Source organism: Planotetraspora kaengkrachanensis, assembly GCF_016862895.1.
Taxonomy (GTDB): domain Bacteria; phylum Actinomycetota; class Actinomycetes; order Streptosporangiales; family Streptosporangiaceae; genus Planotetraspora; species Planotetraspora kaengkrachanensis.
Genome location: NZ_BONV01000002.1, coordinates 1 through 114,249, shown reverse-complemented (window position 1 = coordinate 114,249; position 114,249 = coordinate 1). Strand labels below are relative to the sequence as shown.

The following is a 114,249-nucleotide window of genomic DNA, read 5'->3' as shown; positions in this document are numbered from 1 at the left end:
GCGCGACAAAGGTGCCGTGCCCTGCACCTACACCGCTGAAATCGGCCAGTACGACGAGCCCGACATCGCCTCGGTGCCCGGGCGCGCCACGGCGTACGGCGCGGAACTCGCCCGCCTGGTGGACGGCCGTGCCGCCCTCGTCGAGGAGGGGCTCGCCGCCCTGGCCTGCGGGGCGTTCCACATCCGGTCCGGTGGGCGCACCTACTTCAACACCACGCCGCTCGGGCGGGCGGTCACGGGCACGCTCCTGGTGCGCGCGATGCTCGAGGACGGCGTGCTGATCTGGGGAGACGGCTCCACCTTCAAGGGCAACGACATCGAGCGGTTCTACCGTTACGGCCTGCTCGCCAACCCCTCCCTGCGGATCTACAAGCCGTGGCTCGACGCCGATTTCGTCGGCGAGCTCGGCGGCCGCAAGGAGATGTCCGAGTGGCTGCTCGCGCACGGCCTGCCCTACCGGGACAGCACGGAGAAGGCCTACTCGACGGACGCGAACATCTGGGGCGCGACCCACGAGGCCAAGGCGCTCGAGCACCTGGACGCCGGCATCGAGATCGTCGAGCCGATCATGGGTGTGCGGTTCTGGGACCCCTCAGTCGAGATCGTCACCGAGGACGTCACGATCGGCTTCGAGCAGGGGCGCCCGGTGACGATCAACGGCAAGGAGTTCATCTCCGCCGTCGACCTGGTGCTCGAGGCCAACGCCATCGGCGGCCGGCACGGCATGGGCATGTCCGACCAGATCGAGAACCGCGTCATCGAGGCCAAGAGCCGGGGCATCTATGAGGCGCCGGGAATGGCGTTGCTGCACGCCGCGTACGAGCGTCTGGTGAACGCGATCCACAACGAGGACACCCTCGCCAGCTACCACAACGAGGGTCGGCGGCTGGGCAGGCTGCTGTACGAAGGCCGCTGGCTGGACCCGCAGGCGCTGATGTTGCGCGAGTCGCTGCAGCGCTGGGTCGGGATGGCGGTCACGGGAGAGGTGACCCTGCGGCTGAGGCGCGGGGAGGACTACTCGATCCTGGACACCTCCGGGCCGGCGTTCAGCTATCACCCGGACAAACTCTCCATGGAACGGACCGAGGACTCCGCGTTCGGGCCCGTCGACCGCATCGGCCAACTGACCATGCGCAACCTGGACATCGCCGACTCGCGCGCCAAGCTCGAGCAGTACGCCAGGCTCGGCATGGTCGGCAGCGGGCAGCCGATGCTGATCGGCGCCGCGCAGGCCGCCTCGACCGGCCTGATCGGCGCGATGCCCGAGGGCGGCGCCGAGGCGATCGCCTCTCGCGGAGAGGTCGCCGGTGACGACGAACTGCTCGACAACGCCGCGATGGAGTCCGGCACCGACTGACCGCCTTAGGGAGACAGGACCTAGCGCCGACTGCGGCGCCTGTACGTGGATGACGCCGGAGGAGCCGGAGCACGCTGTGTGCTCCGGCTCCCTGTGCATGATCACGCCGGGTGGCGGGGCGGCCCGGCCGTGTGGGCCGCCCCTGCCGGGTGATCGGGTCGACGGGTCAGTGGGAGAACGCCTGGAACTCCGCGGCCCGGATCTGACCGGCGAACGGGCTGGCGGTGCCGCAGTCGGTGGCGGAGTTGGGGTCGTTGTCCTGCTCGCCCGCGTACAGCGGGTTCCCGGTGCACTGGCTGGACACCGTGCGCAGCATCAGGTGGGTCGCCTTGGTCCGGCGGACGTCGAACGACTTGATGATCAGGTCGCCTCCGCGCGGCCGCGGAACGCTGGTGTCGAACGCCGCCTTGGGGCTGGTGTAGATCCTGGTGTAGTTCGCCGGGTCGGCGCAGTCTCTCCCGTGCGTCGAGTCACACGCCAGGACCTCGAAGGACCGCAGCGCGGTGAACCGGTTCTGGCCGCCAGGGTCGGCGAGGTCGCCGGTGTCCGGCCGGAGCATGGCACTGACCGCGACCCTGCCGATCTGTACGGCCTGCGTGCCCGCCAGGTCGACCACGACGGCCCGGCCGGCGACAGGACCGGTGAGCGAGGCCCAGTTCGTCGCCTCCGTCTCGTCGATCAGCTTGCCCTGGTTGACTCCGTCGCCCGCCGCCGACGCGCCCGCCGCGGCTGAGGCGTAGTTACGGGACATCTCGACGCGCAAGTCCCTGACCTGGTTCTTCTTCGCCGTGAACGTGAACCGCTTGTGGCCGAAGCCGGGAGCCGCCGCGACGAAGGAGTAGGCGCCGGGCACGATCTGGAAGCTCGCCCCCAGCTCGGTGGCCGGATCGGTGTCCGCGACCGGGACGGCGCGGCCCTCGTAGTCGCCCACGTACAGCCGGACCGGCGCGCCGGCCGCGTCGCCCGCGGGGTCCAGGGTCAGCGTCGCATTGCCGCCGTCAGGCGAGGCGAAGCCGGGCCTGGGGTCCGGATCGGCCGTCCCGTTGCTGGCCGCGCCCTCGCCGAGGCCGTGCTCCGCGAACGCCTTCCACATGATGTCCTGGTTGGCGCCGCCGAAGCGGATCCTGTCCGCGGCGAGCATCGCGTCGCGCATGTCCACCATGCTGAGGTTGCCGGCGGCCGTGAGAAGGAACGCGTCGAAGTGCAGCTGGACCCATCGCCGGTTGCCCGGGCACTTCTCGAGCGACTTCCTGCCCTCGGCGCAGGCCTGCTGGTCCTTGGCCGAGCCCTTGCCGTACCTGTCGATGAACGCGTCGCGCACGTCGAACTGGGTGGCCGACCAGATCTCGCCGTCCGCGTGCACCTGCTGACCGACCAGGTCGTAGGCGATGTCGCTGTAGTTCAGCGGCGACTTCGACATGTCGTAGTTGCGGATGCCCCGCTCGGGGTCGCCGGTGACGTACCCGCCCGTCACGTACGGGGTGTCGCCGCGCGGCCGGAAACCGTTCTCGAAGAGGTATTCCATGGCGAACAGGTCGGAGATGCTTTCACCCATCGCTCCGGCCTGGGCACCGCTCAGCCCCGCGTTCGGCCCGGCCACCATGCGGTTGGAGATGGCGTGGGTGAACTCGTGCCCGATGACGGACATGTCGTAGTCGCCGTCGACGCACGGCGCGTAGAACGCACCGGCCTGCGGCTGCCACAGGTACATGTTGGTGATCGGGGCGACGCCGTCCACCGGGGTGATCTGGTTGGCGTTGTTCCTGATCGACAGGACCCTGGCGCCCGCCTGGGCGTTGCCGCGCTCGGGGTCGCCGCCGAGACCGCCGCGCTCACCATTGCTCACCTGCATGTTCCAGGCGGTCTCGGTGAAGCCCAGCCGGTACGACCAGTCGTGCATCCGGTTGTGCATCGCGTTCAGGTTGCTGATCGCGGCCTCGAGGTCCGCCTCGCCGGGCTGGTCGAACGCGGCCGGGTCGCACTTCGCCTTGAACCACTGGTTCCGCCAGGGGAAGGCGTAGTCCCGGCTCGGCGTGAGGAGGTTGGTGCGGGTGCCGACCGACGAGGAGGAGCCGTTGGCGCGGTTCTCGAAGGTGCGCGCCGCGTTGCCGAGGCTGGTGTTCGTCGGGGCGTCCGTGGTGTGGTCGACGTCCCACGCCTTGCCGGTGGCCGGGTCTCCGCCGACGACGTAGTCGCAGCCTCGCCCGGGTGTGGCGCACCAGGTCTGGCGCGTGTCCTTGGAGGAGTAGTCCGCCGGCGGGTTGGCCGGGAACACCGACCACGACGGGCCGTCGGGATCGAAGTGATCGACCAGGTTCTCCCTGAGCAGGATCCCGCCGGTGACGGCGTCGACGTACGTCGTGTAGGCCGTGGGCTCGTCCTCGGCGTCGTGTCCCTCGTCGATCAGCGTGACCTGGTAGGCGCGGTGCACGCCGTCGGCCGCGGGGACGGCCACCTCCTCCACCTGTTTGGTGGAGACGGCGCCCAGGTCGATCTCGCCGTCCGCCGCCGCGGCCTCCAGGGCCTGCTGCTCCGTGATCGCCGCGGCCGGCGGCGTCTGCGTGGCTCGCGACAACGTCGAGGAGACGTACACGACCTTGCCCTCGCTGACGCCGACGGACGCGAGACCGTCGTAGCCGGCGGGCAGATCGCCGAATTTCTGCCGCAGGAGCACGACGTGCCCCGCGCCGATCGGGTTGACCGCGACGGTCTCCAGGGCGTCGACGGCCTCGGCCTGCAGGCCGAAGAGGCTGGTGTTGGTCTTCAGGTAGTCACGCGCGGCCTGCGCGGGGTCGGCGGGCAGCCCTTCGGCGAGGGGGGCCTCCGAGGTGACGAGAGCGGGGGTGCCGAGGCTGTTCCATCGCACGGTCGCCTTGGCCGGCATCTTCGCCGAGGGCGGGGGCGCCACCCGGCCTCGCCTGTTGTCCTTGTCCGGCTTGCCGTGCCCGTCTCCGTGGACGGTCGGGAGTTTCTGCTGCTCGCGCTTCGATTCGCCCTGGGCTGTTCCGGCGAGGGGAATGGCGAGCGAGGCTGCGGCTAAAGCGGCGATGACGATGCGTAATCGATGCGACGAAGACAACATGCCTCCTGAATGGGACGTGACGGTCATTGGCAGCGTCCAACTTTGATAGTGGTAACACTCAGAAGGGATCTTGACAAGATCGCATACATCATGAAAATTGAGCAGAAAATAGCTTTATGCTGGGGCTTCGTCCCAACGGCTCGAAGGAAGGGTAAGGCGTTTCACGCACGACGAATCCCGTCGTGCGTTCAAGGAGCGCGCCTTTTCGCGGGTCCTTCGAATGGCATCGGTTCTTCCACGGACGGCACGGCCGCGAATCGAAAGTGAAATTCCGTGGTGAGGCAGGGGGCGCTCTATGCGCGGGCGGTGGTCTGGCGACTGGTTCGGTAGCGGCCCGGTGTCGTTCCGATGACGTTGGTGAACGCTGCGATGAAACTGCTGGGGTTGGCCCATCCGCAGGCGTAGGCGGTTCGGGTGGTGTCGTGACCGTCGGCGAGGAGCACGAGCGCGTGGTAGATGCGTAGCTGCGTGCGCCATTCATAGAAGGTCATGCCGAGTTCGTTGCGGCGACCGGACCACATGTCATCGAGGCGGCGTGCCTCGATGCCGCGGCTTGAGAGAGAAGGAGAAACGCATGGCGACGTTCGTCCTTGTGCCCGGCGCTTGGAAGGGCTTCTGGTCGTTCGAGGCGGTGGTTCCGCTGCTGGAGCGTGCCGGTCACACCGTTCACGCCCTGACCCTGACTGGTCTGCGGCCAGACGACGACAACGCGACAGTCGCGACCGCCAACCTCGACACGCACGCCGACGACGTGTTGCGGCACCTCGATCGCAACCACATCACCAGCGCGACGCTGGTCGGCCACAGCTACGCCGGGATGGTGATCGCCGCTGCCGCCGACCGCGCCGGCGGCCGGATCGCACGACTGGTGCATCTCGACGCCTACGTACCGCGCGATGGCGAGTCGTGCTGGTCGTCAACGAACGAGCATTTCCGGGAAGTGTTCGCTGCCGGCGCCGCGAGCACCGGCTACGCCGTCCGGCCGCCGGGCGGCGGCGATCCTCGCCGCCGGCCCCATCCCCTCGCCTCGTTCCTGCAGACGATCCGGCTCACAGGCACGCTCGCCCAGGTTCCCCGCCGGGAGTTCGTCTACTGCTCGGGATGGGAAGACCGGACGCCGTTCGCTGAACTCCGCACCCGACTCCAAGCCGATCCGAAGTGGCAGGTCCACGACCTCCCAACCGGCCACGACGCGATGCATGAGGCCCCGGAGGCGGTCGCCGCACTACTGCTCGGCGAATGCACCGCGGATGCGTCGACGCACAGACGACAGGCTTGCCGTTGAGGGCTGCACAAGGCCACAGGCGGGGCACGGTCAGGTCCCCCATAGGGTGAGGTGGGCGGCGACGCCCCGTCTCCCGCATCCGGGGCTTCGCCGCGCGCGGTCCTTCCGGGCGGTGGACGGCAGGTCAGAACGGACTCTTCGACGAGAGCGGTCATGCACGATCCACGACTTCAGCCCGTCCCGCCGTACTCGGCACTGATCTTCGACTGTGACGGCACGCTCGTCGACAGCGGCCCCGCGCATGAGAAGGCCTGGCGGCAGGCGCTGGCCGACCGGGGAGTGGAGCTCGACCCCGACTGGTACCGGGAACGGACCGGACTGTCGGCCGACGTGCTGCTGGCCGAACTCGAGGCCGCGACCGGCAGGGCGATCGACCACGCGGCGGTGGAGGCGGCGGCGATCGACGCGTTCGGCGGACTCGTGGACATGGTCCTGCCGAACGAGCCGGTCGTCACGGTCGCGCAGGAGAACCACGGCCGGGTGCCGTTGGCGGTCGCGTCCGGTGGCAGCCGCACGGCGGTCGAGGTCAGCCTGCGCGCGATCGGCGTGTACCCGCTGTTCGACGCCGTGGTGACCAGGGACGACGTGTCGCGCGGCAAGCCGGCCCCGGACATCTATCTCCTCGCCGCTGAGCGGCTCGGCGTGCACCCCGGCGAGTGCGTCGTCTACGAGGACACCGACGAGGGGATGGCCGCCGCGCGCGCGGCCGGCATGCGCGTCATCGACGTACGGCCGGCGCCGGCCACGATCCGCTCGTCCGACGCGGTGCCGGACTCCGCCACGTCGCTGGTCTGAAACTCCGCCCGCGCGACGGCGGAGTCACCGGGTCGCCTCCGGTTCCGTGCCGCGGTCACTGATCCGCACGCTCGGTCAGCTCCCGCTTGCGGCGCAGCAGCGCCGCCCGCCGGGCGTGCGCACGGACCGTGAGCGCCACGGCCACGGCGATGAAAACGGTCCCGGCGGCGAGCGCAGGGACCAGGCCGGACCCCCGTCCGGCGGCGACGGCCACGGTGACAGCGGTCACCCCCGTGGAGGCGGTCACCGCCAGCCAGCCGGCGATCACCCTGTCCAGGGCGTACAGCGGCGCACGCCGCATGATCATCCAGGTGCCGTAACCTGCCCAGGCCAGGCAGAACACGACGAACAGACCGAAGGCGAGCCGGGTGTGGCCGGGCAACCGGCCGGGTTCCGTGGCCCACAGGGTCCCCACCATCACCGTTCCGCCGAGTCCCGCAAGCAGGGCCACGACGCCGCGAAGCCGCCGCCAGGCCGACAACTCGCCCGACAGCCGGCTGATCATCTGTTCCGCCGAGCGGCTCGGCTCGTCGCTCATCGCTGGAATCCCCTCTCGGTCAGGTGCTCACGCAGCAGGCGACGGGCCCGGTTGAGCCGTGACTTGACCGTGCCGGTGGGGATGCCGCAGATCTCCGCGCAGTCCTCGATCGAGAGATCCTCCAGGTAGAACAGCACCAGGATCTCCCGTTCGAGCACCGGAACACCGGACAGCCCGGCCATCAGTTCGGCGCGGTCCACGAGGGCGGCGATGGAGTCCTCCGCGGCCGTCTCCTCGTTCGACGACGTCTCGGCCCTGGCGTACTCCTCACGCAGCCGATTGGTCACCGCGCGTCTGGCGATCGTGAACAGCCAGGGGGTGAACCGGCCGGGATCCGCGAGGCGGGGCAGCCCGCCGATCACGGCCAGCCAGATCTCCTGGGTCACGTCGTCGGCCCTGTCGGCGTCCAGCATGCGCCGGACGTACCTCCACACCGGCACATGCCAGGCCTGCACCAACTCCGCGAACGCCGCCCGCTCGCCGAGTTGGCAGCGGACCACCAGCAACTCGTCGGTCATCTCGCTCTCCCGTCGCCCTTTCGTCGAGCACAGTCGAGGAGCGGGGCCGTCAGGTTCACGATCCATCGAAACCGCCTCGGCTCATTGAAGCCGACGGAGCGGACACGACGCCGGGGCGCCACCCGTGCGACAGCGGAAACCCCGCCGCGCCGGGAAGGCGCGGCGGGGTTCGCGGGATTCACCTGATCGCGTAGGCCCTGGTGACGGTCTCGGCGAAGGTGTTGCCGGCGGTGTCGGCGGCCTTGACGCGCAACGAGGCGAACTTGCCGCGTGCGCCGGCCGGATGCCAGGTCTCGGCGGACCAGGCGCCCTTGCCCGTCGGGTGCACCAGCGTGGGGAGCCAGGTGCGGCCGTCGTCGTAGGAGATCTCCAGCGTGAGCGTGCTCACCTTCAGGTCGGGTGAGCCGTCCTGGCGCTGGATCCTGAGCGGGATGCTCATGTGGCCCGTCGCGGCGCGGTTGCGGTCGTCCAACTCCGGCTTGATCGCGACCGTCAGGAGCGGCAGCACCTGTCGCGTGCCCTTCTCGGGGGTCTTCGACCTGAACTGCCACTCGGCGCTGACCCGCGTGGAGAACGAGGTCATGGTCGGCGCGCGCTGGGCGGTCATGGTGTACCGGTACCTGCTCTCCTTCCCGTCGGCGGGCACCTCGATGTTGGGGTTGACGTAGTCGGCGGCGTAGATCTCCTTGCCGTCGCGGTAGAGCCTGGCCTGCGGCGCGAAGTAGTCGCCGACGGAGAACCGTCCGGGCACGCCGTCCTCGAACAGTCCGGTGGCGAACTGCAGCAGGTTGTCCTCACGCCAGGAGTAGTCGCCGTCGGGGTCCAGCGCGGCGCCGAAGACGCCGGTGTTCCACTCGTCCGAGGTCTTGACGCCGGGACGGTAGACGGTGGTCTGGCCGAAGAAGAACTGGTCCAGGTCGTTGAAGCCCTCCGGCGGCCACCGGTACTGGACGAACGACGGGTACCAGCCGGTGTCGCCGGGCGTGTAGTACTCGGTCCGGTGGAACGGGAGCGTGAACCGCGACACCTTGCCGTACGGCATCCAGGCCAGTTCGGTCCCGTACAGCACGGGCAGCGCGAAGTGCTCGCCGAACTTGGCGTCGTGCTGGGCGGCGTACGTCGAGTCGACCTGGGCGAGGTCGCGGCGGCGCGGGTGATAGCCGGGGTCGGCGGGGATGCGCGGCTCGGCCTTCATCAGGTGGTAGAAGTACGGGCTGTCGTCGTAGGTGCCGTCGCCCTTCGGCTTGGCCCACTGCGTCCACCTGTAGAAGGCGAACTTCTTGCTCGCGGTGCGGGCCGTGGGGATGGCCTTGACGCCTTCGACGCGGTCCGCGCCCCACATGCCGGCCAGATCGACGTCCACCCCGAGGGGCTGGTGATCGTCGACCAGCTGGAGCATGCCGAGCATGCCGACCGCGAGCCGTGCCGTCGGCTCCTCCGTGCGCACGTCCACCGGCTTGGCCTTGCGCGCGTCGGAGGCGAAGGTGCGGTCGGCCTGGAGCGTGAACTCCGGGTCGGCGGCCATCACCACGCCGCCGTCCCGGTCGGCCAGCAGCGTGACGACCGTGTAGCGGTGCCCCTTCTCCAGCCTGAGCTCCAGCGCGCCGCTTGAGACGTCGTAGTTGCGCTGCTCCTCGGTTTCGAGGTCGATCACCCCGGCGAAGGCGGCCTGGGCGGGTTCGCCGTCCGAGCCGGTGAAGGTGAGCCTGAGCCCGCGCTTCTCCGGTTCGACCTGCATGCCGATGCCGGTGCGCACGGAGACACCGGCGCCGGTGGCGATGACCGTGCCGCTGAACAGGCCGGTCACGCCCGGCTCTGCGGTCGCCTTGACCTGCGCCGTGCCGTGCGCGGGCACCTGCACCGCGGTGGCGCTGAGCGTGAACGGCGTCACCGTTTCGCCGTGGCCGTCCTTGGCCGTCACGCTCAGGTCCAGGTGGACGGCGGCGTCGCCGTCGTTGCGGTAGGTGAGGGTGCGTGTGACGGGGGAGGGCTGGGGCAGCTCGAGGTATCCCATGCTCAGCGCGGTGGGCTCGGCCGTGACCTGCTGGGTGACGGCGCGGGCGATGTCGACGCGGCCGGAGCCCTGGACGTAGGCGCCGAGTTCGTCGCCGGGCGCGGTGGAGGCCATCAGGGCCGCCTTGATCTGGTCGGCCTTCCAGTCGGGGTGCATGCCGGCGACGATCGCCGCCGCTCCCGTCACGTGGGGGGTGGCCATGGACGTCCCGCTCATCTCCGTGTAGGAGTCGTCCACCGGTGCGCCGGCGAAGGTGCCCGCCGCCCTGCCGGCGACGATGCCCACGCCGGGCGCGATCAGGTCCGGCTTGACCGCGCCGTCGCCGGGCCGGGGCCCGGTGCTGCTGAACTGGGCGACGGTGTCGGCGTCCCGGTAGGAGGCGCCGACCGACAGGGCGCGGTCCGCGCTGCCCGGCGAGCCGAGCGTCTGGGGGCCGTCGTTGCCCGCCGCGATGACGAACAGCGTGCCGTACTTCTCCGACAGCGTGTCGACGGCCTGCTCCGTCGGGTCCACGCCGGGGGTGTCGGGCTCGCCGAGGCTGAGGTTGGCGACACGGGCGCCGTTCTCCGCCGCCCAGGTCATGCCTTCGATGATGGCCGAGTCCGAGCAGCTTCCGCCCTGGTCGCAGATCTTGCCGATCAGGAGCTTCGCGCCGGGCGCGACGCCCTTGTACCTGCCGCCCGAGGCCGCGCCGGATCCGGCGACCGTGGTGGCGACGTGGGTGCCGTGGCCGTGCAGGTCGCGGACGTCGGGCTCGGAGGTGAAGTTCGCGGAGCCGGCCACCAGACCCCGCAGGTCCGGGTGGTCGGGATCGTAGCCGGTGTCGAGCACCGCGACCGTGACGTCCTCGCCGGTGTGGCCGGCCGCCCAGGCCTGGGGCGCGCCGATGTGCGGGACGCTGACGTCGAGGGACACCTTGGCCTTGCCGTCCAGCCAGATCTTCTCGGGCGCTGCCGCGGCTCTGGCCTGGGCGGTCAGCGATTTCCACAGCGTGCCCGCGCTCGCGTGCGGCTCGCTCTGGGCGATCCCGTTGATCGCGGGCAGCGGGCGCCCGCCCGCGACGCGCAGCGCGGAAACGTCGTCGGGGTAGGTCACGATCAGCGGGAGCGCCTTGCTGGCGGCGTCGTCGTAGCCGAGGGCGGCGAGCTTGGTGACGTTGAACAGCCGGGGGTCCAGCGTGCCCGCGGACAGAAGGGGCATCGCGTCCACGGGGACGACGCTCAGCCCTTCCCCGCTTCTGCGGTGGATGAAGTTGATCTTTTCTCTGCCGGGGGCCGGTGCGATGTCGAGCCGGGTCTGTCCGTCGGGAAGCGGCCGGAGGGTGACCCTGTCCCCGGTGATCAAGGTGATCGTCTTGGGCGGGCCCGCGGGGGTGGCCTGTCCCGTCTGGGGGGATGCGGGGGTCGTCTGGGCGGGAAGGGCTGTCGCTTGCGCCGGCGTAGCGGTCACTACCAGGGCCGCTATCACAATGCCGACAAGGGGGGTTCTCTGCAGCACAACCCGATTTCTAACTGCGTGTGAATTTTGGTGACAAGGTGGTTGGTGTGGCCTATTGCGGCAGCCGCCGGAAATGGCCAAGATCGTGGGCGTGCTCGACGACGGACCGGCGCTGGAAGTCGTGGGTATCAGCGCGTTCGAAGAGCGGATCTACCGCGCGGTGCTCGCCTCTCCCGGCATCACGGTGCAGGAACTGGTCAAGAGAAGCGGGGAGAGCTCGGGCCGCATCCAGTCCGCGCTGATCAGACTCCGCGCCAAAGGCATGGTCAGCCGGCTGTGGGGACGGTCACCCCGCTGGGCCGCGACGGACCCGGGGACCGCGATCCGCTCCCTGGTGCGCGGCCTGCAGAGCGACCTCGACCGGCTCACCGACACGGCCGACGCGCTGGAGGCCGTCTACCGCCGGCTCGGCCAGGGCCCGGAGGAGGCCGGCCAGTTCGAGGTCCTGGCCGGGTCCGAGGAGCTCGCCCGTTGGTTCGTCCGGCTCCAACTGGAGGCCACGGACGAGGTGCTGACCTTCGACCGGCCGCCGTACGTGCTGGACTATCGCAACCCGCTGCAGGGTGAGCGCCTCCGTGACGGCGTGCGGTACCGGACCATCTACGCCCCGGAGGCGTTCAAGCACGCGGGAGCGCTCGACGAACTGGACAACGTGCTCAAGGCGGGCGAGGAGGCCCGGGTTCTGCCCGGGCTGCCGTTCAAGATGGTGCTCGCCGACCGGCGGCGGGCCATCATGCCGCTGCACCTGGATCCGCCACTGACCCGCAGCGTGCTGATCAGCGGATCCACCATGGTGGTCGCACTGGCCGAGCTGTTCGAACGTCTTTGGCAGGAAGCGGTCCCGATGCGCCCGCAGTCCGCGCCCCGTGACTGCGCGCAGGACCGCGCAGGCGAACCCGCCGAGGGCGAGGCGCAGGAGGGGACGGAGCTCGCCCCGGAGGATCGCCGGCTCCTGGCCCTGCTGTCGGCCGGGCTCAAGGACGACGCCATCGCCCGCCAGCTCGGCGTCAGCCCGCGCAGCCTCCGCCGCCGCCTGCGTCATCTGCTGGACGAGCTGAACGCCGAGACCCGCTTCGAGGCGGGAGCCCAAGCCGTACGCCGGGGTCTCGTATGACGTCCTCGCGGAGTGCGGCGCTGCGATCGCCGCGTCGGCGGCCGGTGGTCGCGTGGGCGGGCGAAGGGGGGTGTCGCACGGTCACCCTACGGGAGCTGCACCGACTTATCGTGACGACATGGACAGCGGCAATCTGCTCGGTGATTTCCTTCGCGCCCGGCGCGAGGCTCTGGGCCCCTTCCGGGCCGGTGGCGCCCACACGACGACGCGCCGGGGGAGGGAGGAGGTCGCCATGCTGGCCGGAGTCAGCACCGACTTCTACGTACGGCTGGAGGAGGGCACCCAACGTCCGTCGGAACGGGTTCTGGACTCCCTGGTCCGCGTCCTCGACCTGAACCCCGGCGCGACGAGGCGCCTGTGGGAGGTCGCCCGTCCGCTGCTTCCCGTGCCGCCGGAGCCGCGCGGGCGCGAGCAGGCGGACCAGCGCCTGCAACGTCTGATCGACACCTGGTACGAGGTGCCCGTCCTGTGCTGCGACCAGCTGATGAACGTACGGGCCGCCAACGATCTCGGCGCTGCCCTCCTGGACGGGTTGCAACACGCGGACAACCTGTTCAAGCTGGCCTTCATGGATCCGGCGGCGACGGACTTCTTCACCGAGTGGCCGCACATCGCCGGTGCCGCGGCGGATCGCCTGCACTCCATCGAGTTGCGGGCCGACCACACCGACCTGGCCGCGCTGGTCGCGGAGCTGTCCGAGGCGAGCAGTGACTTCCGCCGGATGTGGGCGGGGCACGACCTGTCCTCCGACGCTCACCGCGTCAAGCGCCTGCGCCACCCCGAGGTCGGAAGACTCACCCTCTTCTGCGAGGTGCTCGACGTCGCGCGCCTGCCGGGGCACAGCCTTCTCGTCCTGCAGCCCGAGCCCGGCAGCCCTTCCGAGGGCGCGCTGGCGCTTCTGGGCAGTCTCGTCGCCACCCAGGGCTGACCGACGTCCGTGGGCGCCCACCCCGAGGCCACGGCGGCGACGCCGCGACGGTGATCGGAACCCTCGGGCGGCAGCCTAGCCCTGCGGGTCCGGCTTCCAGTCCTGGACGAGGAGCCCGAGCAGCACCTCGTCGAGGAACTCGCCCATCACCCAGGCCGAGGAGCGCAGCACGCCCTCGCGGACGAAGCCGTTGCGCTCGGCGGAGCGCAGCATCGCGGCGTTGTCCGACAGCGTCTCGATCTGCAGCCGCTGCAGGCCGCGGACGACGAAACCGTAGTGGGACAGCACCGCGACCACGTCGGTGCCGTAGCCCTTGCCGCGGGCGGACGGCAGCAGGCCCAGCCCGATGTGCGCGGACCGGTTGTGGTTGTCGATGCCCCACAGCGTCGCGGTGCCGACCAGCGTGCCGCCGTCCAGCTCCACCACGGAGAACGGGACGTGCCCTTGCTCCTTGTCGTCCACCACGAGCTGCGAGTCCTTCGAGCCGGGCGTGATCGGCCGCCACGGCTGACCATTGGCCCGCGAGTGGGTGACCACGTCGTCGTAGAGCTCGGCCTGCAGGACCGGAATGTCGTCCTCGTGCCGGGCCCTGAGCCCGACCTTGCTACCCCTCAGCATGCAAGATTCCTATCCGACCGGGCTGTCGGGCGGCAAACCGATAAGAACCCCTAGCTGGCGACGCCTCCAACGCTCATTGCGTTGGAACCTCTTGGGCGGCTGCTGAGACGTAGGCGACCGGGCCGCCGGACGTGGATTCGAGGCGGGTTCCCAGGAGCAGGCCGGCGATTCGCAGGTCGTCTGCCGTGCCGGTCGTGACCATGTTGACGGCCGTGTCGAGGTCGCCGATGTAGCCGGCGAGCCTCGCGTCGAAGCGATGGCGCACCAGTCCATTGCCGGTCGATCTGGAGTCCCAGCCGCCCAGGCCTGTCAACACGGCGACGACGAACCCCCCGAGGGTCACCGGAAGAACGCCGGATTGGGCGATCCTTTTCGGCGCTCCGACCCACCAGCCACGCAGGGCCTCCAACAGGTCCTCGGGTGGCATGTCGGCATGAAAGCCGATGAAGCGGCGCTTGGCTTCCGGGTCAGGCGCTGCCACGCCGACGCGTAAAACAGCCATCGAGATGTCGCCGCCCGTTGCGGGGAGTATGTGATGAAGGGGCGCGGGAGCGAGCCGCGATCCGTCGGGCCACGTCCGAAGGAATGACCAGTTTGCCGCCGTGTGATTCGGCCGCAGGGATGAGACCTGCGGAGACGATCTTCTGGAGTCCGGTGAACGAGAGGCCGAAGTGGACGGCCGCCTGTCGCGGAGTGAGAAAGGTCATCGGTTTCTCCGTCTTCCGGTCTCACTGGATTTCGATTGCCGTGCGGATGATCTTAGTCAGATTGCCCCATTTCTGACCTCACGATCAAAAGGCGCATTCATTCGGAGAGAGGCCAGAATGGGTACGGCTCTGCCGAGATCTTTCGGCGACAGCCAGGTGGGACCTGCTGATGACGTGTTCGGGCGACGTGCGGAGCGAACCGATCGTGGTGCCCATGAGGGGCGTCCAGCACCGTGAGATCGTCATGAATCAGGATCAGGTGATGTCTCCGTCGTGGTGACGTGGGGTCGCGGCCCAGGACGGGAACCATGTCGTCTCGGGGAGCGGGGGCAGGCTTCCGAAGTGGTCGATGATCGCCCGTAGTCCTGGGTGCGGATTGGTGCCGGGCAGGATGAGCGAGATCGGGTAGGCGATCGTCGGGTTCACGATCGGGATGCGGCGCAGGTCGTAGCTCGTCGGCCAGACGTACCGGTCGCGCGCGCCGACGAGCGTGGCCACGTCTGCGGAGTCCGCCAGGGTGTCGAGGAGCACCTCGTTGCCGAAGTTCGGGCCGGCGGCGTCGACGCGGAGATCGAATTCGGTGGTGAGCTGATCGTAGAACTCGGCCCATTCGCTTCGTGGCGCGATGCCAGGCACCCAGATCCGGTGCCTGCGCAGTTGGGACGGCGTCAGTGCTCGTGCGGAGGCGAGTGGATGGCGGGGGCCGACGACGAGTTCCAGCGGAGAGTCGAACGCGCGGATCATCCGCAGGTCGCGCGGCAGCGCGCCGTGGTCGGTGACCGTGCGGAACGTGGCGTCGACGTCGCCCGCCTGGACGGCGGCGACCGCCACGCGCGGGTCATCGACCCTGAGGGTCACCACGTCGAGTTGGGTTTCCGGATGTGACCGCCAATAGTCGTGCAGGATCACGGCCTGCGCGGATCGGAGGCCGAGGACGTCGATCCGAAGGGCCCGTGAGCCCGGTCTGATCGCGGTGATGGCGCGATCGACACCCACGACGATGTTCCGGGCGTGCGGGAGGAACGCCTGTCCGTCGAGCGTGAGCTCGACCCCTCGGGCGGTGCGGGTGAACAGGCGGACGCAGAGCTGGCGCTCGAGCGCGGCGATCCGCTTGGAGACCGCTTGCTGCGTCACGCCGAGCTCGTCCGCCGCCTGTTGCAGCTGTCCGAGCTCGGCGGCGCGGACGAATGATCGCACCGCCTCGGTATCCACTGATCCAGCTTATGGGTGCACAACCGTTGGTTGTGGAGCACAGGCGGCCGGTTGTTTGATCCCGCGCCGGGGCGGCTGGTGTGATTCACCGGTCCGAACATGGGTTGTCGCGAAGGAGTCGCATGCGCGTGCGGTTGGGACGCGGTTTCGGTTGGCTGTGGTCGGCCTACGCGGTGAGCACCTACGGCACGTGGATCGCTTTCGGAGCGTTCCCGCTGATCGCGGTGCGAGTGCTGCACTCGTCGGCATTCGCCGTCTCACTCCTGGAGGCCGCCGGCCTCGCCGTCGCGGCGGTCGTCGCGGTCCCGCTCGGTCCGTGGATCGAGCACCGGGCCAAGCGCCCGGTGATGATCCGGATGGACCTGGTCCGCTTCCTGGCCATGGCCAGCGTCCCCATCGCGTACCTCCTCGGTCTGCTGTCCTACGTCCAACTCCTCGTTGTCTCAGTCATCTCGGGAACGGCGAGCATCGTGTTCACCGCCGCCTCCGGCGCGTACCTGAAGCACCTCGTCCGCGCCGATCATCTGCTCACCGCGAACGGGAGATTCGAGGGCACGACCTGGGTGGCCACCGCGGCGGGACCGCCGCTCGGCGGTGCGCTCATCGGGTTGCTCGGCCCGGTCGTCACCGTTGCGGCGGACGCCCTCAGCTACCTGCTCTCCGCGTTCGGGGTCCGCCAGATCCGTGGAGCAGACGTCGCGGTGTTCCGTGACCCCGCGACCAGGTTGCGCGCCGCCGACTTCCTGGCCGGTTGGCGGTTCATCTTCCACGACCGGGTGATGCGGCGACTGTTCCTCAACCAGATGACCGTCAACGGCCTGATCATGGCCACCGGCCCGCTCCTGGCCGTCCTCCTTCTCGGCCAGTACCACTTACCGGCCTGGCAATACGGCCTCGCTTTCGGCATCCCGGCACTCGGGGGCTTCGCCGGCGCCCGCCTGTCCGCGCGCCTCGTCGCCCGCTTCGGGCGGCACCGCGTCATGCTCGTCACCGGCTGGCTGCGCTCGATCTTCCCGCTCGGCCTCGCCTTCACCCGTCCCGGTGTCCCCGGCCTTCTCACCGTGATCGTCGTGGAGGGCCTGCTGATCGTCTGCATGGGCGTTTTCAACCCCATCGGCGCGACAGAACGCCTGCAACGCGCTCCCGCCGATCACGTCGCCCAGGTCCTCAGCGCATGGAGCATCAGCAGCAAACTCGCCCAGGCCTCCCTCATGATGATCTGGGGTGTGATCGCGACACTCACCGGCCCGCTCGCCGCGATCATCGTCTCCGGCATCCTCCTGCTCGGCACACCCCTCCTGCTGCCCAGGCAGGCGCACATGCCCGACCCGGTGGCGGCACCACCGTTCGAAGACGTCCGATCCGCATGACTCACCGCGACGGCCCGAGCGGAAATGGTTTCGCGGTGCTCACTCAGGGGGGTCGCCAGCGGATGTGGCCGGGTTCCCGGCGGCCTCGGGGGATGGGCCGTCGCCGGCGTGGGTCTGCGCGCTGGGGGTGAGGCGGCCGACGATCGCCGGTGCCTCGTGGACGAGCGTGTCGTCGGTGAGGGCCTCGACCATGAACAGGGCGAAATCCACGCGTCGGGTCAGGTTGCTCGCGAGCACCGGGTCGCCGATGTGGCGACTCCACACGGGCAGACCCTGGCTCGGTCCCTCCTCGAGATCGCTGCCGCGGACGACGGTCCACCGCCTGTCGCTGGCGAAGATCCGCCGGCACGCCTCCACCTGGTCGTCGACCTCGACGGCGCGCACGAGGCGGCCGAGCCGGGCGGCGATCCGCACGGCCGCCTTGAACCTCCAGGAGTACCGGTCCGCGCCGTCCCGGGCGATGTGCCAGCCGCATGAGAAGACCAGGCGCGCGCTCGGGTCGGCGTGGTCGAGCACCGCCTGCGCCGTGCCCGATGAGTACTGCCGCACGCCCCAGGGGACCAGCACGGTCAGTACGCCGTCGCATCCGGCGACCGCCGTGCGGATCACATCGCGGTCGTTCGTCGGGCCGGGGACGATCGTGATCCGGTCGGCGAACGGGGCGAGCTTCGGGACGCTGCGTTCGCGGCACACTCCGACGACGTCGTAGCCCCGGTCCAGTGCGTGCCGAACCATGTACCGCCCGAGCTTTCCCGAGGCGCCGACGATGCAGACCTTCCGCGTCCGGTCCGTGCTCATGTCCGCTCCCACCCTCCGGCTTACGCTGTAAGTACTGTACACTTACAGCGTAAGTCCGCCAAGCCGGCAACAGGAGGAAGCACCCATGCGCGAGCGCGGCACCGGCCGGCGCGCGAGTCCGACCCGGGCGCCGCTCAGCCGGGAACGCGTGGTCACCGCCGCTGTGACGCTGGCCGACGAGAAGGGCGAAGCCGGGGTCACCATGCGGGCGATCGCCGCCAGGCTGGGCGTCGAGGCGATGTCGCTCTACAACCACGTGACCGGCAGGGACGACATCCTCGACGGGATGGTCGACGCCGTGTTCGACGAGATCGACCTTGCGGCGCCGACCACGGACTGGAAGGCGGCCATGCACGACCGTGCCGCCTCCTCGCGCACGGTGCTTCTGCGCCATCCCTGGGCCGTCGGCCTGATGGACTCTCGCAGCCGACCGGGCCCGGCGACCCTGCGCCATCACGACGCCGTCCTGGGCATCCTGCGAGCGGGCGGCTTCTCCGTCGCAGGGGCCGCGCACGCCATCCTGGTGATCGACAGCTATCTCTACGGCTTCGTGCTGCAGGAGCTGAGCCTGCCGTTCACGAGCCGCGCCGAACTCGACGAGGTCGCGGAAGGAATCGTGCGCGACCTGCCGGCCGACGCCTACCCACATCTCGTGGAGGTCATCACCGAGCACGCCCGTCGGCCTGGCTATGACTACACCGACGAGTTCGAACGCGGCCTGTCCCTGATCCTCGACGCGCTGCGCCCCGACGAGGTCTAGCCCGGCCGCGCTGGAGTGCCGCCCGGAGCGTCGCCGTTCGGAACGCTTCGATGACGAGTGCGGCATAGGCTGCCGATCATGGCCGTGCCGACTGGGACCTTTCGTTTCTTCCCCGAGCCTCGTCCCGGTGTAGGTGCCGGCGCATGGGCGAATGACCTGGAAGAACAATTGGTGGCGCTGGCGGGTGAGCATGGCTTCCGGCCGTCGCATGCGACCAGGAGCGAGCTTGAGCTGGTGGACCCGGTTCGGCGCCGGATCGTCTACCTCAACCGCAGGAGACTGCGGGTCAGGACCATCGCGGTGATCGTGCCGCCGTGGTCGGAGGTGGATGAGCTGCGCGCGATCCACGGGGTGAGCTTCCGCGGGGGCTTCTTCCACAGTTCCAACCTGCGGACGTTTCCCAGACGCGTGAACGACGGAATCGGCGAGATCCCCTACGGATATTCGATGGTGTGCGCCGACGCCGGCGCCTTCAGCCGCCTTCTTGATCGATGCCGATGATCGCTCGGGGCGGGCCCGGCGATGCCCGCCCAGGTCGGATGTCGCCGGATCGGCGTCGTCTATCCGAGGGAACGACTACGGCGCCGTACGGAGCAGCCGGCGTACGGCCTCGATCCTGTCGGCGATCATCCGGGCTCCGATGGCGGTGCCGGGGATGATGTGCGCGACGTGGAACGCCTCGCTGTAGTGGTGCAGTTCCGTGGGCACGCCGGCCTGCATGAGGAGACAGGCGTAGTCGATGCCCTCGTCCCGGGTGGGGTCGACCTGGTAGGCGGCCGCCCACGCCGGGGGGAGCCCGACGAGGTCCTGCACCCGGGCGCGGGCCGGGGCGGCGTGGACCGGCACGTCCCCGCTTCCCGGCTCGGCGGTTCCCCGGAGGTAATGGCGCCAGCCGTGCGCGGAGTTCATGGCCTGCCAGGTCGGCGTGTCGGGAAGGTCGCGCATCGACGGGGTGTCCATCCGGTCGTCGACCGTCGGAGCGTCGAGGAACTGGGCGATCAGGCGCGGCCCGCCGCGGTCACGGGCGAGCAGGGCCAACGCGGCGGCCAGGCCGCCTCCGGCGCTCTCCCCGAGCACGCCGATCCTGCCGGGGTCCACGCCGACGTCCGCGCCTTCGGCGCTCAGCCATTCCAGCGCCGCGTAGCAGTCCTCCAGGCCCGAGGGGTAGGGGTGTTCGGGAGCCAGCCGGTAGGCCACCGTCACCACGACGACGCCCGCGCGGTCGGCGATCAGCCGAGCCGGGGGGTCGATCAGGTCCAGGCCGCCCATGACGTACGCGCCGCCGTGCAGGTACAGCAGGGCGGGAAGCGGTTCGACGCGGTCGGCGGGCGAGTACACCCGGACGGCGACGTCGGGGGCCTGCTGCGGACCGGGGACGAGCAGGTCCTTCACGGCCAACGCGGTCGAAGAGTCGTACGCCGGCACGTGCGCGGCGAACCGCCGCTCGATCTCACGGGCACCCGCCAGGTCGGCCAGGTCCAGGCGTGGAAAGCCGGCGGCGACGGCAGCGAGTTCGGGGTCGAGGATGTCTGTCATCGGAGTCTCCGTCATTCCACAAATGATGATCTTCGTCGCTTCGGCGTCCGCGTCACACGCGGCCATGCTGGGGCGTCAGGAGATGGCCGCCCGTGCCGGGTCCGGCGTTCGCCGACAATTCGACCAGCGCGGCACCCGGTCGCGGTACGACGATTCCTGCTGTCCAGGCGTACTTTTCTGCACGGATCAGAGGAGAGGGCCCACCACACGTCGTCGTGCTGGTGCCGATCGAGCAGTGGAGTGCCCATGCCAGACTTCGTAGGCTGTGGGCATGCCCATCAAGCCAGGAACGATGACCGCCAAGGGGCAGGAGACCAGGCAGCGCATCGTGGCCGCCGCTGCCCAGTTGATGTTCGAGCGCGGCGTGGCCGACACCACCATCGAGGATGTCCGGACGCTCGCCCAGGTGAGCAACTCGCAGGTCTACCACTACTTCGCAGACAAGACCGCACTGGTGCGTGCGGTGATCGAGTACCAGACGGACGCCGTCATCGAGCCCCAGGAGCAGCTCTTCGCCCGGCTGGACACCTTGGACGGCCTGCGCGAGTGGCGTAACTTCGCAGTCGCCCGCCAGCGCGAACTCAACTGCCGCGGCGGCTGCCCGATCGCCTCGCTGACCAGCCAACTCGCCGAGCACGACGAGGCGGCGCGGCTCCAGCTCTCCCACAGCTTCGCGCGCTGGTCGGCCGGCCTCCGTTCGGGACTTGCCGCCATGCACGCAGCCGGCAGGTTGCATCCCGACGCCGACCCCGAGGCGCTGGCCCTGTCACTCCTGGCCTCGCTGCAGGGCGGGATGCTGATAACACAGCTCAACCGCGACACCAGGCCTCTTGAGGTGGCGCTCGACTCCACGCTTGCCTACATCGAGTCGCTGACCGTGCCGTAGGCATCCCTCGGACGCTCCGGCTCGTCGGCTGAGGATTGGCATTGCGATGCCAATCCTCGCGAGCAATTCTGGATCGCGCATGCCAGTACTCGGCATTGCTCACCGATCAGAGGATCGGCGTCACGTCCAGGAAGGCAAGACCATGTACATCCCCACCACCCCCGTCCCCGGAGAGTTCGCCGGGCGGCGAGCGCTCGTCACCGGCGGCTCGCGAGGGGTCGGAGCCGCCATCGCCCAGCGTCTGATCAGTGGCGGCGCCACCGTCGTCACCAGCGCCAGAAGCTCGCACGACGAAACCCCCACGGACTCCACGTTCATCAGTGCGGACATCCGGACGGACGACGGCGCACGCCAGTTGGTCGACGCCGCCCATGAGGCACTCGGCGGACTGGACATCCTGGTGAACAACGCAGGAGCCGCACGCGCGCACTTCGGCCGGATCCCCGACGCGGAATGGGAAGACTCCCTCGCCATCAACTTCCTGTCCGCGGTGCGCGTGACAAACGCGGCTCTACCGGCGCTGCAGCAGGCCGACAGGGCCACCATCATCAACATCTCAAGCGGCGTCGCCGCCAATCCGCCCGCGCCCATGCTCCACTACGGAGCCGCCAAGGCCGCACTGGCCAGCTGGTCGAAGGGCCTGGCCGCTCAGCTCGCCCCGGCCGGCATACGAGTCAACGTCATCACGCTCGGCATGGTGGCCACGCCCGGCGGCACCGAGCTGCTGCAGTCGGTGATGGAAGCCATGGGAGCCGGTGTGGAACAGGCATACTCCGCCATTCCTATGGGACGGGTAGGCGACCCCCGAGACGTGGCCGAGGCTGTTGCGTTCCTCGCCTCCGACCGAGCGCAGTGGATCGCCGGGGCCGATCTCCATGCCAACGGAGGAGCTTGATTCCCATCCCGTTCGTCCGTCGACCCACCGCGGAGCGGCGGCGGTCTGCTGGGCCTGCCTGGGTCGACGGCGGGCGGGATGGACACCCCGGTATCCGGCGGCGGCTGCCCATCCCTGTACGTGGCCGCCCGTGCCCTCGGGACGCGGCCCGGCACCCGATCGTCGAACGAAGGACCTCACGGGGTGCCCGGGCCGAGGGTCCGGTGCTCGTGCCGCCACCGTGCGGGCGTCATCCCGAACTGCCGCTGGAACGCCCGCTCGAACGTCCTCAGCTCACCCAGTCCCACGGCGGCGCCGATGTCCGACACCGGGCGGGCGTCGTGCTTCGGATCCGACAACATCGCCCGTGCCCGCAGCAGCCGCTGCTCCCGGATGTAGGCGCCCGGTGTGACCCCGATCCGGCCGAACAGCACGTGAGCGTGCCGGACCGAGACGTGATGGCGGCGTGCCAGTTCCGCCACGGTGAGACGAGGGTCGGCGAGGTGATCGCGGACATGGCCGCGCATCAACCCGAGCAGCACCTCACCCGCGCTCTGCTCTCCCGGGACCGCGGGGACCGCGCCGCGCAGGGCCATCGCGAGCAGTTCGATCGCCGCGAGGCCGGCGTCGTGGCGCTGCTCGCCGGAGAGGTCACCGGCGAGCAGGTGCAGCTGGCCCATGTACCCGGACAGCAGGCGCATGCCCGGTGAGCGCGGGTCCACGCGCCTCGCGCACCCTTCGGTGATCTCGGCCGGGCGCATCGGCAATAGGTGTCGGGGGAACTGCATCAGGAGGCTGTGGACATCCGTCACGATGTCCAGGTCCCACGCGCTGCGCCCCTCGTACAGGACACCGGCGCCCGGGCCCAGCTCGGCGGTCCGCTCATGCTGGAGCAGCCGGCCGGAGCCGGCGAGATGGACGCAGAAGAGCAGCAGGTCGTCCCGCCCCGAGTCCGCGGCCATCCGTACGGTCTGGAACGTCCGCAGCGCCGTCGTCCGGGCCTCCGAGAGCGAGACGGCGTCGCCCAGAGTCTGCAGGGCCAGCCGCCCACGGAAGTCGGCCCGCGGCTCGGCGATCACCGGCAGGTAGCTCTGACCGGCCGCCTGTTGCAACTCCTCCGCGGACCGCAGGCTGTGGACGTGCACCGCACCAGGGTAACCAGGCGCGATGTGCCTCTCACCTGGGCACTCGTCCTGCGAAGCGGCGTCGCTCACTCATCGGGGATGAGCACGATCTTCCCGGTGACCCGGCGGTTGAGCAGGTCGTCCATCGCCTGCCCCGCCTCCGCCAGCGGCCTGGTCCGCGGGGGAACGGGGTCGATCCCGGGCATCGAGAACAGCTGTTCCAGCATGGCCCGGTTCTCGGCTGCGTTGCTCATCGACCAAGCGCCCCAGTCGACGCCGACCACCGCGCGATTGCGCAGCAGAACCTGGTTGGCGGGCAGTCGCGGGATGTCGCCGGCGGCGAAGCCGACGACCACGAGGCGCCCGCCTTCGCGGAGCCCGCGCAGCGCCTGCTCCGACAACGTCCCGCCCACCGGGTCGACCGCCACGTCCACCCCCCACCGCCTTGCCGCGTCCTTCAGCCCTTCGTAGCCGATGACCTCGTCCGCCCCCGCCTGCGCTGCGCGTTCGCGCTTGTCCGCGGTAGAGGCGGCCGCAAGGACCTCGGCGCCCAGTGCTCTGGCCACCTGGATCGCGGCCAGCCCGACACCGCCGCCGGCGCCCAGCACCAGCACCCGCTCGCCGCGGCGCAACCCGGCGCGCCGCTCCAGCGCGTACATGGCCGTGCAGTGGCTTTGCGCGAACGCGGCCGCCCGCACCGGGTCGAGCCTGTCGGGCAGCGGTACGGCCTGCGCCGCCGGCACGAGCACATGGGTGGCGAACCCGCCGAGCCCGGTGATCGCCAGGACCCTGGAGCCGTCGGGAAGCCGTCCCGCCACCTCGAAGCCCGGAGTGAACGGCAGGGGCGGCTTGATCTGGTAGCCGCCGCGTGCCATCAGACCGTCGACGTAGTTGACGCCGGCCGCCTCGACCTCGACCACGACCTGGCCGGGTCCGGGGACCGGATCGGGCAGTTCGACCAGCTCGACCGGCTTGCCGTACTCGGTGCAGACGATGGCCCTCATGAGGGCAGCTTCGTCGACCGAACATCATTCTGGCAAGGTCGGGCCGGATTCATGCGAGCGGGAGCCGGAGCCGCTCACTTCTGGGGAGCGGAGGTCATGATGGGAGGGGTGCATGTCGAAGACCGGATGGAGCTCCGCTTCCACGAAGGCGCCCAGAGCGCAGGCACTCATGAGAATCTGTCGGCCATCCGCCAGGACGGGCCGTACCTGTGGATCGCGGGCGACGAGACGGCGACGATCGAGCGGCTGACGTCACGTGACGGCGTCTACGACGACCAGCGGACCTTCGACCTGGCCGATTTCGTGGATCTGCCGGCCGGGCGGGACGCGGAGGCCGACATCGAGGGGCTGGCGAGAACCGACGGCTGGTTGTGGGCGGTCGGTTCGCACAGCCTCAAGCGCAGGCGGCTGAAGCCCGGCCACTCCGCCGACAAGGCCCGCAGGAGACTGGCCACGGTGCTCCGCGAGGAGAACCGGTTCGTGCTCGTGCGCCTGCCGCTCCGGGACGGCGTGCCGGTGCGCGCGGACGGCCGGCGCCGGGCCGCCGTCCTCTCCGGCGACGACAACCTCGCCGACATGCTCTCCGGCGATCCTCATCTGGCGCCGTTCCTGAAACTGCCGGGCAAGGACAACGGCCTGGACATCGAGGGCATCGCCGCCCGACCCGACGAGCACGGCGACAGGCTCTATGTCGGGCTCAGGGGGCCGGTCCTGCGCGGCTGGGCCGTGCTGCTGGAGATCCGGCCGGCGACCCACCCGCGTGACCCGTCCCGGCTCAGGCTGGCGGAGCCGTACCGGACGCACTTTCTCGACCTGGACGGCCTGGGCGTCCGCGACCTGTGCCCGTACGGCGACGACCTGCTCATCCTCACCGGCCCGAGCATGGACCTCGACGGCCCGGTACGGGTCGTGCGCTGGCGGAACGGCTCCACGGGCGGCGTGGTCGCCGCCACGGACCTGGAAACGGTGACCGAGCTTCCGTACGGGCGGGGCGAGGACCATCCCGAGGGCCTGGCCGTACTGGACGACGGCCGGCTGATCGTGGTCTACGACAGCCCGTCCCCGGAGAGGCGGACCGCGGCGGGCGTCTACGCCGACCTCATCCGCCTCGACTGATTCACCGGACAGCGAGTCGTCTGACGGCGCGATGTCCATGGCTACGCGTGGGCGGCTCCCGATCGGGTGAAGGTCTCCTCGACCTCGCCCCGGGAGGCGCCGGCCGTCAACAGGGCCGTGAGGAGGATGCGGGCCTTGTAGGGGTGGAGGAAGCCCGCGCTGATCAGTCCGCGGTTGAGCAGGTCGCTTTCCGAGCCGGCGTAGCCGTAGGTGTGGGTGAGCACTGATCCGGCCCCGGTGCGAGAGGTCAGGACGACGGGCATGCGTTCGGCGAGGAAGGTCAGTGCGTCCACGTAGGCGGCGGGGACGTGGCCGACGCCCATCGCGGCGACCACCAGGCCGTCGCATCCGTTCGCGAGAGGACGCAGGTTCTCACCGTCGTCGCCGAAAGCGGCGGTGACCAGGGCGACCCTGGCGAAACGCGCCTGCGCCGGCAGACGCATCGTGACTCGTTCGCGTGAACCGGTCAGGAACCGCGGCCTGCCTTCCACCACATGGCCGACGACCCCGCCGTTGGGCGAAGCGAACGTGCTCACGCTGGTGCTGTGCGTCTTACGGACACGGGACGCGGCGTGGATCTCGTCGGCGAACACGACAAGGCAACCGAGATCGCGAGCCGCGGGGTCGGCCGCGACCTGGATCGCGGCGAGAACGTTGGCCGGCCCGTCAGGCCCGGCCAGGGCGGCGTTGCGCATCGCACCGGTCACGACGACCGGAGCCCGCCCCGTGTGGAGCAGGTCGAGGAGGTAGGCGGTCTCCTCGATGGTGTCGGTTCCCTGGGTGACGACGACGCCGTCCGCGTCGCTGTCGTGGATCACGGCGGCCAGTGCGCGGATGTCGTCGAAGCTGAGAGACGCGCCCGGCACCTGACGGAAGTCTCTCACCTCGATCTCGAGGTCGAGTTCGGCGAGCCCGGGCACCGTCGCCAGGAGCTGGCCTCCGCTCAGCGTGGGTACGACGCCTCCGCCCTCCGCACCAGGGGTCATCGCGATGGTGCCGCCCAGTGAGAAGACCGTGATCTGGGTGGACACATGCCCGCCTTTCCAGGTCGTGGACCGTTGCCGCCGAGCGTATGGCCTGCGAAGGCCGCAGACACACGTGCGCCGGCCGTCGGCCCAGACGCCGCGCATGTTCCCTTTCGTGTCCGACGTGCTTCTCTCTAGCGTCGTGTCCTCTTCATTCAGTTACGACATTTTTGTCATGATTCACATCAACTGGATGGAGCAGAGCGGGATGAGTCCGGTATCACGGCGCGATCTGTTGAAGGCGACTGCGGCGGTCACCGCCATTGGAGCCGGGCGTCTCGCGCTAGGGCCCCAGCCCGCGCTCGCCGCCGACACCACAGGCACGCCACTCGCTCGTCCGATCTCGATGGCGATGCACATCCACGCCTCCTGGAGTGAGGGCGCCGGCACCATGCAGGGCCACCTCGAGCAGGCGACTCGCGCCGGCATCGACGTGATGTGGTGGACCGAGCACGACTTCCGGATGGCCGAGCACGGCTACCCCGGCGTGCTCCACATGAACGGTCCATCGGAGCAGGTGAACGGCGTGGCGTGCTCCTGGGCCGAGGAGCGCGAAGGGACCCTGGCGTCGTCGCAGGTGCTCTGGGACAAGACGATGGCCTCACCCGGGGACGCCTCCGCGCCTGGTTCGGTGCGGCTGTCGGCGACCTCCGCGGGCCGCGACGCGGCGGCGGTGCGCATCTCGGGGAGCGCCACGAACACGGTCCTGCAGCGGTCGCTGTACGACCAGACCATCGAGGTCGACGTCTTCCCCGCCGAGGTGTCGCCGCACGCCTACCTCGCCGTGGAGGTCACCACGAGCTGGAGGCCGGCGACGGCGGGCCGGCCCGCCGGTCAGTACACGCTGACCTACATCGTGGACGGCACCCAGGGCAAGTCCCGCAAGTGCACGGGGCTGAACGCCGTGGTGCACCTGCCCGCCAGGCAAGGTCGGTGGAACACGCTGCGGATGTCTCCAGCGGAGGACATCGCGCGATTCTGGCCGGACCTGGAAAGCCGCGACGCCGCGATGCTGGACCTGACCCTGGGCGCGGTCAGCGAGAAGGAGCGTCTCGCCGACGGATGGTTCGACCTGCTGCGCATCTCCCGCCCGGCACGCTCGGACGACGCCGTCCTGCAGGTACAGGCGGCCCTCATGGCCGGCTACTCCGCGAAGTTCCCCGCGGTGCGCCAGTACCAGGGCCTCGAGGTCTCCCTCGTCAAGCCCACGCACGTCAACTGGTTCGGCCCCAAGATCACCATGCCGACCTTCGCCAAGCCTACGCCGACCGCCGACCCCGACCCCGCCGCCGGGCTCGCCGTCGTCTCGATGATCCAGTCGATGGGTGGCCTCGCCTCCTACAATCACCCTTTCGGCACCTCCACCCCGGCCAACCTCCCGCCCGCCCAGCAGGACGCGATGCGCGCCTCGGTTGCCAAGACCGTTCTCGCCGACCGGGCCATGGGCTGCGACATCCTCGAGGTCGGCTACCCCAGCCGCGGCGGGGTCGACCTCGACCGGCACTCGCAGCTGTGGGACGTCTGCTCCCGTAACGGGATCTTCCTCACCGGCACCGGCGTCAGCGACGACCACTCCGGCCAGGACTGGCTCGGCCAGAAGTCCAACTTCGTCACGTGGGCGCACGCGCCCAGCCGTGAGCTGGCCGACCTGCTCGCCGGCCTCTCGGCGGGCCGGGTCTACTTCGGCGACCCCGCGCGTTTCTCGGGCGTCATCGACCTGCAGGTCGATGGAGCCGCACCCATGGGGTCCGTCACCGTCTCCACCGCCGCCACCCGCACCGTCCGCGCCATCCTCACCGGCCTTCCGGCCGACAGCGTCGTGCGCATCGTGCAGGGAACGGTCGACCTCGCCGGACCGTCGAAGCCCGAACCCGGCACCACGTTCACCGAGATGCCGTCGGCCGCGTGGGCCGCTCAGGGATTCGTCGACGTACCCGTCAACACCTCCGCGCCCCGGTTCGTGCGGGTGGAGGTGCGGGATCGTGCGGGGGCCGTACTCGCTCTCTCCAACCCCGTCTGGCTGCTCCGCGACATCCCGGAAGGAGGGATCCCCGCGGCACGCCGCATGCGCTGAAGGGTCATGCGGTTTTCGCGGGCGGCGTGGGTGTGCTCGGCCACCTCGGAAGCGAGATGGCCGAGCGCGATTCCGCATCGCCGGGGGGCCGACGTCGAACGCCGGTTGTGCGTTCTCAGTTGGACGGGACGGGCGGAAGGCTTTTGAGCAGGTAGTGGGATTCCGCGGCCGTGGGGTCGGAGGGCAGGGTGCCGCGTACGCCGCTCGGGGTGAAGCCCCTGCTCTCATAGAGGGCGATCGCCGGCTCGTTCTCGTCCACGACCCACAACTCAGCCTCCTCGGCGCCCATTTCGCGCGCCAGCGCCAACGCCCCGTCGACGAGCCGTCCGCCGGCTCCACGCCCGCGGACCGCAGGATCGACCCACATCCCGACCAGGTGGGCGCGTCCGGGGTGTTCCTCGCCGCGCGGAATCACCCCGACGGTCCCGCAGTCCGACCCGTCCACGACCGCGACCAGCGTCACGACCACGCCGGCCAGCCGTTCCTCCCACTGCTCTGCGGGGAAGGCCGCCTCCTTCTCGTAGGAGGAGGCGAACGCCCGAGGCGACTCGGCAAGGGCCTTGAGCCGGATCGCGCGGTAACGTTCGCCTTCGCCCGGCGCGAGCCGCCGAATCTCTACTTCAGTCATGTCCGGAATCTTGCCATCTGAGCCTCAAGTCGATTCCGCGGTCCCCGTGCTGTTCAGTCGCCTGCCCGTGTAGGCGGCTGAGCCGGCGGTGTCAGTCCGTACCGCTCCACGACGTCGTCGAGCCAGTCGGGCCTGCCGTGGGTCAGGCCGTAACGCTTCGCGAGCTCGGCGAACTCCGGCGTCTCGCGGAGGTTGACCGCGGGCGTCGCCTCGACGGAGGCGAGCAGTTCGCCGAGCTCGCGGAAGTAGTTCTCGAAGCCGCCCGGCGTGATGATCTCGATGATGCGGCCGGGCGTCTTCCCCGCGTTCCACATGGCGTGCATCTGCCCGCGTGGTTTGGTGATGTAGCCGCCGGGCCCCAGGACGACCTCGTCGTCCCCGGACCGGAAGCCGATCTCGCCTTCGAGCACGATGGAGTGCTCGTCCTCACGCGTGTGGAGGTGCGGCGGGGTGATCGTGCCCACGGCGAACGGATGCTCCACGATGGCCACTTCGCCGCCGTTGTCGCGGCTGTAGAGCTTGAAGACCACCCCGAATCCCGGGATGGCGACCGTTTCCCCGCCGCCGGGCGGCACCACCTGCACGGCCGGTGCGCTGGGGACGTCCATGTTCCTGTCCTCCCTGGTGCTGGTACCGCACCGAGTATCACTTCACGACCGGGGTAGGCCCGCCGCCTACCCGCGTGACATCGCCTTGTCAGCGAGACGCCCGAACTCCGACTGCGGGAGCAGCCCCGAGATCAGCTCGCCCGCGATGAGCCAGCTCGGCGTCGCCTGCACGCCGAACCGGGCGCCCGCCGACTCGGCTTCGGCGAGGAGCGCCGACGCGGTGCCGTCGGCCAGCGCGGCACGGAGGGCGTCGAGATCGACGCCGACCTCGTTCGCGTGCCACTCGATCACGTCGATGTCGCCGAGGTCCTCGCCGAGCACGAAATGCGCGGCGAACAGCCCCCTGTTGAAGTCGCCTGACACGTCGGGACTGCGCAGGCGGACCCACTCCGCCGCGGCCAGCGCAGTCCGGGTGTCGGGCAGCCGGGCCGGCCAGTTCAACGGCAGGCCTGCATCGGCCGCCTCACGTTCGAGCCCTCGGTACATCGGCCCGACCCGCGGCCCCGCCTCGATGCCGCCCGGCGGGATTTCCGGATGGATCTGGAAGGGCAGGTGGACGATGTCCAGCCCGCGCCCTACAAGGATGTCGTTCCGCTGCTGACCCACGTAACAGAACGGGCAGATGAAGTCGAACCAGTGCAGGACGGGCAGGGGCGCCACCACGTCGGCGCCTCGGCCGTGCCTGCCGGCCTCGGTGTCCATTTCTCGATCCCCCGAAAGCGGCATTACGTTACAATATAGGAATGTAACGTAAGCTCCCATGTGCTCAAACCACTCGCCGGACTCCTGTTACGATCACTGGCTGTAATGAACCCGGTAGGCTGAGGTGACACGTCGTCATCCGCGAGGTGATCCATGGTCCGAGCACCACAACCGCAGAGCGGACAAGCCGGCGACGACGCGAAGGCCGAGGCCGACCGGGCACATCCTGGAGGACGGCCCCGGGACGCGGCCATCGACGAGGCCATCATCCTGGCCACCCGCGAGCGGCTGGTGAGCGACGGCTACTCGAGGATGACGATCGGTGACATCGTCGCCGACGCCGGGGTGACCCGGCCGACGCTCTACCGCCGCTGGAACAACAAGTTCGACCTGGTGGTCGACGCGCTCGACTACGGGTTCCGCAAGCAGCGCGACATGTACACCGTCGACCTGTCCGAGTTGGCGCCTCGCGACGCGCTCGTCGAGGCAGTCCGCCGCCTCGACCCCGCCTACTTCAACCCGGACGCCATGGTGCTGATGGGCAACTTCGCCGGCGAGGCGAACCGCACCCCGGAACTGCTGGAGATCCTGCGCAAGCACGCCGTCGAGCCGCGCGTCGCCATGGTCGAGGACGTGCTGAGGCGCTTGCAGGACCGCGGTGCGGTCGACGCCGGCATCGACACCCGCATCATCGCGATGATGTGCTTCGGCAGCTACTTCGCCTCGTTCTACGCCGGAGAGCCGAAGGCGGAGATCCCCGAACGTGTCGTGGCGGTGTTGTGGCCCGCCGTCGCCGCCGGCACGGGACGGTCCGGCTGAGACCGATGGCGCCCGTGACGACAGAGAGCGATCTCGTCTTCGCCGGCGTCGGCGGGATCGAGCTCGGGCTGGACCTGTACCGTGCATCGCACCCCGGCGCTCCAGTGGTGATGTACGTCCACGGCGGCGGCTGGCGGCATGGCGACAAGGCGGACGGGAGCGCCGAGCGGCTGGCGCCGATGGCCGCGTACGGCGTGACGGTGGCCTCGGTGAACTACCGGCTGACGCCGGGGGCGGTCTTCCCCGACCAGCTGCACGACCTCAAGGGTGCTGTGCGCTGGCTGCGTGCCCACGGTGCCGACCTGGGCCTGCGGACCGAGCGGATCGGTGTCTGGGGAGCGTCGGCCGGCGCCTATCTCGGCTCCCTGCTGGCCCTGACCCCGGGAGACGCCGAGCTCGAGGGGGCGGTAGGCGGCAACCTCGACCAGTCCAGCGAGGTGCAGGCAGTCGTCCATTGGTTCGGTCAGTCCGACCTGCTGGTCTCCGCTTCCCGCAGCGACCTCGAAGCCCGCGTCCTGCCCTTCGCGTTCGAGGCGGATCTGCTCGGCGTGTCCGGCGTCGTGGACGTCGCCGACCGCGCCCGCGAACTGAGCCTGCTGTCCCGCGTCTCACCTCAGGCGCCGCCGTTCCTCATCGCGCACGGCGACCGTGACCGGGTGATCCCGCCTTCTGAAGGCGAAGCCCTGCATCACGCGCTGAGCCGAGCCGGGGCGAACACCCGCTTCGACCTGCTGGGCGGCGCCGGCCACGAGGGAGCGGAGTTCGACCGCCCCGACTCGCTCGCGATGACGGCGGCATGGCTGCGCGCCGTGCTGTGCTGACGCCGCCGTCGGCCGCGCCGCCCGAGGGCCTGGGCAGGTGGGGGAGAGGTTGCGCAGGAAACCACCCTTTTAGAGTGGTTTCATCGCATAATCACTCGTTCATCGATCAGGAGCATCGCGACATGGATTCCACGAGCTCCCACTCAGGCGCGGAACCGGCGGACACCGCGACGAAGCAGATCATCCTTGATCTCCTCAAACGGGCCGCGGCCGCGCACGGCGTCTACGAGGCGGAAGTCCTCGGCGGACGGTACGACGAGGACTGGCCGCAATGGTACGCCGACCACATGGCTCGCACGCTCGCCGAGGGCGGCTACCGTATCGTCGGGCTCTCGGGTTGATCGTCCGCCGCACCCGTGTGGCGGACGACCCGACGCCGTGGCGTGGCGTCTTCTGACGATTTGGCCCTCGGCTCAGGGCGCGGCCGCACCGCTTCCGGCGGTGAGCACTCACAAAGGGATATGCCTGCGATGGATACGACCGACTTCGACCTCATCGTGCTGGGTCGGGCCGGACGTGGGCGATCTGCTCCACGCCGCCACCGTCGCCGTCGTCGCGGAGGTTCCGCTCGACCGGCTGTGGCACGCCGTTCCCTCGTATCCCACGGTCACTGAGATCTGGCTGCGCCTCCTCGAGGCGTACGGCCGGCCCGACGGTTCACCGCGGTGACCCGCCCGAGGGTGCCGGTCCCGGATCGCTCGCCTCGGCGGGTGCGGAGAGAACGTCTCGCGCACGCAGGGTGACGGTGACCGCGAGTCCGCCCTCGGCGTTCGGCGCCGCCGTCACCGTGCCGTCGTGCGCGTGCACGATGGACCTGACGATGGCGAGGCCCAGGCCGGTCGATCTGGAGCTCGCGGTGCGGTCGGACGTCAGCCGCTGGAACGGCTCGAACAGCCGGTCGACCTCGGCCGGGGGGACGGCGTCGCCGCTGTTGCGTACCGTGACGACAGCCTCCCCGTCGCGGCGGCCCGTGCCCACGTGGATCCAGCCGCCCGGATGGTTGTGCCGGATCGCGTTGTCCACCAGGTTGCGTACCAGGCGATCGAGCAGCACCGGATCGCCGACGACCGGGGCGGAGCGCAGGTCGCTGGTCATCGACAGGCCGGCGCTCTCGGCTTCCTCGTCCGCCTCGCTCAGCGCCGTGGCCGCCGCGATCGCCAAGTCGTGCGGCTTGTCAGCGATGACGCCGCTGTCGCTGCGGGCCAGTGCCAGCAGGCCGTCCAGCAGGCGTTCGGCCCGGCCGGTGGCGGTCAGCATGCGGTGTGCCATGGCCTCCCACTGTTCGTGCGTGCTCTCCCGCTTGGCCAGCAGCACCTCGGCGCCGGTACGGACGATCGCGAGCGGGGTGCGCAGCTCGTGCGAGGCGTCGGCGACGAACCTTCGCTGGCTGTTGAAGGAGGCCTCCAGCCTGGCCACCATCTCGTCGAAGGTGTCGGCCAGTTCCTTGAGCTCGTCGCGCGGCCCGGTGAGCGCGACGCGCTCGTCCAACCGGTCCTGGGAGATCCGCCGGGTGGCGGCGGTGAGCGTTCGCAGCGGCCGGAGCATACGGCCGGTGACGACCCAGGAGACACCAAGCCCCACCATCGCTGTGATCCCCAGCGCGATCGCCGAGGTTCCGGCGGTGTTGAGCAGCGTCTCGGCGCGTAACCGGGCGATCTCGGCATCATCGCGGTGCATTGCCATGACCTTCGGGTCGCCTGCGGGCTGATCGATGAAAGCCGCCTTCACCTCATCCGGGGTCGGGCCATGGATGTTCCTGTAGAGGCTCTGGTACAGCAGCGCGTAGTTGAGCCCGAGGAGCGCCGCGCAGGTCGCCACGAGCACGACCGAATACACGAGGGTCAGCCGCAGCCGGATCGACCGGTGCTTCCACCGCGGCCTCACAGCCGGTACCCCGCGCCGACGACGGTCTCGATCAGCGGCGGGTCGCCGAGCTTGCGGCGCATCCGGGCGAGGGTGACCCGGACGGTGGCGGTGAACGGATCCGCGTGCTCGTCCCATGCCCGTTCCAGCAGATCCTCGGCGCTGACCACGGCGCCGTCGGCGCCCATCAGGATCTCCAGCACGGCCAGCTCCTTCGTGGTCAGCGGGATGACGCGGCCGTCGCGGGTCACGACGCGTCGCGCGGTGTCGAAGGTCAGACCGGCGCGCCGCAGGACCCGCGGAGCGTTGTCGACCCGGCGGGCCAGCGCGCGGATCCGCAACACCAGCTCCTCGAAGACGAACGGCTTGGGCAGGTAGTCGTCGGCGCCGAGAACCAGGCCGGCGACCCGGTCCGCCGCCTCCCCGGCCGCAGTGAGCATGAGAATCCGCGCGCCGCCACCGTCCGCGGCCAGCGCGGAGCACACGTGGTCGCCGTGCAGGAGCGGCAGGTCGCGGTCGAGCACGACCACGTCATACCGGTTCGCGCCCGCCTTGTGCAGGCCGTCGACCCCGTCGGCCGCGAGGTCCACGGCGATGCCGTGGTCCCGCAGCCCGTCGGCGACCTGCTCGGCCAGCAGGACCTCGTCCTCGATCAGTAGCACTCGCACCCTGACATCCTCCCTGCTTCAGCAGTTTCGGCGGCCGGGCATTACACCGGCGTTACAAGCGCTGTGACGGAGCCGTTGCGGGCCCGCTGCTCCACTGGACCCACCGGACCGGAGGAGACCGCTGATGAGAAAGAGACTCCTGGCCGGCTGCCTGCTCCCACTTTTGCTGGTCATGGCGGCCGCCTGCTCGAAATCGGACGACGGCAAGGGCGTGGCCTCGGTGGACGGCACCGCCACCCCCAGCGTGACGCAGAGTGTCAGCCGACTGGATCAATTGATCAGGTACACGCACTGCATGCGGGAGCACGGCGTGCCGATGACGGACCCGGAGGTCGACGGCGACACCGTCAGACAAGGGCACGCCGACAAGGGGGCCGCCGGAGACAAACTGTTCCCGGCGGAGGACGCGTGCAAGCAGTACCGCCCTCCCCAGGAGGTCGGCCCCGTGATGGATCTGAAGAAAGAGCTGGCGCTCAAGGAGTCGCGGTGCATGCGGGAGCACGGGGTGGAGAACTTCCCCGACCCGGGGCCCGACGGCACCCGGGTCCCCTCGGAGGTCGGGGCCGACCCGGACTTCATGGACGCGAGGGAGACGTGCCGCGCGCAGACGGTTGCGGAGTTCGCGTCGCGCGCGCCGAGCCCTGGAGCCACACGGTGACGACGACCCGGCAGACGATGCCGGACACCGACGCCCGAGGCCAACGCGGTGCACACATGGTCGCAGTGGAAGAGCGGCAGATCTCGGTCGAGCACGACCACGTCGTCGGCAATGGGGCATTACACCGGCGTTACAGGCGCTGTGACGGTGCCGTTGCTGGCCCGCTGCTCCACTGGACCCATCGGACCGGAGGAGATCGGTGATGAGAAAGAGATTCCTGGCCGGCTGCCTGTTACCACTTTTGCTGGTCATGGCGGCCGCCTGCTCGAAATCGGACGATGGCAGGGGCGTGGCCTCGGTGGACGGCTCCGCCGCACCGAGCGCGACGCCGAGCCTCAGCGAGCTGGAGCAAGGAATCAGGTACGCGCGGTGCATGCGGGAGCACGGCGTACCGATGTCCGACCCGCAGGTCGTCAACGGCGACGTCCGGATGGGGGGCGGGTTCAACAAGGACTCGCTGGACCCGGACGTGGGGGCCAGGGCGCAGGAGGCGTGCAAGCAGTACGAGCCGGTCGTGTCCGCCGGCCTGGCCGCGGTGAAGGCGGAGTTGGCCCGCGAGGAGTCGCGGTGCATGCGGGAGCACGGGGTGGAGGACTTCCCCGACCCTGACGCCGAAGCCCATGTCGACGTCTCCGAGCAGGTCCGCAAGGATCCGCAGTACGACCAGGCGAAGGCCTTCTGCAGGGAGTACATCCGGTCGTACCGCCCGAGCGCGGAAGCGACGCCGAGATGACCAGCCGATCTGGAGCGCGCCGGCGTGGCCGCGCCGGCGCGGTGGTGGGTACGGTCGTGCTCGCTGCGGGGGCGGCGACCGTGGCCGCGGTCGGGTTCGGCGGCGATGGCACGGACACGCCGACCGCGGCGGACCTGCCGCCGGGCACCGCTCAGGTCACTCGGCAGACGATGTCGGACACCGATGAGGTGCCAGGGGATCTCGGCTACAGCGCCGAGACCACGCTGGCCGGTCGGATCGCGGGTGTCGTCACCAAGGTGCCGCTGGCGGGTGACGTCGTCCCCCGGGGCCGGCCGATCTACCGGGTGGACAACCGACCGGTGGTGCTGATGTACGGCGCCGTGGCCGCGTACCGGACGCTCGCCCCGGGGGTCACCGGCGCGGACGTACGGCAGCTTGAAGAGAACCTGAAGGCCCTCGGCTACGGCGGGTTCACGGTGGACCGGACGTACACGGCGCTCACCGCGGCCGCGGTGAGGCGCTGGCAGAAGGATCGGGGCCTGCCGCGGACCGGTCAGGTCGAGCAGGGGCGCGTGCTGTTCGCGCCGGGCGCGATCCGGGTCGACAGTGTCACGGCCGGGGTGAACCAGTCCACCGGAGGCGGGCAGGAGGTGTTGCGGTACACCGGGACCGGCCGCCAGATCACAGTCCAACTGGAGGTGGGCAAGCAACGGCTGGCCCGCAAAGGCGTGAAGGTGCAGGTCCAGATGCCCGACGGTAAGAAGGTGGCCGGCCGGGTGAAACGGGTCTACACGGTGGTCGAGCAGCCGACCGACCCGGGCAGCCAGGCCGAGACCAGAATCGAGGCCATCGTCTCCCTGGACGACCCCGCCGCGGCCACGGGGATCGAGGCGGCCGTGGTCAACGTGGTCTTCACCGCGGCCGAGCGCAAGGACGTGCTCACCGTGCCCGTCGCGGCGCTGGTGGCGCTGGCCGAGGGCGGCTACGGCGTCGAGGTCGTCGAGGGATCCACCACGCGCTACATCAAGGTGGAGACCGGCCTGTTCGCGAACGGCCGGGTCGAGATCACCGGCGACGGGCTGAACGAGGGCATGACCGTGGGGACGCCGCAATGATCGAACTGACCGACGTGACGAAGGTGTACCCCGGTGACGTGCGCGCGCTCGCCGGCGTCACCCTGACCATCGGCGCCGGCGAACTGGTCGCGGTGGTCGGCCCGTCCGGGTCGGGCAAATCCACCATGCTGCACATGCTGGGGACGCTCGACCGGCCCACCTCCGGCCGGGTGACAGTCGACGGCCACGACGTGTCGCGGTTGTCCGACCGGCAGCTGTCGGCACTGCGCGCGAGCCGGATCGGCTTCGTGTTCCAGCAGTTCCACCTGGCCACCGGCCTACCGGCGCTGGACAACGTGGCCGACGGCCTGCTCTACGCCGGGGTCGGACTGAGCGAGCGGCGGCGGCGGGCCGAGGCGACACTGGAGCGGGTCGGACTCGGGCACCGGCTCGACCACGAGCCGCACGAGCTGTCCGGCGGCGAGAAGCAGCGGGTCGCGATCGCCCGGGCGGTGATCGGCGGTCCCGCGCTGCTGCTCGCCGACGAGCCGACCGGCAACCTCGACTCCACCTCGGGCGAGGGCGTCATCTCCGTGCTGCGGGAGCTCAACGCCGCCGGTACCACGGTGGTAGTCATCACCCATGACCGGGAGGTCGCAGTGGAGCTCGACCGGCAGGTGCTCATGCGTGACGGCCGGGTGGTCGGCGACAGCGTGATCACGCCGCAGGTGGCCGGGGTGACCCAATGATGACCGCGCACCAGGGCCCGCCCCGGCTCTCGCCCGCCCGCATGGCCCCGCGTGACGTGGTCCGGGTCGGCGCGGCGGGCCTGCGCACCCGGCCGACCCGGGCGCTGCTCTCCGCGCTTGGCATCGCGATCGGCATCGCCGCGATGGTCGCGGTCGTGGGCATCTCGTCCTCCTCTCGCGCGGAGCTGGACCGTCAGCTCGCCGCGTTCGGCACGAACCTGCTCACCGTCTCCCCCGGACAGACCATCGGGGGCCAGGACGCGCAGTTGCCCGCCGAGGCCGAGGCGATGATCGCGCGGATCGGCCCGGTCACCGCCGTCTCGGCGATCGGGGCGATCCACAACGCCAAGGTGTATCGCTCGGACAGGATCCCCAAGGTGGAGACCAACGGGCTGTCCGTGCTGGCGGCCCGGGTGAGCCTGCCGCAGACCGTCGGCGCGACCCTGCGCAGCGGCGCCTGGTTGAACGGTGTCACCGGCCGGTACCCGGTTGCGGTGCTAGGCGCGTCGGCGGCGAAGAGGCTCGGCATCGGCCGGCCCAGCCTGCAAGCGGAGATCCTGGTCGGCGGCGAACGGTTCACCGTGATCGGCGTGCTCGACGAGGCCGCACTCGCGCCCGAGTTGGACTCGGCCGTCCTGATCGGCTGGAAGATCGCCGCCGATGCGTTCCGCTTCGACGGGCGGGCGACGACCGTCTACACCCGGTCGCAGGACAGTCAGGTCGAGGCCGTACGCGCAGTCTCGGCCGCCACCGCCAACCCGGAGTCACCTGGCGATGTCCAGGTGTCCCGTCCCTCGGACGTCCTGGCCGCGCGCCGAGCCGCCGATGCCACCCTGAACGGCTTGCTGCTCGGACTGGGCGCGGTAGCGCTGCTGGTGGGCGGCATCGGAGTGGCCAACACGATGGTGATCTCGGTCTTGGAGCGCCGGGCCGAGATCGGGCTACGCCGTTCGCTCGGCGCCACCCGAGGGCAGATTCGGGTGCAGTTCCTCGCGGAGTCTCTGCTGCTGTCGATGCTCGGTGGGGTGGGCGGGGTACTGCTGGGCATCGCCGTCACCACCGGATACGCCGCCCACCAGAGCTGGCCGTCAGTCGTGCCGGTGTGGGCGACGGCAGGTGCCCTCGGTGCCACCGTGTTCATCGGCGGCGTCGCCGGGCTCTACCCGGCGATCCGCGCAGCCCGGCTGTCCCCGACCGAAGCACTGGCGACGCCGTGACAAGGCCTCGGCGCCGTCCGACGCGGAACGGGCGCCGTCAGCCGAGGACCAGCGCGTACTCCACCTGGTCGATCGGGTTGCCGTCACCGAAGTCGTGGCCGCGGACCGCGCCTGACTCCGTGAAGCCGCTCTTGGCGTAGAAGCGGCGCGACTGAGGCGTGTCACGCAGCGTCCACAGATGGACCCGCCTGACGCCGCTCGCGCGCATCATGTCCAGCGACGCGGCCATCAGGACGCCTGCGATCCCGCTGCCCCAGCCGTCCGGGTGCCCGTAGAAGCCGAAGATCTCCGCGGACCCCGGCCGGGCCGGCGAGGAGCCGAAGTAGGAGAAGGCCAGCGGCCGGTCGCCCCGCGCGGCCAGTACGGCGGTCGCCTCGCCCCGGGCGAGTACGTCGTGCCACTTGCCGCGGCGCTGTCTCACCGCCTCCGCGAAGAACTCGGGGGAGAAGAAGCCCGCGTAGGCGGCCTTCCACGACTCCGCGTGGATCTCGCCCACCACATCTCCGTCGCCAGGCTGAGCAGGGAACACGGTGAAGTCTGCGGTCACGAGATCACACTAACGGGCGACGGACCTTTCTGCCAATAATTCGTACTTGCATCTAAATCGCGATAAGTTCGCCGTCCGGTTTCCACTCAACGGCCTCTCGGTCACCACACACCGGGCGCCTTCAGCACCACGTCACGTGAATGGAGGGCTTCGTCCGGATCCGGATCGGCTCCTGGCTCTCGTCCGCGAACCACAGGACGAGCCCTTCCGCGTCCGCTCCGCGGTCGATCGACAACCGCCCCAGCCTCCGCAGATTCCCCAGCATCGCGACCTCCTCGCCGTCGACGAACAGGCTGACGAATGCCTCGCCCGCAAAGGGGTCGATCGAGAAGAGGACCTCTGTCGCCCCACGCCTGAGGCGGAAGGAATGCAGACCGACGGGCCAATCGAGATCCTCATACTGAGTCGGCTCGTCTTCGAAGAGCCAGATCAGATCGGCAAGATCGGGAATCTCCATGCCCGAAATGTACCGGTACCGGTCGAGTGTGGCAGATCCCGCGAGACAGCAAACGCTCTGACCTGCGGTCTGCGGCGGGGGACGAAAGGAAGCGCGCCGTCGCACCTCAGCCGGCGGCGACGAGGGGGTCTTCCAGCAGCCGCTCGAAGGCGAGCTCGGCGGCGCCCATCAGGGGAGCGTCGTCGCCGAGCAGCGGGGTGCGCAGCCGGACGTGTTCCCTGCCGGGCAGCGCCATGCTGCTCAGCCGGCTGTGCACCTGGGCGGAGCCCGCGAGGTACAGCTCGCGGAGCGTGCCGCCGAACACCACGACGTTCGGATTGAAGATGTTCACCAGGTTGACCACGCCGAACCCGAGCCAGTCCGCGACGTGCCGGATGGCGGCGCCGGCCTCCTGGTCGCCGCGTCCCGCCGCATCGATGACGGCGATGACGGCGTCGCGCCCGGTGGCGTCGGCCTGCCCGGCTCGCTGGAGCAGCGCCTGCTCCCCGATCTCCGTCTCCCAGCAGCCCCGGGAACCGCAGCCGCAGGCGCGGCCGTGCGGGTTGACGACCATGTGGCCGGCCTCTCCGCCGTGGCCGCCGTGCCCGGTCACCGGACGGCCTCCGGCGATGATGCCGCTGCCGATGCCCACGTCGCCGTGGAGGTAGATGACGTCGTCGAAGGGCGCCGCCGAGCCGCGGGCGTGCTCGCCGAGGGCGCCGACGTCGGCCGCGTTCGCGATGGCGATGGCGTGGTCGTGGCCGAGCTCGGTACCGAGGGCCTCGCCGACCGGGTCGGCCACCCGGCCGACGGGCGAGCCGATCCGCACCGTGCCGTCCGCGCCGCGCACGGTGCCGGTGACGGAGACTCCGCCGCCGACGCAGGAGGAGCCGGCGGGTACGGCCCGCCGCATGTCGCGCACGAGATCGGTCAGCGGGCCGATGGTGTCGAGGATCTGCATCCCACGCGGGCGGTCCGCGGCACGGCTGTCCAGGACCTTCCCGCCGAGGCCCACCCGCGCGGCCCGCAGGCGGTCGACCTCGATGCTCAGCGCGTACGCGTAGACCCGGGACGTCCGGGGCCGCACGACCAGGGACGGCCGGCCGGCCCGGCCGGTCTTACGGGGGGTCTCCTCACTGATGAGCCCGGCGGCGGCCAGGTCGGCGGTGAGGGCGCCGATGGTGCTGCGGTTGAGCCCGAGCCGGTCGGTCAGCTCGGCCCGGGAGGTGGCGCCGTGGATGTGCACGTACCTGAGCAGCGCGCCCAGGTTCCGGCGGCGGACCTCCTCCTGGCTCGGGGCGGCGATCGTCGGCATCGTGGACGCACCGAGCTCTCGCCGTGCCTGAGGCGCCCTTGATGAAATCGCGGCCACGGGAAGGTCCCCTGTTCCGATCGGGCGGCAACTCGCCTGACAAACGAACGTGGGTCCCCGTTTCCGGGGACCCACGGTTCCTACCTGACTGCGGTTGCCACTACTTGGTGAGCGGGGCCAGGTTGGGGTCGTTGGCGTACGCCTCGACGACGTTGTCCTTGGTCACGATCATCGGGGGCAGCAGGAAGGACGGGACGACCTTCACGCCGTTGTTGTACGACTTGGTGTCGTTGACCTCGGGGGTCTTGCCGGCCTGCAGGTCCTTGACCATCTGGATGGTCTGCGCGACCAGGTTGCGGGTGTCCTTGTTGATCGTCGAGTACTGCTCGCCGGCGACGATCGACTTGACCGACTCGACCTCGGAGTCCTGGCCGGTCACGATGGGCAGCGGCTTGCCGGCGCCCTTGACCGAGGTGATGATGGCGCGGGCCAGCGTGTCGTTCGGGGAGAGCACGCCGTCCAGGGTCTTGTCACCGTTGTAGGTGGAGGTCAGCAGCGAGTCCATCCGACGCTGGGCGTTCTCGGCCTTCCAGCCGTCGGTGGCCGTCTGCTTGATGTCGGTCTGGCCGGAGCCGACCACGACGTCACCCGAGTCGATCTTCGGCTTCAGAACGCTCATCGCGCCGTCGAAGAAGACCGCCGAGTTGTTGTCGTCCTGCGAGCCGGAGAACAGCTCGACGGTGTACGGGCCGGTCGGCTTCTTCTTCGCCATGCCGTCGAGCAGGGCCTGGCCCTGGAGCTCGCCGACCTTGAAGTTGTCGTACGCGACGTAGTAGTCGACACCCTGGGTGTTCTTGATGAGCCGGTCGTAGGCGATGACCGTCGCGCCGGCCTGCTTGGCGGCCTCGACCTGGGTGCTCAGCTGAGCGGCGTCGGTCGCACCGATGACGATCACCTTGGCGCCCTTGGTGACCATGGCCGAGATCTGCGCCTGCTGGTCGGCGACGGTGGTGGAGGAGCCCGCGTACTGGACGTCCGCCTGGAAGCCGGCCTCCTTCAGGCCGTTGGTGAACAGGTCACCGGCCAGGACCCAGTTCTCCGAGGTCTTCGCCGGGAGGGCGACACCGATCAGAGAGTTGGCGGGGAAGCCCTTGGCGGCCTCGGTCGAGCCGGAGGTGGCGGTGGCGTCGCCGCCCTCACGCTCGGACGAGCAAGCGGCAAGCGACAGCAGCGCGATTGCGCCGGCCGCCACACCCCGGACGAGGATATTGCGCATTATGAGGTGCCCTTCTTCGAAATAGGACGAGACGGAGTCTTTCCGCCCGCCCGCTGAACGGTTGGCCGGGTCAGCCGGCCACCGGACTCTTGCCGTGTTCCTGGCCCGCCTCCACGGGGGACGCGGGGCTGGGAGCCGCGTCCCTTCGGAACGGGCGCATCAGTGAATCGATGACGGAGAAGCGTCCCTGCTTCTTGTTGTAGGCGTCGAGCGCGACGGCCAGCAGCAGGACCACACCCTTGATGATCTGCACGCGGTCGGAGCCCACGCCCATCAACTGCAGGCCGTTGTTGAGCACGGCCATGACGAGACCACCGACGATCGACCCGCTGATCGTGCCGAGGCCGCCGGAGACGGCCGCGCCGCCGACGAAGACGGCGGCGATCGCGTCCAGCTCCCAGCCGATGCCGTCCTGCGGCCCGGAGGCGGCCGAACGGGCGACGAAGATCATGCCGGCCAGCGCCGCCAGGACCGACATGTTCATCATCACCAGGAAGTTGACCCGCTTGAGCTTGACGCCGGACAGCTCGGCGGCCCTGGCGTTGCCGCCGACCGCGTAGATGTGGCGGCCGCCCGCCGTGTTGCGGGTGACGAACGCGTAGATCACGACCAGGACGCCGAGGATGATTCCGGAGATCGGGAAGCTGGTCCCGACCCGGCCGCCGGCGAACTGCAGGGTCGCGAAGACGATCACGACGATCGGGATGACGACCCGGATCGCGGAGATCCACATCGGGGCGACGTCGGCCTGCATCTCCTGCCGGGTCCGGCGGCCCCGCCACTCGCGGATCACGACGGCCACGCAGAGCACCAGGCCGAGCAGGAGGGTGAGGTTGTTGTAGCCGGTGTTCGGGCCGACCTCAGGCAGGAAGCCTGCGCCGATGTTCCTGAACCCCTCGGGCACGGGGATGGTGTCGGCGTTGCCGATGTACTGGTTGCCGCCGCGGAACAGCATCATGCCGGCCAGGGTGACGATGAACGCGGGCACGCCGACGTACGCCACCCAGAAGCCCTGCCAGGCGCCGATGAGGGCGCCCACTCCAAGGCCGATGATGATGGCCAGGAACCACGGTATGGAGTAGTCCTGCATGATGTTCGCGACCACGATGCCGACGAAAGCGGCGACCGAGCCGACGGACAGGTCGATGTGGCCGGCGACGATGACCATCAGCATGCCGATGGCCAGGATCAGGATGTAGGAGTACTGGCTGACCAGCGAGATGAGGTTGCCGGGGCTCAGGGTCAGGCCGTCGGTCAGGATCTCGAACAGCAGGACGATCGCGACCAGCGTGAAGATCATCCCGAACTGCCGGGCGTTGGAGGTGGTTCCTCCGAACAGGGACTTCTGGAGTTCTTTCACGCGGCTCATGATCGTTGTGCCTTCTTCACTGAGGTCATCTGCTTCATCAGGAGTTCGGGGTCGGCGTCCTTCCTGAGGATGTCGCCGGTGATGGTCCCCTCGAACACCGTGTAGATCCGGTCACACAGGCCGATCAGCTCGGGCAGCTCCGAGGAGATGACGATGACGCCCTTCCCCTGGTCGGCCAGCCGCTGGATGATGCCGTAGATCTCGTACTTGGCGCCGACGTCGATGCCGCGGGTCGGCTCGTCGAGGATCAGCAGGTCGGGGTCGGTGAACATCCACTTGGCCAGCACGACCTTCTGCTGGTTGCCGCCCGAGAGCTTGGTGACCCCCTCGTCGACGGTGGGGGCCTTGACGCGCAGGCTCTTCCGGTAGCTTTCGGCCGCCTGGTACTCCCGCACCTGGTCGACCACGCCGTGGTTGGAGATCTTGGACAGCTTGGCCGACACCATGGAGGTCTTGATGTCGTCGAGCAGGTTCAGGCCGATCGCCTTGCGGTCCTCGCTGACGTACGCCAGGCCGTGATCGATGGCGTCCGACACGGACTTCAACACGATCTCCTTGCCGTCCTTGAAGATCTGCCCGGAGACGTAGGTGCCGTACGAGCGGCCGAACAGGCTCATCGCCAGCTCGGTACGCCCGGCGCCCATCAGGCCGGCGAACCCGACGATCTCGCCGCGGCGCACGGTGAAGCTGGAGTGCTTGGCCACCAGGCGCTCGGCCGAGATCGGGTGCCGCACCGTCCAGTCGCGCACCTCGAAGAAGACCTCGCCGATGTTGGGCGTGTGGTCGGGGAACCGGCTGTGCAGCTCCCGGCCGACCATGCCCCGCACGATGCGGTCCTCGTCGACACCGTCCGCCTTGATGTCGAGGGTCTCGATCGTCCGTCCGTCCCGGAGGATGGTGATGGAGTCGGCGACCTGCGCGATCTCGTTGAGCTTGTGCGAGATGATGATCGAGGTGATCCCCTGCCGCTTGAAGCCGCGCAGCAGTTCGAGCAGGTGCTGGGAGTCGGCCTCGTTCAGGGCGGCGGTGGGCTCGTCGAGGATGAGCAGCTTCACGTCCTTGGCGAACGCCTTCGCGATCTCCACGAGCTGCTGCTTGCCCACGCCGATGTCCTTGATCAGCGTGTCCGGGTCCTCTTCCAGGCCGACCTGGGCCATCAGCTCGATGGCACGGCGGTTGGCGATCTTCCAGTCGATCACGCCGCCGCGGCCCGGCTCGTTGCCGAGGAAGATGTTCTCGGTGATGGACATGCCGGGCACCAGAGCGAGTTCCTGGTGGATGATCACGATGCCCGCGTGCTCGCTGGCCCGGATGTCGGAGAACCGGCTCTCCGTGCCCCGGTAGAGGATCTCGCCGGAGTAGGTGCCGTACGGGTAGACCCCGCTGAGCACCTTCATCAGGGTGGACTTGCCGGCGCCGTTCTCCCCGGCGATCGCGTGGATCTCGCCGGACCGCACCACCAGGTTGACGTCGGACAGGGCCTTGACCCCGGGGAACTCCTTGGTGATCGAACGCATCTCCAGCAGGACGGGTGCGTCGCTCATGGCCGGCTCACCCCGTTCCGGGCCTGCGCCGCGTACGGCTGCGGGACGGCGGGATCGCCGTCCCTGGGCCGCCGGAGGGATCCGCGCGCGTCCGGCTGCAGGGGGCCGCGCCACGTCTCCTCTGACATTGTTGCCTCCGGGGTCGTCGTCTGTTCAGGCGACTTTCTTGTGCTGCCTGAACGATTTCGAAGACGAAGGGGGTCACTGGAACCCCACTCGCTTATTTCTCGGACAGTTCGCCTGATCTGGGGATGATCGACTTGTGTCGGTCCCGCAGTCGCATGCGGCCGCAGGCCGCGACGGACTGCCGGCGATGCACGGCCGCCTCGTCATGGGCGGGGGGTGACGACGGCCGCCGAAAGCGATCGTACTGGGGGATTTCACCCAGATGCCGACCGGTGGGCGTATCCGTGCTTGCGGTGAGTTCCTGACGGGACATGTCGCCGGGGGAGGAGAGGTCGGCAATCATATCGATCTTGGTTCCCTCCTATCGGGCGTGACATCGTTGTCAGGCAGGCAGCGGGTAGAGACTCCACCCGCGTTACGGGCGTGTCAACTCGGCCCGTTCCAATGTGGCCATTTCGTGACGCGCCCCCGTCTTTCTGGGCTTCTCACCTCGTGCGATCCGCCGGCCCGGTCACGGCATGGGCCGGTGCGGCCCGTGCCGTACGGCGGGCGGATCGGGGTCGCGGAGACGATCAGGGCGCGTGGCCGGCCCGCCGCGGCGCGGCGCCCCGCGCGATCAGTTCGGTGGGGAGCACCACCGTGCGCGGCCAGGACCGGTCCCCTCCGATGCGGCGGAACAACAACTCGGTTGCGGTTCTGGCCAGCTCGCGGGCGTCGTAGGCGATGACCGTCAGCGGATGCGGCACCAGCCGGGCCACGTCGAAGTCGTCGAACCCGAGCACCGCGGCGTCGCTGCCGCGCCGGTGCAACTCCTCGATCACCCCGAGGGTGATCCGGTTGTTCAGGCTGAAGAACGCGGTCGGGGGATCGGGCCGGTCGAGCATCTCCGACACGACCCGGGCGGCCTCCGCCGGATCGCGGACGCCGTCGCGGACCAGCCGGGTGTCGTACGGCACGCCCGCCGGGGCCAGCGCGTCCTGTGCGCCGTCGAGCCGTTCGCGCATCGTGTAGACGCTGAGCGAGTCGAGCAGGACGCCGATCCTGCGATGGCCCGCCTCGACCAGCCTGCGCACCCCGGCCCGCGCGCCCCCGCGGTTGTCGAGCAGCACCGTGTCGGCGAGCAGTCCGCCGGCCGGCCGGTCGAGGAAGACCATGGGGGTGCCGAGCTCCACCTCGGCGCGCAGAAACGAGTGATCGTCGCCGGCGGGCACCACGAGCAGCCCGTCGACGCGGCGGGCGCACATGTCCCGCAGCAGCTGCCGCTCGCGCGCCGGATCCTCCTCGGAGCTGGCGATGATGAGCATCGTGTCGTGCTGCCGGGCGACCTCGGCCGCCGCTCCCGCGATCATGGCGTAGAAGGGGTTGGCTATCTCCTCGATCAGCAGCCCGATCGTGGCGGTCGCCTGCCCGGAGCGCAGCGAGCTGGCGGAGGGGTTGCGGCGGAAGCCGAGCTCGGCCACGGCGGCGAGAACCCGTTCGACCAGTTCGGGCTGGACGTGCGGCACGTTGTTCACGACCCGCGAAACGGTCTTCAGGCTGACACCGGCCCGGGTCGCCACATCCACCATCGTGGGCCGCTTCGTACGTCCGACGTCGCTAGCCATGCGACGAACCATACCGGCAGACCGACCGCTATTGTGACAACGTTGTCCGAGCAATAGGAGTAGCATGTCCGACTTCGCCCTCGCCGTCGACATCGGCGGAACCAAGGTCGCGGCCGCCCTGGTCGCCGCCGATGGGACCGTCGCCGAACGCCGGGTGGTGCCGACCGCCGGTTCTCCGGACCCCGAGGAGGTCTGGCGGCCGGTGGCCGGACTCGTCGCCGACCTGCGGGCCGCGGCCGGCGCGGGGCGGGTGGCCGGAGTCGGTGTGGGCTCGGCCGGCCCGATCCACCTGCCTGAGGGCTCGATCAGCCCGGTCAACATCCCGGCCTGGCGCCGTTTCCCGCTCCTGGAGCGTCTCGCCGAACTGGTTCCCGGGGTGCCGGTCCGCCTGGCCGGTGACGGCAGTTGCGCCGCGGTGGGGGAGCACTGGCGCGGCGCCGGACAGGGCGTGGACGACCTGCTGGCCATCGTCGTGTCCACCGGCGTCGGCGGCGGCCTGATCCAGGCCGGCCGTCTGGTGGCGGGCCCGACCGGCAACGCCGGGCACATCGGCCACATGGTCGTCGACCACGACGGCGTCCCCTGCCCGTGCGGAGGTCGCGGCTGCGTCGAGGCGATGAGCAGCGGCCCGAGCATGGTCACGTGGGCGCTGAAGTCCGGGTGGCAGGCACCCGTGCCCGCGCCGACCGGGGTGGACCTCGCGGACGCGGCCCGAGCCGGAGACCCGCACGCCAACGAGGCGTTCCAGCGCTCCGGCCGTTCCCTCGCGGCGGGCATCGTCTCCACCGCCGCCATCTGCGACCTGTCCCGGGTGGTGATCGGCGGTGGTGTCGCGGCCGCCCACGACCTGCTCTTCCCGCCCCTGCGTGCGGCCATCGCCGAACACGGCCGCCTGGCCTTCCTGCGGCAGCTGACGGTGGCGACGGCGAGCCTCGGCAACGCCGCCGGCCTGGTCGGCGCCGCCGCGTTGGTGCTGGCCCCGGAGGCGTACGCCGGTCGCGGCGTCGCCTCGCTCACCTGACCCGCCGAGCCCGGGAACCGAACGGGCTGTTTCCGCGAGGTTAAGGGATCGCTCTTGACAACGTTGTCTAAGAGGGATCAGGCTAGCCGCGATCTCCAGCCGGGTGCGCTTGGCGAGCGCTGACCACGGCGACCAGGGTCTTCATCCCCGACATTCGACGCTCTCGACCCCCATCGAGTCGAAAGGCCCCCGTACATGCCCCATTCCCCCATCGCCCGCCTGCTGTCCCTCCGGCGGATAGCGGCGGCCACCGCGCTGTCGCTGCCGGTGTGGATGCTCGTCGGCGGGCCCGCCGCGAGCGCCGCGGCGACTCCCGGCGACTTCAGCTCCTCGTTCGAGGCGGCCGACCCGCAACCCGCGGCGAGCACCGTCGAGACCGCGAACGGCAAGCCCGTCCAGGTGAACCTGAGCGGCTCCAACCCCGGACTGCCGGGAAGCGTGCTCGCCCAGGTCGGCGCGGTGACCGCGAGCGCGGAGAACCCGCCCGGCGAGGTCGCCGCGAACCTCAAGGACGACGACTCGTCGACCAAGTGGCTGGCGTTCAGCCGTACCGGCTGGGTCACCTACCGGATGAACCAGCCCGTCGTGGTGAAGAAGTACGCGCTGACCTCCGCGAACGACGCGCCGGGCCGCGACCCCAGGGACTTCGCCGTCCAGGGGTCGAACGACGGCAGCGAGTGGACCGACCTGGACAGCCGGACGGGGGTGAGCTTCAGCGGGCGGTTCGCCACCAACACCTACAGCTTCACCAACACGACCGCCTACACCTACTACCGGCTGAACGTCACCGCGAACTCCGGTGACTCGATCATCCAGCTCGCCGACTGGAACATCAGCGACGGCTCCGACGTCGTGCGGCCGGCCACCCCGATGGTCAGCGTCGCCGGTCCCGGTCCCGTCGACGGCGCCAACATGAAGCCCGGTGCCGGATTCACCGGAGTGACCGCCGTGCGGTACGCGGGCTACGCCCAGGCCGGCGGTCGCGCGTACGCGACCAACAAGCTGTACGACGTCAACATCCCGGTCGGACCGAAGACCCGGCTGTCCTACAAGGTCTTCCCCGAGTTCACCGCCGACGACCCGCGTTACCCGTCCACCTACGTGGCCGTCGACCTGCACTTCACCGACGGCAGCTACCTGAGCGGCCGTTCCCCCCTCGACCAGCACGGCTACCCGCTCACGGCCTCTGGGCAGGGCGCGGCGAAGGTGCTGTTGACCGACGAGTGGAACGCGGTGCAGTCCGAGATCGGTGCCGTCGCGAACGGCAAGACGATCGACCGCATCCTGCTCGCCTACGACGACCCCCAGGCGACGGACTCGACCCGCTTCCAGGGCTGGCTCGACGACATCGCCGTGACCGGCGTTCCCGCGCCGATCGACGGCTCCCGCCTGACCAACTACGTCGACACCCGGCGCGGCACCAACGCGACGGGCGGGTTCTCCCGCGGCAACAACCTGCCGCTCGCGGCGGTGCCCAACGGCTTCAACTTCTTCACGCCGGTCACCAACGCCGCGTCCAACAACTGGGAGTACGACTACCAGCGGGCCAACAACGCGGCCAACCTGCCCATGCTGCAGGGACTGGAGATCTCGCACGAGCCCAGCCCGTGGATGGGTGACCGCAACCAGATGTCGGTCATGCCCGTGCTCGCGGGCGGTCCGCTCACCGGCCAGCCCGCCGGTCGCGCGGTCGCCTTCAGCCACAACGACGAGATCGCACGGCCGGACTTCTACTCGGTCACGCTGCAGAACGGCCTGAACGCGCAGATGTCGCCCACCGACCACGGTGGCATCATGCAGTTCACCTTCCCGTCCGGGCAGGCCACCGGAAGCCTCGTCTTCTACAACGGCACGTTCACCATCGGCTCGGACGGCACGTTCACCGGCTGGGTCGACAACGGAAGCGGCCTGTCTGCCGGGCGCAGCCGGATGTTCGTGTCGGGCACCTTCGACCGGGCGCCGACGGCGACCTCCGCCACGTCCGCGACCTTCGACCTCTCCGCGACGCGGGGGGTGACGCTGCGCATCGCGACGTCGTTCATCTCGGTCGACCAGGCGCACAGGAACCTCGACTTCGAGGTCACCGGCAAGAGCTTCGACCAGATCCACGCCGCCGCCACCGCCGCCTGGCAGGACCGCCTCGGCCGGATCGAGGTCCGGGGCGCGAACGAGACGCAGCAGGTGACGCTGTACTCGAACCTGTACCGGCTGAACCTCTATCCGAACTCGCAGTCGGAGAACACCGGCACCGCCGCCAAGCCGCACTGGCAGTACGCCAGCCCGGTCTCGGCGCCGACCGGCACGTCGACCGCGACGCAGACCGGCGCGAAGATCGTCGACGGGCAGATCTACGTCAACAACGGGTTCTGGGACACCTACCGCACGGTGTGGCCCGCGTACTCGCTGCTGTACCCGGACGTCGCGGCCAAGATCGCCGACGGGTTCGTCCAGCAGTACCGTGACGGCGGCTGGGTCGCCCGCTGGTCGTCCCCCGGCTACGCCGACCTGATGACAGGCACCAGCGCGAACGTCGCACTGGCCGAGGCCTACCTCAACGGCGTCAAGCTGCCCGACCCCCTCGCCGCGTACGACTCCGCGGTCAAGGACGCGACCGTGGCCTCCGGGCGCAGCGAGGTCGGCCGCAAGGGCATCGAGACGTCGCTGTTCCTGGGCTACACGCCGACCTCCACCGGCGAGTCGGTGTCGTGGGCGCTCGAAGGCTTCATCAACGACTACGGCATCGGCAACATGGGCGCGGCCCTGGCCAAGGACCCGGCGACGCCGAAGTCGGAGCGCGCCAGGCTCAAGGAGGAGTCGGAGTACTTCCTCGAGCGGGCTCGCAACTACGTCAACCTCTTCGACACCAAGACGAAGTTCTTCCGCGGCCGTGACGCCGCCGGCAACTTCCTGACCGGCGACCCGCTCGACTGGGGCGGCGTCTACACCGAGACCAACGGCTGGAACTTCGCGTTCACCGCGCAGCAGGACGGCCAGGGCCTGGCCAACCTGTTCGGCGGGCAGAAGGCCCTGCGGGACAAGCTCGACCAGTTCTTCGCCACCCCGGAGAACGCCGACCGTTTCGGCGGGTACGGCACCCTCATCCACGAGATGCTCGAAGCGCGTGCGGTGCGTCTGGGCCAGCTCGGCATGAGCAACCAGCCCTCGCACCACATCCCGTACATGTACGACTACGCCGGGGCTCCGTCGAAGACGCAGGCCATCGTGCGGGAGATCCTCCAGCGCCTCTACGTCGGCGGCGAGATCGGCCAGGGCTACCTGGGCGACGAGGACAACGGCGAGATGTCGTCGTGGTACGTCCTCAGCTCGCTCGGCATCTACCCGCTGCAGGCCGGCTCGTCCAACTGGGCCATCGGCTCGCCGCAGTTCACCCAGATGACCGTTCACCGCAAGACCGGCGACATCGTGGTCAACGCGCCGGACAACAGCACGAAGAACGTCTACGTGCAGGGCGTGAAGGTCAACGGCAGGACGCAGCACTCGGTGTCCATCGACTCGTCCGAGCTCGCCCACGGCGGCAGGATCGACTTCCAGATGGGCTCCAAGCCGTCGTCCTGGGGCACCGGCAAGCACGACGCCCCGCCGTCGCTGACCAAGGGCGACGAGGCGCCCAAGCCGTTCCAGGACACCACCGGCCCGGGTCTCGGCACCGCGACCGCGACCGGCGGGCAGGACGCGTCGAAGCTGTTCGACGACACGTCGACCACGCAGATGACCTTCACCTCCGGCACGCCGCAGGTGAACTGGACCTACCGCGGAGGCAGGCAGAAGCCGACGTACTACACCCTCACCTCGGGGGCGAACGCGGGCGACCCGGCCGACTGGCGTCTGCAGGGTTCCAAGAACGGGATCACCTGGACCACCGTCGACTCCCGTAAGGGAGAGGTCTTCCCGTGGCGGAACCAGACCCGGTCCTTCAAGATCGACCACCCGGGGCGGTTCACCCAGTTCCGCCTGGTCGTGACCAAGTCCGTCGGCGCCGCGCAGACGAACCTGTCCGAGATCGAGTTGCTCTCCGGCGGCGACGTCCAACTCACCGGCGACGACATCGTGGTGACCGGCGTGAGCGGCGTCCAGGCGCGGTCCGGCGCCGCGGTGTCGGCGCCGCTGGCCACCGTCACCGGTGGCGACGCGAGCGGCTACCAGGCCACGATCGACTGGGGCGACGGCACGCCGGCCACCCCGGGCACCGTGACCCTGAGCTCGCGGGGCGTCTACAGCGTCGGCGGCTCGCACACCTACGCCACGCCGGGTTACTACCAGGCCGGCGTCACGGTGACCGACGGCGACGGGCAGGGCTCGGACACGGCAGGGGTCGAGGTGGCCTACGCGCCGGCCTCCGGCCTGACCGCGGCCTTCGACACCGTGTGCATCGGCGACCAGGGTGTCGTCGCGGCCAACTGCGACGCCAAGTCGTGGGCGTACTCCCGTGCCGCTCTCGCGGAGGCGGGCGTGACCCAGGGCGAGCGGCACGACGTGCCCGGCACGGCGCTGCACTTCACGCTGCCGGAGATCCCGGCGGGTCAGGCGGACGACGCGACCGGCAACGGCAAGACGATCGTGCTGGACCTGCCGGACGACGCGAAGAGCATCTCGTTCATCGGCGCGGGCACTCAGGGCAACCAGAGCACCACCGCCATCGCGACGTTCAGCGACGGCAGCACCGCCTCCCTCCCGATCCAGATGAGCGACTGGACGCTGGGCGGCAACGCGAACGGCACCCCGTCGTACGGCAACATCGTCGTCGCCAAGGCGGCGTACCGGCTGTACGGCACGAGCAGGGACAGCGCGCAGCCGTTCCTGTTCGCCACCGCGCCGTACCAGGTCCCGGCGGGCAAGAAGCTGGTCTCCGTGACCCTGCCGGCGCAGACCGGCGACCCGGGGTCGGCGGGCAGGATCCACGTGTTCGCCGTCGCCGACGACGGCACGCCGGCTCCCGTGCTGGAGACCACCGCGCCCCAGGCCCAGAAGGCCACCGCGGGGCAGGTCTTCACCGCGGATCTCGGTACGGTCGCCGGCGGCGTCACCGGCTCGGAGGGCTACCACGCACGCGTCCAGTGGGGCGACGGCACGGTTCCCGACGACGCGGCAGTGGACGCGTCCGGCAAGATCGGCGCACGGCACACCTACGCGCAGGAGGGCACCTACACGGTGCACGTCACCACGTGGGACACGCGGTCCAGCAGGACCGAGTCGTTCACCGTGACCGTGGCGCGGTCCGGACGTCAGCCGTCGATCGCGGTGACGCCCTCGGCCCTCGCCGGTGACCCGATCACCGTCGACGGCAGCGGGTTCGCCGCCGGCGAGCAGGTGACCGTGAAGCTCGGCACCAGCCCGGTGCGGAGCCTGACGGTCGCGGCCTCCGCCACGGGAGCGGTGCACGCGTCGGTCGAGGCGTCCGGTGACGCCGAGCCCGGCCTGTACGCCGTCACCGCCGCCGGGGCGTCCTCGCAGACGCCGGCGACGGCGACCGTGCAGGTGACCGAGGAGCCCGTGGCACCGGTGTACCGGCCGGAGGCGCTCGCCTCCGCGACCTCCGGGCCTCGCGGTACGGCGATCGTGATCGACGCCAACGGGTTCGCCCCGGGTGAGGCGATCACGATCACCTTCGGTGACGGCCTGTCCGCCACCACCGTCCACGCGAACGGGGACGGCATCGTCACCGGACAGACCGTCAGCGTTCCGGGTACGGCCAAGCCGGGTTCGACCGGCATCACGCTGGCCGGCTCCGGTTCGGCGGCCCGGGTGGAGTTGCCCTTCACGGTCACCGGCTCGAACTGATCAACCGAAGCCGCCGGTGAGCGGGGCGCGTGATCACGGCCCCGCTCACCGGCGGCGTCCCTCCCCTGTCGGGCGGGCCGAAAGCCTGGTCATCCACAAGATGGCCAGGCTTTCTCATGTCAGCTGCCGAGGCCGCCCTGCCGTACTCCGGCCGGCCGGACTAGCGTGAGGGATGGAGGCCCCTGACCGATCGTGCACGTCGTCGGACAGGAGGAGGCGAGCAGGATGAGCGTTCTGGGTTCGTGGCTCCGCGCCACCATCGAGGCCGACAAGGCCGTCGCGCTGGCCACGGAGCAGGACCCTCGCGACACGATCGCCCGCTGCGACGCGGCACTGGCCGTCCTCGACGAGCACGGCATCGTCCAGGTGACCGGGATCGGGAAGGACACGCGGGTCATGCAGATCCCGGCATGCAAGACCTGCGGCACCAAGCACGGGGTGCCGTGCCGCACTCTCCGCCTGCTCGCCAGGGGTTACCGGCACCGCGAAGGCTACGACGACGAGTGGTCTCCGGAGTGACGGGCCCCGCCTGACCCGGCCCCGCGGCTACGGCATGGGCCTGCTCTTCACGCTCTCCAGGCTTTTCAGGGCCCATGCGGCACAGATGACGGGGTGATCGACGAGCAGGCCGGAACCGGCGGTCCGCGCTGACATCGCCCCCAGCCAGGGCAAGGGCGTCAACCCGGTGGGCTGATTCCTGACGATGGAGCACTCGGCGGCGGAGGGGGCTCCGTACATCTCGGTGTCGGCCACCGCCGGCCCGACGTCATCCCCGCAGCTCTCCCAGGCGAACACATCGCGGACGAAGGTCGCCACGAGGATGACGGCGAAGCCGATGAGCACCACGAAGAACACCTTGCTCGACCGTCGCATCGCCGCCTCCAGCCCCTGCTGGATGGACCACTTTCCACGTTACGTCCGCGCTCGCGGCCGACGGGCGGCGCACCCCGGGTTGTCAGACCCCAGGCTTGTCAGACCCCAGGCTTGTCAGGTCCCGGGGTCGTCAGGTCCCGAGTCGGCTGAGGTCAGCTCCGGTCGGGGACGGCCATCTCGCCCAGAAGGGACCAGTCGTCCTGCGGGACCGTCATGTTGACGATCCGGGGAGTCTCCGCGAGGTGCCCGGGCAGCGTGCGCTGCGCCTGCCTGAAGTGTTCGGACTGGACGTGCGCGGCCCCGGCGTCGCCGTCCCGGAACGCCTCGACGAGGACGTACTCAGCGGGGTCCTCGACGCTCCGCGACCAGTCGAACCACATGCAACCCGGCTCGTCGCGGGTGGCCTGAGTGAAGTCGCGCGTGATCTCGATCCACTGGTCGGCATACTCGGGCAGCACGCGGAACTTCGCTGTAATGAAGATCATTTGAATCTCTCAGGTGGTGATGGACCGGGTACCGCCCCGGCGCGACCGGTGATGATCCTATGACACCAGTGTGAGCATGATCCGGTAAAGGCGCGGTGGGCCGGCCCTCCGCGCCGAGCCCGGACGGCGGCCCCCCGGGGCGTACGGCCGGCCTGCCCGGGAGGTGACGTGCCGCGCTCCTGGGCGCGCCGCCTCAGAAGGTCTCTGTGAGGGTGTTGAAACGGGACAACATCGCCCCCAGCAGCCGGACCTCGTCCTCCGGCCAGGTGTCGAGCAACGCACGGAACCGCTCCTGGCGCGCCCTCCGCGCCCGGTCGAGCCTCTGCCGGCCCTCGCCGGTCAGCTCGAGGAGGTGGGCGCGGCCGTCGACCGGGTCGGGGGTGCGCCCGATCAGCCCGAGAGTCTCGAGCGCCTTCAACTGGCGGCTGATGGTGGCCTTGCCGATGCCGTAGTAGGCGGCCAGGTCGCTCGGACGCGCCGGAGCGGCCTCGTCGATGCGGACCAGCAACCCGTACGCGCCGGGGTCCAGCTCGGGATGGACGTCCCGCCTCATCTCGGCCGACAGCGCGCGAGATCGGCGGAACAGGACGCCGAGCTGGTGCTCGAGCTCGCAGTACGCCTCACGCGCCTCGACGGTGGCCGCCGCGTGCGTCCCGGTCATCGTGCCGTCACCTCCTGCGTCCGAACCCCCGGTGTGGATTCCGGGCCGAGCATGACGATCATGCCGGAGGGGGCGATTCACCTTGAACCGCCTGTATGTCCAGCTCCACCTTCACCGTGGCCCCGATCAGTGAGATGCCCGCCTGCACCACCTGGTTGTAGTTCATCGCGAAGTCCTCGCGGCGCAACTCGGTGGAGGCGCGGAACGCGACCCGCAGGCCGCCCCACGGGTCGGGGCCGGTGCCGAGGTAGGTCAGATCGAGGTCGACCGGCCGGGCGACGCCGCTCATCCTCAGCACACCGTGCAGCGTCCACCGATTCTGACCCGTGGCGGACAGCCCGGTGCTCGAGTAGGTGATCGTCGGGTGCCGTTCGACGTCGAGGAAGTCGGCCGAGCGCAGGTGGTCGTCCCGCGTGCCGTTGCCCGTGTCCATCGACGAGGCGTCGATCTCGGCCGTCACGCCGGACGTCTCGGGGGTCGCGCCGATGTCGATCCGGCCGGAGAACCGGCCGAACCGTCCCTGCACGCTGGACAGGCCGAGGTGCTGCGCCGTCGCGGCGACGATGGAGTGAGCCGGATCGATGGTCCACACGCCGGGCGGCGGGAGCCCCGCGCCGCCCAGCCGCGTGAGCACGAGCGTGCCCATCTCGGCGGAGCCGGACGCGGTCGCGATCGCCGTCGACGCGGCCGGGGCGTACCCGACCGCGGTGACGACGACGGTGTAGACGCCGGGTGCGAGCGGGCCGGTCAGCACCGCCCCGTCGTCGTCCGCCCCGGCCCGTACGACCTGGCGGCCGGACGGGTCGGTCACGGTGACGACCGCGTGCTGTATCGGCCAGCCGTCCTTCGTCCGCACCCGCGCGCGAAGGCCGCGTCGCTCCCCGGGCACGGACGCGGAGGCCGGAGGGCCGGGGTGCGTCCCGTCCCTGCCGGCGGGGGAGTCCGGCGTCATTCCGCGTGCCCGAGCCACAGGTCGTACTCGTCGTCGCCCTGGCCGGACAGGTCGAGAGGGCTCGCAACGGGCGGGTACCCGGTGGCGATCAGGGTGTACCGGCCGTCCGCGAGGTCGGCGAACGCGTACTGCCCGTCCTCACCGGTCGTCGCCGTGCCGACGACGTCTCCGGTGGCGTCGAGCAGCGTGACCCGGGCGTCGGCGAGCGGACCGCCCGCGCCCTTGACCCGGACCGTGCCGCGCACGTGGGCGCCGGGCAGCAGGTCGACGTCCTGCCGGGTCATGCCGGTACCGACCTCGACCGGCACCGCGGCCGGACGGAGCCCGGCGGCGCTGACCGCGAGGGTGTACGCGCCGGCGACGACCCCCGTGAAGCCGAACGCGCCGTCGGCGTCCGTCGTCGCCGTGGTGACCACCTCGCCGCGGACGTCCGTCAGGATGACCATCGCCTCAGCCACCGGTGTGCCGTTCGCGTCGCGCACGGTGCCGGACAGCTTGCCCGAGCCCGCGAGCACCAGGTCGAAGTCCAGTGGACGGTCGCCCACCACGAGCGTCGCGACCTGGGGGTCGTGCTCTCCGGCGGAGGCGATCAGCACGTACGTGCCGCCCCCGGGGGCCCACAGGCCGTACCCGCCGTCGGCCGTCGTGACCGCGCGACCGAGCTGGTGTCCCCGTACGTCGATCAGGGTGAGGGTGGCGTCGGCCACCGGTGTGCCGTCAGCGCCACGGACGAAGCCGCGGATCCCGCTGCCGACCCTGGTCTCGACGGTGTCGGCCGAGGCGGACACCACGTGTTGTGCCGCCACCGCCGTCCTGGCCAGACCGTCGCGCCCGCCGTGGGCGTCGGCGCCCACCGGCACCGGCTCCCGCGTGTCGCGGTGCGCGTGACGGCCGGGCGCCGGGACCTCCGCCGGCGGCGCCTCCACGTCCGCGGGCTGCTCGGAACCGGAGCTTCGCAGCGGGATCTCCTTGATGAAGACGATGGCCACCAGTGCAAGCAGCGCGCTCGGGGCCGCGTAGAGGAACACGTCGCCCACGCCGTGGCCGTACGCGCTCTGCACCACCGCGCGGATGGGCGCGGGCAGCTCGGACAGCCGGGGAACCGAACCGTCGCTCAGCCCGCTCTGCACGCCCAGCCTGGACAGGCCTTCGTTCAGGTAGTCGGTGATCCGGTGACCCAGCACGGCGCCGAGAGCCGAGACGCCGATCGCGCCGCCGAGCGTACGGAAGAACGCGACGACGGAACTGGCCGCGCCCAGGTCCTGCTGCCGCACCTGGTTCTGTACGGCCAGGACGAGGTTCTGCATGGTCAGGCCGACGCCCATGCCGATGGCGACCATGTAGACGGCCAGCAGCCAGTAGTTGGTGTCGAACCGCAGCGTTCCCATGAACCCGAACCCGGCGGTCAGGAACAGGCCGCCGGAGACCAGGAAGATCTTCCAGCGGCCGGTGCGGGTGATGATCTGCCCGGCCGCGGTCGACGACACGGCCAGGCCGAGGATCAGCGGCAGCGTCATGATCCCCGCCTTGGTGGGCGACTCACCACGCGCGAGCTGGAAGTACTGGGACAGGAAGGTGGTCGCGCCGAACATGGCGACACCGACGAGCAGGCTGGACACCACGGCCAGGCTGACCGTGCGGTTGCGGAACAGACGCAGCGGCACGACCGGCTCGCGGGCCTTCATCTCCACGAGGAGGAAGAGCAGGGCCAGCACCAGCGCGCCGCCGACCATCGCATAGGTCTGCCAGGACAGCCAGTCGTACTTGTTGCCGGCGAACGAGACCCAGATGAGAAGCAGCGAGACCGAGGTCACGATCAGCACCGCGCCGGTCCAGTCGATCTTCACCTCGCGCTTGAGCACGGGAAGACGGAGCGTCCTCTGCAGAACGATCAGCGCGAGCACGGCGAACGGCACGCCCACGTAGAAGCACCACCGCCAGCCCAGCCAGGAGGTGTCCACGATCACACCGCCGATGAGCGGGCCGCCGATGGTGGCGAGGGCGAAGACCGCGCCGAGATAGCCCGAGTAGCGGCCGCGCTCGCGCGGCGCGATCATCACCGCCATGATCACCTGGGTGAGGGCGGTGAGGCCGCCGGCGCCGATGCCCTGGACGACCCGGGCGCCCAGCAACATCCCGGGGTTCTGCGCGAGCCCGGCGACGGCCGAGCCGGCCACGAAGATGATCAGACTCAGCTGGACGAGCACCTTCTTGCTCACCAGGTCGGCGAGCTTGCCCCACAGGGGAGTGGAGATCGTGGTCGCGAGCAGGTCGGTGGTGATCACCCAGGTGTAGGTGGTCTCGCTCGCGTGCAGGTCGGCGATGATCGTGGGCAGTGCGTTCGACACGACGGTCGCCGCCAGGATCGCCACGAACAGGCCGATCAGCAGTCCCGACAGCGCCTCCAGGATCTGCCGGTGCGACATCGGGCCGGCGAGATCACGGGAAACGCCCCGCGCCTCGGCCGGTACTGCGGTTGTCATCTGGGTCCTTTCAGGGGAGCCGTGCGTGGCGGGGGTGCGGGAGGCGTGCGCGGCGGGAGTATGGGGGCCTGGCTGTGCGGGGAAGTTCGGCGATCACCTCGCCGGCGTTGCCGAGGGTCTCGCGACGGCGGTACGAGGACGCGGATGCGTGCGACGCATCCTCGATGTCCTGACCGCCCTATCTGGTTGCCGAGGGCAACTATATGTGATGCCCTTAGTGCATCTTTCAACGGGTATGGCGCTTATGTCCGATCTTGGCTGGCGTGCCGCCGCGGAGGTCTTCCGGCGAGGGGCGGGGTGCGGCAGGATCATGACATGACCTACGACCCGCGGACCGCCGCCGTTCTCGCCCTCCACTGGCAGGTGAACGTCATCAAGCCCGAGGGGTTCTTCGGCGCGATGCTCGGCGAGCCGGTCGCGCGCAGCGGCGTCGTGGGGCGTGCCGTGCGGTTCCACGAATCCATGCGCGCCGCGGGGGTGCCGGTGATCTTCACGCGGTTCACCGTGCCCGTGGGCGAAGGCGGCCTGGTCCGCAACACGGGCTTCATGAAGGCCGTCGGCGACGCGCAGGAGGCCTTCCGCCCGGACGCTCCGGGGGCCCAGCTGATCCCGGAGATGTGCACTCCGGCCGAGGGTGACTGGGTGGTTGACAACCAGAAGTTGTCGGGCCTGGCCGGCGACGACCTCCCCGCGTGGCTGGCCGAGCGTGGGATCGACACGCTGCTGGTGACCGGAGTCGCCACCAATCTGACCGTCGAGCAGACGGCCAGGCACGGCACCGACCTCGGCCTCACCGTCCACCCGGTCAGTGACTGCGTCACGGCCGCGACCGACGAGGTCCACCGCATGTCGCTGGCCAACCTGGATCTGGCGACGGCCGGCTGCCTGAGTTCGGACCAGGTGGTCGCGCTGTTCGCCTGAGCCGCGGGACGGGGCGGGACGGGACGCGAACCTTTCCGCCCCGCCCGGTGTAGACATCACATGGAGCGACGCGACTTCCTCAAGATCTGCGGCGGAACGGCGCTGGTCGGCGTCGGCGCGTGTGCCGGACCGGTGACGCAGAAAGAGCCGGCCCACCTCCTCTACGCCGACACGACGTCCGGGCTGGCCGCCGTGGAGACGCGGAGCGGGCGCAGCCTCGCGAATTCCCCGGCCACAGTCCCCGCGGCCGACTGGACCCGTCTGTTCACCCTCTCAGGAAACTCCCTGGTGGCCGTGGACGCCGTCACCGGGCGCACGATCTCCAGCATCGGTGTGCCCCCCTCCAAGGCCGTCCGGGTGGTCTCGCCGGACGGAGCCCTGGCGGCTCTCGGCGACCCCGCGCCCGCCACGCCGTACGGCTCGCCCGGACGTCGCACGACCCGCCTGGTGATCGCCGATCCCTCCGGCCGCCGCGAGGCCACGGTCGTCGAACTGGACGGGAACTACGAGCCCGACTCCTTCTCGGCGGAGGGCGGTGCGCTGTTCGTGCTGCAGTACCTCCCGTCAACGGCTCCCGAGGCGTACCGCGTCCGGATGCTCGACCTGACGTCCCGCGAGGTGGGCCCGGTCCTCAGCAGGGAGAAGACTCCGGTGGCCGAGGAGGAGACCATGCGCGGGGAGAGCCGGCTCGCCGTGCTGTCTCCCGGCCGCGACAGGCTCTACACGCTCTACACCCATCAGGCCAATCACCTGCACTCCAGGGACCTGGTCGCCGGCCGGTCGACGGGCGTCCACGCGTTCGTGCACGTGCTGAGCCTGACCGAGCGCTGGGCGTACTGCCTCGACCTGCCAGAACCGTTCGGGCACGGGCCGGCGGAGGGGCACGCCATCGCCGTCTCCGCCGACGACGTCTACGTGTTCGACGGCGCCAGTGGACGTCTCGTGCGAGCGGGGGTGCAGGAACTGGCCATCGGCGAAGTGGGCGCGCTCCTCGCATCGCCCGGCCCGGCTTTCGCCGCCGTGTCGGCCGGCGCCCTGCACGTGGCAGCCGGCGGCTCGCTGTCCGCCGTCGACCTCGACTCCCTGTCCGTGCTGCACACCGCAAGGACGCCGGGACGCCCACGCGGGCTGGCCGTGGGCCCTGACGGGAGCCTGTACGCGGGCGTCGACGGGGGAGCCGTCCGACTCGACGCCAGGGACGGGCGCGAACTCGCCCGCGTGCCCGTCCCCGGCCTCACTCTGCTTCGCCACGTCGCCGCCCAGCCAGGCGTGTAGCGGCGGATGGGCAGGAAACCGGGTGAATCGACCGGCCCACTGAAGGCCCGGCCGTACGGGGTCTGAAACTCACGGCGCTCCCCGCGCGTTGTCCTTGTCGACGGGCCGACAGGAGCTGCGACCCGCCATCGGCGGTTCGCCGGGCTCCCGAGTGGATGACGTGAGGTCGATGACGCCTGAGCCGACCATGCCGCCGCGACGCGAGCCATGCCGTGCGCACGACGAGGAGTTGCGTTACCCCGTCGGATCGCTGGTGCTGCTGGCGGGGTTGCCCGGAGCCGGCAAGAGCACGCTCCTCGACCGCCTGTACGGGTTGAACGGCGACGAGACGGAACCGGTGGTGGCGGGCGGCGTGCACGTGGTCGACTCCCGCCAGGCGCGCAACTGGTGGGCGCGCTTCCTCGGGCCCGTCCCTTCACGGGCGCGCACCCCGCTCGTGCACACCACGCACGTGCTGCGCATCGCACGGGCGGTGCTGCGCGGCCACGCCGTCGTCGCGCACACCCGCGGCACCTGGCCGCACATCCTGCACGGCTTCGCCTGGCTCGCCCGGCGCCGGGGCCGCGATCTTCACGTGATCCTGCTCGACACCCCGCCGCAGACGGCCCGCGCCGGGCAGTACTCACGCGGGAGGGTCGTCACCACGGCCACCTTCGCCCGGCACTGCCGGCGCTGGCGGCTGCTGATACGGCAGGCTCGCTCCGGCGGGCTGCCTCCGGCGGCGAGCGTCACCGTGCTGGACCGGGGCGCCGCCGACCGGCTGGCCGACATCCGGTTCGACGTCCGGCCCGCCGACCGCGCCTCGTGAGGTGGCCGGGGCCTCGTCCGGCGGACGAGAACGGCGGGCTCACGAATTCGCGGAGCGGGCCGTCTCGGGGGAGGGCGCGTCCTTCACCTCTGCTCGCGTGGCGACCGCCTCGATCAGCCGCCGGATGTCGTCCAGGTCGGCCTCGAACTCGGTCCCGAGGTCGACGGGCAGGTCAAGCCACGGCGCGATTCTGGTGTGGCCGGGCAGGTCGCCGTCCGGGAGCCTGCCTCGGCGGCCGCGCGGGTCGACGGGGCCGGGGGCGAATCGCCCCGAGGCCTCGGATGCGGCGAAGCCGAGCACGAAGGTGCTGATCAGGCGTTCCAGCCGGGGCACTTCTCGCTCGGGCACCCCGGCGTCGAGGAGCGCGGTGTAGATGACGTCCACCGCGCGTACGGCGTCCGGCGTGACCGCCGGGCGGGAGAAGAGCAGGTGCGCCGCCCACGGATGACGTCGAGTGATCGCGCGGCAGGCGTGCGCGAGGGTGTTGAGGCGTTCGCCCCAGGCCTGGCCCGCGTCGGCGTCCGACGCCAGGAGCGTGGACAACAACCGCCCGACGACGCCGTCCAGCAGCGCGGCCTTGTCGCTGACGTGCCGGTAGAGCGCCATGGGCGTGACTCCGACGCGGTCGGCCACCGCCCGCATCGAGACCGCGTCGAGGCCGTGCTCGTCGGCGATGGACAGTGCCGCGTCCAGGATCTCTTCCCGCCTGCCACCCATGGGTCTACAGTGTAGACGTATACGCTGTAGACATTGGAGGCGGGATGCTCATCGCAGAGGGTCTGGTGAAGATCTTCGGCCGCCGTCCGGCGCTCGACGGCTTCGACCTCGAGGTCGCGCCCGGCGAGATCGTCGGACTGATCGGCCACAACGGTGCGGGCAAGACCACGTTCGTCGAGGTCGTCACCGGCCTGGTGCGCCCCGACAGGGGCAACGTGCGGATCGGGGGGCTCGACGCGCTGCGTGCCGGTCGTGCCGCGCGCCAGTTGCTCGGTGTGGCTCCGCAGGAGCTCGCGCTCTACAACCGCGCGACCGTGCGGGAGAACCTGCGGCTGTTCGCCGGGATCGCCGGGCTGCGCGGGCGGCGCCGTGACGAGGAGATCGCCCGGGTCCTGGACGAGCTCCACCTGTCCGCGCTCGCGAACCGGCTCGTGGGCGTCCTGTCCGGTGGCCAGCGCCGCCGTGTCCAGGCGGCCACGGCGATGGTCGCCGCTCCGCCGTTGCTGCTGCTGGACGAGCCGACCGCCGGCGCCGACCCGGAGACCCGCTCCGCCCTGCTGGCCGCCGTCAAGACCCGTGCGGAGGCCGGCACCGCCGTTGTGTACACCACTCACTATCTGCCGGAACTCGTCGACCTCGACGCCACGTTGGCGCTCGCCCGCGCCGGGCGCGTCATCGCGCGCGGCACCCAGCGGGAGCTCACCCGCCATCTGCCCGGTGAGCTCCGGGTCACCTTCGCCGACCCGGGCGAACCCGATCTGCGTCTGCCGACGACGGATCCCGGTGCCGACCTCGCCGCACTTCTCGCCTCCGGACGCGTCCCCGTCTCCGTCGACGTACGCCGCCCCAGCCTGGACGACCTCTACCGTTCGATGGAAGCCGGCGCAGGCGAGGGCGAGCAGGAGGCCCGTGATGTCGCCGCGTGAATCCGCCTTCCGCACGGGCGCCCTGGTGCGTCACAACCTGCTGCTGATGCTCCGCGAACCGGGCCCGCTGCTGAGCCGGATGATCCTTCCGCTCGCCTTCGTCACCCTGCTGCGGCCCCTGTACGTGGCCGCACAAGGCCGTACGGCGGGCACAGAACAGGCGGTCGTCGGCACGGTGGTCACCTTCTCGCTGCTCGCGCTCAGCATCGCGGGCAGCACGATCCTCACCGAACGGCTCGGGCGCACCTGGGACCGCCTGCGCGGTGCGCCGGTCCATCCCGCTGAGGTGCTCGTCGGCAAGGCCGTCCCCGTCTTCGCGGCCCTGCTCGCCCAGCAGCTCGTCATCGTCGGCTTCGGCGTGGGCGCCCTCGGCCTGCGCGTGCCGCACCCCCTCCTGCTGCTGGGCGTCCTGCTCAGCTGGAGCTGCGCGCTGCTCGGGCTCGGGGCACTCCTCGGTGTCCTGGTCCGCAGCATGGGTGAGCTCTCGGCCGCCTATGACATCGGGGGCATGCTGCTCAGCAGTCTCGGCGGGGCTCTGGTCCCGCTCGCCGTCCTGCCCTCCTGGGTCGCGGCCGCGGCCCCGATCTCGCCCGGCTACTGGGCCGTCCGCGGTCTGCAGGGCGCTCTCGCGGGCGACGCGCGGAGTGTGGCCGTAGCCTGCGGGGTGCTCGTCTGCGTGGCGCTGGTGTGTGACAGCCTGGCCTCGGTCCGCCTGCGAGGTCGCAGCGGGCGACTGGTGTCTCTGTGAAGTGGGCGCTTCTGAAATGGGCGCTGCGCGGCAGACGAAGGCAGGCCCGCCGTCGGGCTCAGGCGCTTGCGGCGTAGAGGACGTCGCGCAGCCCGGGGAGTTCCTCTCTGTCGGCACGCCAGACCAACCGCAGGAGCAGGTCGGGCGCGGCGAGCCCGAGGTCGACGAGCGTGCCGGACCGCAGGGCCGCGTCCACGGCGAAGGCGGGGAGCAGCGCCATGCCGAGATCCTGCTCCGCCCAGGCGCGCATCACCGCGACACCGCCCGCCTGGACCCGCCGGGGGCCGGGGCCGAGCAGTTTGTCGGCCGCCATCCGGAAGGAGCAGTTCGGCACGTTGACCAGCAGTCGCTCGCCGGACAGGTCGCCGGGCTCCAGGTGGCGGCGGCCGCTGAGCCGGTGATCGGGCGCGGCCACCAGGACCAGCGGCACCGGATCGAGGTCGACGAAGGTCAGCGGCGCGGCGGGCGTCGGGAAGCCGAGATCGCCCAGGGCGTCCCCGGTGTCCAGGAGCAACACCGCCTCAAGCCGCCCCGCGGTCACGTCGGCGAGCAGCGTGTCGCGGCTCGTCTCGGCCCGGACCTCGACGACGACGCCCGGACGGCGCTCGGCGAGCCTGGCCAGAACCTTCGGCACGTACGTGGCGACGATCGTCTCCAGCGCGCCGAGCCGTACCGCCTGAGGCCGCCCGGTGACCTCACGGCGTGCCTGTTCGACCTGGTCGAGGATGGCGCGGGCCCAGCGCGACAGGACCTCGCCCTGCTCGGTCGGGCGCATGCCCTTCGCCGTCCGGGCGAACAGCGTCACGCCCAGCGACCGCTCCAGGGTGCGGATCTGCTCGGACACGCTGGACGGGGCCTGGTCGAGGGCGTCGGCGGCGCCGGTCACCGTGCCGTGCCTGAGCACCGCCTCGAAGGTCCTCAGCTGACGCAGTTCCACGCCGCTCACCAGCCCCCATCAGGAGTGTTCGGAATTTCCGAACGGAGTGTACGGATGCTCCGGTGGAGCCTCCGGCGCCGGGGTCGGACAGTGGGCCGCATGAGCATCATCGAATCCTCGCCGCCCGGCGAGCGGACACAGGTCGCCCCGCGGGCACGTCGCCGGACCGTCACGCTGTTCGGCATCTCGCTGGCGTATTTCATGGTGTTGCTGGACACGACCGTGCTCTCGGTCGCCGAGCCGGATCTGGCCGCCTCGCTGCACACCTCGACCGCCGGTCTGCAGTGGGCCACCACCGGCTACACGGTGGTGTTCGCCGCGCTCCTGCCGTCCTCCGGGGCGGTCGCCGACCGTCACGGCGTGCATCGGGTCTTCCGCGCCGGCGTCGCCGTGTTCGGAGTCGGCTCGCTCATGTGCGCCCTCGCGCCGGCACTCGGAATCCTGGTCGGGTTGCGGGCGGTCCTCGGCGTGGCGGCGGCGGCCTGCGTGCCCGCTTCGATGGCGATGATCACGCGGCTCTATCCTGACGCGGCCGAACGGACTCGCGCGGTGGCGACGTGGGCGGCAACGAGCGGAGCCGCGATGGCGGCGGGCCCGATCGCCGGCGGAGCACTGGTCGGACTGGCGGGCTGGCGCGCGGTCTTCCTGGTCAACGTTCCGATCGCGGCCCTGGTGCTGGTGCTCACCGCAGGGCGGGCGGTCCGCTGTCCGCGCGGCCACCGGCGGATCGACTGGGCCGCGCAGGCGGCCGGCTGCGTGGCGCTGGCGCTGGGGACCGACGCGCTCATCGCCGCGGGCGGGCGGTCGTGGCCGCATGCCGCCGGATCGGGGGCCGCGGCGGTGCTCGCCGGGGCCGTGTTCGTGTTGGCGGAGCGGCGCAGCCCGGCCCCGGTCGTCAACCGGGTGCTGCTCCGGGCCGAAGGTGTCGGGGCCGGGCTCGCCGTCGGCGCCGCGGTGAACTTCACGCTCTCCGGAGGACTGTTCGTCCTGCCGTTGCTGCTTCAGCAGGAGTACCGGCTCAGTCCGATCGCCACCGGGCTTGCGTTTCTCCCGCTCACGCTGCCGTTCGCCCTCAACCCGCCGATCACCGGCAGGATCGTGCTGCGGTTCGGCCCGCGCCCGCCCATCCTGGCCGGGATGACGCTGATGACCGCGGGATGTCTGGTGCTCTTCTGCGCGGTGCGGTGGGACGCCGGATACGTCCTGCCGGCCTTCGGCCTGCTGCTCACCGGGCTCGGGGTGTCGTCCGCGTTGCCCGCACTGGTCACCGCGATCATGGGCGCCGCCCCGGACGGCACGGCCGGAGCCGTCGGCGGCCTTCTCAACGCCACGCGCCAAAGCGGCGCCACCCTCGGCGTCGCCGCGATGGGAGCGACCATCAGCCTCGGGACCGGCTCGACGTACGCGTTCCTGCTCGCGGCCGTGGTGTGCGCGGCCTCGGCGGCGTGGTTCGCACGCGGGTCGGCGACGACGCAGGCCCGCCCCGACGACGGACGGCAGTGACGGGAATCACCGTCGCAGACGCCCTATTCGTCGTCACAGTCCCCGGCCCGATTCCGTCATGTGAGTGAGGAAGGTTAGGGGGCCCCAATTGCGTTCGACACCGGCCAAGCGCCGCTCGTTTCAGTTCTCCCACTGGTCGTTCATGTTCGCGGAAATCGCCATCTGGTCGTTCGTCGTCCTGTTGGTGACCGGCGGGGCGCTGATGGTGTTCTACGACCCCGGCATGTCCCAGGTGACCTATGACGGCTCGTACGGCCTGCTGCGCGGACTGTTCGTCAGCAGGGCGTTCGACTCGGCCATGCATCTGAGCCTGGAGGTGCGCGGCGGCCTGCTCATCCGCCAGGTCCACCACTGGGCGGCGCTCGTCTTCGTGGCGGCCGTCCTTCTGCAGTTGCTGCGCATGTTCCTGACCGGCGCGTTCCGCCGCCCGCGCACCAGGCAGTGGCTGATCTGGGTGACGCTGCTGGCTCTGGGCATGGCCGCGGGCGAGACCGGCAACGTGCTGCCCGACGACCTGATGTCGGGCGGGAGCCTGTGGCTGATCGTGTCGGTCGTGCGGTCCATCCCCGTGGTGGGCGGCTGGGCGCAGTCGCTGCTGTTCGGCCCGGACTTCCCCGGTGACAGGGTCATTCCGGTCATGTACGGGGGGCACCTGCTGATCGCGGTCGTCATCGCCGCGCTGCTGATCGCCCGTGAACTGCTGGTGCGGCGGCACGGCCACTCCCGGTTCGCCTCCTCGGTGCCGTCCCGGCGGCGAGCGCGCCCGGCGATGGCGCTCGTGACGATCGGCATGCTGATCATCCTCGGGTTCGGGTTCCAGATCGCCCCCATCTGGCTGTACGGCCCTGCCCGGCCGACGCAGATCTCGGCGGGATCGGTTCCCGACTGGTACATGGGATTCCTCGACGGCGCCCTCCGGATCATGCCCGGGTGGGAACTCACCATCGGGGACCACACGCTCAGCCTCGCGGTCCTCCTCCCCACACTGGTCGTCCCCGGCGTCTTCTTCACCGCCCTGGCCGCCTACCCGATGGCCGAGCACTTTCTCCTCTCGCGACGCGGCCGCCGGGACGCACTGGGCCGGCCCAAGACCACGGGCCGCATCGCCCACGAAACGTTCACGCACGACGTGCTCGATCGGCCACACGAGTCGCCGGTGAAGACGGCCATCGCGGTGGCCGGCGTCACGTTCTACGGCCTGCTGTGGTCGGCCGCGGCGAACGACCAGATCGCCGTCCAGTTCCGCCTCTCCGTCGAGGCCGTGACGGTCTTCTTCAGGTTCGCCGTGGTCATCGGCCCCGTCATCGCCTTCTTCGTCACCCGGTGGATCTGCGTCGCACTCCAGCAGACGGATCACGAGGTGGCCGAGCACGGGGTGGAGACCGGGATCATCACGCGGTCCCCGGACGGCGGATACCACGAGCGACTGGCTCCGGCGCGGCGGGAGAGCCAGGAGCCGGCGATCACGTCGGGGAGATGACGGTGACAAGGCCACAGGTGGTGATCGTCGGAGCCGGGGTCGCCGGCTACCAGGCGGCCCGCACCCTTTCGCGGCGGGTGGGAGACGGCGCGGAGATCGTGCTGGTCAACCCGACCGGTGTCGCGCTGCGTCCCGAGTTGCTCCCGCAGGTGATGACGGGCGCGCTCAGCCCGGATCGGGTGAGCGTGCCGCTGGCCGGGACGCTGCCGGGCGTGCGGGTGGTCCTGGGCACGGTCACCCACATCGACGCCCAGGCCCGGCGGGTGCTCTACGACGGCGGTGTGCTGGCATACGACCGGCTGATCGTCGCGGCGGGAGGCGTGAGCGAGGTCGCCCAGGTCTCCGCGGTCTCGGCGCACAGCGTCGGCTTTCACAACGTCGGCCAGGCCCTCCAACTGCGCGATCACATCCACCGGCAGCTCTCCCTGGCCGCCGCGAGCACCGACCCGTTCGAACGCGCGGCACGCTGCACGTTCGTCGTGCTCGGCGCGGGATACGCGGGTACGGCGGCTGCCTCCGCCGGGCAGGCGCTGTCCCGGTCGATCGCCTGCCGCGACCCGCGGCTGCGCGATCAGCCGATCCGCTGGATCCTGGCCGATCCCGCCGAGCGGCTGCTGCCCGACATGCGGCACCGCCTGTCCAGGATCACGGCGCGCATGTTGCGGTCGCGGGGAGTGGAGGTCCGGACGCGGACCTCGCTCGGCCAGGTCACCTCCCGGGGACTGCGGCTCACCGACGGCGAGTTCGTCGCCACCCGCACGATCGTGTGGAGCTTCGGGGTCCGCCCCGACCCGCTCGTGACCGACCTGGGGCTGGCCGCCGAGCAGGGCAGGATCAGGGTGGACGAGCACCTCGCCGTGCCCGGCCATCCCGAGATCCACGCCTGCGGCGACGTGGCCGCCGTCCCCGACCCCACCAGGCCCGGCAAGATCACTCCGATGAGCGGCCGGCATGCCCTGCGCCAGGGGAGGCTGGCCGGCGGCAACGTCGCGGCCTCCCTCGGGTACGGCTCACGCCTGCCGTACCAGCACAGGATCCACGACTCCGTCGCGGATCTGGTCCGGACCCCGGAGCAGCCGCTGCATGTGGCGTGAGTGGCCTGCCCTCTGCGCGCAGGCCACTCGCCGGCGGCTCACCGCGTCAGCTCGCGGCACCCGATCGCGTGAGCGACTCGGTGCGGGCGCGGCCGAAGTACATCAGCTCCCAGATGGCCTCCTCGGTGAACGTCTCGACGGTCTCGCCGTCCTTGCGGCGCTCGATCGTGAGGTCGCCGGTGAAGCGGAGGTAGGCGCCGTCGACGCCGATCAGCCGCGCGGCGACCTTGCGCCAGCCCTTCATCTGCTCGACGAAGGTGTTGGCGACAAGGTCGCGGTGCTTCGTGAAGGTGACGACGTAGCAGTCGTCGCCGTCGTCGTGGAGATACCGGGTGGTACGGGCCACGGGCTTGCCGGTCTTCCCGTCGATGTAGGCGTCGAGCGCCTCGAAGCGCACCCGCGACGCGTCGTCGGCGACGACGTGGCCGTCGCGGGCGAGCATGAAGATCGGGATCGGCTCGTAGCCGTACTTCTCGTGGGCGGTGATGTACGAGGCGATCACCGAATAGGGGCCGGCCTGGCCGCGGGCCCAGTACCAGTCGTGGATGATCGCCATCATCCCCACATTGCCCCAGTTGTGGTCGTGGTAGCCGACGCCGCTCACCTCGGTGCGCACGCCGGCGACCTCGTAGGAGCCGCGCACCGTCCCCTGGGGGACGGCGGGGAGCCACGAGAACTCGAGATCGCGCTCGTCCCCGAAGAGCAGGTAGCCGGTGTGCGGGCGCCACGGCCGGATCTCGGCGTCGAGGGTGACGTCGACCCGCACGCCGCCGACGTCGGCCCGGATCTCGTAGTGAGCGAGGTCGCCGGAGAAGACGTTGCCGTCGATCCGGACGTCGGCGCGGTCGGTCCGGGCCGAGAACGACGCCGCGGGGAAGTCCTGGATGATGTTGAACCTGCGGCCGTCCGGCAGGTCGAGGTTCAGCCGGATCACCGGGCTCAGCGGCTTGCCCGGCGTGGACAGGTCCTTGGTCATGAAGATGACGACGAGTGAGGCACCGTCGTCGAGGTGGGCGTCGAAGTACCACCACTCGTAGGTGCCCCGGCGCCCGTCGGTGCGGGCGCCGTCCTCCCACTCCGCGACGAGGTCGGGGCGGATGCCGATGCGCCGGTAGTCCGCGTCGGTACGGGCGATGCTCGCCTGCTGGGTCATGGTGTCTGTCTCCTTCGGGGGTCTGCTGCAGGAGATGACGACGCAGCCGCCGGGATCGTGAGGCACCGGATCCAGGGGCTCCCCGGCCGGCGCGGGGGAGACGGCCGACGATCTTCGGAGTTTGATCCAAACATGGCTGTTTGAGGGTTTCGGGGATACGCGCCCGCGGTTTGGCTGGTTGTTGAAGGGTCCGAGGTCCGGTCGTCGCCGTTTCGAGCCGTGGCCGATGGAATCAGGGATCCAGCCCGGTGACCACGGGCGGCGGCCCACGTTTCTCGGCCCGGCCTCCCCGCCGGGCACGTCGCCGCCGGCGGCGACCACGTCCTGGTCGCTCCGGAACTCGCCGCCGAGGCCCGCGGGAGGCCTGATGCGGATCGTCCTGATGTGGATCGTCAGGGGGTGGAGAGATGGCGAAGGCAGTGGGCATCGATCTGGGCACGACGAACTCGGTGATCGCGACGACCGAGGACGGCCATCCGGCGGTCATCCCGAACGCCGAGGGGTCGCGGACCACGCCGTCGGTGGTGGGGTTCACCGATCAGGGCGAGGTCCTGGTCGGTCAGATGGCCCGCCGTCAGGCGATCCTGAACCCGAAGGGGACGATCTATTCGGCCAAGCGGTTCATCGGCCGCCGGTTCGACGAGGTCCAGGACGAGATCAAGGCGGTGTCGTTCGACGTCGTGGCGGGTCCGGACGGTGCGGTGCGGTTCCAGGTGCGGGACCGGATGTACGCGCCGGAGGAGATCTCGGCGTTCGTGCTGAGGAAGCTCGTCGCCGATGCGGCGAAGTTCCTGGGGGAGAAGGTCACCGAGGCCGTCATCACCGTGCCCGCCTACTTCAACGACGCCCAGCGCCAGGCCACCAAGGACGCCGGGAAGGTCGCCGGCCTGGAGGTCATGCGGATCATCAACGAGCCGACGGCGGCCTCCCTGGCGTACGGCCTGGACAAGAAGGGCAGCGAGACGGTGCTCGTCTTCGACCTCGGAGGCGGGACCTTCGACGTGAGCATCCTGGACATCGGCGAGGGCGTCGTCGAGGTGCGGTCCACCGCCGGGGACACCCACCTGGGCGGAGACGACTTCGACCGGCGGATCGTCGACCACCTGGCCGACGAGTTCCAGCGACAGGAGGGCATCGACCTGCGGCAGGACGCGCAGGCGCTGCAGCGGCTGTTCGAGGCGGCGGAGAAGGCGAAGGTGGAGTTGTCGGCGGTCACCCAGACGCAGGTCAGCCTGCCGTTCATCACGGCGGACGCGAACGGGCCCAAGCACCTCAACACCGCGCTCATGCGGTCGACGTTCGAGCAGATCACCGTCGACCTGCTCGAGCGGGTCAAGGGGCCGGTCGGGCAGGCGATGGCGGACGCCAAGCTGACCTCGGCGGATCTCGACGAGGTGATCCTCGTCGGAGGCGCGACCCGCATGCCGGCCGTGCAGCAGATCGTCCGCCGGATGACCGGCAAGGACCCCAACATGACGGTCAACCCTGACGAGGTCGTGGGGCTGGGGGCGGCGGTCCAGGGCGCCATCATCAAGGGCGAGGTCAAGGACGTCGTCCTGCTCGACGTCACCCCGCTGTCGCTGGGGGTCGAGACGCTCGGCGGCGTCATGACGAAGATCATCGATCGGAACACCACGATCCCGGCCCGGCGTACGGAGACCTTCAGCACAGCGGAGGACGACCAGTCGGCCGTCGACGTGGTCATCCTGCAGGGCGAGCGGGAGCGGGCGGCGGACAACCGGGTGCTCGGCCGGTTCCGGTTGGAGAACATCCGGCCGGCGCCGCGGGGTGTACCGCAGATCGAGGTGACCACCGACATCGACGCGAACGGCATCCTGAACGTGTCGGCCCGCGACAGGGACACCGGTGCGGAGCAGCGGATCACGATCAGTGAGAGCTCCAACCTGGACACGAGCGAGATCGACCGGATGATCGCCGACGCAGAGCGGCACCGCGCCGACGACGCGCGTCTGCGGGAGGCGGTCGACGCCCGCAACGAGCTCGACTCGGTCGCCTACCAGGTCGAGCGACGGCTGTCCGAGCTCGGCGACGCCGTGCCGATGCACGAGAAGGCCCGGGCCGAGCAACTCGTCGCCGACGCCCGCCAGGCGGTCAAGGAGGAGGCGCCGGTCGACCGCCTCCGGGGACTCACCGCCGAGCTGCAGCAGATCTATCACGCGCTCGGGGCCACCGCCGCCGGGCAACCGGGCCCGGGGCCCGGACGACCCGAGCGAACCGGCGAGCCGGGGGACGACGACGTCATCGACGCCGAGTTCACCAGCTCCGAGTGACGGGTGCCCGACATGGTCGAGAACGAGTTCCCTGAGCACAGGCACCCGGAGGAGGCCGAGGCCGCCGACCGCATCACGGAGGAGGCGGCCGCCGAGCGCGTCGCAGAATCGGCTCCCGAGGTCCCGGTGGCCGCCGAGTCACCGGAGCCGGAGACGGAGACGGTGACGCCCGAGGAGACCGGGGCCACGGAGAAGGCCGCGGAGAAGGCCGCGGAGAAGGCCGCGGAGAAGGCCGCGGAGCTGCACGACCGCTGGCTACGGGCGGTCGCGGAGCTGGACAACCTGCGGAAGCGAACGGTCAGGGACGTCGCCAGGCAACGGCTCGACGAACGTGCCAGGGTCGCGGCGGAATGGCTGCCGATCGTCGACAACCTTGAGCTGGCGCTCAAGCATGCGGACGCCGGCGCCGAGGCGGTCGTCGAGGGGGTCCGCGCCGTCCGGGACCAGGCGGTGGCCCTGCTCACCCGTCTGGGCTTCCCACGCATCGACGACCTCGGCGCCCGTTTCGATCCAGCCAGGCACGAGGCCGTGAGCACGGCCGAGGACCCCGAGGCCGAGCCGGGCACCGTGGTCGCCGTCGTACGGCCCGGCTACGGCGACGGCCCGGACCAGCTCCGGCCCGCATCGGTCGTCGTGTCCACCAAAGCGGAGGACTGATGGCCGCCCAGGACTTCTACGAGATCCTCGGGGTGCCGAGAACCGCGGACCGGGAGGAGATCCAGCGGGCCTACCGCAAGCTCGCGCGTTCCTACCATCCCGACGTCAACAAGGACCCAGGGGCGGAGGATCGCTTCAAGGAGGTGTCGGAAGCGTACGAGGTGCTGTCCGATCCCGAGACGCGCCGGCGCTACGACGCCTTCGGCCGGGACTTCCGGCAGGTGCCCGAGGGGGTGGATCCCGCGGCGTACGCCAGGGCCCGTGAAGGCGCGCGCGCCGGAGCAGGACCGGGGGCCGGATGGGCGCGCGGCCCCGCGGGGGAGGACATCCGGTTCGCCACCGGAGAGGGCATCGACCTCGACGACCTGCTGGGGGAGATGTTCGGCGGCCGCGGACGGCGCGGGAGGGCCGCCGGGCGGGGCTGGGGGCCGGTCCCCGGCGCCGACCAGGAGGCCGAGCTGCCGCTGACGGTCGAGGAGGCCTACCGCGGCGGCAGGCGCGCCATCACCCTTCCCAGCCGCGGCAGGACGCGCACGCTGAAGGTCGACATCCCCGCGGGCGTCACCGACGGACAGCGGATCAGGCTCGCGGGGCAGGGCGGCGAGGGCGGCGAAGGCGCGCAGCCGGGCGACCTCTATCTCATCGCGCGGATCGCCGGCCACCCCCGCTACCGCCTCGAGGGGCGCGACATCCACGTCAAGCTGCCGCTCACCCCCTCGGAGGCCGCGCTGGGGGCGACCGTCGCGGTCGAGACCCCCGGCGGGGAGGCGAAGGTCAAGATACCCCCGGGCACCTCCTCCGGACGGCGCCTGCGCCTGCGCGGCCAGGGCATGCCCGACCCGCGCGGCCGGCCGGGCGACCTGCTCGCCGAGGCCCGGATCATGGTCCCGCCCACGCTGACCGACGAGGAGCGCCGCCTCTACGAACAGCTGGCGGGAGTCTCGGCCTTCGCCCCGCGATCCGGAGGGAGGACGCGATCATGAGTCGGTTCCTTGCACGGTCGCCGCATCTGCACCTCGAGTCGTTCGCGCGGGCCACGGGTCTGCATCCCGAACTGGTGCGCCGCCTGGTGGCCCTCGGCCTGATCGACGCCACCCCGGACACGGGCGGCGACCTGTGCTTCCCGCTCTCCCAGCTCGCCGCGGCGGGCCGGTTGCAGCGCCTGCACGCGGGGCTGGCCGTCAACTACGCCTCACTCGGCCTGGTGACGGACCTGCTCGATCGCATCGCGGAACTCGAGACGGAGCTGCGCATCCGATCCGGCACGACGGGAGGTCGATCGTGGACGTCAACCGTCTGACCCAGAAGTCGCAGGAGGCCCTGCACGACGCCCAGACCAAGGGGATCCGCCACGGGCACACGGAGGTCGACGGCGAGCATCTCCTGTCGGCACTGCTCGAGCAGCCCGAGGGACTCGTTCCCCGGCTCCTGTCCGCCGCGGGCGCGGACGCGGACAAGCTGCGGCTGGAGCTCGAGGCGGAACTGGAGCGGCGGCCCCGGGTCACCGGTCCCGGCGCGGCCCCCGGCCAGGTCTATCTCACCCAGCGCGTGTCCCGGCTGCTCGACGCGGCCGACCGGGAGGCGCGACGGCTGAAGGACGAGTACGTCTCCGTCGAGCACCTGTTGCTGGCTTTGCTCGACGAGGGAACCGACAGCGCCGCCGGGCGGCTGCTGCAGGCGCACGGGCTGAACCGTGAGCGTTTCCTCGAGGTCCTCACCCGGGTGCGCGGCAACCAGCGGGTCACCTCCGCCATGCCGGAGGTCGCCTACGAGGCCCTGGAGAAGTACGGCCGCGACCTGGTCGCCGCGGCGAGGGCCGACAAGCTGGACCCGGTCATCGGCCGGGACGGCGAGATCCGCAGGGTCGTGCAGATCCTGTCCCGCAAGACGAAGAACAACCCGGTGCTCATCGGCGACCCGGGCGTCGGCAAGACCGCGATCGTGGAGGGGCTCGCCCAGCGCATCGCCCGCGGCGACGTGCCCGAGGGGCTGAAGGACAAGACGATCTTCAGTCTCGACATGGGGGCTCTCGTCGCGGGGGCGAAGTACCGAGGCGAGTTCGAGGAGCGCCTCAAGGCCGTGCTCACGGAGGTGACGGCGTCGCAGGGCCGGATCCTGCTGTTCGTCGACGAGGTCCACACCGTGGTGGGCGCCGGCGCCGCCGAGGGCGCCATGGACGCGGGGAACATGCTCAAGCCGATGCTGGCCCGCGGTGAGCTGCACATGATCGGGGCGACGACGATCACGGAGTATCGCAAGCACATCGAGAAGGACGCGGCGCTGGAGCGCCGTCTCCAGCCGGTCTTCGTGGACGAGCCGTCCATGGAGGACTCGATCTCCATCCTGCGCGGCCTGCGCGAGCGCCTTGAGGTGTTCCACGGCGTGAAGATCACCGACAGCGCCGTCGTCGCGGCGGTCGTGCTGAGCCACCGCTACATCTCCGACCGATTCCTCCCGGACAAGGCCATCGACCTGGTCGACGAGGCGTGCGCGATGCTCCGTACGGAGATCGACTCCATGCCCGCCGAGCTGGACGAGCTCACCCGCGTGGTGATGCGCCTGGAGATCGAGGAGGCGGCGCTGGCCAAGGAGGACGACGCGGCGAGCAAGGACCGCCTTGAGGCCCTGCGCGGCGAACTGGCCGACCTGCGCGCCCAGGCCGACGCCATGCGCGCGCAGTGGGAGGCCGAACGGCACGCTCTGCACAAGGTGCAGCAACTGCGCGAGGAGATCGAGAACGTGCGGCGGGAGGCGGACCAGGCCGAGCGGACGTACGACCTGAACCGGGCCGCCGAACTGATGCACGGCAGGCTTCCCGAGCTGGAGCGCAAACTCGCCGCGGCCGAGGAGCAGTTGGAGTCGAAGCAGGGCGGGCGCCGGCTGCTGCGCGAGGTGGTGACCGAGGAGGAGATCGCGGGCATCGTGTCCCGCTGGACGGGCATCCCGGTCCAGCGGCTCCAGGAGGGCGAGCGGGACAAGCTGCTGCGGCTCGACCAGATCCTGCACGAGCGGGTGATCGGCCAGGACGAGGCCGTGCAGGCGGTCGCGGACGCCGTCATCCGGGCGCGCTCCGGCATCAAGGATCCACGCCGGCCCATCGGCTCGTTCATCTTCCTCGGCCCGACGGGTGTCGGGAAGACCGAACTGGCCAGGGCGCTCGCGGAGGCGCTGTTCGACACCGAGGACAACATGGTCCGCGTCGACATGAGCGAGTACCAGGAACGGCACACCGTCAGCCGGCTGGTCGGCGCACCACCCGGATATGTCGGATACGAGGAGGGCGGCCAGCTCACCGAGGCAGTGCGGCGCAAGCCGTACTCGGTGGTGCTCTTCGACGAGATCGAGAAGGCGCACGCGGACGTCTTCAACACTCTGCTGCAGGTGCTCGACGACGGAAGGCTCACCGACGCACAGGGCCGCACGGTCGACTTCCGCAACACCGTGATCATCATGACGTCCAACATCGGCTCGCACTACCTGAGCGAGAAGGCCGCGCCGGCGGGCGAGATCGACCCCGAGGTGCGCGAGATGGTCATGGCCGAGCTGCGCGCCAGGTTCCGTCCCGAGTTCCTCAACCGGATCGACGAGATCGTCCTGTTCAAGCCGCTGACCGAGGCGGAGGTCGAACAGATCGTTTGGCTGATGTTCACGGACGTGAGGTCACGTCTCGCCGACCGCAGGATGACGCTGGAGGTCAGCCCCGAGGCGGTCCGGCACATCGCCGAGCGGGGCTTCGACCCGGTCTACGGCGCCCGCCCGCTGCGCCGCTTCATCGCCAGGGAGGTCGAGACCCGCATCGCCCGCGCCCTGGTCGCAGGCGACGTCCTCGACGGCGCGGTCATCCGCGTCGGCCTGTCGGAGGGGACGCTCACGGTCACGTACGAGAACCCGGAGGCCTGACCACACGATCCTCGGCCGATGCCGCCGGAGCGCTCGCCGCACCGGCTTCGCAATCACCGGAGGGAATCATGAAAGCCGTCGTTTACGAGGGACCTCGGCAGGTCAACGTCGAGAGAGTCCCTGACGCGCGCGTCGAACGGCCCACCGACGTCCTGGTCCGCGTCACCACGAGCAACATCTGCGGGTCGGACCTGCACATGTACGAAGGCCGGACCGATTTCGAGGCGGGCCGGGTCCTCGGGCACGAGAACCTCGGCGAGGTGATCGAGATCGGATCGGCCGTCGACCGCGTCCGCGTCGGCGACATGGTCTGCATCCCGTTCAACATCGCATGCGGTTCCTGCGGGAACTGCGAGAAGGGCCTGACGGCCTACTGCCTCACGACCAACCCCGAGCCGGGAATGGCCGGGGCGGCCTACGGCTTCGCGGACCTGGGTCCCTACAGCGGGGGCCAGGCCGAGCTCCTGCGCGTGCCGTACGGCGACTTCAACTGCCTGGTGCTCCCGGAGGACGCCAAGGAGAGGCAGAACGACTACGTGATGCTCTCCGACATCCTGCCGACCGGCTGGCACGCCACCCGGCTCGCCCGCATGGAGGCGGGTGACTCGGTCGTGATCTACGGAGCCGGGCCCGTCGGGCTGATGGCCGCCTATTCCGCCGTGCTCAGGAGCGCGGGCAAGGTGATGATCGTCGACCGTCACCCCGACCGGCTCGCCAAGGCGGAGGAGATCGGCGCGATACCGATCGACGACTCCCAGGTCTCACCGGTCGACCAGGTCATGGAGCTCACCCAGGGCCTGGGCGCCGACTGCGGCTGCGAGTGCGTGGGCTTCCAGGCGCACGATCCGCAGGGGCACGAACACCCCAACATGACGCTCAACGACCTCGTCAGGTCGGTCAAGTTCACCGGGACCATCGGCGTCGTCGGCGTCTTCGTCCCATCCGACCCCGGCAGCCCGGATGATCTCTACAAACTGGGCGAGATCGCCTTCGACTACGGGATGTTCTGGTTCAAGGGTCAGACGATGGGCAACGGCCAGTGCAACGTGAAGAGCTACAACCGGCAGCTCTGCACGCTCATCCACGAGGGCAGGGCCCGGCCGTCCTGGGTCGTCTCGCAGGAGCTGAACCTGGACGAGGCGCCCGACGGCTACGAGCACTTCGACCGCCGGGACCACGGCTGGACCAAGGTCGTCATCCACCCGGGCGAGCTCGGCTGACGCACGGGCCCCGGCCCCATCGCGTGTGGGGCGAGAGTGCCATGCGCGGGAATGGCCGGGACGGGACGCGCGTCCTCGGGAGATGCTCATCCGACCTGATATGTCGAGATTTACCGGGTCTCGGACATATTGCGGGGGTTTGACCTAGTCATCGCTCACGGAGGGCGGCCGATCTGTTAGCAAGGGCATGGGGGGCACTCGCCATGACGGCACATACCCCGGGGCTCGACCTCTGGAGGAGGCGATGGAGGGCCTGAACGTCACCGTAGAACACCAGCCCGCCGTGGTCCGCCCACGGGGCGATCTCGATCTGGCCACCGCGTACCTCCTCGAACGTGCGCTCGACGAAGCTCTGCTCCGGCCGGAGGTCGGGTACCTCGAGGTGGACATGAGCGGCGTGCCCTTCATGGACTGCTCAGGGCTTCGGGCCCTGATCCACGCGAAGGTGCGGCTCAGCAAGGAGGGCGGCACGCTGATCCTGCTGCACGTCACGCCCAGGGTCGAGCGGCTGCTGTCGATCCTTTCCCTCGATCACCGGCTCGACCCGGTTCAGGCGGAGCGCCGGTCGCGCAACTGATGCGGCCCGCCCGCCGGGCCCGGCCGGAGGCGTACGCGGAGTGAGGGGGCGACACCTCTATGACGCGCAACTTCAAGATCCGACCCGTCGGCGGCGCGGCAGGCTGCCTCGCCATGATCGTGTTGTCGATCGTCCTCTCGCTGGTGCTGACCGGGATCGTCAACGTGCTCCTGCGCTGAGCCCGCCCCTCGAATCGGCGAGCATCACCCGATATGACGTGCGCCCGTGGTTGGTTTCAGCCTCGGAACCCGATTAACGCGTGTCGCCGGTTCGTACGGGGGTCAGCAGCCACCGCGCGAAACAGTTCTCTTCGTCCAACAGGGTGTACCAGCGCACCTTGAACGCGAACGTCGTGTACGCCGTCGTCATCAGAAGGCCCGGGTCGCTCTCTCGCGATGGTGGCCCATACACCAGGGGCACGGGGCCTGGCAGGGCAGGCGCCAGCGGTACCGAGTGTGGTCCGTCGCCGTCGCACGCGGCGCTGAAGAAGGCGAGTTCACCGCTGCCGACGACGAGCGGGTCGCCGACTTCATCGTCGGTGTCCGGATAGAGGAGGGCCTCGGTCAGCACACGTGGGTAGTCGGGGCCGGATGCCTGCACTACGGCGATGTCGCCGTCTTCGGCCTGGAAGACCTCCATCCAGCTGTCATCGCCGACGACTCCGTCCGCGCCGACGATGGCTGCCCTGCCGGTTCCGACCGGGATGCTGGTCCCCTCCTGACCGAGATCCACGATGTCGTCGTATTGATCGTCGCTGAACCCACGCCATGCGCCGCGCAGTGAAGCGTCGACAGCGAGAAACGGATCACCGCTCGTCCAGAGTCGGCCAGTATGCACCCACGGTCCTCGCACTGATCCATTGTCGCGCCGCCGCGGACACTCCCTGATTCGCGTCAGGCATCCTTACGCCATGACGTACTGGTTCCGCCCTCGTCCAATGGTGCGATGAAGGCTTCACCTGGGGCGATGCCTCGGACGTGCCAGCGGTGGAACTTCTGGAACGCATGGTCGACCGGAGACGTGCACAGCGACTGAGTTGTAAACGGACTGTACCGACGGTGATCGTCGCCGAGCACTGGCAGAACGAGGCAGGCCACGACCTTGTCGTGTTCCACGAGAGCGGTCCGTACCCGAGGGCCGAGAACTGGTTCGCCTAATGAAGGGGCCGATGCCCGAGGCATGGGTCCGTCCATCTCCCCAGAGGGCTCCTGGGCGCATCGCGCCTCGAGGCCTTACCGCCCAGTGACGGTCGCGAAGACGCCTCGCGCGGCCGTTCCGTCCGGCCAGGTCCAGCCGGCGACGACGCGTCCGGATGAACCCTCAGCGGCCTCCGCCGCCGGCCGCAGGACGCGGTTGACCTGCACGTCGAACTCGTCGTCGGGGGCGACTCCGTGGACGATGACGGTCGGGTCCGGGGTGTCGCTCTTGCTCTGCTGCTGCGGAATCGCCTCACCGCGCAGGAGCGCGTGCAACTGCGCCATCACCACCGGGTCGTGGACACCGTCATATATCCACCGGAGGCCGAGTACGCCATGCTCAGAGGTGCCGATCAGCGGCTCGCCGGGCACATCCTCCAGAGCCGCACCGCGGTAGCTCATCGGCACGAGGTACGCCACCGGGTCCTGCGCGGCGGTGTCCACGACGACCATGAACTCGATCCCGACCTCGCCCTCTGGATCGTCCAGCCGGAACCCACCGGCCCTGACCAGTTCGGGCGTTCCCGTGTCGCCCACATACCAGCTCTGCTTCGGCAGCCACTCGGAGAGCAGCTCCAGCTTGGTGGGCGTCATGGTGGTGTGGTGGATGTAGGCCATGGGGGCTCCCTAACGTCTGGGTCGGGCCTGTCTTCGAACGGGCTGCAAGCAAGTCCAACCCAGTGGTGCGGTGGACCCGACCGCAATTTTGCACTGGTCGGCGGACCGACGGTCACACGCGGGCCTCACAAGCCCCTGTGAAGGCCGGACCCCCGTACAGCAGCCTGGTACGGCAACGCCGCCTCGGTCACACAGGCGGGGCACTCCGGCCGTCACACGTTCCGAAGGCCGGACGGCCGCTTCACCAGGACCGGGCCGCGCGCAACAGATGGTCGCGGACCAGTGCGACGTGATGGCGCTCGGGCGCGCCCGGGCGTTGCGCGAGGTAGCCGGTGTTGATGGGCGGATCCTCAGGGTCGAGCAGCGTCACCAGTTCGCCGGTACCGAGTTCACGGGCACAGAGATACCGGGGGAGCACCGTTACTCCGGCTCCGGCGACGACGGCCGCCAGGACTCCGCGCAGATCGGGGACGACCACCGCTGGTGAACGGGTCAGCCGCGTACGGAAGACGTGACGCCAGTACCGGCGGACGATGGGCAGGTCCTCGGCATAGGCGACCAGCGGGGCGTCGTCCAGGGGGCCTGTGTCACCGGCGACGACGGGGCCGATCCTGTCGGCCCACGCGGGTGCGGCCACCAGGACGAACTCCTCGTCCATGAGCGGCACGGCGACCACGGAACGCCCGCGCGGCCGGATCGCGGACAGGACCAGGTCGAAACGCCCCGCCCGCAGGCCGTCGAGCAGATCGTCGGCCAGGCCGGTGGTGACCCGCAGGCGCAGGCCCAGTTCGACCAGTGGCGCCAGGGCCGGCAGGACCTGGGCGCTCAGCACCTCGGCCGGGCCCCCGAGGTGCACCGGCTCGGAGGGCGCGCCTCCCGGCCGGCCGCGTCCGGCCACCGCCGCCAACTCGTCCAGAGGCCCGGCGACCTGTGCGGACAGTTCGTCGGCCACGGACGTGGCGACCACGCCCCGGGGCAGCCGCTCGAACAACTGGCGATCGAGCTGTGCCTCCAACGCCCGTATCTGACCCGTCACCGTCGGCTGGGACAGGCCCAGCATCGCGCCGGCCGCGGTGAAGGAACCGGCGCGGTACACGGCCAGGAACGTCCGCAGCAGCATCAGGTCCAGCGGCCCGTCGTCCGCCTGTCCGGCCACGACTAGCCCTGAGGTATCGGTCTGCCTATGGCTCATAGTGACAATGCTATTGGTTCTCCTATGGATCGGCGACCTACGATCGGCATCGTTCCCGCTGACGAGAAGCAGAGACTCGTCGGTTCTTCTCTCCTCGCCTCGTGCGAGGGGCTGCGGAAATGAGCACGGAGAATGGCGAAGATTCTTTTTGTGATGACCGGCGCCCGCCACTGGACGCTGGCCGACGGAACCGAGCACCCGACCGGCTACTGGGCCGAGGAGTTCGTCGCTCCCCAGCAGGCGTTCACCGCCGCCGGGCATGAAATCGTCGTGGCCACCCCCGGCGGTGTCGTGCCGCCGGTCGACCAGGCGAGCCTCACCCCCGAGATGGCAGGCGGCCGGGACGTCGTCGCCGCGATGACCGCCGCCCTCCACGCCGCCGCCCAACTCCGGCGTCCGATCACGCTGGAAAGCGCCGACCTGGCCGAATACGCCGCGATCTTCTATCCCGGTGGTCACGGCCCGATGGAGGATCTGGCGGTCGACACCGAGTCGGCCCGCCTTCTCGTCGAGGCCATGGACGCGGGCAAGCCGGTGGGCCTGATGTGCCACGGTCTGGCGGCCCTCCTGGCCACCGAGCTTCCGGACGGGACCTCGCCGTTCACCGGCTACCGGATCACCGGCTTCACCAAGGCGGAGGAGACCCAGACGGGGCTCGCCGAGCGGGCCAGGTGGATCTTGGAAGACCGGCTGGCCGCGCTGGGCACGCGGTTCTCCGCGGGCGAGCCGTGGGCACCCCACGTGGTCGTCGACCGCAACGTCCACACCGGGCAGAACCCCGCCTCCTCCGCCCCGCTGGCCGCGGAACTGCTCAAGGCGCTGAGCTGAGCCGACGGCGCGAAGCCACGCCCGGGGCGTGGAACGAAACCCTCATCGAAAGGTCGAAGACATGGCAACGATTCTCATCACGGGCGCGTCGGACGGCCTGGGCCGTGCGTCGGCGGAGGACCTCGCCGCCGCGGGCCGGCACCGGCTGCTGCTCCACGGACGGGACGCCCGGCGGCTCGCGGAGGTCGCGGACGCGACCGGCGGCGAGACGTTCACGGCGGACTTCTCGTCCCTCGCGGACGTCCGGCGGCTCGCGGCGCAGATCGCCGAATCGCACGACCGGCTGGACGTACTCGTCAACAACGCCGGGATCGGATTCCACAAGGACGGAGTCTCACGGGAGACGTCGGCCGACGGCCATGAACTGCGCCTGGCGGTCAACTACCTCGCACCCGTGTTGCTGACCCGGGAACTGCTCCCGCTGCTGCGCCGGTCGGCGCCCTCCCGGATCGTCAACGTCGCCTCGATCGGCCAGGCCCCGATCGACTTCGACGACCCGCAACTGGAGCGCGGATACACCGACGTGGCCGCGTACTGCCGATCCAAGCTCGCCCTCATCGCCCACACCTTCGACCTCGCCGAGGAGCTCGCCGGAAGCGGCGTAACGGTGAACAGCGTCCATCCCGCGACGTACATGCCGACCGCGATGTCGAGCAGGTCCGGGATGGAGGTCGTCGACTCCCTGGAGCAGGGGGTGGCGGCCACCCGGCGCCTGGTCGACGATCCGGAGACGGCCGAGATCACCGGCCGCTACTTCGAGGGCGAGAAGGAGGCGCGCGCCGCCGAGGAGGCCTACGATCCGGACCACCGCCGTCGCCTCGGGGAGCTGACGCGGCAGTTGCTCGCGGTCGTCTGATCTCCGGTCGCAGCCGGCCGTGGGGCGGGGGAGACCCGTGCGGCGTGCGGCCCTCGGAGCGGACGGCCTGATTTTGTCGGTGCCCGCGGAGACAATCGCCGCATGGAGAAGCCACCGATCGTATCGGCCGAAGAGTGGCAGCTGGCCCGTGACGAGCTGCTCAAGGCCGAGAAGGAAGTCACGCGCGCTCAGGACGCGCTCGCGGCGCGGCGGCGCCGCCTCCCGATGGTCACGTTCGACAGCGGGTACGTGTTCGACACCCCGGCGGGCGCCAGGACGCTCCTGGACCTGTTCGAGGGCCGGGGACAGCTGGTCGTCTACCAGTTCATGGACATCGGGCCCGACCACTACTGCCCGGGCTGCACCAAGTTCACGGACAACATCCCCGTGACCGCGCCGGCCGCGCTGGCCGACAGCGGGGTCACCTGGGTGAACGTGTCGAACATGCCGCTCGCCCAGATCGAGGCGTACAAGGCACGGCGGGGCTGGACGATTCCGTTCGTCTCGTCGCACGGGACGTCGTTCGCGGAGGACTGCGGCGCGGGCGGCGGCTTCATGCTCAGCGTGTTCCTCCGCGACGGCGAGGACGTCCACCGGACGTACGGCACCACCTCGCGCGGCGTGGACCGGCTCGTCTTCACGCACAGCATCCTCGACCTGACCCCCTACGGCAGGCAGGAGGACTGGGAGGACTCCCCGTCCGGCTGGCCGCAACATCCCACGTACGGATAGCGGCCCGCCTGCATGGGACGGCGTGGCCGGGGGAGCCGGCCGGTTCCGATGGCAACCGGGCGGCTCCGCTGGATCCAGCCGGTTTCCCTTTCGAAACCGGCCGGTTTCGTCAGAACCAGCCGCGGTTGCGGGCCATGGCGGCCAGACCGTCGCGCAACGACTGTTCCACCGCTCCCGGGTGATTGCCGTAGCGCACCTGGAAACGGTTGTAGACGTCGTGGCTCGAGGTGAGGAAGCCGCCCCGCGTGTCGGCCTCGAGGATCACGTCCATCGAGTGCGGCCCGGCGATGAACGTCAGCTCGAGCTGGTTGAAGTGGCGGCGCCATTCCGGGCCGGCGTGGTACTCGATCTCCTGGTAGAAGGGCATCGACGAGCCGCGCAGCGTGCCCTTCTCCAGGTCGGCGCGGCTGAAGTGGAAGCCCATCCGGTCGAGTGCGGCGAGCAGGTGTCCCTGCTCGGGCAGCGGCTCGACGTGCAGCGGATCGAGGTCGCCCTTGTCGAGGGCCCCCGCGAGCGCGAGCTCGGTGGCGACCCCGAGGCGCATCCCGCGGAGCGGGTGCCCACCGATCGCGCTGACGGGCGTCTCCCACGGAACGGGGATCGAGAACGGCAGGGTGCGGGCCTCGCCCGCCTTGAGCTCGAACGGCCCGCTGACGCGGGACCTCAGGAAGGTGTAGGTGACGTGGTGCTCGCTGTCACCATGCTCGACCTCCACCACCGCGGTGAAGTCGACGGTGATCTCGTCGACCTTGTGGTCGGAGGAGCCCCCCTGGAAACGCACCTCGCCCTGGAGAAGCCCGCCCGGGCGTACCCGCGGCGTGCTCAGGACCGTGTCCACCTCGACGCCGGCCCCTAATGCGGCCATCAACTTCCGGAACACCATTCACCCCTCACTCGGCTTGTCCGCGGTCAACGGACGGCGCCGCGCTCGGGTTCCTGCTCCCTCCCCTGGGGGCGGTTCTCCTCCTCCGGATGAGCACTCCTCGGTGCGGACGCGGGGCCTACGGCGTCTCCACGGGCCGGTGCTCAACCCGGCATTTCGACACTCCGGAATCCGCGCGCTCGCACACGATGAAGGGCGCGGTTTCATGCGCGGCCCCGGTTTCCTGCGCGGCCCTGGTTTCCTGCGCGGCCCCGGTTTCCTGCGCGGCCCCGGTTTCGCCGCCGTCACGCGCCGCGGCGCCGCCCGCTCGGGACCGCCACGGCATGGTGGCCGTGCCCTCAAGCAGCGCCTCGATCGTCTGGATCTCCGTGTTCCGGGGCTCGGGGTGATGTTCGTATCCCGCGCTGCCCAGCGCCAGGGCCACGGCCAGGCCGAGCAGGTTGATCTCGCTCGGTCGATCGGGGACGTCGGCGTCATCGGTGGGCTGGAGGCGTATGCCCTCACCCGGTGTTTCGATGATCCGCGCCGTGTACATGCGCATGAGTCAGGCCTTCCTGTCGTCGGAAACCGCCCCGGCGGCATCGGACGTCAGGCCGCGGGACGAGTTCCGGGCTGCCGTCGCTTCCCGGCGCCCCGACGATTATCGCGTCTGCCTGACCAGGAATCGGGCACACGGGCGGAAAGTTCTCGATGAACGATCGGTGGGGTGACGGGGCCTCTGAAGTCACTCCGGAGGCCCCGGACCCGATCACCGGAACCGGCGCAGCCGGAGGCTGTTGCTCACCACGAAGACGCTGGACAACGCCATCGCCGCACCGGCGATCATGGGATTGAGCAGCCCGAGCGCGGCCAACGGCAGGGCGGCCACGTTGTAGGCGAACGCCCAGAACAGGTTGCCCCTGATCGTGCGCAGCGTCCGGCGCGACAGCCGGATCGCGTCGGCCGCCACCCGCAGGTCGCCGCGGACCAGCGTCAGGTCGGCGGCCTCGATGGCCACGTCGGTGCCGGTGCCCATGGCCAGGCCGAGGTCGGCCTGGGCGAGCGCGGCCGCGTCGTTGACGCCGTCGCCGACCATGGCCACGACCTTGCCCTCGGCCTGTAGAGCCCTGACGACGTCGGCCTTGCCTGCCGGCAGCACCTCCGCGACGACCTCGGTGACGCTGACCTCGGCGGCGACGGACCGCGCGACGGTCTCGTTGTCACCCGTCAGCAGCACCGGAGTCAGCCCCAGCGCGCGCAACCGGGAGACGGCCTCGGCCGAGGTGGGCTTGACGACGTCGGCGACCGAGAGGACCGCGCGCGCCTTGCCGTCCCAGCCGACGGCGACGGCCGTACGGCCGGCGTCCTGCGCCGCGTGCAGCGCCCGTTCCAGGTCGTCGGAAAGATGTTGCGACCACTCGGCGAGCAGTCGCGGCCGCCCGGCGAGCACGGCGTGGCCGTCCACCACGCCCTGCACGCCCAGGCCCTCGACGTTGGCGAACTCCTCGGGTGCGGGCAGGGCGCCGACCCGCTCGGCGGCGCCTCGTGCGATCGCCTGGGCGATCGGGTGCTCGGAGGCGTTCTCCAGGGCCCCGGCCAGGCGCAGCACCTCGTCGGGGTCCTCGCCGGCGGCGGTGACGACGTCGACCAGGGTCATCCTGCCCTCGGTGACGGTGCCCGTCTTGTCCAGGACGACGGTGTCGATCCTGCGAGTGGACTCCAGCACCTCCGGACCCTTGATGAGGATGCCGAGCTGGGCCCCTCTGCCGGTGCCGACCAGCAGGGCGGTCGGAGTGGCCAGCCCGAGCGCGCACGGGCAGGCGATGATCAGCACGGCCACCGCGGCGCTGAAGGCCGCCCCGGCGCCCGAACCCGTGCCGAGCCAGAAGCCCAGGGTGCCGACCGCCAGCGCGATCACGGCCGGCACGAAGACCGCAGAGATCCGGTCCGCGAGGCGCTGCACCCGGGCCTTGCCGGTCTGGGCCTCCTCCACGAGCCTGGCCATCTGGGCGAGCCGGGTGTCTGAGCCCACTCTGGTGGCGCGGACCACCAGCCGGCCGCCCGCGTTGACGGTCGCGCCGGTCACGGTGTCGCCCGGTCCGACCTCGACGGGCACGGACTCACCGGTCAGCATGCTCGCGTCGACGGCCGATGAGCCCTCCTCGACCACGCCGTCGGTGGCGATCTTCTCGCCCGGCCGTACGACGAAGAGGTCGGCCACGGCCAGCCGGTCGACGGGTATGCGCTCTTCGGCTCCGTCGCGGAGCACGGCGACGTCCTTGGCCCCCATCTCCAGCAGAGCCCGCAACGCGGCGCCCGCGCGGCGCTTGGACCGGGTCTCGAAGTAACGGCCCGCCAGGAGGAACGCCGTCACGCCCGCGGCCGCCTCCAGGTAGATGTCGCCCGTGCCGTCGCCGCGCGCGATGGTGAGGTCGAACCCGTGGGTCATGCCGGGGGTGCCGGCCGTACCGAGGAAGAGCGCCCACAGCGACCAGCCGAACGCGGCGATCGTGCCCAGCGACACGAGCGTGTCCATGGTGGCGGCGCCGTGCCGAAGATTCGTCCACGCGGCCTTGTGGAAGGGCAGTCCCGCGTAGACCACGATCGGCGCCGCGAGCGTCAGCGAGAGCCACTGCCAGTACGTGAACTGCAACGCCGGCACCATCGCGAGCGCGATCACGGGGACGGCCAGGACCACCGAGGTGATCAGCCGGGTCCGCAGCGGCCGGAGTTCGTCCGGCTCCTCTCCCGTGGCGCCGGGCGCCGCCCCGGCCGGCTCGGGCAGCCTGGCGGTGTATCCGGCCTTCTCGACCTCGGCGACGAGCAGCACCGGGTCGAGATCCCGGGGGAAGGTCACCTTGGCCTTCTCCGTCGCGTAGTTGACCGACGCGGTCACGCCGTCGAGCTTGTTGAGCTTGCGCTCGATCCTGGCGGCGCAGGACGCGCAGGTCATGCCGCCGATCGACAGTTCGACCGCGTCACCGGCTGCCGGTGGTCTTTCGTGTGTGGTGGGGGTCATCGTCACTCCTTTCCGCGTCCCGGGCGTCAGTGGCCGCCGTGCTCGTGATCGGGCTCGGCCGGGGTCGTGCCTGCAGGGGTCGTGCCTGCCGGCGGCGGGACGGCTCGGAGGGTGAAGGCTGCGGTGTGAACGGTTCCCCCGTGCTGGAAGTCGAGGAACAGCCGGTAGTCGCCGCGGCTCGGCACCTCGGCCTCGAAGACGATCGCCGGCCCGGGGCGGGTCGTCCCGTCCCCCGGCGCGCCGTTCGGGTGCACGTGCAGGTACGCCAGGTCGCCCGCGCGCAGCGCCACCAGATGACCATAGGCGCCCAGGTAGGGCTCCAGGTCGGTGACGGGAGCGCCGTCCCTGCTGACCGTCAGCGTGAGCCTGCTGGACGTGCCCGGCGTCAGCTCGCCGTCGAGCTTCACGGTGTATCCGTCGGCTTCGGCCGTACGGACGGCGGGGGGCAACGGCTGCGGGGTGTGGTCGCCCGGGGCGAACAGGTCGGTGCCGAGGGTGAGCCCCTGGCCGCCTTCCGGGACGAAGTCGGCGAAGGCGCGATAGGTCCCGGCCCGGGGGAGGGTCAGGGGGACCGACCAGACTCCGCCGCCGGCCTCCGTGGGATGGAGGTGCTGGAATCCGCCCAGGTCGCGGTTGACCACGATGAAGTGCAGCTTCTTCTCATGGGCGACCTGATAGCGGGTCACCGGCCTGCCGTCGGGTCCGGTCACTGTGAACCGGAACGTGGCGGGCTCACCGGGGGTGAACGTCGTCGTCTCCGGCGTGAACGTGTAGCCGTCCTGGGACACCTGCAGGCCCGCCGGGACGACCTGCGCGGCCGGACGGGCCGGTAAGGAGGGAGCGTGGGCGGCGTGGCCGTCACCGGCCGGCGACGGGCCGACCGCGCCCACGGCGCCGCCCACCCCGAGGGCCGCGCTGAAGATCACCACGAGGCCGAGCCCGTACGCGCCCAGCTTGGCGGGGGCGTTCACGACGGATCCGCCACTTCGTATCCGGCTTCGACGACGGCGTTCCTGATCAGCGCCGCGTCGACGGGAGCGTCGCTCTCCACTGTCACCAGGCCCGTGCCGAGGTCGACCCGGACGCCGGAGACCCCGGGAATCCCCCCGACCTCCTCCGTGACAGATGAGACACAGTGGCCGCAGGTCATGCCGTTGACGGTGTAGGTCGCGGTGGTCATATGACTACTCCTGCTCTGGATCCGAATGCTGTCGATCAGGAACGGACAAGGCGGGCGATGGCGTCGGAGGCTTCTTTGACCTTGGCGTCGGCCTCGGCGCCTCCCTTGGCGACGGCGTCGGCGACGCAGTGCGCCAGATGCTCTTCGAGCAACTCCAGCGCGAAGGCCTGCAGCGCCCTGTTGGCGGCCGACACCTGGGTGAGGACGTCGATGCAGTACTTGTCCTCTTCGACCATCCGCTCCAGGCCGCGGACCTGACCCTCGATGCGGCGCAGCCGCCTGAGGTGGTCGTCCTTACTGTGTGTGTATCCGGCCATTTCTCCACCCGGGAATCGGTTCGTCCCTTGGGGAACACCTTACCCCCCTAGGGTATTCCGGCAAGCGGTCGGATCTACCGGGAGAAGCCGCGGGGTTGCTCAGAAGGGCCCCACCTGGGCGCTCACAACGGCACGGTCACAGCGGCACAGTCACAGCGGCACGGTCACAGCGGCACGGTCAGTTGAGCCTGGACGTGGGCCCTGACGACCTCGGCCATGTCCGTCGCGGAGTCGTCGAGCAGCCACTGGACCTGCAGGCCGTCCATGAGGGCGACGAGCTGGCGCCCCGCCGTACGAGGATCGATGCCGGGCCGCAGGACCCCCTCGTCGTGAGCCCGCGTGTAGGCCACCTCGAAGGACGCCACCGACGTGCGGTAACGGTCGACGAAGTAGTCGTGGGCCGGATGCGTGGCCGACGTCGCCTCGGCGGACAGCACGGCGAACAACTCGACGATGCCCCGGCGCGTGGCGTTCAGCGCGACGAGGCCGACCAGCCGGCGCAGCGCCTCCAGGCCGGTGGCCTCGTCGGCGGCCAGCCATCGGCCGTCCGCCTCGTCGCGGTGCCTGAGCACAGCGAGCAGCAGCGACTCCTTGGTCGGGAAGTGGTGCAGCAGGCCGGGATGGGAGATGCCACAGCGGGCCGCGATCTCGCGCAGGGAGGCGCCGCGGTAACCGACCTCGCCGAACGACGCCATGGCGCGGTCGATGATCTCGCGTCGCTTCGCACGGCCCTTCTCGTAGCCGTGCCCAGTCCCGGCGGTCACCGTCTCCGTCTCTTTCCAGCGGATGCCCAAGGCAGATACCCAAGGCGGATACCTACCACTTGGTCGGTATTGAGCATAATGTGTCGTGGGGCGGCCGATGTGGGCCGATCGGACACCCGGGGGTCTCCCGTTGGCACGCTATGACCAGCGCACCGTCAGGCGGGCCCGGTATGCGGTGGCCGTCGTGTTCTGCGTCCACGGCGCGGTGACCGGCTCCTTCGCGACCCGGGTTCCGTGGATCCAGGAACACGCCGGGCTCAGCGCGGGTCAACTCGGTGTCGCGCTGGCCTTCCCGGCGATCGGCGCCGCCCTGTCGATGCCCCTCGCGGCCCGGTTGAGCCACCGTTTCGGCGCCCGTCCGGCGCAGCGCGCCCTGCTCGTCATGTGGACGCTGGCCCTGATCCCGCCGTCGCTTGCGCCCGGCCTGCTGACGTTGTGCCTGGCGTTGTTCGTCTTCGGCGCGTCGGCGGGGATGTGCGACGTGGTGATGAACGCGCTGGGCCTCGACGTCGAAAGCCGGCTCGACAAGTCGATCATGTCCGGGCTGCACGGAATGTGGAGCGTCGGCGCGTTGATCGGCTCCGCGATGGGCACGCTCGCGGCCCACCTCGAGGTGAACGCCCAGATCCACCACGCCGTTGCCGCCGTGATCCTCATGACGATCGGCCTCGTCGCCTGCCGGTTCGTCCTCGACCTGCGTCCCGAACAGGACGAGGAACCGCCTCCGCGGTTCACGCTTCCGCCCAGGTCGGCCCTGCTCATCGGTGCGGTCGCGTTCTGTGCCACCTTCGGCGAGGGCGCGAGCCTGGACTGGTCGGCGGTGTACCTGCGCGACGTCCTGACGGCCTCGGCGGGCATGGCGGCGGCGACGACCACCGGATTCACGCTCACCATGGCCGTGGCCAGGATCGCCGGCGACGCCCTGGTGGACCGGTTCGGGTCGGTGCGCACCGTGCGGGCCAGCGGTGTGATCGCCGCGGCCGGCGGCCTGCTGGTGATGGCGGCTCCGCATCCGCTGGTGGCGATGGCCGGCTTCGCGCTGCTGGGCGTGGGCATCGCGGTCGTCGTACCGCTGGCGTTCGCCGCCGCGGGACGCAGGGGGCCCAACCCCAGTCAGGCGATCGCGGGCGTCGCCACCGTCACCTACACCTCAGGCCTCATCGCGCCGTTCGCCATCGGGACGATCGCCGACGCCACCAGCCTGGTGGTGTCGTTCGGCGTGGTGACGGCGCTCGCGGCCGGGCTCGCCGTGTTCGCCGGCGTTCTCCGCACGGGTGATCGGCGGGCCGCCGGCGTGGCCAGGAGCGAGGCGGCCCCCGAGCCCACGCCCTGAGCGACGAGGCCGCCATCCGCGCCTTCGCCTCAGGAGCCGTCGCCCGGCTGAGGAAGGCAGACGGTCAGCGCACCCGGTACGGCCTCGGCCTCGATCCGAGTGGTGGCCTCGCGCTCGCCGCCGTCGAGTTCGTACAGCAGCGGGGAACCGAACCGGGCGGAGACCGTCCTGGCGCGGGTGATCCGGACGAACCGTGACTCCTCGGAGCGTCCTGTGGCCATCTTCCCGAGCACCCGGGCCCACTGCACCGGGCCCTTGGCCGTGGAGACGCCCACCTCGAGCCGGCCGTCGTCGGGCCGGGCGTCGTCGAACGCCTCGATGCCGCCGGCGATCGTGCCCACGTTGCCCAGCAGCAGGCAACTGGCGTCCCCGTCGAACCAGGTCACCCCATCGATCTTGATCTTCATCGGCACGAGCGGGCCGCCGACATGCCGGACGGCCGCCCTCATGTAACTCAGCCGTCCGAGCCGCTTCTTGGCCTTCCCACCGGCGTCGGCGACCATCTCGGCCTCGAATCCGGCACCGGCCATCACCGCGAAGTGCTCGCCGTTCAGCATCCCGAGGTCCAGCTTCTCCCGGCGGCCGTGGAAGCCGATGCGCACCGCCTCCTCGAGGTCGGCGGGGATGCCGAGGTTGCCCGCGAACAGGTTCGCGGTCCCCGCGGGAAGGATCGCCATCGGCACGCCGGAGGCTGCCATCGCGTCGGCGCACCGCTGCACCATGCCGTCGCCGCCCCAGACGAACACCAGGCCGGCGCCGCGCTTGAGCGCGTCACGGACCTTCTTGCGCGCCTTCCTGCTCTTGGGCACCTCGTACCAGAGCAGGTCGCCGACGTCCTGCTCGCTGAGCAGCACGCGCAGCCTGTCCAGACCGGCGCCGAGAGTCTTCTTGCGGTGGGCGACGACCGCCACGGTGGGGGACATGCCTTCCGGCTACCCTCGGCGACGGTTTTCAAAATGATCGCCATCGACGGCGCGGAACAGGAGTCAGCGCCTCCGGTCGGGGTAGCCGTGAGCGGATGCGGATCAAGGACGACCCCCGATCGTGAAGGAGCCGGCGGTGACACATCCGTGGTTCAAGGCGTACGCCGACCGCGACCGCGGTCTGGGCCTGCGGCTGACGGTCGCCGGCCTCGCCGTGGCGCTCGCCATGGTGCCCTTCACCGCGTTGCTCGTCATCGCCAAGATGCCGGTCAACCGGCTGGACGCGGAGGTGGCCGAGGACCTGCACGAGTACGCGCTCGCCCATCCCGGGGTGACCAGGCTGCTCGTCGTGTGGACGGACCTGTTCGGGCCGTGGCCGTGGCGCGTCGCGGTCGCCGCGTTCGCCGTCTGGCTGCTGCGCCGGGGTGCGCCCAGGCTGGCGGTCTGGGCGCTCACCACCGTGACCGTGGGCGGCCTGCTCGGCCTCGCACTCAAGGTCGTCGTCGCCCGGGCCAGGCCGAGCCTGCCGGACCCCGTCGCGCTTGCACCGGGTGAGTCGTTCCCGTCGGGCCACGCCGTCAACGTGACGCTGGGCGCGGGGGTCATCGTCCTGCTCGTCCTGCCCATGCTGCCTCCGTGGGGGCGGCGCGTCGCCTGGGCCCTCGCGAGCTTCGTGGTCCTGTCGGTCGGCTACACCAGGATCGCCCTCGGCGTGCACTGGGTGAGCGACGTGGTCGCCGGGACCGTGCTCGGCGCAGCGGTGGTCGCCGCGACCGCGGCGGCGTTCGAGACGTGGCGGCGAGACCACGGCCACAGGCCGGCCGCACCGCTGACCGAGGGAATGGAGCCGAGCCGGTGAAGACGCCCACAGCCATGACCCAGCACGTGAAGTACTACGCGTCAGCGATCGTCGTACCGCTGCTCGCGCTGGCCGCGGTGACCTACGGCGTGGGCGAGCTGATCCTCAGGTGGCCGACCGGTGAGGCGGCCGTGAACAGGGCACTGGCCGCCGACCGCACCTCGTTGTTGAACACGCTCACGGACTACGGCACCAGCCTGTCGGACATGCCGTACATAGTGCCGCTCACCGCGGTGGCCGTGATCGTGTTCAGGCTCGTCTACCGGCGCTGGCGCGAATCTGCCTTCCTCATCGCGTCCGTCTGGGGTCAGTCGCTCGTCTTCCTCGCCACCACCGAGCTCATCGGCCGGCACCGGCCGCCGGTGCAGCACCTCGACCCCGCTCCGCCCACCTCCAGCTTCCCTTCCGGCCACGTCAGCGCCGCCGTCGGGTTCTACTGCGGGATCGCGCTCATTCTGACCTCGCACATCCGTGACAGAGCGGCACGGGTGGTGATCTGGGTGCTCGCCGTCGCGGTCCCGCTCAACGTCGGCTTCTCCCGCCTGTACCGGGGCATGCACTTCCCCACCGACGTCGCGTGGGGCCTGCTGCTCGGCGTCTGCTGTGTCACGGTCGCCGCGCGCGCGATCCTGTACCGGCGCGCGGAACCGCGCCCGCGGCCTCAGGCACGTACGGCGGCCGACGGGCGGCGCGGCGAGGGGCCGGTCGACTCGCGGACGACCAGCCGGCCCGGGTGACGGATGACGCCGGTGGTGCGGTGCCCGTCGAGGGCCGCGGACAGGTGCTCCACCGCGACGGCGCCCAGTTGCTCCAGGTTCAGATCGATGGTGGTCAGCGGCGGCCGGCAGTCGGCCGCGAGCGTCTCCCAGTTGTCGTAGCCCACCACCGCGACGTCGTCGGGGACGTGCCGCCCGAGGTTCGTCAGCGCCTCGCAGACGCCGTCGGCGATCTGGTCGTTGCCACAGAAGATCGCGTCGACGTCGGGGTCGGCGGTGACCAGCATGTGCGCCGCGTGCCGGCCCCAGCGGCGCGACCATTCGCCGTGGAGGGGCTCCCCGCCGGCCAGGTCCAGCCCGGAGTCGTGCAGCACCTGGCGCAGAGCGGCCGCCCGGTCGCGTGCGGCGCGGTACAGCACCGGGCCCGTGATGTGCCCGACGTGCCGCCGCTGCAGGGATATGAGGTGCTCGGCGGCGAGGCGGGCTCCGCCCTCGTCGTCGGCGAGGATCGACAGGTCTCCGGGGTCGCCGGATTCTCCGTACACGTAGACCACGGGCACCGGGATGTCGCGGGTCAGGGACGGGCGCAGGTCGTTGCTCTCGCCGAGGATGATGAACCCGTCGACCTGACGGGCGACCAGCGTGCGGATGTAGTGCTGCCGGCGGATGGAGTCACCGCGGGCGTCGCAGAGCACCACCGACATCTCCTCGTTGCCCAGGGCGTTCTCGACGCCCAGCAGTACCGGCATGGAGAACCGGCCGCCGAGTTCGTCGGTGAGCAGCCCGATCGTGCGGGTGCGGCCGGAGATCAGCCCGCGGGCGAGCGGGTTGGGATGGAAGGCCAGCTCCGCGGCGGCGTGGCGGACGCGTGCCCGGGTCGCGTCGGCGACCTCGGGTTTCCCGTTGAGCGCCTTGGAGGCCGTGGAGACGGAGACCCCGGCCAGTTTGGCCACGTCGGCGAGGGTCACCGTTTCTGAGCGACGTCGGCCCACCGAAAACCTTTCGCAAGCGTTTCGCGATGCCGACAAAGTCGGTTATGGCGCGTTTCCAGAGCTTATGTGGAAGATCTCTTTGACACAACACTTTGCCGCCGGGCTCTGGTTATTGAAATTCAACGTTGCCGAAAACCTTTTCGGAGTCGATCGTGAACGGAAGTGACGCATCCCGGGCGCGTCGGCACGAATCGCATCTCTCGATACACCGCACCCCCCGCCAGCCCCACCGCCAGTTCACCCCCCGAAGAAGGTGACACAATGCTGGTGCACGCCCGCTCCAGATCGAGAACATTGGTCATCCTGGCCACGCTCTGCCTCGTCGCCGCCGCGATCGTGGCCCCAGGACCGCAGGCGTCCGCGGCCCAGACCATCGGATACCCGACCTTCACCGGGCCCGCCGTGCCCGCGCCTCCGGTCGCCTACAACACCGGCAACATGATGCAGGCCATCTACGACTCCGAGAGTTCGGGCACGAACTTCTGGATCGACCGGCTGCTCAGCCGCTCCGGCAGCGATCCTTCCGACGCCGACGGCGGCATCCTGATGACCCGCGGCCGCGCGCTGTTCATGAAGACCCACAACCCCGGGACGCTCGGCTTCGCCGGCAACGTGGCCTACATCGAGAGCATCAGCAACCAGAGCGCGTTCACCGTGGCCATCACGCCGGGCACCTTCACCGAGCAGGTATCCCAGCGCTGGCAGGCGCCCAGCTACTTCAAGAGCGTGCACACGAGCGGCTCGGTCCGCGTCGAGCAGACCAAGTTCATCACCCAGAACAACGTCGCCGTGGCGAACCTCTCGATCACCAACTCGGGCAGCGCGGCGACCACTCTGCAGTTGCGGGCCACCTCGCCGTACGCGACCTCCGGCAGCGGCAACGAGCTGACCGGCAGCCGCAACTCCTTCAACAACCTCACGACCATCTCGACGCGCCTTTCCGGTGACGGCTTCACCGTCAGCAGCGGCGGCCTCAACCGCTCGGTGACCGTCGGCGCCGGCGCCACCGTCACCGCCAAGGTCGTGATGGGCTTCAGCACCAACGAGATCCCCGAGTCGCTGACCGAGTACAACGCGTACAAGGGCTACAGCAACGCCACCGCGTTCGCCACGCACGTACGGGCGTACAACCTGTGGTGGGCGCAGAACATCCCGTACTTCGACTCGCCCGAGCCGGCCATCAAGAAGAACTACTACTACCGATGGTGGCTGATGAGGTTCAACAACCTCGACGCCAACCTGCCCGGCCAGACCTACCAGTTCCCCACCTCGGTCGAGGGCGCGCTCGGGTACAACAACGCCATCGCGCTCACCCAGCCGATGCACATCGACGACCTGAAGTACCTGCGCACCCCGCTCTACGCGTACGGCGACTGGCTGTCGGTCGGCCAGATCTCCAAGGGCGGCAGGTTCCTCGACAACCCCGGCGACCCGGCCAACTGGTCGAACAGCTACACGCAGTACATCGGGGAGGCGGCCTGGCGCAGCTACCAGATCCACGGCGGCCAGCCCGCGATCGCGGCCAGCCTCGCCAAGTACGCGGAAGGCGACGCGAAGGGCCAGCTCAGCTTCTACGACCACGACAACAACGGCCTGATCGAGTACGACTGGGGCGCGCTGACCGGCAACGACGCCGACGCCGTCTCGTTCCACTGGCGCAGCGGCAACCTCGACCGCACCGAGTCGGCGTACGTCTACAGCGGGGCGATGGCGGCCGCTCAGGCGTACGACGCGATCGGAAACACCACCAAGGCGGCCGAGATGCGCACGCTCGCCACCCGCGTGCAGAACGCGGTGGTCAACGTGCTGTGGAACCCGACCGCCCGGGTGCCGCAGCACCGCCACGTCGCCACCAACGCGCTCGACCCGTGGAAGGAGATCAACAACTTCTATCCGTACTCAGTGGGGCTGATGCCCAACACGGCGACGTACCGCGAGGCGCTGCGCCTGTTCACCGACCCGGCCGAGTACCCGCTCTTCCCCTTCTACACGGCCAACCAGAAGGACAAGGCGGCCGCAGCGGCCGCGGGCAGCCCGGGCAGCAACAACTTCTCCACGATCAACTCGACCGTGCAGTTCCGGCTCTTCTCGTCGGCCCTGCGCAACTACCCCAGCTCCTACATCACCGCCACCGACTACAAGAAGCTCCTGTACTGGAACACCTGGGCCCAGTACGTCGGGGGCAACACCCAGTGGCCGGACGCCAACGAGTTCTGGGCCAACTGGAACGGCTCGTCCATCACCTACCGCTCGTGGATCCACCACAACATCCTCGGCAGCAGCAACTGGACGCTGATCGAGGACGTCGCCGGGCTGCGGCCCCGCAACGACAACAGGGTGGAGCTGTCGCCGATCAACATCGGATGGGCCAACTTCGCGGTCAACAACATCAGGTACCGCAACGCCGACCTGTCCATCGTCTGGGACGACCCGGCCGACGGCGTGGTCAAGTACCCCGGAGTGCCCCAGGGCTACTCCATCTACATCAACGGCACGCGGGCCGCGACGCTGAACCAGCTCGTGCCCTTCGTGTGGAACCCCGACACCGGCGCGGTCACCTTCAGCGGCACCACAGGGACGGTCGCCTACAGCACGGCGATATCCGGGCTCCGGTCGCCGCAGCAGGTCGTCCAGTCCGACGCGCGCGTCGTCGACGAGCTCGCCAAGGCCGGAGTCGACCTCACCGCCAACCTGACCAACCTCGCCCAGGGCGCGACCGTGTCGGCCTCCTACACCGCCGGCGGGACCGGCACCGGCGGAGCGGTCGACGGGTACCCCGTCAACGAGCCCTATTGGGGTGCGGGCGGCTCGCCCAACGCCCAGGACTGGTACGAGGTGAACTTCGGCAGTGCCAAGACCCTCGACGAGGTCAGGCTCTACTTCAAGGACAGCCGTCCGGCCAGCGGCACCTACCGGCCGCCGTCCGCCTACCAGATCCAGTACCTCAGCGGCAGCACGTGGACCAACGCCGCGTCCCAGGTCAAGACGCCGAGCACGCCGCAGGGCAACTACAACGTGGTCCGGTTCACCCCGGTCACCGCCCAGCGGGTGCGGGTGTTGATGACCAACGCGTCCGGCGCGAAGTCGGGGCTGACCGAAATCAAGATCTACGACCGCTAGCGGTCGGATGTCGGCGGCGGAGGAGGGCCCCCTCCTCCGCCGCTCCCCGGGCCGGGCGGAGGCGAACTCCGCCTCGACGCGCCGGCCCGTCGCCTGCCGATGACCTCGGCCAGTGTGAGGATGCCGGTCTCGACGCCGGTGCCGATGTTCCACACCCCCGCCTGGGGAAGGTCCGCCGCCGCCAGGAAGGCCGCGGCCACGTCGGCGACGTGGACGTAGTCGCGTGTCTGGGTGCCGTCGCCGTAGATGACGGGCCGCTCGCCGCGCAGGACCTTGCCGCAGAAGACGGCGACCACTCCCGCCTCATCGGCCGGGTCCTGGCGCGGGCCGTAGACGTTGCCAGGCGCAACACGGAGTGAGTGGTGCCGTGGAGGCGGTTGGACAGGGCGATGTACTGTCGGCCGCCGGGCCGGCGACCGAGGCCCGGACGTCTATCTGCGCCGCCAGATGGCAGATGAGCCGGGGCCGGACCCGGGCGACGACCGCCGCCAGCGCGTCGGGGTCGGTGACGGAGACCCGGTGGAGCGCGCGGCATGTCGGCCGGGCGGGACCCGATTCCGGATGGGCTGCGCCCGGGGCGGGGCTCAAGGCGAAACCCGGCCCCGGGCGCCGAACCGGTCGATCCGCGAACCGTGCACGACGGGCTGCGCAAGTGACCCGTCGTCGTGGCTCACGGAGCCGGTCGCTCAATGTCGCGACGGCTCGCGTCTCACGCCGTCGCGACCTCCGCGGGGATCCAGACGCGCATGGTCGAGGGCCCCCTGTTCGCCCAGTCGTGGTACGGCGTGAGCGGCACCTCGGCCGAGGCGGCGAGGCGGGGGAGGGCGTCCGCGGCGTCGGCCGTGTACGGAAGGTCCCACGCGGCCTCGTCGATCGAGGAGAGACGGACGTGCACGCCGTCCCGATCCGAGCGGGGCGGCTTCGACACGTCGACGACCGCCGCCTCCGTACTCCAGCCCGGGGGCAGGTCGACCGACTCCAGGGCGTAGACGACGGGGCCGCGCTCAACCGCGACGCAGCCCCTGACCGCGTCGACGCGGGGATGCGGGAAGACGAACCGTGCCTCGATCGGCACCTCCAGCGTGATCGTGTCTCCCGGGGCGAACGCCCTGGTGACCGAGAAGACACCCGGCGCGGCCGCTTCGGCCGTCCCGTTCACCGTCACGGTCGCGCCCTCGGCCCACTCGGGGACGCGCAACGAGACCGTCCACGGAGTGCCCGGGGACTCGCGGATCGTGATCCTGATCGTGCCCTCGTGGGGGTACTCGGTCTCCATGTCGAGGCTGACCCGCCGGCCGTCCGCGAGGACCGTGTCGACCGACGCGCCGCCGTACTGGTGGATCTGCACGCCCTCGTCGTCCTTGGTCGCCCAGAGGGCGCCGAGGCTCGCCAGCGTCCTGGCCAGGTTGGTGGGGCAGCACGACGACTCGAACCACGCCTCGCGCCGGCTGCTCGCCCCCCTCAGGCACAGGCCGTCGTCGTTGACCGGCGCGGGAACGCTCACCGACCGCTGGTGGAGTGTGTTGGCGTAGAAGAAGGACCGGCCGTCGCGTGCCGGGGACGCCGCGAGGACGTTGTACAGGGTGCGCTCGATCAGGTCGGCGTACCGGCTCTTCCCCGTGGCCAGGAGAAGCCGCCAGCTGAACATGATGGAGGCGACGCCCGCGCACGTCTCGCAGTAGGAGCGGTCGGGCGGCAGGACGTAGTCGAGGCCGAACGCCTCGTCGTTGTGGTGAGATCCCATCCCGCCCGTGACGTAGCTGCGGGTCGCGACGGTGTTGGCCCACTGGGTCTCGAGAGTGCGCAGCAGTTCGGCGTCGCCGGTCTCCACGGCGACGTCCGTGGCCCCCGCCGACAGGTAGAGGGCTCGCACCACGTGGCCGCGCAGCACGGTGGCCTCGCGCACCGGAACGTCGTCCTGCGCGTAGGCGCTGCCGTACTCGATGCGGGGGAGCGTTCCAGTGCCGCGCCTTTCGATGAACAGCGCCGCCTGGTCCAGGTAGCGGCGTTCGCCGGTGAGCCGGTAGAGCTCGACCAGGCCGAGCTCGATCTCGGCGTGGCCGCACACCGTGCGCAGCCCGTTCTCCCCGAACATCACGCAGACGTGGTCGGCGAGCGCCCTCGCCACCTGCAGGTATCTGGCGTTGGCACCCGCACGGGAACTGGCGACCGCCGACTGGAGCAGGTGCCCGAAACAGTAGAGCTCGTGCCCCCAGGAGATGTCCGAGTACCTGGGGCGCTGCCAGGCCCGGCCGAACAACGTGTGCAGGTAGCCGTCGGCGTCCTGCGCCTCCGCCAGCCGGTCGACGAGCCCGTCCAGCGCGGCGTCGAGGTCGGCGTCGAGGTCGGCGGACGGGCCGCTTCGCGCCCGGTCCCAGGCGACCGCCTCGATGATCTTGTAGACCTCGGAGTCGGCGAACTGCATGCCCCGATGCTCGTACGGCCGGCCGGCCGCGGCGTTGTCGAAGTTCCCCGTCCAGCCCGCACGCTCCAGCCAGTGGAGTGCGTGCGGAATGATCGCGTCGTGGTTGAGCTCCTGGCGCTCCCCCCAGAATCCTCCGGCGAGACGTGACTCATCAAGACCGAGCGGGGCGAACACCCCGCCGCGCGGAACGACGGGGGCGACAGCGGAGGTGTGTCTTTCGACGATGCCAGTCACATTTGTCCTTTTCAGAGTTCTCATGCGAAGTGAAGCCGCTAGCCGCGCAGCGCGCCTGACATGAATCCGCGCACGTAGTAGCGCTGAAGCACGATGAACAGGAGCAGACAGGGAATGGCCATGACCATGACCCCGGCTTCGAGCATCCCGTAGTCGATCGCCCCGAACGTGCGCTGCGTCATGCTCCACACGGCGACCGGGAGCGGGAAGCTGGCCCCGTCGTTGAGCAGGATCAAGGGGGCGAGGAAGTCGTTCCACGAAGCGAGGAAGGCGAACAGCCCGACCGTGACCAGACCGGGCCGGACCGCGGGCAGCAGGATCAGGGTGAACGCGCGGAACGTGCCGCACCCGTCGACCAGCGCCGACTCATCCAACTCCCGCGGCACCGCCTCGAACGAGTTGCGCATCATGTAGAGCGCGAACGGCAGTTGGAACATGACGAAGACGAGGCTGAGCCCGACCAGGGAGTTCTGCAGGCCGATCTTGCCGAGCAGCACGTAGAGCGGGATCAGGATCGTCGCGTACGGAACCATGAGGATCGCGAGCGTCGCCAGGAACAGCAGGTTCTTTCCCGGGAAGGCGAACCTGGCGAACGCGTAGCCGCCCAGCGCCGAGACCACCAGCGTCCCGGCGACCGTCATCGCGGACACCAGCAGGCTGTTGGTGAGATAGGCGGTCAGGCCCTCGCCGAACTGGGCCATCCTCGAGTAGTTGCCGAAGCCGTACCCGCTGGTCTGCCCGCTGCCCGGCTGCCCCTTCATGGACGACCACCCGCTCCAGACCAGCGGGAACAGGAACAGCACGGCCAGCGCCGACGTGGCGGAGTACGAGCCGGTGCGCCTCATTTGTCGCCTCCCCTGAGGACACGCAACTGCAGGGCGTTCAGCGCGACCAGCGCGGCCAGCAGCACGACGGACAGCGCCGCGGCTCCGCCGAGGTCGAAGCGGAAGAACGCGTTGCGGTAGATGACCATGACCATCGACACCGTGCTGTTGTCGGGGCCGCCGTTGGTGAAGATGAAGAACTGGTCGAAGGCCAGCAGCGAGCCCGTGATGCTCAGGATCAGCATCAGCGCGATCGTGGGCCGCAGCAGAGGCAGAGTGATCTTGGTGAAGGTCTGCCACCTGGTCGCGCCGTCGGTCCTGGCGGCCTCGTAGACCTGGATCGGGATCGCCTGCAGGCCGGTGAGCAGGATCAGCATGTTGAACCCGGCGAAGCGCCAAAGGACCAGCCCGATGGTGGAGAACAGCGCCATGTTCGGCGTGCCGATCCATTTCACGTCCATGAAGCCGAGCGGCCCGAAGTCGGGGTTGAGCATGCCGTAGAACAGCAGGGAGGCCGCCGCGAATCCGACCGCGCCGGGGAGGAAGAAGGCCGTGCGGAAGAAGGCGACCCCCGGCCGGCGGTTCTGCACGAGCAGCGCCAGGCCGAGCGCGACCGCCGACAGCAGGACCGTGATGATCACGGTGTATTTCAGCGTGAACCACACCGAGTCCACGAACAACGGGTCGTCGGAGATCTTGGTGTAGTTGTCGGGGACGTTGAGCCTCGGCTGGCCCAGCAGCGGCCACTTGTTCAGCGACATCCAGACGACGAGCGCGAGCGGGGCGAGGAACAGCACCGAGACGATGACGGCGGTCGGAGCCGCGTAGAGCCACCCGACGTAGCCGCGGGAGCCGGGACGGCCACGGGCGTGGGCCGCGCGGACCGTGACCTCGCCGAGGTCACGGCCCGCGCGGGGCGAGGCGAGACGTGTCATGACTGAGTGAGCGACTTGTCGACGGCGGTGTTGAGTTCGGCCAGCTTGGCGGGGTCGCCGAAGACCGCCTCCCGGGCGAAGCGCAGCCACGGACCCTGGGGGTCGTTGAAGGTCTGGCCGAAGCGCAGGGCGAACGGCGTCTGCCCCTTGGCGACCAGGGAGTTGATCAGGACGACCCTGGGGTCGGCCTCGGAGTACTTGTTACTGGCGAGGTCGGTCCTGGCCAGCACGTCCTTGTTCTTGGCGAGGACCTCGACCTGGGCCTCGTCGCCGACCGTCCAGGACAGGAAGTCCCAGGCCGCGTCCGCGTTCTTGGTGGTGGCGGAGATGCCGATCGAGTCGCCGCCCACGAACGTGGACTGGCCGCCGTCGGGCCCGGCGATCGGGGCGACGCCGATCTTCATGTCGGCCGGCATGGAGCCGAGCGTGGTGGACGGCATGGGCATCACGCCGATCTCCCCCTTGGGGAAGAAGCCGGTCCAGGTCGCCCCCTGCTCCTCCTTCGTGGTCGGCCCGCTGATGCCCTTGGCGTACAGGTCCTTGTAGATCTGGAAGACGTCGGTCATCGGCGACTGGTTCACCAGCGACTTGGTGCCCTGCTCGTTCATGACCTGGCCGCCGGCCGCCCAGACCGAGGGCCAGAAGGTGAAGACGTAGCAGCCGCCGCAGTTGCCGCCGAAGAAGGTGCCGTGGACCTTGCCGTCCTTGCCGAGCTTCTCCTGGACCGTGGTCGCCTGGGCGGCGAACTCCTTGAGGGTGGTCGGGCCCTTCTCCGGGTCGAGTCCGGCCTTCTCGTAGAGATCCTTGTTCCAGAACCACACCGACAGGTCGAGGGTGTGCGGAAGGGTGTACATCCGGTTCTCGTACGTCCCGAGCCGCATGTGCGAGGCGGCGAGCGAGTCCTTGAAGGGCAGTTTCGCGACCCGGTCGGTGATGTCCAGGTACAGCCCCTGCGACGTGTAGTTGGGCACGAAGATCACGTCGGCGGCGAAGATGTCGGGAAGCTGCCCGGCGCCGGCCGCGGCGGCGATGCGCGGCTGGTAGTTGTCGATCGGGATCACGGTCAGCTTGACCTGGTTCTTGTGGGTCTTGTTGTAGGCGTCCACGAGCCGCTGGCTCTGCGCCTGTGTGGCCGCCCGGGTCCACATCGTGATCGTCGTTCCGCTGTCGGGGGCGCCGGACGCACCGCCCTCGGCCGTCTCGCCGCCGCCGCATGCGGCGAGTGCTGTCACCAAGAGCCCAGCGGCTATCGCCGCCGAAAACCTTTTTGCCATGTCCTGCTCCTTGCACTACTGGGGGGTCGCCGTCCGCCACGACGGCCGATGCCCGGTGATCACGCCCCAACCAAGCAACTGCTTGCGATCGCACCGGTGTGAAGCAAAATAAAAGGTTTTCGGAAACGTAAACGTCATCTGATGCGCTGTCAATGGGCGCGGCGGGGCCGCTGGTTGCCGTGATGTCGCAACCACCGTTATGGTCTGCGTGAACGGTTGATCGAGCTCTCTGGCGACAGTGATGTTCCCGAGGAAAAGGTTTTCACAATGCCTCCTGAGCGACCACGCGCGGTCACGATCAACGACGTCGCCGCCCTGGCCGGGGTCTCGATCGCGACCGCGTCAAAGGCGCTCAACGGGCGGGGCCAGGTGCGGGCGGAGACCCGGGACCGGGTGTTCGCCGCCGCCCGCGAGCTGTCCTTCCAGCCCAACCCGCTGGCCCGCAGCCTGGTGACCGGTCAGACCCGCACGGTGGGGTTGCTGACGAGCGACAGCGTGGGCCGTTTCGGCATCCCCGTCATGCTCGGCGCCGAGGACGCGTTCGGCTCGGGCGAGACCGCGGTGCTGCTGTGCGACGCCCGGGGCGACGCCTTCCGCGAGCAGCACTACCTGCGCACGCTGCTCGCCCGGCGGGTGGACGGGCTGATCGTCGTGGGGGAGAGCACCGACCCGCGGCCGTCCATCAGCCGCGACCTGCCCATCCCCGTCGTCTACGCCTACGCGCCGTCCGACCACCCGGAGGACGTGTCGTTCGTCCCCGACGACGTGGCCGGCTCGGGCGACGCCGTACGGCACCTGATCGCGCTGGGACGCCGGAGGATCGCCCACGTCACGGGCCCGACGCACTACACCGCCGCACGAGAGCGCGCGGAGGGGGCGCTGGCCGCGCTGCAGACGGCCGGGCTTCCGCTGTCCGGTGACCGCGTCGTCTACGGAGCCTGGTCACAACGCTGGGGACGGCACGCGGCCGAGATCGTGCTCAACGCCGACCCCGAGGTGGACGCCGTCTTCTGCGGCAGCGACCAGATCGCGGCGGGGCTGATCGAGGCGGCGCGGGAACGGGGGCGGCGGGTGCCCGATGACATCGCGGTGGTCGGCTACGACAACTGGGAGGTGTTGTCGGAGGAGACGCGGCCGCCGCTGACCACCATGGACATGAACCTCGAACTGCTCGGCCGTACGGCGGCGCAGCACCTGTTCGCCGCCATCGAGGGACGGGCCACCAGCGGGATCCACCGCATGCCGTGCCGTCTGGTCATCAGGGACTCGGCCGCCCCGCCGACGATCCGCTGACCGGCCACGGGGCCGTCCACAGGACCGTCCACGGGGCCGTCCGCGCCGTCGGCGCGGCCCGCCGGGCTCGCGCCTCGGCCGAGGGGTGGACCGGCGGACGTCACCGCCTCGGTCCACCCCCCGAGCCGCAATGGGTCACTTCCCGAACCCGGCGGTCAGGCCGCTGAGGAGCTGACGCCGGCCCACCACGTAGAGGATCAGGATGGGCAGCGTGGTGAGGACGACGGAGGCCAGCACCGCCGGCACGTTCACGCTGTACTGCCCCTGGAAGCTCCACAGGGCGAGCGGCAGGGTGCGCTTGTCCGGGCTCTGCGTGAGGATGAGCGGCAGCAGGAACCCGTTCCAGATCTGCAGCGCGTTGTAGATCGTCACCGTCACCACGGCCGGCCGGGTCAGCGGGAACGTCAGACGCCAGAGCGTCTTCCACTCGCTCGCGCCGTCCAGCCGCATCGACTCGAACAATTCCTTGGGGACGTCGCGGATGAAGTTGGACAGCACCAGCACCGACAGCGGGATCGCGAAGGCGATCGACGGCAGGATCAGCCCCAGCAGAGAGTCGTACAGGTGCAGCCTGATGATGATCAGGTAGACCGGGATGATGGTCGCCTGCAGCGGAATGGCCAGCCCCATGAGGAACAGCGAGTTGACCCCGCGCAGGAAGCGACGGGCGCTGCCCCGGACGATGGCGTAGGCCGCCATGAACGAGACCACGACCGCCGGGACGACCGCGCCGATGGTGACGATGAGGCTGTTGACGAAGTACAGCGGGAAGTCCGACTCGATGACCATCCGGTAGTTGGCCAGGGTCGGCTCGGACGGCGGCGCCAGCGGGTTGGTCGCGTAGTAGCTGCTCTGCGCCTTGAAGCTGGTGATCACGATCCAGTAGATCGGGATGATCACCACGGCCAGCCACAGCCATCCGGCGATTCCGCCCAGCCAGTTGCGGCTCTCCGAGCCCGCCCGCGATGGGCGCCGGTGCGTTCCCGACGCGGACGTCCGGTCGCGTCCCGTCGTCTGGGTCACGTCCATGTTCACGCCCCTTCCATCTGGCTGGCCTGGGGGTCACGGCCGCCGAGCCGGCGCAGCAGGAGCGCCAGGGCGAGGCCCACGAGGACGAGGATGACGGCGATCGCGCTGGCCGGACCCATGAGGTTGGCCTGGAAGCCGCGCTTGTACATGTCCAGGGCGAGCACCCGGGTGGCGTCAGCTGGACCGCCCGCGGTCAGCACGAAGATCAGATCGAAGAAGGTGAGCGATCCGACGACCATGAGCGTGGAGGAGGTGATGATCGTGTACTTGAGCTGCGGCAGCGTGATGCTGAAGAACTTGCGCACCCGCCCCGCGCCGTCCAGCTCCGCGGCCTCGTACATGCTCCGTGGAATCTGCCGCACTCCGCCCTGGTAGATCAGCGAGTGGAACGGGATGAACTGCCAGGACACCACGAAGATCACGACGCTGAAGGCGAGGACGGGCCTGCCGAGCCAGTCCTGCACCAGCAGGTCGATGTGCAGCCCCGCGCCGAGCCCGAAGTTCGGATCGAGCAGCGCCTTGTACGCGATGGCGATGGCCGCCTGGCTGAGCAGCAGCGGGATGAAGAACAGCACCGCGAGGACCGCGCGGTAACGCTGGCGCCCGGCCAGGAACACGCCGATCAGGAGGCTGAGCGGCGTCTGGAACGCCCAGGACGCGAGCATCACCAGGAGGGTGATCCACAGCGCGTGCGGCAGCCCGGGGTCACTGAGCACGGCCTGCCAGCTTGTGAGCCCCGACAGGTTGATCTCGCCGAGCCCGTCCCAGGACGTGAAGCTGAGGAACAGCACGCCGATGAGCGGGATCACTCCGAAGCCCACGAAGATCACCAGGGCCGGCACGGCCAGCCACGGCAGGACGCCGCCACGCCCCTCACGCGTGGCGGCGGGCGGCGTCCCCTTCCGAGCTGTGGGCGCGAATGCGCTCACTGGCCGATGACCGCGTTCATGTTGTCCACCCACTGCTGCGGCGAGATCGACAGCTGGAACAGCTTGGAGATGTTGTCCAGCAGCACCTCGGCCGCGGTCGGGCTGAGCGCCTGGTCCCAGGACTGGGCGAACACCTTGGCGTTGCTCGCGATGCCGTAGACGAAGTTCAGGAAGTCGGCGTCCTTGGAGCCGGCCCACGCCGAGTCGGCGCCCTTGAGGATCGGCACGCCGCCCGTCTCGACCCACTCCTTCGCTTCCTGGTCGGTGAGGACGCCCTGGGCGAAGAACTTCTTGGCGATCTCCTTCTGCTCGGGGGTCGCCTTGGAGGAGATCGACAGGTACTGGCCGGGGTTGCCGACGGTGTTGGTGGGGTCGCCCTTGCCGCCGTCGACCCCCGGGAAGTTCGTGTAGCCGAGGTGGCCGCCCGGGACGAAGTCGCCGCCGTCCTGGGACATGCCGCCGTACGTCCACGTGCCGTGCAGCATCATCGCGGCCTTACCGGTGTACAGCAGGGCCTGGTCGGCGTTGGAGTCGGCGGTGATCGAGGAGAAGCCCTTGATGAACCCGTTCGCCTTGACGAGCTCCTGCACCTTGGTGAGCATGTCGAGGACGGCGGGGTTGGACCAGGCGCCCTTCTCGCCGTCGAACACTGCCTGGAACACCTCGGTGCCGCCGATGCGGTCGAGGAGGAACTCCAGCCACATCATGTTCGTCCAGCGGGACTGGCCGCCGAGGGAGAACGGCGCGATGCCGGCCTTGTTGAACTTGGGGACCAGGTCCATGATGTCGCCCCACGACTGGGGCGGCTCGGCGCCGATCTTCTCGAAGGCCGTCTTGTTGTGGAACAGGACGATGGGCTGCACCGTCTCACACGGCATCGCGTAGATCTTGCCGTCGATCGTCGCGGCGCCGAACGAGGAGGGGAACAGGCGGTCCTTCACCGCGGCGTTCTGGTCGAAGAACGAGGTGAGGTCCTCGACCTGACCGGCCTGCACGTATGAGCGCAGCGTACCGCCGCCCCAGCCCCAGATGATCGTGGGCGCCTGGCCGGCTCCGATCGCCGTCTTGATCTTGGTCTTGTACGCGTCGTTCTGGAAGGGGGTTCCCTTGATCTGGCCACTGGGGTTGGCCTTGTTGAACCGCTCGACGGCTCTGGTGCGCACGCCCTCCTGTGGCTGGACCGACAGGTACCAGTAGCTGGCGCCGGCGCCACCGCCGCTGGCGCCTCCACCCGGCTTGGCCGGGCCCGAGGTGCCGCAGGCCGCGAGCGCGGCCCCGAGGGGCAGGCCCATGCTGAGGCCGAGGAAGGTGCGGCGAGATGTGTTCCTGGAATCCACGCTGATCTCCGTACTCGAATGCCGGGGGCTGGCCGCGGCTCGTTGATCATCGAATGCGTCGGCCGGCGGTCATGGATCAGCACCCCCCGATGCCGCTCTTCATTTCCTCCTTGAGCAACCTTCTCGAAACATTTGCGACATGACCGCGCGGGTCGTCAATTTAGATTTCGGTAGATGGTGTGTCAATACCTCTGACTAGCCGGCTCGAACTGGGTTCGGTGAGGCGCGTGTGGGGTACGCTCGCACGGGCGTCACGCTGGTCAGTCGGTGTCAAGGAGGATCCGCCCCAGATTCGCTTCCCGGCGCCGAAATGTTGCGAGAACTTGCGACACCAACCCCCCTTTGAAGGAGAGCGGCACATGACGGCTCTAGACCGGACCCCCACGTCGGAGCAGGTTCTGCGTGCATGGCAGGACCCGGCGCTTTCCGTGGCCGACCGGGTCGATGCCCTCCTTGCGGAGATGACCCTGGAGGAGAAGGTCGGGCAGCTCGGCAGCCGGTGGATCGGCAACGACATGCAGGCCGGCGATGCCGAGCCCGATGCTGTGTCGGGTGCCGATGCGGGTGCTGTCAGGGGTGCGGACGGCGCCGGCCATGGATCCGGCGGAGCGGATGCAGACGAGGCGGATGACGCGGACGACGCGGCGACGCTGAACGTCGCGCCGATGCAGGATGTGTTCGCGGCGTCCGGGACGATCCCGATCGAGGAGGCGGCACGGTACGGGCTCGGTCATCTGACCCGCGTCTTCGGAAGCGGCCCGGTGACCCCGGCGGAAGGCGCCGCGGAGGTCGTCCGGCTGCAGCGGGCGGTCATCGAGCGGTCCCGGCTCGGCATCCCGGCCCTCGTCCATGAGGAGTGCCTCACCGGATTCACGACCTACGGCGCGACCGTCTACCCGGCGGCCATCGCGTGGGGCGCGACGTTCGACCCCGATCTGGTGGAGCGCATGTCCGCCGCCATCGGGCGCGACATGCGCGCCGTGGGCGTACACCAGGGGTTGTCGCCTCTGCTCGACGTCGTCCGCGACTACCGCTGGGGGAGGGTCGAGGAGACGATCGGCGAGGACCCCCATCTCGTCGCGATGCTCGGCGCCGCCTACGTCCGCGGCCTGGAGAGCACGGGGATCATCGCCACCCTCAAGCACTTCGCCGGCTACTCCGCGTCCCGGGCGGCGCGCAACCACGGACCCGTCCCGATGGGACGCCGCGAGCTCATGGACATGATCCTGCCCCCGTTCGAGGCCGCCGTCGCCCTCGGCGGCGCCCGATCGGTGATGTGCTCCTACTCCGACGTCGACGGCGTCCCCGCCGGGGCCGACCCGTGGCTGCTGACCGAGGTGCTGCGCGACGAGTGGGGATTCACCGGGACCGTCGTGTCCGACTACTGGGCCGTCCCGTTCCTCGCGTCGATGCACGGGGTCGCCGCGGACACCGACGACGCCGGCGTTCAGGCGCTCACCGCGGGCGTCGACGTCGAACTCCCCGACACCCTCGGCTTCGGGCAACATCTGGTCGAGAGGGTGCGCAGGGGAGAGGTTCCGGAGTCCCTGGTCGACCGTGCGGCTCGCCGCCTGCTCACCCAGAAGGTGCAGCTCGGGCTGCTCGACGAGGACTGGACGCCCGAGGGGTCGGTGGCCGCGGCCGCCGCGACGGATCTGGACTCGCCGTCCAACCGCGCCCTCGCCCTCGAGATGGCCGAGCGCTCCATCGTCCTGCTCGACGCCGGCACCGCGCTGCCCCTGCTCGGAGAGGGGCGTCCTGCGCCGCGTCGCGTGGCCGTGGTCGGACCGTCCGCGGCGGACCCGCGCACCTTCATGGGGTGCTACGCCTTCCCCAACCACGTCCTGCCCCGCCACCCCGGCCTCGGTCTCGGCATCGCCGCGCCCACCGTGCTCGACGCGCTGCGGGCCGAACTGCCGGACGCCGAGATCGTCCACGAGCGGGGCTGCGACGTTCAGAGCGCGGACCGCTCGGGCTTCGCCGCGGCCACGGCCGCGGCCCGCGACGCGGACCTGTGCGTCGCCGTCGTGGGCGACCTCGCCGGCCTGTTCGGGCACGGTACCTCGGGCGAGGGCTGCGACGCCGAGGACCTCAGGCTGCCCGGTGTGCAGGCGGACCTGCTGGCCGAGCTCGCCGCGACGGGCACACCGGTCGTCGTGGTCGTCGTCTCCGGCCGGCCGTACGCCCTGGGCGACGTGCACGCCGGAGCAGCCGCGCTCGTTCAGGCGTTCATGCCCGGTGAGGAGGGAGCGGCGGCGATCGCCGGCGTCCTTTCCGGCCGTGTCCAGCCGGGCGGCAAGCTGCCGGTGCGGATCCCCCGCAGGCCCGGGGGGCAGCCGGGCACCTACCTGCAGCCGCCGCTGGGTGACGACAGCCACGGCATCAGCAACGTCGACCCGACCCCGCTGTTCCCGTTCGGGTACGGCACCTCGTACACCACCTTCGAGGTCGACGGGCTCCGCATCGACGGCACGGAGGTCCCCACCGACGGCGAGTTCACCGTGTCGGTCCGCGTCACCAACACGGGCGGCCGAGCGGGTGACGAGGTCGTCCAGCTGTACCTGCGCGACGTCGTCGCCCAGGTCACCCGGCCGGTGAAGCAGCTGACGGGGTTCAAGCGAGTTCGTCTCGAGCCCGGTGCGAGCGCGGAGGTGCGGTTCCAGGTGCATGCCGACCGGACCGCGTTCACCGGTCGTGACCTGCGGCGGATCGTCGAGCCAGGAGACATCGAGGTGCTCGTCGGCACCTCGGCGGCCGACCTCCCCAGCCGCGGCGGCGTCCGGCTGACCGGGCCGTTGCGGGTCGTCGGGCACGACAGGCGGCTCGTCACACCGGTGGATGTGGTTCCGGCGTCCGACACAGCCGCCGGGCAGCAGGAGGGAAGAGATGCCGGTCAATCCTAGGCGCGCCACTCTGGCCACCGTCGCGGCCTCGGCCGGGGTGTCCGTCGCGACGGTCTCCAAGGTGCTCAACGGCCGCAGCGACGTCGCGCCGACGACGCGCTCACTGGTGCAGTCGCTGCTGCTGCAGCACGACTACGTCGCCCCGCCGCCGCGGCGGGGCGACGCGACCGCGGCGGACACGATCGAGGTCGAGTTCGACACCGACATCAACGCGTACTCCACCGAGATCATCCAGGGCGCCGTCGACGCCGGGGCCGAGGTCGGCGTCGGCATCGTCGTGAGCATCCGGAGGGGCGCGGACCGGACCACCGTGTGGGCCCGCGACCTGGTCTCCGCCGGGCGGAGGGCGGTGATCGCCGTCACCGCGGAGATGACCGCCAGGCAGTTGGCCGCGCTGTCGCGGGTCAACCTGCCGCTGGTGGTGATCGACCCGCTCAACCTGCCGCGCACCGACGTGACCAGCGTCGGGTCGACCAACTTCGCCGGCGGCCTCGCGGCGACCCAGCACCTGCTCTCCCTCGGCCACCGCCGCATCGCCTACATCGGCGGCCCGGCGACCGCGGCCTGCAACCAGGCGCGCATGCACGGCTACCGGGCCGCCATGGAGGGCGCCGGGGTGCCCATGGGCCCCGGCTACGTGCGGGAGGGGCACTTCCTCTACAACGACGGCGTCGAGCTGGGCGCGGAGCTGCTCGACCTGCCGGCGGCCCCCACGGCGATATTCGCGTGCAGCGACGAGACCGCCCTCGGAGTCATGGAGGCCGCCCGGGCGCGGGGTCTGCGCATCCCCGATGACCTGAGCATCGTGGGTTTCGACGACACCCAGGTCGCCCGGATGAGCTCGCCGCCGCTGACCACCGTCCGCCAGCCCCTGCGGGAGATGGGCGGCGTCGCCGTCCGTACGGCGCTGCGCCTGGCGGCGGGCGAGAAGATCGACTCCCATCACGTCGAACTGGCCACCGAGCTGATCGTGCGGGGGTCGGCCGCTCCCGTCACGAGCGCCGCCGCGCCGACCGCCTCATGAGATCCGCCCTACTTCCCGCGACGTAGTCCCGCCGGGGACCGCCGCCGGCGAAGTAGGCGCAACCGCCTCCTCACGTCCGATGACGGTGGCCGGCGGACAGGCCACTATCGAGGTTGTGGATCCGTCCGCACGCCGGGCGGCGCTTACGAGACCTCGCGGAAAGGCCCGGATGTTCATGAAGTTCAACGAGGAGTTCGCGCGGCGGGAAACGTGCCGCGGCCACGTCCAGGCCGGGAGGCCCCAGGAGGTGATGTCCAGGTGAGTGGCGCGAACATCGTCAACACCGAGCAGGCCGAAGCGTGGAACGGCTACGAAGGTGCGCACTGGGCGGAGAACCGGGACCGCTACGACGCCATGAACAGCGGCTTCAACGAACCGCTTCTTGCCGCGGCGTCGATCGGCGAAGAAGACCACGTGCTCGACATCGGATGCGGCAACGGGCAGGTCACCAGGCTTGCCGCTCGCCGGGCGCCCCGGGGACGGGCCGTCGGCGTCGACCTGTCGGCCCCGATGCTGGAGCAGGCACGTGCCGCCGCGGCGGCGGAGACGATCGCCAATGTCGCCTTCGAACGGGGCGACGCCCAGGTCCACCCTTTCCCACGCGGTGCGTTCGACGTCGCGGTCAGCCGGTTCGGGGTCATGTTCTTCGCCGACCCGGTCGTCGCGTTCACCAACATCGGGGACGCGCTGCGTCCAGGCGGACGCCTGGCCTTCATGTGCTTGCGGGACGCCGACGGCGACTTCGCGCGGGTGCTCCGCCCGCTCTACGCGTTGCTCGGCGGGCACACTCCCGACGACGACGGGGCGGGCGGCCGGCGGCAGGGGCCGGGCTCATTCGCCGACCCCGGCCGGATCCACGAGGTGCTGGGCGCCGCAGGCTTCACCGACGTGACGCACGAAGCCGTGACAGCGCCCATGATCTTCGGCTGGGACGCGGCCGACGCGGCCCGGTTCATCTTCGCCATGGGACCGATGCGCTACAACCTCCGCGACGCCGATCCTCGAGCCGTCGACCGGGCGCGCGAGGAGGTCACCGTGAATTTCGAACCGTACGAGGGACCCGGCGGCGCCCGACTGGACTGCAGCCATTGGCTGGTCAGCGCGTCCCGCCCCCGAGGTTTCTAGA

At 70.3% G+C, this 114,249-nt stretch carries 103 protein-coding genes and 1 pseudogene (1 of these 104 only partly in view); 50 read left to right on the top strand and 54 right to left on the bottom strand.

The genetic code is table 11. The features are described 5' to 3' along the window. Window positions 1–1,357, top strand: partial view of an argininosuccinate synthase gene (argG, locus tag Pka01_RS03315; protein WP_203881056.1) — the 3' portion only. Its footprint begins 92 nt before the window's first position; 1,357 of the gene's 1,449 nt are visible here — the last part of the coding sequence; its start codon lies off the left edge, out of view; the stop codon is at window positions 1,355–1,357. Window positions 1,358–1,523: 166 nt separating this feature from the next. Here the strand turns inward: argG and Pka01_RS03310 are convergent, their stop codons facing one another. Further along, window positions 1,524–4,439: a M36 family metallopeptidase gene (locus Pka01_RS03310; protein WP_203881055.1), complete on the bottom strand. Its 2,916-nt coding sequence runs from the start codon at window positions 4,437–4,439 to the stop codon at window positions 1,524–1,526. A 293-nt stretch (window positions 4,440–4,732) separates the two neighbouring features. Continuing rightward, window positions 4,733–4,960 (bottom strand): helix-turn-helix transcriptional regulator, encoded by a 228-nt coding sequence (locus Pka01_RS03305; RefSeq protein ID WP_203881054.1) that lies wholly within the window; start codon window positions 4,958–4,960, stop codon window positions 4,733–4,735. 53 nt (window positions 4,961–5,013) lie between these two features. Between Pka01_RS03305 and Pka01_RS03300 the strand changes: the two genes are divergently transcribed. Next, on the top strand, window positions 5,014–5,724 hold the full coding sequence (locus Pka01_RS03300) for an alpha/beta fold hydrolase (RefSeq protein WP_203881053.1): 711 nt from the start codon (window positions 5,014–5,016) through the stop codon (window positions 5,722–5,724). 153 nt (window positions 5,725–5,877) lie between these two features. After that, a complete protein-coding gene (locus Pka01_RS03295) occupies window positions 5,878–6,519 on the top strand; it encodes an HAD family hydrolase (protein WP_203881052.1) in 642 nt (213 codons plus the stop codon). 55 nt (window positions 6,520–6,574) lie between these two features. Here Pka01_RS03295 and Pka01_RS03290 read toward each other — a convergent pair whose 3' ends face one another. The 3 genes from Pka01_RS03290 to Pka01_RS03280 form a co-directional block, all read right to left on the bottom strand. Next, window positions 6,575–7,057, bottom strand: coding sequence for a hypothetical protein (locus Pka01_RS03290; RefSeq protein WP_203881051.1), 483 nt, complete (start codon window positions 7,055–7,057; stop codon window positions 6,575–6,577). Continuing rightward, window positions 7,054–7,575 (bottom strand): RNA polymerase sigma factor, encoded by a 522-nt coding sequence (locus tag Pka01_RS03285; protein WP_203881050.1) that lies wholly within the window; start codon window positions 7,573–7,575, stop codon window positions 7,054–7,056. Before Pka01_RS03285 ends, Pka01_RS03290 begins: the two co-directional genes overlap by 4 nt. 178 nt (window positions 7,576–7,753) lie before the next feature. Further along, on the bottom strand, window positions 7,754–11,038 hold the full coding sequence (locus Pka01_RS03280) for a S8 family serine peptidase (RefSeq protein WP_203881049.1): 3,285 nt from the start codon (window positions 11,036–11,038) through the stop codon (window positions 7,754–7,756). Window positions 11,039–11,159: 121 nt separating this feature from the next. Between Pka01_RS03280 and Pka01_RS03275 the strand changes: the two genes are divergently transcribed. Further along, window positions 11,160–12,200, top strand: a complete 1,041-nt coding sequence (locus Pka01_RS03275; protein ID WP_203881048.1) for a helix-turn-helix domain-containing protein — start codon at window positions 11,160–11,162, stop codon at window positions 12,198–12,200. Window positions 12,201–12,318: 118 nt separating this feature from the next. Then, the gene (locus Pka01_RS03270) at window positions 12,319–13,128 is read left to right on the top strand and encodes a helix-turn-helix domain-containing protein (protein WP_203881047.1); all 810 of its coding nucleotides are present in this window, start codon (window positions 12,319–12,321) and stop codon (window positions 13,126–13,128) included. A 75-nt stretch (window positions 13,129–13,203) separates the two neighbouring features. On the opposite strand, the gene Pka01_RS03265 is transcribed toward Pka01_RS03270, so the two are convergent. From Pka01_RS03265 to Pka01_RS03255, 3 genes are all read right to left on the bottom strand, one after another. Further along, entirely contained in the window at window positions 13,204–13,746 is a 543-nt protein-coding gene (locus Pka01_RS03265) for a GNAT family N-acetyltransferase (RefSeq protein ID WP_203881046.1), read from the bottom strand. 73 nt (window positions 13,747–13,819) lie between these two features. Next, window positions 13,820–14,248: a hypothetical protein gene (locus Pka01_RS03260; protein WP_203881045.1), complete on the bottom strand. Its 429-nt coding sequence runs from the start codon at window positions 14,246–14,248 to the stop codon at window positions 13,820–13,822. A gap of 460 nt (window positions 14,249–14,708) precedes the next feature. Beyond that, on the bottom strand, window positions 14,709–15,665 hold the full coding sequence (locus Pka01_RS03255) for a LysR family transcriptional regulator (RefSeq protein ID WP_203881044.1): 957 nt from the start codon (window positions 15,663–15,665) through the stop codon (window positions 14,709–14,711). Window positions 15,666–15,787: 122 nt separating this feature from the next. Here Pka01_RS03255 and Pka01_RS03250 point away from each other — a divergent pair, with 122 nt between their 5' ends. Continuing rightward, entirely contained in the window at window positions 15,788–17,035 is a 1,248-nt protein-coding gene (locus Pka01_RS03250; protein ID WP_239114698.1) for an MFS transporter, read from the top strand. A gap of 39 nt (window positions 17,036–17,074) precedes the next feature. Here Pka01_RS03250 and Pka01_RS03245 read toward each other — a convergent pair whose 3' ends face one another. Beyond that, a complete protein-coding gene (locus Pka01_RS03245) occupies window positions 17,075–17,833 on the bottom strand; it encodes an NAD(P)-dependent oxidoreductase (RefSeq protein ID WP_203881043.1) in 759 nt (252 codons plus the stop codon). 85 nt (window positions 17,834–17,918) lie between these two features. On the opposite strand from Pka01_RS03245, the gene Pka01_RS03240 reads away from it, so the two are divergent. After that, a complete protein-coding gene (locus tag Pka01_RS03240; protein ID WP_203881042.1) occupies window positions 17,919–18,593 on the top strand; it encodes a TetR/AcrR family transcriptional regulator in 675 nt (224 codons plus the stop codon). Between the two features lie 78 nt (window positions 18,594–18,671). Then, the gene (locus Pka01_RS03235) at window positions 18,672–19,094 is read left to right on the top strand and encodes a hypothetical protein (protein WP_203881041.1); all 423 of its coding nucleotides are present in this window, start codon (window positions 18,672–18,674) and stop codon (window positions 19,092–19,094) included. A 75-nt stretch (window positions 19,095–19,169) separates the two neighbouring features. On the opposite strand, the gene Pka01_RS03230 is transcribed toward Pka01_RS03235, so the two are convergent. Further along, a complete protein-coding gene (locus Pka01_RS03230) occupies window positions 19,170–20,129 on the bottom strand; it encodes an alpha/beta hydrolase (protein WP_203881040.1) in 960 nt (319 codons plus the stop codon). 271 nt (window positions 20,130–20,400) lie between these two features. On the opposite strand from Pka01_RS03230, the gene Pka01_RS03225 reads away from it, so the two are divergent. Together Pka01_RS03225 and Pka01_RS03220 are read left to right on the top strand one after the other, a co-directional pair. Continuing rightward, a complete protein-coding gene (locus tag Pka01_RS03225; protein WP_203881039.1) occupies window positions 20,401–21,015 on the top strand; it encodes a TetR/AcrR family transcriptional regulator in 615 nt (204 codons plus the stop codon). Window positions 21,016–21,157: 142 nt separating this feature from the next. Further along, a complete protein-coding gene (locus Pka01_RS03220) occupies window positions 21,158–21,910 on the top strand; it encodes an oxidoreductase (RefSeq protein WP_203881038.1) in 753 nt (250 codons plus the stop codon). 176 nt (window positions 21,911–22,086) lie between these two features. Here the strand turns inward: Pka01_RS03220 and Pka01_RS03215 are convergent, their stop codons facing one another. After that, complete coding sequence (locus Pka01_RS03215; protein ID WP_203881037.1) at window positions 22,087–23,034, bottom strand: helix-turn-helix domain-containing protein; 948 nt, start codon at window positions 23,032–23,034, stop codon at window positions 22,087–22,089. A gap of 65 nt (window positions 23,035–23,099) precedes the next feature. Continuing rightward, the gene (locus tag Pka01_RS03210) at window positions 23,100–24,017 is read right to left on the bottom strand and encodes an NADPH:quinone oxidoreductase family protein (RefSeq protein WP_203881036.1); all 918 of its coding nucleotides are present in this window, start codon (window positions 24,015–24,017) and stop codon (window positions 23,100–23,102) included. Window positions 24,018–24,125: 108 nt separating this feature from the next. On the opposite strand from Pka01_RS03210, the gene Pka01_RS03205 reads away from it, so the two are divergent. After that, window positions 24,126–25,133 (top strand): DUF3616 domain-containing protein, encoded by a 1,008-nt coding sequence (locus tag Pka01_RS03205; protein ID WP_203881035.1) that lies wholly within the window; start codon window positions 24,126–24,128, stop codon window positions 25,131–25,133. Between the two features lie 41 nt (window positions 25,134–25,174). Here Pka01_RS03205 and Pka01_RS03200 read toward each other — a convergent pair whose 3' ends face one another. Next, the gene (locus Pka01_RS03200; protein ID WP_239114697.1) at window positions 25,175–26,164 is read right to left on the bottom strand and encodes an asparaginase; all 990 of its coding nucleotides are present in this window, start codon (window positions 26,162–26,164) and stop codon (window positions 25,175–25,177) included. Between the two features lie 169 nt (window positions 26,165–26,333). Here Pka01_RS03200 and Pka01_RS03195 point away from each other — a divergent pair, with 169 nt between their 5' ends. Then, window positions 26,334–28,232 (top strand): CehA/McbA family metallohydrolase, encoded by a 1,899-nt coding sequence (locus Pka01_RS03195; RefSeq protein WP_203881034.1) that lies wholly within the window; start codon window positions 26,334–26,336, stop codon window positions 28,230–28,232. A gap of 115 nt (window positions 28,233–28,347) precedes the next feature. Here the strand turns inward: Pka01_RS03195 and Pka01_RS03190 are convergent, their stop codons facing one another. The 3 genes from Pka01_RS03190 to Pka01_RS03180 form a co-directional block, all read right to left on the bottom strand. Beyond that, window positions 28,348–28,860, bottom strand: a complete 513-nt coding sequence (locus Pka01_RS03190; protein WP_203881033.1) for a GNAT family N-acetyltransferase — start codon at window positions 28,858–28,860, stop codon at window positions 28,348–28,350. Window positions 28,861–28,913: 53 nt separating this feature from the next. Continuing rightward, window positions 28,914–29,468, bottom strand: coding sequence for a cupin domain-containing protein (locus tag Pka01_RS03185; RefSeq protein ID WP_203881032.1), 555 nt, complete (start codon window positions 29,466–29,468; stop codon window positions 28,914–28,916). 66 nt (window positions 29,469–29,534) lie between these two features. Next, complete coding sequence (locus tag Pka01_RS03180) at window positions 29,535–30,170, bottom strand: DsbA family oxidoreductase (protein WP_203881031.1); 636 nt, start codon at window positions 30,168–30,170, stop codon at window positions 29,535–29,537. 153 nt (window positions 30,171–30,323) lie between these two features. On the opposite strand from Pka01_RS03180, the gene Pka01_RS03175 reads away from it, so the two are divergent. From Pka01_RS03175 to Pka01_RS03160, 4 genes are all read left to right on the top strand, one after another. Then, complete coding sequence (locus Pka01_RS03175) at window positions 30,324–30,989, top strand: TetR/AcrR family transcriptional regulator (protein ID WP_203881030.1); 666 nt, start codon at window positions 30,324–30,326, stop codon at window positions 30,987–30,989. Window positions 30,990–31,003: 14 nt separating this feature from the next. Continuing rightward, on the top strand, window positions 31,004–31,810 hold the full coding sequence (locus Pka01_RS03170) for an alpha/beta hydrolase (RefSeq protein ID WP_203881029.1): 807 nt from the start codon (window positions 31,004–31,006) through the stop codon (window positions 31,808–31,810). 122 nt (window positions 31,811–31,932) lie between these two features. Next, window positions 31,933–32,151 carry a hypothetical protein gene (locus Pka01_RS03165; protein ID WP_203881028.1) on the top strand — a complete coding sequence of 73 codons (219 nt, stop codon included), beginning with the start codon at window positions 31,933–31,935 and terminating at the stop codon, window positions 32,149–32,151. Window positions 32,152–32,326: 175 nt separating this feature from the next. Next, the gene (locus Pka01_RS03160; RefSeq protein WP_203881027.1) at window positions 32,327–32,479 is read left to right on the top strand and encodes a hypothetical protein; all 153 of its coding nucleotides are present in this window, start codon (window positions 32,327–32,329) and stop codon (window positions 32,477–32,479) included. On the opposite strand, the gene Pka01_RS03155 is transcribed toward Pka01_RS03160, so the two are convergent. Together Pka01_RS03155 and Pka01_RS03150 are read right to left on the bottom strand one after the other, a co-directional pair. Beyond that, a complete protein-coding gene (locus Pka01_RS03155) occupies window positions 32,468–33,694 on the bottom strand; it encodes a sensor histidine kinase (protein ID WP_203881026.1) in 1,227 nt (408 codons plus the stop codon). The genes Pka01_RS03160 and Pka01_RS03155 overlap by 12 nt on opposite strands. After that, the gene (locus Pka01_RS03150) at window positions 33,691–34,341 is read right to left on the bottom strand and encodes a response regulator transcription factor (protein ID WP_203881025.1); all 651 of its coding nucleotides are present in this window, start codon (window positions 34,339–34,341) and stop codon (window positions 33,691–33,693) included. Before Pka01_RS03150 ends, Pka01_RS03155 begins: the two co-directional genes overlap by 4 nt. A 124-nt stretch (window positions 34,342–34,465) precedes the next feature. Between Pka01_RS03150 and Pka01_RS03145 the strand changes: the two genes are divergently transcribed. From Pka01_RS03145 to Pka01_RS03125, 5 genes are all read left to right on the top strand, one after another. Further along, window positions 34,466–34,999 carry a hypothetical protein gene (locus Pka01_RS03145; RefSeq protein ID WP_203881024.1) on the top strand — a complete coding sequence of 178 codons (534 nt, stop codon included), beginning with the start codon at window positions 34,466–34,468 and terminating at the stop codon, window positions 34,997–34,999. Window positions 35,000–35,201: 202 nt separating this feature from the next. Next, window positions 35,202–35,732, top strand: a complete 531-nt coding sequence (locus Pka01_RS03140; RefSeq protein WP_203881023.1) for a hypothetical protein — start codon at window positions 35,202–35,204, stop codon at window positions 35,730–35,732. Further along, window positions 35,729–36,808 (top strand): peptidoglycan-binding protein, encoded by a 1,080-nt coding sequence (locus Pka01_RS03135; RefSeq protein ID WP_203881022.1) that lies wholly within the window; start codon window positions 35,729–35,731, stop codon window positions 36,806–36,808. The genes Pka01_RS03140 and Pka01_RS03135 overlap by 4 nt, the downstream gene beginning before the upstream one ends. Beyond that, entirely contained in the window at window positions 36,805–37,497 is a 693-nt protein-coding gene (locus tag Pka01_RS03130; protein WP_203881021.1) for an ABC transporter ATP-binding protein, read from the top strand. The genes Pka01_RS03135 and Pka01_RS03130 overlap by 4 nt, the downstream gene beginning before the upstream one ends. Further along, window positions 37,494–38,714: an ABC transporter permease gene (locus tag Pka01_RS03125; protein ID WP_239114696.1), complete on the top strand. Its 1,221-nt coding sequence runs from the start codon at window positions 37,494–37,496 to the stop codon at window positions 38,712–38,714. Before Pka01_RS03130 ends, Pka01_RS03125 begins: the two co-directional genes overlap by 4 nt. A gap of 37 nt (window positions 38,715–38,751) precedes the next feature. Here the strand turns inward: Pka01_RS03125 and Pka01_RS03120 are convergent, their stop codons facing one another. From Pka01_RS03120 to Pka01_RS03090, 7 genes are all read right to left on the bottom strand, one after another. Then, the gene (locus tag Pka01_RS03120; protein ID WP_239114695.1) at window positions 38,752–39,261 is read right to left on the bottom strand and encodes a GNAT family N-acetyltransferase; all 510 of its coding nucleotides are present in this window, start codon (window positions 39,259–39,261) and stop codon (window positions 38,752–38,754) included. 121 nt (window positions 39,262–39,382) lie between these two features. Further along, on the bottom strand, window positions 39,383–39,718 hold the full coding sequence (locus Pka01_RS03115; RefSeq protein WP_203881020.1) for a hypothetical protein: 336 nt from the start codon (window positions 39,716–39,718) through the stop codon (window positions 39,383–39,385). A gap of 106 nt (window positions 39,719–39,824) precedes the next feature. Further along, on the bottom strand, window positions 39,825–41,012 hold the full coding sequence (locus Pka01_RS03110; RefSeq protein ID WP_203881019.1) for an ROK family transcriptional regulator: 1,188 nt from the start codon (window positions 41,010–41,012) through the stop codon (window positions 39,825–39,827). Window positions 41,013–41,169: 157 nt separating this feature from the next. Next, window positions 41,170–42,261 carry a substrate-binding domain-containing protein gene (locus tag Pka01_RS03105; RefSeq protein WP_239114694.1) on the bottom strand — a complete coding sequence of 364 codons (1,092 nt, stop codon included), beginning with the start codon at window positions 42,259–42,261 and terminating at the stop codon, window positions 41,170–41,172. Window positions 42,262–42,355: 94 nt separating this feature from the next. Beyond that, on the bottom strand, window positions 42,356–43,654 hold the full coding sequence (gene mmsB, locus Pka01_RS03100) for a multiple monosaccharide ABC transporter permease (protein ID WP_203881017.1): 1,299 nt from the start codon (window positions 43,652–43,654) through the stop codon (window positions 42,356–42,358). Then, window positions 43,651–45,198, bottom strand: coding sequence for a multiple monosaccharide ABC transporter ATP-binding protein (gene mmsA, locus Pka01_RS03095; protein ID WP_203881016.1), 1,548 nt, complete (start codon window positions 45,196–45,198; stop codon window positions 43,651–43,653). The genes mmsB and mmsA overlap by 4 nt, the downstream gene beginning before the upstream one ends. A gap of 698 nt (window positions 45,199–45,896) precedes the next feature. Beyond that, window positions 45,897–46,928: a LacI family DNA-binding transcriptional regulator gene (locus tag Pka01_RS03090; protein ID WP_239114693.1), complete on the bottom strand. Its 1,032-nt coding sequence runs from the start codon at window positions 46,926–46,928 to the stop codon at window positions 45,897–45,899. A gap of 64 nt (window positions 46,929–46,992) precedes the next feature. Between Pka01_RS03090 and Pka01_RS03085 the strand changes: the two genes are divergently transcribed. From Pka01_RS03085 to Pka01_RS03075, 3 genes are all read left to right on the top strand, one after another. Next, window positions 46,993–47,949 (top strand): ROK family protein, encoded by a 957-nt coding sequence (locus tag Pka01_RS03085; protein WP_203881015.1) that lies wholly within the window; start codon window positions 46,993–46,995, stop codon window positions 47,947–47,949. Between the two features lie 195 nt (window positions 47,950–48,144). Beyond that, window positions 48,145–53,748: a GH92 family glycosyl hydrolase gene (locus tag Pka01_RS03080; protein ID WP_203881014.1), complete on the top strand. Its 5,604-nt coding sequence runs from the start codon at window positions 48,145–48,147 to the stop codon at window positions 53,746–53,748. Window positions 53,749–53,940: 192 nt separating this feature from the next. Further along, window positions 53,941–54,267 (top strand): DUF6221 family protein, encoded by a 327-nt coding sequence (locus tag Pka01_RS03075; protein ID WP_203881013.1) that lies wholly within the window; start codon window positions 53,941–53,943, stop codon window positions 54,265–54,267. Window positions 54,268–54,294: 27 nt separating this feature from the next. On the opposite strand, the gene Pka01_RS03070 is transcribed toward Pka01_RS03075, so the two are convergent. From Pka01_RS03070 to Pka01_RS03050, 5 genes are all read right to left on the bottom strand, one after another. Further along, on the bottom strand, window positions 54,295–54,621 hold the full coding sequence (locus Pka01_RS03070; RefSeq protein ID WP_203881012.1) for a hypothetical protein: 327 nt from the start codon (window positions 54,619–54,621) through the stop codon (window positions 54,295–54,297). A 152-nt stretch (window positions 54,622–54,773) separates the two neighbouring features. After that, a complete protein-coding gene (locus tag Pka01_RS03065) occupies window positions 54,774–55,106 on the bottom strand; it encodes a putative quinol monooxygenase (RefSeq protein WP_203881011.1) in 333 nt (110 codons plus the stop codon). Window positions 55,107–55,299: 193 nt separating this feature from the next. Continuing rightward, window positions 55,300–55,767, bottom strand: a complete 468-nt coding sequence (locus Pka01_RS03060; RefSeq protein WP_203881010.1) for a MarR family winged helix-turn-helix transcriptional regulator — start codon at window positions 55,765–55,767, stop codon at window positions 55,300–55,302. A gap of 58 nt (window positions 55,768–55,825) precedes the next feature. Next, window positions 55,826–56,737 (bottom strand): YceI family protein, encoded by a 912-nt coding sequence (locus Pka01_RS03055; RefSeq protein WP_239114692.1) that lies wholly within the window; start codon window positions 56,735–56,737, stop codon window positions 55,826–55,828. Beyond that, window positions 56,716–59,202 carry an MFS transporter gene (locus tag Pka01_RS03050; RefSeq protein ID WP_203881009.1) on the bottom strand — a complete coding sequence of 829 codons (2,487 nt, stop codon included), beginning with the start codon at window positions 59,200–59,202 and terminating at the stop codon, window positions 56,716–56,718. The genes Pka01_RS03055 and Pka01_RS03050 overlap by 22 nt, the downstream gene beginning before the upstream one ends. 315 nt (window positions 59,203–59,517) lie before the next feature. Between Pka01_RS03050 and Pka01_RS03045 the strand changes: the two genes are divergently transcribed. The 3 genes from Pka01_RS03045 (at window position 59,518) to Pka01_RS03035 (ending at window position 62,206) form a co-directional block, all read left to right on the top strand. Continuing rightward, the gene (locus tag Pka01_RS03045; protein WP_203881008.1) at window positions 59,518–60,123 is read left to right on the top strand and encodes a cysteine hydrolase family protein; all 606 of its coding nucleotides are present in this window, start codon (window positions 59,518–59,520) and stop codon (window positions 60,121–60,123) included. Between the two features lie 60 nt (window positions 60,124–60,183). Further along, window positions 60,184–61,398: a YncE family protein gene (locus tag Pka01_RS03040; RefSeq protein WP_203881007.1), complete on the top strand. Its 1,215-nt coding sequence runs from the start codon at window positions 60,184–60,186 to the stop codon at window positions 61,396–61,398. Between the two features lie 169 nt (window positions 61,399–61,567). Beyond that, window positions 61,568–62,206 carry an AAA family ATPase gene (locus Pka01_RS03035; protein WP_239114691.1) on the top strand — a complete coding sequence of 213 codons (639 nt, stop codon included), beginning with the start codon at window positions 61,568–61,570 and terminating at the stop codon, window positions 62,204–62,206. Window positions 62,207–62,245: 39 nt separating this feature from the next. Here the strand turns inward: Pka01_RS03035 and Pka01_RS03030 are convergent, their stop codons facing one another. Continuing rightward, the gene (locus Pka01_RS03030) at window positions 62,246–62,923 is read right to left on the bottom strand and encodes a TetR/AcrR family transcriptional regulator (protein WP_203881006.1); all 678 of its coding nucleotides are present in this window, start codon (window positions 62,921–62,923) and stop codon (window positions 62,246–62,248) included. A gap of 44 nt (window positions 62,924–62,967) precedes the next feature. Here Pka01_RS03030 and Pka01_RS03025 point away from each other — a divergent pair, with 44 nt between their 5' ends. Both Pka01_RS03025 and Pka01_RS03020 read left to right on the top strand, forming a co-directional pair. Continuing rightward, on the top strand, window positions 62,968–63,849 hold the full coding sequence (locus Pka01_RS03025; RefSeq protein ID WP_203881005.1) for an ABC transporter ATP-binding protein: 882 nt from the start codon (window positions 62,968–62,970) through the stop codon (window positions 63,847–63,849). Then, a complete protein-coding gene (locus tag Pka01_RS03020) occupies window positions 63,836–64,597 on the top strand; it encodes an ABC transporter permease (protein WP_203881004.1) in 762 nt (253 codons plus the stop codon). Before Pka01_RS03025 ends, Pka01_RS03020 begins: the two co-directional genes overlap by 14 nt. Window positions 64,598–64,655: 58 nt before the next feature. On the opposite strand, the gene Pka01_RS03015 is transcribed toward Pka01_RS03020, so the two are convergent. Further along, entirely contained in the window at window positions 64,656–65,534 is an 879-nt protein-coding gene (locus Pka01_RS03015; RefSeq protein ID WP_203881003.1) for a LysR family transcriptional regulator, read from the bottom strand. A gap of 99 nt (window positions 65,535–65,633) precedes the next feature. Between Pka01_RS03015 and Pka01_RS03010 the strand changes: the two genes are divergently transcribed. The 3 genes from Pka01_RS03010 (at window position 65,634) to Pka01_RS03000 (ending at window position 69,611) form a co-directional block, all read left to right on the top strand. Then, the gene (locus Pka01_RS03010; protein WP_203881002.1) at window positions 65,634–67,037 is read left to right on the top strand and encodes an MFS transporter; all 1,404 of its coding nucleotides are present in this window, start codon (window positions 65,634–65,636) and stop codon (window positions 67,035–67,037) included. A gap of 88 nt (window positions 67,038–67,125) precedes the next feature. Then, window positions 67,126–68,517 (top strand): cytochrome b, encoded by a 1,392-nt coding sequence (locus Pka01_RS03005; protein ID WP_203881001.1) that lies wholly within the window; start codon window positions 67,126–67,128, stop codon window positions 68,515–68,517. Between the two features lie 2 nt (window positions 68,518–68,519). Continuing rightward, window positions 68,520–69,611 (top strand): NAD(P)/FAD-dependent oxidoreductase, encoded by a 1,092-nt coding sequence (locus Pka01_RS03000; RefSeq protein ID WP_203881000.1) that lies wholly within the window; start codon window positions 68,520–68,522, stop codon window positions 69,609–69,611. Window positions 69,612–69,657: 46 nt separating this feature from the next. Here Pka01_RS03000 and Pka01_RS02995 read toward each other — a convergent pair whose 3' ends face one another. Beyond that, complete coding sequence (locus Pka01_RS02995) at window positions 69,658–70,764, bottom strand: lipocalin-like domain-containing protein (RefSeq protein WP_203880999.1); 1,107 nt, start codon at window positions 70,762–70,764, stop codon at window positions 69,658–69,660. Window positions 70,765–71,171: 407 nt separating this feature from the next. Here Pka01_RS02995 and dnaK point away from each other — a divergent pair, with 407 nt between their 5' ends. From dnaK to Pka01_RS02960, 7 genes are all read left to right on the top strand, one after another. Then, the gene (dnaK, locus tag Pka01_RS02990; protein WP_203880998.1) at window positions 71,172–73,055 is read left to right on the top strand and encodes a molecular chaperone DnaK; all 1,884 of its coding nucleotides are present in this window, start codon (window positions 71,172–71,174) and stop codon (window positions 73,053–73,055) included. Window positions 73,056–73,067: 12 nt separating this feature from the next. Then, the gene (locus Pka01_RS02985; protein ID WP_203880997.1) at window positions 73,068–73,712 is read left to right on the top strand and encodes a nucleotide exchange factor GrpE; all 645 of its coding nucleotides are present in this window, start codon (window positions 73,068–73,070) and stop codon (window positions 73,710–73,712) included. Continuing rightward, a complete protein-coding gene (locus Pka01_RS02980) occupies window positions 73,712–74,695 on the top strand; it encodes a DnaJ C-terminal domain-containing protein (RefSeq protein ID WP_203880996.1) in 984 nt (327 codons plus the stop codon). Before Pka01_RS02985 ends, Pka01_RS02980 begins: the two co-directional genes overlap by 1 nt. Beyond that, a complete protein-coding gene (locus Pka01_RS02975; RefSeq protein WP_203880995.1) occupies window positions 74,692–75,012 on the top strand; it encodes a chaperone modulator CbpM in 321 nt (106 codons plus the stop codon). The genes Pka01_RS02980 and Pka01_RS02975 overlap by 4 nt, the downstream gene beginning before the upstream one ends. After that, window positions 74,994–77,612, top strand: a complete 2,619-nt coding sequence (clpB, locus tag Pka01_RS02970; protein ID WP_203880994.1) for an ATP-dependent chaperone ClpB — start codon at window positions 74,994–74,996, stop codon at window positions 77,610–77,612. The genes Pka01_RS02975 and clpB overlap by 19 nt, the downstream gene beginning before the upstream one ends. Window positions 77,613–77,680: 68 nt before the next feature. After that, entirely contained in the window at window positions 77,681–78,832 is a 1,152-nt protein-coding gene (locus tag Pka01_RS02965) for a glutathione-independent formaldehyde dehydrogenase (protein WP_203880993.1), read from the top strand. A 244-nt stretch (window positions 78,833–79,076) separates the two neighbouring features. Continuing rightward, window positions 79,077–79,409, top strand: coding sequence for an STAS domain-containing protein (locus tag Pka01_RS02960; protein WP_203880992.1), 333 nt, complete (start codon window positions 79,077–79,079; stop codon window positions 79,407–79,409). A gap of 252 nt (window positions 79,410–79,661) precedes the next feature. Here Pka01_RS02960 and Pka01_RS02955 read toward each other — a convergent pair whose 3' ends face one another. The 3 genes from Pka01_RS02955 to Pka01_RS02945 all read right to left on the bottom strand — a co-directional run bounded on the left by Pka01_RS02955 (window position 79,662) and on the right by Pka01_RS02945 (window position 82,415). Beyond that, window positions 79,662–80,261 carry a hypothetical protein gene (locus tag Pka01_RS02955; protein ID WP_203880991.1) on the bottom strand — a complete coding sequence of 200 codons (600 nt, stop codon included), beginning with the start codon at window positions 80,259–80,261 and terminating at the stop codon, window positions 79,662–79,664. A 380-nt stretch (window positions 80,262–80,641) separates the two neighbouring features. Further along, complete coding sequence (locus tag Pka01_RS02950) at window positions 80,642–81,223, bottom strand: maltokinase N-terminal cap-like domain-containing protein (protein WP_203880990.1); 582 nt, start codon at window positions 81,221–81,223, stop codon at window positions 80,642–80,644. A gap of 241 nt (window positions 81,224–81,464) precedes the next feature. After that, the gene (locus Pka01_RS02945; protein WP_203880989.1) at window positions 81,465–82,415 is read right to left on the bottom strand and encodes a LysR family transcriptional regulator; all 951 of its coding nucleotides are present in this window, start codon (window positions 82,413–82,415) and stop codon (window positions 81,465–81,467) included. Window positions 82,416–82,547: 132 nt separating this feature from the next. On the opposite strand from Pka01_RS02945, the gene Pka01_RS02940 reads away from it, so the two are divergent. From Pka01_RS02940 to Pka01_RS02930, 3 genes are all read left to right on the top strand, one after another. Then, entirely contained in the window at window positions 82,548–83,243 is a 696-nt protein-coding gene (locus tag Pka01_RS02940; RefSeq protein WP_203880988.1) for a type 1 glutamine amidotransferase domain-containing protein, read from the top strand. 61 nt (window positions 83,244–83,304) lie between these two features. Continuing rightward, window positions 83,305–84,099: an SDR family NAD(P)-dependent oxidoreductase gene (locus Pka01_RS02935; RefSeq protein WP_203880987.1), complete on the top strand. Its 795-nt coding sequence runs from the start codon at window positions 83,305–83,307 to the stop codon at window positions 84,097–84,099. A gap of 102 nt (window positions 84,100–84,201) precedes the next feature. Then, window positions 84,202–84,831, top strand: a complete 630-nt coding sequence (locus Pka01_RS02930) for a DUF899 domain-containing protein (protein WP_203880986.1) — start codon at window positions 84,202–84,204, stop codon at window positions 84,829–84,831. A gap of 109 nt (window positions 84,832–84,940) precedes the next feature. On the opposite strand, the gene Pka01_RS02925 is transcribed toward Pka01_RS02930, so the two are convergent. The 7 genes from Pka01_RS02925 to Pka01_RS02895 form a co-directional block, all read right to left on the bottom strand. Further along, window positions 84,941–85,696 (bottom strand): sporulation protein, encoded by a 756-nt coding sequence (locus Pka01_RS02925; protein ID WP_239114690.1) that lies wholly within the window; start codon window positions 85,694–85,696, stop codon window positions 84,941–84,943. A gap of 136 nt (window positions 85,697–85,832) precedes the next feature. Continuing rightward, window positions 85,833–86,255: a hypothetical protein gene (locus Pka01_RS02920; protein WP_203880984.1), complete on the bottom strand. Its 423-nt coding sequence runs from the start codon at window positions 86,253–86,255 to the stop codon at window positions 85,833–85,835. Between the two features lie 207 nt (window positions 86,256–86,462). Continuing rightward, on the bottom strand, window positions 86,463–88,712 hold the full coding sequence (locus Pka01_RS02915) for a heavy metal translocating P-type ATPase (protein ID WP_203880983.1): 2,250 nt from the start codon (window positions 88,710–88,712) through the stop codon (window positions 86,463–86,465). A gap of 26 nt (window positions 88,713–88,738) precedes the next feature. Next, window positions 88,739–89,683 (bottom strand): DUF8832 domain-containing protein, encoded by a 945-nt coding sequence (locus tag Pka01_RS02910; protein WP_203880982.1) that lies wholly within the window; start codon window positions 89,681–89,683, stop codon window positions 88,739–88,741. After that, entirely contained in the window at window positions 89,680–89,892 is a 213-nt protein-coding gene (locus Pka01_RS02905) for a heavy-metal-associated domain-containing protein (protein WP_203880981.1), read from the bottom strand. The genes Pka01_RS02910 and Pka01_RS02905 overlap by 4 nt, the downstream gene beginning before the upstream one ends. A 35-nt stretch (window positions 89,893–89,927) precedes the next feature. After that, window positions 89,928–90,209, bottom strand: coding sequence for a metal-sensitive transcriptional regulator (locus Pka01_RS02900; RefSeq protein WP_203880980.1), 282 nt, complete (start codon window positions 90,207–90,209; stop codon window positions 89,928–89,930). Window positions 90,210–90,373: 164 nt separating this feature from the next. Beyond that, complete coding sequence (locus tag Pka01_RS02895; protein WP_239114689.1) at window positions 90,374–90,973, bottom strand: TetR/AcrR family transcriptional regulator; 600 nt, start codon at window positions 90,971–90,973, stop codon at window positions 90,374–90,376. Window positions 90,974–91,103: 130 nt separating this feature from the next. On the opposite strand from Pka01_RS02895, the gene Pka01_RS02890 reads away from it, so the two are divergent. Beyond that, on the top strand, window positions 91,104–92,306 hold the full coding sequence (locus Pka01_RS02890; protein WP_203880979.1) for an MFS transporter: 1,203 nt from the start codon (window positions 91,104–91,106) through the stop codon (window positions 92,304–92,306). 29 nt (window positions 92,307–92,335) lie between these two features. On the opposite strand, the gene Pka01_RS02885 is transcribed toward Pka01_RS02890, so the two are convergent. Further along, a complete protein-coding gene (locus Pka01_RS02885) occupies window positions 92,336–93,229 on the bottom strand; it encodes a diacylglycerol/lipid kinase family protein (protein ID WP_203880978.1) in 894 nt (297 codons plus the stop codon). A 136-nt stretch (window positions 93,230–93,365) separates the two neighbouring features. Here Pka01_RS02885 and Pka01_RS02880 point away from each other — a divergent pair, with 136 nt between their 5' ends. Beyond that, a complete protein-coding gene (locus Pka01_RS02880; protein ID WP_239114688.1) occupies window positions 93,366–94,088 on the top strand; it encodes a phosphatase PAP2 family protein in 723 nt (240 codons plus the stop codon). Further along, the gene (locus Pka01_RS02875) at window positions 94,085–94,825 is read left to right on the top strand and encodes a phosphatase PAP2 family protein (RefSeq protein WP_203880977.1); all 741 of its coding nucleotides are present in this window, start codon (window positions 94,085–94,087) and stop codon (window positions 94,823–94,825) included. Before Pka01_RS02880 ends, Pka01_RS02875 begins: the two co-directional genes overlap by 4 nt. Here Pka01_RS02875 and Pka01_RS02870 read toward each other — a convergent pair. Beyond that, entirely contained in the window at window positions 94,750–95,796 is a 1,047-nt protein-coding gene (locus tag Pka01_RS02870; protein WP_239114687.1) for a LacI family DNA-binding transcriptional regulator, read from the bottom strand. The two genes, Pka01_RS02875 and Pka01_RS02870, sit on opposite strands and share 76 nt — an antisense overlap. Before the next feature lie 261 nt (window positions 95,797–96,057). On the opposite strand from Pka01_RS02870, the gene Pka01_RS02865 reads away from it, so the two are divergent. Next, window positions 96,058–98,916: a discoidin domain-containing protein gene (locus tag Pka01_RS02865; protein ID WP_203880976.1), complete on the top strand. Its 2,859-nt coding sequence runs from the start codon at window positions 96,058–96,060 to the stop codon at window positions 98,914–98,916. On the opposite strand, the pseudogene Pka01_RS02860 reads toward Pka01_RS02865, so the two are convergent. The 6 genes and pseudogenes from Pka01_RS02860 to Pka01_RS02840 all read right to left on the bottom strand — a co-directional run. Beyond that, a pseudogene (locus Pka01_RS02860) lies at window positions 98,913–99,251 on the bottom strand (NAD-dependent epimerase/dehydratase family protein); the annotation flags it as partial. The gene Pka01_RS02865 and the pseudogene Pka01_RS02860 sit on opposite strands and share 4 nt — an antisense overlap. After that, on the bottom strand, window positions 99,220–99,606 hold the full coding sequence (locus Pka01_RS41495) for an NAD-dependent epimerase/dehydratase family protein (protein WP_373318091.1): 387 nt from the start codon (window positions 99,604–99,606) through the stop codon (window positions 99,220–99,222). The gene Pka01_RS41495 and the pseudogene Pka01_RS02860, both read right to left, overlap by 32 nt. 19 nt (window positions 99,607–99,625) lie before the next feature. After that, a complete protein-coding gene (locus tag Pka01_RS02855; RefSeq protein WP_239114685.1) occupies window positions 99,626–101,575 on the bottom strand; it encodes a glycoside hydrolase family 127 protein in 1,950 nt (649 codons plus the stop codon). Between the two features lie 38 nt (window positions 101,576–101,613). Beyond that, window positions 101,614–102,420, bottom strand: a complete 807-nt coding sequence (locus Pka01_RS02850) for a carbohydrate ABC transporter permease (RefSeq protein WP_203880974.1) — start codon at window positions 102,418–102,420, stop codon at window positions 101,614–101,616. Further along, window positions 102,417–103,334 (bottom strand): carbohydrate ABC transporter permease, encoded by a 918-nt coding sequence (locus Pka01_RS02845; RefSeq protein ID WP_203880973.1) that lies wholly within the window; start codon window positions 103,332–103,334, stop codon window positions 102,417–102,419. Before Pka01_RS02845 ends, Pka01_RS02850 begins: the two co-directional genes overlap by 4 nt. Then, complete coding sequence (locus Pka01_RS02840; protein WP_203880972.1) at window positions 103,331–104,608, bottom strand: ABC transporter substrate-binding protein; 1,278 nt, start codon at window positions 104,606–104,608, stop codon at window positions 103,331–103,333. The genes Pka01_RS02845 and Pka01_RS02840 overlap by 4 nt, the downstream gene beginning before the upstream one ends. 267 nt (window positions 104,609–104,875) lie before the next feature. On the opposite strand from Pka01_RS02840, the gene Pka01_RS02835 reads away from it, so the two are divergent. Next, window positions 104,876–105,901, top strand: a complete 1,026-nt coding sequence (locus Pka01_RS02835; protein ID WP_203880971.1) for a LacI family DNA-binding transcriptional regulator — start codon at window positions 104,876–104,878, stop codon at window positions 105,899–105,901. Window positions 105,902–106,036: 135 nt separating this feature from the next. Here Pka01_RS02835 and Pka01_RS02830 read toward each other — a convergent pair whose 3' ends face one another. From Pka01_RS02830 to Pka01_RS02820, 3 genes are read right to left on the bottom strand one after another with little or no spacing between them, the layout of a single operon-like run. Further along, window positions 106,037–106,930 carry a carbohydrate ABC transporter permease gene (locus Pka01_RS02830; RefSeq protein WP_203880970.1) on the bottom strand — a complete coding sequence of 298 codons (894 nt, stop codon included), beginning with the start codon at window positions 106,928–106,930 and terminating at the stop codon, window positions 106,037–106,039. Window positions 106,931–106,932: 2 nt separating this feature from the next. Then, on the bottom strand, window positions 106,933–107,859 hold the full coding sequence (locus Pka01_RS02825) for a carbohydrate ABC transporter permease (protein ID WP_373318090.1): 927 nt from the start codon (window positions 107,857–107,859) through the stop codon (window positions 106,933–106,935). Continuing rightward, window positions 107,856–109,196 carry an extracellular solute-binding protein gene (locus Pka01_RS02820; protein WP_239114684.1) on the bottom strand — a complete coding sequence of 447 codons (1,341 nt, stop codon included), beginning with the start codon at window positions 109,194–109,196 and terminating at the stop codon, window positions 107,856–107,858. The genes Pka01_RS02825 and Pka01_RS02820 overlap by 4 nt, the downstream gene beginning before the upstream one ends. Before the next feature lie 359 nt (window positions 109,197–109,555). On the opposite strand from Pka01_RS02820, the gene Pka01_RS02815 reads away from it, so the two are divergent. From Pka01_RS02815 to Pka01_RS02805, 3 genes are all read left to right on the top strand, one after another. Beyond that, window positions 109,556–112,099: a glycoside hydrolase family 3 N-terminal domain-containing protein gene (locus tag Pka01_RS02815; RefSeq protein WP_203880969.1), complete on the top strand. Its 2,544-nt coding sequence runs from the start codon at window positions 109,556–109,558 to the stop codon at window positions 112,097–112,099. Next, window positions 112,083–113,123, top strand: a complete 1,041-nt coding sequence (locus Pka01_RS02810) for a LacI family DNA-binding transcriptional regulator (RefSeq protein ID WP_203880968.1) — start codon at window positions 112,083–112,085, stop codon at window positions 113,121–113,123. Before Pka01_RS02815 ends, Pka01_RS02810 begins: the two co-directional genes overlap by 17 nt. Before the next feature lie 258 nt (window positions 113,124–113,381). Further along, the gene (locus tag Pka01_RS02805; RefSeq protein ID WP_239114683.1) at window positions 113,382–114,248 is read left to right on the top strand and encodes a class I SAM-dependent methyltransferase; all 867 of its coding nucleotides are present in this window, start codon (window positions 113,382–113,384) and stop codon (window positions 114,246–114,248) included. Window position 114,249 lies beyond the last annotated feature (1 nt).

Bases quoted from the DNA above. Each gene is read 5' to 3' on its own strand.
- Pka01_RS03310 (WP_203881055.1), bottom strand. From the start codon at position 4,439: ATGTTGTCTTCGTCGCATCGATTACGCATCGTCATCGCCGCTTTAGCC.
- Pka01_RS03305 (WP_203881054.1), bottom strand. From the start codon at position 4,960: ATGTGGTCCGGTCGCCGCAACGAACTCGGCATGACCTTCTATGAATGG.
- Pka01_RS03300 (WP_203881053.1), top strand. From the start codon at position 5,014: ATGGCGACGTTCGTCCTTGTGCCCGGCGCTTGGAAGGGCTTCTGGTCG.
- Pka01_RS03295 (WP_203881052.1), top strand. From the start codon at position 5,878: ATGCACGATCCACGACTTCAGCCCGTCCCGCCGTACTCGGCACTGATC.
- Pka01_RS03290 (WP_203881051.1), bottom strand. From the start codon at position 7,057: ATGAGCGACGAGCCGAGCCGCTCGGCGGAACAGATGATCAGCCGGCTG.
- Pka01_RS03285 (WP_203881050.1), bottom strand. From the start codon at position 7,575: ATGACCGACGAGTTGCTGGTGGTCCGCTGCCAACTCGGCGAGCGGGCG.
- Pka01_RS03275 (WP_203881048.1), top strand. From the start codon at position 11,160: ATGGCCAAGATCGTGGGCGTGCTCGACGACGGACCGGCGCTGGAAGTC.
- Pka01_RS03270 (WP_203881047.1), top strand. From the start codon at position 12,319: ATGGACAGCGGCAATCTGCTCGGTGATTTCCTTCGCGCCCGGCGCGAG.
- Pka01_RS03265 (WP_203881046.1), bottom strand. From the start codon at position 13,746: ATGCTGAGGGGTAGCAAGGTCGGGCTCAGGGCCCGGCACGAGGACGAC.
- Pka01_RS03260 (WP_203881045.1), bottom strand. From the start codon at position 14,248: ATGGCTGTTTTACGCGTCGGCGTGGCAGCGCCTGACCCGGAAGCCAAG.
- Pka01_RS03250 (WP_239114698.1), top strand. From the start codon at position 15,788: ATGCGCGTGCGGTTGGGACGCGGTTTCGGTTGGCTGTGGTCGGCCTAC.
- Pka01_RS03245 (WP_203881043.1), bottom strand. From the start codon at position 17,833: ATGAGCACGGACCGGACGCGGAAGGTCTGCATCGTCGGCGCCTCGGGA.
- Pka01_RS03240 (WP_203881042.1), top strand. From the start codon at position 17,919: ATGCGCGAGCGCGGCACCGGCCGGCGCGCGAGTCCGACCCGGGCGCCG.
- Pka01_RS03235 (WP_203881041.1), top strand. From the start codon at position 18,672: ATGGCCGTGCCGACTGGGACCTTTCGTTTCTTCCCCGAGCCTCGTCCC.
- Pka01_RS03230 (WP_203881040.1), bottom strand. From the start codon at position 20,129: ATGACAGACATCCTCGACCCCGAACTCGCTGCCGTCGCCGCCGGCTTT.
- Pka01_RS03225 (WP_203881039.1), top strand. From the start codon at position 20,401: ATGCCCATCAAGCCAGGAACGATGACCGCCAAGGGGCAGGAGACCAGG.
- Pka01_RS03220 (WP_203881038.1), top strand. From the start codon at position 21,158: ATGTACATCCCCACCACCCCCGTCCCCGGAGAGTTCGCCGGGCGGCGA.
- Pka01_RS03210 (WP_203881036.1), bottom strand. From the start codon at position 24,017: ATGAGGGCCATCGTCTGCACCGAGTACGGCAAGCCGGTCGAGCTGGTC.
- Pka01_RS03195 (WP_203881034.1), top strand. From the start codon at position 26,334: ATGATTCACATCAACTGGATGGAGCAGAGCGGGATGAGTCCGGTATCA.
- Pka01_RS03190 (WP_203881033.1), bottom strand. From the start codon at position 28,860: ATGACTGAAGTAGAGATTCGGCGGCTCGCGCCGGGCGAAGGCGAACGT.
- Pka01_RS03185 (WP_203881032.1), bottom strand. From the start codon at position 29,468: ATGGACGTCCCCAGCGCACCGGCCGTGCAGGTGGTGCCGCCCGGCGGC.
- Pka01_RS03180 (WP_203881031.1), bottom strand. From the start codon at position 30,170: ATGGACACCGAGGCCGGCAGGCACGGCCGAGGCGCCGACGTGGTGGCG.
- Pka01_RS03175 (WP_203881030.1), top strand. From the start codon at position 30,324: ATGGTCCGAGCACCACAACCGCAGAGCGGACAAGCCGGCGACGACGCG.
- Pka01_RS03165 (WP_203881028.1), top strand. From the start codon at position 31,933: ATGGATTCCACGAGCTCCCACTCAGGCGCGGAACCGGCGGACACCGCG.
- Pka01_RS03145 (WP_203881024.1), top strand. From the start codon at position 34,466: ATGAGAAAGAGACTCCTGGCCGGCTGCCTGCTCCCACTTTTGCTGGTC.
- Pka01_RS03140 (WP_203881023.1), top strand. From the start codon at position 35,202: ATGAGAAAGAGATTCCTGGCCGGCTGCCTGTTACCACTTTTGCTGGTC.
- Pka01_RS03135 (WP_203881022.1), top strand. From the start codon at position 35,729: ATGACCAGCCGATCTGGAGCGCGCCGGCGTGGCCGCGCCGGCGCGGTG.
- Pka01_RS03130 (WP_203881021.1), top strand. From the start codon at position 36,805: ATGATCGAACTGACCGACGTGACGAAGGTGTACCCCGGTGACGTGCGC.
- Pka01_RS03125 (WP_239114696.1), top strand. From the start codon at position 37,494: ATGATGACCGCGCACCAGGGCCCGCCCCGGCTCTCGCCCGCCCGCATG.
- Pka01_RS03115 (WP_203881020.1), bottom strand. From the start codon at position 39,718: ATGGAGATTCCCGATCTTGCCGATCTGATCTGGCTCTTCGAAGACGAG.
- Pka01_RS03110 (WP_203881019.1), bottom strand. From the start codon at position 41,012: ATGCCGACGATCGCCGCCCCGAGCCAGGAGGAGGTCCGCCGCCGGAAC.
- mmsB (WP_203881017.1), bottom strand. From the start codon at position 43,654: ATGAGCCGCGTGAAAGAACTCCAGAAGTCCCTGTTCGGAGGAACCACC.
- mmsA (WP_203881016.1), bottom strand. From the start codon at position 45,198: ATGAGCGACGCACCCGTCCTGCTGGAGATGCGTTCGATCACCAAGGAG.
- Pka01_RS03090 (WP_239114693.1), bottom strand. From the start codon at position 46,928: ATGGCTAGCGACGTCGGACGTACGAAGCGGCCCACGATGGTGGATGTG.
- Pka01_RS03085 (WP_203881015.1), top strand. From the start codon at position 46,993: ATGTCCGACTTCGCCCTCGCCGTCGACATCGGCGGAACCAAGGTCGCG.
- Pka01_RS03080 (WP_203881014.1), top strand. From the start codon at position 48,145: ATGCCCCATTCCCCCATCGCCCGCCTGCTGTCCCTCCGGCGGATAGCG.
- Pka01_RS03070 (WP_203881012.1), bottom strand. From the start codon at position 54,621: ATGCGACGGTCGAGCAAGGTGTTCTTCGTGGTGCTCATCGGCTTCGCC.
- Pka01_RS03065 (WP_203881011.1), bottom strand. From the start codon at position 55,106: ATGATCTTCATTACAGCGAAGTTCCGCGTGCTGCCCGAGTATGCCGAC.
- Pka01_RS03060 (WP_203881010.1), bottom strand. From the start codon at position 55,767: ATGACCGGGACGCACGCGGCGGCCACCGTCGAGGCGCGTGAGGCGTAC.
- Pka01_RS03050 (WP_203881009.1), bottom strand. From the start codon at position 59,202: ATGACAACCGCAGTACCGGCCGAGGCGCGGGGCGTTTCCCGTGATCTC.
- Pka01_RS03045 (WP_203881008.1), top strand. From the start codon at position 59,518: ATGACCTACGACCCGCGGACCGCCGCCGTTCTCGCCCTCCACTGGCAG.
- Pka01_RS03040 (WP_203881007.1), top strand. From the start codon at position 60,184: ATGGAGCGACGCGACTTCCTCAAGATCTGCGGCGGAACGGCGCTGGTC.
- Pka01_RS03035 (WP_239114691.1), top strand. From the start codon at position 61,568: ATGACGCCTGAGCCGACCATGCCGCCGCGACGCGAGCCATGCCGTGCG.
- Pka01_RS03030 (WP_203881006.1), bottom strand. From the start codon at position 62,923: ATGGGTGGCAGGCGGGAAGAGATCCTGGACGCGGCACTGTCCATCGCC.
- Pka01_RS03025 (WP_203881005.1), top strand. From the start codon at position 62,968: ATGCTCATCGCAGAGGGTCTGGTGAAGATCTTCGGCCGCCGTCCGGCG.
- Pka01_RS03020 (WP_203881004.1), top strand. From the start codon at position 63,836: ATGTCGCCGCGTGAATCCGCCTTCCGCACGGGCGCCCTGGTGCGTCAC.
- Pka01_RS03010 (WP_203881002.1), top strand. From the start codon at position 65,634: ATGAGCATCATCGAATCCTCGCCGCCCGGCGAGCGGACACAGGTCGCC.
- Pka01_RS02995 (WP_203880999.1), bottom strand. From the start codon at position 70,764: ATGACCCAGCAGGCGAGCATCGCCCGTACCGACGCGGACTACCGGCGC.
- dnaK (WP_203880998.1), top strand. From the start codon at position 71,172: ATGGCGAAGGCAGTGGGCATCGATCTGGGCACGACGAACTCGGTGATC.
- Pka01_RS02985 (WP_203880997.1), top strand. From the start codon at position 73,068: ATGGTCGAGAACGAGTTCCCTGAGCACAGGCACCCGGAGGAGGCCGAG.
- Pka01_RS02980 (WP_203880996.1), top strand. From the start codon at position 73,712: ATGGCCGCCCAGGACTTCTACGAGATCCTCGGGGTGCCGAGAACCGCG.
- Pka01_RS02975 (WP_203880995.1), top strand. From the start codon at position 74,692: ATGAGTCGGTTCCTTGCACGGTCGCCGCATCTGCACCTCGAGTCGTTC.
- Pka01_RS02965 (WP_203880993.1), top strand. From the start codon at position 77,681: ATGAAAGCCGTCGTTTACGAGGGACCTCGGCAGGTCAACGTCGAGAGA.
- Pka01_RS02960 (WP_203880992.1), top strand. From the start codon at position 79,077: ATGGAGGGCCTGAACGTCACCGTAGAACACCAGCCCGCCGTGGTCCGC.
- Pka01_RS02950 (WP_203880990.1), bottom strand. From the start codon at position 81,223: ATGGCCTACATCCACCACACCACCATGACGCCCACCAAGCTGGAGCTG.
- Pka01_RS02945 (WP_203880989.1), bottom strand. From the start codon at position 82,415: ATGAGCCATAGGCAGACCGATACCTCAGGGCTAGTCGTGGCCGGACAG.
- Pka01_RS02940 (WP_203880988.1), top strand. From the start codon at position 82,548: ATGGCGAAGATTCTTTTTGTGATGACCGGCGCCCGCCACTGGACGCTG.
- Pka01_RS02935 (WP_203880987.1), top strand. From the start codon at position 83,305: ATGGCAACGATTCTCATCACGGGCGCGTCGGACGGCCTGGGCCGTGCG.
- Pka01_RS02930 (WP_203880986.1), top strand. From the start codon at position 84,202: ATGGAGAAGCCACCGATCGTATCGGCCGAAGAGTGGCAGCTGGCCCGT.
- Pka01_RS02925 (WP_239114690.1), bottom strand. From the start codon at position 85,696: ATGGCCGCATTAGGGGCCGGCGTCGAGGTGGACACGGTCCTGAGCACG.
- Pka01_RS02920 (WP_203880984.1), bottom strand. From the start codon at position 86,255: ATGCGCATGTACACGGCGCGGATCATCGAAACACCGGGTGAGGGCATA.
- Pka01_RS02915 (WP_203880983.1), bottom strand. From the start codon at position 88,712: ATGACCCCCACCACACACGAAAGACCACCGGCAGCCGGTGACGCGGTC.
- Pka01_RS02905 (WP_203880981.1), bottom strand. From the start codon at position 89,892: ATGACCACCGCGACCTACACCGTCAACGGCATGACCTGCGGCCACTGT.
- Pka01_RS02900 (WP_203880980.1), bottom strand. From the start codon at position 90,209: ATGGCCGGATACACACACAGTAAGGACGACCACCTCAGGCGGCTGCGC.
- Pka01_RS02885 (WP_203880978.1), bottom strand. From the start codon at position 93,229: ATGTCCCCCACCGTGGCGGTCGTCGCCCACCGCAAGAAGACTCTCGGC.
- Pka01_RS02865 (WP_203880976.1), top strand. From the start codon at position 96,058: ATGCTGGTGCACGCCCGCTCCAGATCGAGAACATTGGTCATCCTGGCC.
- Pka01_RS02850 (WP_203880974.1), bottom strand. From the start codon at position 102,420: ATGAGGCGCACCGGCTCGTACTCCGCCACGTCGGCGCTGGCCGTGCTG.
- Pka01_RS02845 (WP_203880973.1), bottom strand. From the start codon at position 103,334: ATGACACGTCTCGCCTCGCCCCGCGCGGGCCGTGACCTCGGCGAGGTC.
- Pka01_RS02840 (WP_203880972.1), bottom strand. From the start codon at position 104,608: ATGGCAAAAAGGTTTTCGGCGGCGATAGCCGCTGGGCTCTTGGTGACA.
- Pka01_RS02835 (WP_203880971.1), top strand. From the start codon at position 104,876: ATGCCTCCTGAGCGACCACGCGCGGTCACGATCAACGACGTCGCCGCC.
- Pka01_RS02830 (WP_203880970.1), bottom strand. From the start codon at position 106,930: ATGGACGTGACCCAGACGACGGGACGCGACCGGACGTCCGCGTCGGGA.
- Pka01_RS02815 (WP_203880969.1), top strand. From the start codon at position 109,556: ATGACGGCTCTAGACCGGACCCCCACGTCGGAGCAGGTTCTGCGTGCA.
- Pka01_RS02810 (WP_203880968.1), top strand. From the start codon at position 112,083: ATGCCGGTCAATCCTAGGCGCGCCACTCTGGCCACCGTCGCGGCCTCG.